The organism is Oscillospiraceae bacterium MB24-C1 (assembly GCA_030913685.1).
Classification (GTDB): Bacteria; Bacillota; Clostridia; order Oscillospirales; family Ruminococcaceae; genus Yanshouia.
Window position 1 is genome coordinate 346030 of the sequence record CP133187.1, and the last position, 115343, is coordinate 461372.

109 protein-coding genes, 1 tRNA gene, 1 pseudogene, 1 riboswitch and 1 other annotated feature (2 of these 113 only partly in view) are annotated in these 115343 nt (G+C 47.1%); of the genes and pseudogenes, 90 read left to right on the forward strand and 21 right to left on the reverse strand.

Annotated elements, in window-relative coordinates:
- Positions 1-507: the 3' portion of an ABC-2 transporter permease gene (locus tag RBH76_01725; protein WMJ84167.1), read on the forward strand. The gene continues 117 nt to the left of window position 1, outside the view; 507 of the gene's 624 nt are visible here — the last part of the coding sequence; the start codon falls outside the window, past its left edge; its stop codon occupies positions 505-507.
- An 88-nt stretch (positions 508-595) separates the two neighbouring features.
- On the opposite strand, the gene RBH76_01730 is transcribed toward RBH76_01725, so the two are convergent.
- Both RBH76_01730 and RBH76_01735 read right to left on the reverse strand, forming a co-directional pair.
- A complete protein-coding gene (locus RBH76_01730; GenBank protein WMJ84168.1) occupies positions 596-1498 on the reverse strand; it encodes a diguanylate cyclase in 903 nt (300 codons plus the stop codon).
- Between the two features lie 398 nt (positions 1499-1896).
- Positions 1897-2064 (reverse strand): hypothetical protein, encoded by a 168-nt coding sequence (locus RBH76_01735; GenBank protein WMJ84169.1) that lies wholly within the window; start codon positions 2062-2064, stop codon positions 1897-1899.
- A 160-nt stretch (positions 2065-2224) separates the two neighbouring features.
- On the opposite strand from RBH76_01735, the gene RBH76_01740 reads away from it, so the two are divergent.
- The 6 genes from RBH76_01740 (at position 2225) to gatB (ending at position 11139) form a co-directional block, all read left to right on the forward strand.
- Complete coding sequence (locus RBH76_01740; protein WMJ84170.1) at positions 2225-4690, forward strand: ATP-dependent Clp protease ATP-binding subunit; 2466 nt, start codon at positions 2225-2227, stop codon at positions 4688-4690.
- A gap of 386 nt (positions 4691-5076) precedes the next feature.
- Positions 5077-5766, forward strand: a complete 690-nt coding sequence (gene yunB, locus RBH76_01745; GenBank protein ID WMJ84171.1) for a sporulation protein YunB — start codon at positions 5077-5079, stop codon at positions 5764-5766.
- Positions 5767-5906: 140 nt separating this feature from the next.
- Entirely contained in the window at positions 5907-7895 is a 1989-nt protein-coding gene (ligA, locus tag RBH76_01750) for an NAD-dependent DNA ligase LigA (GenBank protein WMJ84172.1), read from the forward strand.
- Between the two features lie 42 nt (positions 7896-7937).
- Positions 7938-8210, forward strand: a complete 273-nt coding sequence (gatC, locus tag RBH76_01755) for an Asp-tRNA(Asn)/Glu-tRNA(Gln) amidotransferase subunit GatC (GenBank protein ID WMJ85182.1) — start codon at positions 7938-7940, stop codon at positions 8208-8210.
- A 13-nt stretch (positions 8211-8223) separates the two neighbouring features.
- Positions 8224-9684 (forward strand): Asp-tRNA(Asn)/Glu-tRNA(Gln) amidotransferase subunit GatA, encoded by a 1461-nt coding sequence (gatA, locus tag RBH76_01760; GenBank protein ID WMJ84173.1) that lies wholly within the window; start codon positions 8224-8226, stop codon positions 9682-9684.
- A 15-nt stretch (positions 9685-9699) separates the two neighbouring features.
- Positions 9700-11139: an Asp-tRNA(Asn)/Glu-tRNA(Gln) amidotransferase subunit GatB gene (gatB, locus tag RBH76_01765; GenBank protein ID WMJ84174.1), complete on the forward strand. Its 1440-nt coding sequence runs from the start codon at positions 9700-9702 to the stop codon at positions 11137-11139.
- A 177-nt stretch (positions 11140-11316) separates the two neighbouring features.
- On the opposite strand, the gene RBH76_01770 is transcribed toward gatB, so the two are convergent.
- A complete protein-coding gene (locus RBH76_01770; protein WMJ84175.1) occupies positions 11317-12324 on the reverse strand; it encodes a C45 family peptidase in 1008 nt (335 codons plus the stop codon).
- A 281-nt stretch (positions 12325-12605) separates the two neighbouring features.
- Between RBH76_01770 and RBH76_01775 the strand changes: the two genes are divergently transcribed.
- The 3 genes from RBH76_01775 (at position 12606) to tsf (ending at position 14767) form a co-directional block, all read left to right on the forward strand.
- Positions 12606-12878: a YlmC/YmxH family sporulation protein gene (locus tag RBH76_01775; GenBank protein ID WMJ84176.1), complete on the forward strand. Its 273-nt coding sequence runs from the start codon at positions 12606-12608 to the stop codon at positions 12876-12878.
- A 174-nt stretch (positions 12879-13052) separates the two neighbouring features.
- Positions 13053-13766, forward strand: coding sequence for a 30S ribosomal protein S2 (gene rpsB, locus RBH76_01780; protein WMJ84177.1), 714 nt, complete (start codon positions 13053-13055; stop codon positions 13764-13766).
- Between the two features lie 80 nt (positions 13767-13846).
- Positions 13847-14767: a translation elongation factor Ts gene (gene tsf, locus RBH76_01785; GenBank protein ID WMJ84178.1), complete on the forward strand. Its 921-nt coding sequence runs from the start codon at positions 13847-13849 to the stop codon at positions 14765-14767.
- 601 nt (positions 14768-15368) lie between these two features.
- On the opposite strand, the gene RBH76_01790 is transcribed toward tsf, so the two are convergent.
- The 4 genes from RBH76_01790 to RBH76_01805 form a co-directional block, all read right to left on the reverse strand.
- Entirely contained in the window at positions 15369-16229 is an 861-nt protein-coding gene (locus RBH76_01790; GenBank protein ID WMJ84179.1) for a MurR/RpiR family transcriptional regulator, read from the reverse strand.
- Positions 16230-16349: 120 nt separating this feature from the next.
- On the reverse strand, positions 16350-17213 hold the full coding sequence (locus RBH76_01795) for a DUF6282 family protein (protein WMJ84180.1): 864 nt from the start codon (positions 17211-17213) through the stop codon (positions 16350-16352).
- Positions 17214-17309: 96 nt separating this feature from the next.
- Entirely contained in the window at positions 17310-18698 is a 1389-nt protein-coding gene (locus RBH76_01800; protein WMJ84181.1) for a sodium/glutamate symporter, read from the reverse strand.
- Between the two features lie 44 nt (positions 18699-18742).
- On the reverse strand, positions 18743-19681 hold the full coding sequence (locus RBH76_01805; protein WMJ84182.1) for an alpha/beta fold hydrolase: 939 nt from the start codon (positions 19679-19681) through the stop codon (positions 18743-18745).
- Between the two features lie 426 nt (positions 19682-20107).
- On the opposite strand from RBH76_01805, the gene RBH76_01810 reads away from it, so the two are divergent.
- Entirely contained in the window at positions 20108-20938 is an 831-nt protein-coding gene (locus tag RBH76_01810) for an EFR1 family ferrodoxin (protein WMJ84183.1), read from the forward strand.
- A gap of 479 nt (positions 20939-21417) precedes the next feature.
- Positions 21418-22737, forward strand: a complete 1320-nt coding sequence (locus RBH76_01815) for a YjiH family protein (protein WMJ84184.1) — start codon at positions 21418-21420, stop codon at positions 22735-22737.
- Positions 22738-22913: 176 nt separating this feature from the next.
- On the opposite strand, the gene RBH76_01820 is transcribed toward RBH76_01815, so the two are convergent.
- Both RBH76_01820 and RBH76_01825 read right to left on the reverse strand, forming a co-directional pair.
- Positions 22914-24011 (reverse strand): NAD(P)-dependent oxidoreductase, encoded by a 1098-nt coding sequence (locus RBH76_01820; GenBank protein WMJ84185.1) that lies wholly within the window; start codon positions 24009-24011, stop codon positions 22914-22916.
- A 53-nt stretch (positions 24012-24064) separates the two neighbouring features.
- Entirely contained in the window at positions 24065-25432 is a 1368-nt protein-coding gene (locus RBH76_01825; protein WMJ84186.1) for a sodium/glutamate symporter, read from the reverse strand.
- Between the two features lie 531 nt (positions 25433-25963).
- On the opposite strand from RBH76_01825, the gene RBH76_01830 reads away from it, so the two are divergent.
- The 20 genes from RBH76_01830 to hisI all read left to right on the forward strand — a co-directional run bounded on the left by RBH76_01830 (position 25964) and on the right by hisI (position 47994).
- Positions 25964-26806, forward strand: coding sequence for an AraC family transcriptional regulator (locus RBH76_01830; GenBank protein ID WMJ84187.1), 843 nt, complete (start codon positions 25964-25966; stop codon positions 26804-26806).
- A gap of 321 nt (positions 26807-27127) precedes the next feature.
- Positions 27128-28801 carry a formate--tetrahydrofolate ligase gene (locus RBH76_01835; protein WMJ84188.1) on the forward strand — a complete coding sequence of 558 codons (1674 nt, stop codon included), beginning with the start codon at positions 27128-27130 and terminating at the stop codon, positions 28799-28801.
- Positions 28802-28863: 62 nt separating this feature from the next.
- A riboswitch (THF riboswitch) is annotated at positions 28864-28957 on the forward strand.
- Positions 28958-29043: 86 nt separating this feature from the next.
- Positions 29044-29553 (forward strand): folate family ECF transporter S component, encoded by a 510-nt coding sequence (locus RBH76_01840; protein WMJ84189.1) that lies wholly within the window; start codon positions 29044-29046, stop codon positions 29551-29553.
- A 457-nt stretch (positions 29554-30010) separates the two neighbouring features.
- The gene (gene pyrH, locus RBH76_01845) at positions 30011-30724 is read left to right on the forward strand and encodes a UMP kinase (GenBank protein ID WMJ84190.1); all 714 of its coding nucleotides are present in this window, start codon (positions 30011-30013) and stop codon (positions 30722-30724) included.
- The gene (gene frr, locus RBH76_01850; protein ID WMJ84191.1) at positions 30725-31273 is read left to right on the forward strand and encodes a ribosome recycling factor; all 549 of its coding nucleotides are present in this window, start codon (positions 30725-30727) and stop codon (positions 31271-31273) included.
- A gap of 193 nt (positions 31274-31466) precedes the next feature.
- Positions 31467-32186: an isoprenyl transferase gene (locus RBH76_01855; GenBank protein WMJ84192.1), complete on the forward strand. Its 720-nt coding sequence runs from the start codon at positions 31467-31469 to the stop codon at positions 32184-32186.
- Positions 32186-33022 carry a phosphatidate cytidylyltransferase gene (locus RBH76_01860; GenBank protein ID WMJ84193.1) on the forward strand — a complete coding sequence of 279 codons (837 nt, stop codon included), beginning with the start codon at positions 32186-32188 and terminating at the stop codon, positions 33020-33022. Before RBH76_01855 ends, RBH76_01860 begins: the two co-directional genes overlap by 1 nt.
- 10 nt (positions 33023-33032) lie before the next feature.
- A complete protein-coding gene (dxr, locus tag RBH76_01865) occupies positions 33033-34172 on the forward strand; it encodes a 1-deoxy-D-xylulose-5-phosphate reductoisomerase (protein ID WMJ84194.1) in 1140 nt (379 codons plus the stop codon).
- Between the two features lie 52 nt (positions 34173-34224).
- Entirely contained in the window at positions 34225-35256 is a 1032-nt protein-coding gene (locus RBH76_01870; protein WMJ84195.1) for a site-2 protease family protein, read from the forward strand.
- Between the two features lie 75 nt (positions 35257-35331).
- Complete coding sequence (gene ispG, locus RBH76_01875) at positions 35332-36411, forward strand: flavodoxin-dependent (E)-4-hydroxy-3-methylbut-2-enyl-diphosphate synthase (protein ID WMJ84196.1); 1080 nt, start codon at positions 35332-35334, stop codon at positions 36409-36411.
- Entirely contained in the window at positions 36380-40696 is a 4317-nt protein-coding gene (locus RBH76_01880) for a PolC-type DNA polymerase III (GenBank protein ID WMJ84197.1), read from the forward strand. The genes ispG and RBH76_01880 overlap by 32 nt, the downstream gene beginning before the upstream one ends.
- An 88-nt stretch (positions 40697-40784) precedes the next feature.
- Positions 40785-41969 carry an ATP phosphoribosyltransferase regulatory subunit gene (hisZ, locus tag RBH76_01885; GenBank protein ID WMJ84198.1) on the forward strand — a complete coding sequence of 395 codons (1185 nt, stop codon included), beginning with the start codon at positions 40785-40787 and terminating at the stop codon, positions 41967-41969.
- Positions 41966-42607: an ATP phosphoribosyltransferase gene (gene hisG, locus RBH76_01890; protein ID WMJ84199.1), complete on the forward strand. Its 642-nt coding sequence runs from the start codon at positions 41966-41968 to the stop codon at positions 42605-42607. Before hisZ ends, hisG begins: the two co-directional genes overlap by 4 nt.
- Entirely contained in the window at positions 42604-43899 is a 1296-nt protein-coding gene (gene hisD, locus RBH76_01895) for a histidinol dehydrogenase (GenBank protein ID WMJ84200.1), read from the forward strand. Before hisG ends, hisD begins: the two co-directional genes overlap by 4 nt.
- A 17-nt stretch (positions 43900-43916) precedes the next feature.
- Positions 43917-44972, forward strand: a complete 1056-nt coding sequence (locus RBH76_01900) for an aminotransferase class I/II-fold pyridoxal phosphate-dependent enzyme (protein WMJ84201.1) — start codon at positions 43917-43919, stop codon at positions 44970-44972.
- Between the two features lie 13 nt (positions 44973-44985).
- A complete protein-coding gene (hisB, locus tag RBH76_01905; protein WMJ84202.1) occupies positions 44986-45567 on the forward strand; it encodes an imidazoleglycerol-phosphate dehydratase HisB in 582 nt (193 codons plus the stop codon).
- A 28-nt stretch (positions 45568-45595) separates the two neighbouring features.
- Entirely contained in the window at positions 45596-46201 is a 606-nt protein-coding gene (gene hisH / locus RBH76_01910; GenBank protein WMJ85183.1) for an imidazole glycerol phosphate synthase subunit HisH, read from the forward strand.
- Positions 46198-46923: a 1-(5-phosphoribosyl)-5-[(5-phosphoribosylamino)methylideneamino]imidazole-4-carboxamide isomerase gene (hisA, locus tag RBH76_01915; protein WMJ84203.1), complete on the forward strand. Its 726-nt coding sequence runs from the start codon at positions 46198-46200 to the stop codon at positions 46921-46923. The genes hisH and hisA overlap by 4 nt, the downstream gene beginning before the upstream one ends.
- The gene (gene hisF / locus RBH76_01920) at positions 46917-47675 is read left to right on the forward strand and encodes an imidazole glycerol phosphate synthase subunit HisF (protein ID WMJ84204.1); all 759 of its coding nucleotides are present in this window, start codon (positions 46917-46919) and stop codon (positions 47673-47675) included. The genes hisA and hisF overlap by 7 nt, the downstream gene beginning before the upstream one ends.
- Positions 47676-47682: 7 nt before the next feature.
- The gene (gene hisI / locus RBH76_01925; protein ID WMJ84205.1) at positions 47683-47994 is read left to right on the forward strand and encodes a phosphoribosyl-AMP cyclohydrolase; all 312 of its coding nucleotides are present in this window, start codon (positions 47683-47685) and stop codon (positions 47992-47994) included.
- Between the two features lie 248 nt (positions 47995-48242).
- On the opposite strand, the gene RBH76_01930 is transcribed toward hisI, so the two are convergent.
- A complete protein-coding gene (locus tag RBH76_01930) occupies positions 48243-49196 on the reverse strand; it encodes an RluA family pseudouridine synthase (GenBank protein ID WMJ84206.1) in 954 nt (317 codons plus the stop codon).
- 248 nt (positions 49197-49444) lie between these two features.
- Here RBH76_01930 and radC point away from each other — a divergent pair, with 248 nt between their 5' ends.
- The 30 genes and pseudogenes from radC to RBH76_02080 all read left to right on the forward strand — a co-directional run bounded on the left by radC (position 49445) and on the right by RBH76_02080 (position 74544).
- Entirely contained in the window at positions 49445-50128 is a 684-nt protein-coding gene (radC, locus tag RBH76_01935; protein WMJ84207.1) for a DNA repair protein RadC, read from the forward strand.
- Positions 50129-50289: 161 nt separating this feature from the next.
- Positions 50290-51198 carry a phosphate acyltransferase gene (locus RBH76_01940; protein WMJ84208.1) on the forward strand — a complete coding sequence of 303 codons (909 nt, stop codon included), beginning with the start codon at positions 50290-50292 and terminating at the stop codon, positions 51196-51198.
- A 23-nt stretch (positions 51199-51221) separates the two neighbouring features.
- Positions 51222-52307: a butyrate kinase gene (buk, locus tag RBH76_01945; protein ID WMJ84209.1), complete on the forward strand. Its 1086-nt coding sequence runs from the start codon at positions 51222-51224 to the stop codon at positions 52305-52307.
- A 21-nt stretch (positions 52308-52328) separates the two neighbouring features.
- Complete coding sequence (locus tag RBH76_01950; GenBank protein ID WMJ84210.1) at positions 52329-52769, forward strand: hypothetical protein; 441 nt, start codon at positions 52329-52331, stop codon at positions 52767-52769.
- Positions 52770-52808: 39 nt separating this feature from the next.
- The gene (locus RBH76_01955; GenBank protein WMJ84211.1) at positions 52809-53153 is read left to right on the forward strand and encodes an Hpt domain-containing protein; all 345 of its coding nucleotides are present in this window, start codon (positions 52809-52811) and stop codon (positions 53151-53153) included.
- A 230-nt stretch (positions 53154-53383) separates the two neighbouring features.
- Positions 53384-54202 (forward strand): ABC transporter substrate-binding protein, encoded by an 819-nt coding sequence (locus tag RBH76_01960; GenBank protein WMJ84212.1) that lies wholly within the window; start codon positions 53384-53386, stop codon positions 54200-54202.
- A 130-nt stretch (positions 54203-54332) separates the two neighbouring features.
- A complete protein-coding gene (locus RBH76_01965; GenBank protein WMJ85184.1) occupies positions 54333-54938 on the forward strand; it encodes an amino acid ABC transporter permease in 606 nt (201 codons plus the stop codon).
- A 20-nt stretch (positions 54939-54958) separates the two neighbouring features.
- Positions 54959-55681, forward strand: coding sequence for an amino acid ABC transporter ATP-binding protein (locus tag RBH76_01970; GenBank protein WMJ84213.1), 723 nt, complete (start codon positions 54959-54961; stop codon positions 55679-55681).
- A gap of 233 nt (positions 55682-55914) precedes the next feature.
- Positions 55915-56006, forward strand: a tRNA-Ser gene (locus RBH76_01975).
- Positions 56007-56832: 826 nt separating this feature from the next.
- Positions 56833-57195, forward strand: a complete 363-nt coding sequence (locus tag RBH76_01980) for a hypothetical protein (GenBank protein WMJ84214.1) — start codon at positions 56833-56835, stop codon at positions 57193-57195.
- Positions 57192-57704 (forward strand): DUF1643 domain-containing protein, encoded by a 513-nt coding sequence (locus RBH76_01985; GenBank protein ID WMJ84215.1) that lies wholly within the window; start codon positions 57192-57194, stop codon positions 57702-57704. Before RBH76_01980 ends, RBH76_01985 begins: the two co-directional genes overlap by 4 nt.
- Positions 57705-57812: 108 nt before the next feature.
- Complete coding sequence (locus RBH76_01990; GenBank protein ID WMJ84216.1) at positions 57813-58103, forward strand: Mor transcription activator family protein; 291 nt, start codon at positions 57813-57815, stop codon at positions 58101-58103.
- Complete coding sequence (locus tag RBH76_01995; GenBank protein WMJ84217.1) at positions 58096-58464, forward strand: hypothetical protein; 369 nt, start codon at positions 58096-58098, stop codon at positions 58462-58464. The genes RBH76_01990 and RBH76_01995 overlap by 8 nt, the downstream gene beginning before the upstream one ends.
- Before the next feature lie 685 nt (positions 58465-59149).
- Positions 59150-59320 carry a hypothetical protein gene (locus RBH76_02000; GenBank protein WMJ84218.1) on the forward strand — a complete coding sequence of 57 codons (171 nt, stop codon included), beginning with the start codon at positions 59150-59152 and terminating at the stop codon, positions 59318-59320.
- Between the two features lie 24 nt (positions 59321-59344).
- A pseudogene (locus RBH76_02005) lies at positions 59345-59982 on the forward strand (DUF927 domain-containing protein).
- A gap of 480 nt (positions 59983-60462) precedes the next feature.
- Positions 60463-60810 carry a hypothetical protein gene (locus tag RBH76_02010; protein WMJ85185.1) on the forward strand — a complete coding sequence of 116 codons (348 nt, stop codon included), beginning with the start codon at positions 60463-60465 and terminating at the stop codon, positions 60808-60810.
- 266 nt (positions 60811-61076) lie between these two features.
- Positions 61077-61277 (forward strand): hypothetical protein, encoded by a 201-nt coding sequence (locus RBH76_02015; protein WMJ84219.1) that lies wholly within the window; start codon positions 61077-61079, stop codon positions 61275-61277.
- Between the two features lie 74 nt (positions 61278-61351).
- Complete coding sequence (locus tag RBH76_02020; protein ID WMJ84220.1) at positions 61352-62491, forward strand: tyrosine-type recombinase/integrase; 1140 nt, start codon at positions 61352-61354, stop codon at positions 62489-62491.
- A gap of 172 nt (positions 62492-62663) precedes the next feature.
- Positions 62664-62981 (forward strand): pyrimidine/purine nucleoside phosphorylase, encoded by a 318-nt coding sequence (locus RBH76_02025; protein WMJ84221.1) that lies wholly within the window; start codon positions 62664-62666, stop codon positions 62979-62981.
- A gap of 284 nt (positions 62982-63265) precedes the next feature.
- Positions 63266-63895, forward strand: a complete 630-nt coding sequence (locus RBH76_02030) for a hypothetical protein (protein WMJ84222.1) — start codon at positions 63266-63268, stop codon at positions 63893-63895.
- Between the two features lie 28 nt (positions 63896-63923).
- A complete protein-coding gene (locus RBH76_02035) occupies positions 63924-64544 on the forward strand; it encodes a sugar transferase (protein WMJ84223.1) in 621 nt (206 codons plus the stop codon).
- Complete coding sequence (locus RBH76_02040; protein ID WMJ84224.1) at positions 64541-65422, forward strand: NAD-dependent epimerase/dehydratase family protein; 882 nt, start codon at positions 64541-64543, stop codon at positions 65420-65422. Before RBH76_02035 ends, RBH76_02040 begins: the two co-directional genes overlap by 4 nt.
- On the forward strand, positions 65415-66248 hold the full coding sequence (locus RBH76_02045) for a glycosyltransferase family 2 protein (GenBank protein WMJ84225.1): 834 nt from the start codon (positions 65415-65417) through the stop codon (positions 66246-66248). The genes RBH76_02040 and RBH76_02045 overlap by 8 nt, the downstream gene beginning before the upstream one ends.
- A 187-nt stretch (positions 66249-66435) precedes the next feature.
- A complete protein-coding gene (locus RBH76_02050) occupies positions 66436-67533 on the forward strand; it encodes a glycosyltransferase (GenBank protein ID WMJ84226.1) in 1098 nt (365 codons plus the stop codon).
- Between the two features lie 40 nt (positions 67534-67573).
- Positions 67574-68221, forward strand: a complete 648-nt coding sequence (locus RBH76_02055; protein WMJ84227.1) for a DUF1919 domain-containing protein — start codon at positions 67574-67576, stop codon at positions 68219-68221.
- A gap of 18 nt (positions 68222-68239) precedes the next feature.
- Positions 68240-69361, forward strand: coding sequence for a glycosyltransferase (locus RBH76_02060; protein ID WMJ84228.1), 1122 nt, complete (start codon positions 68240-68242; stop codon positions 69359-69361).
- A 29-nt stretch (positions 69362-69390) separates the two neighbouring features.
- On the forward strand, positions 69391-70653 hold the full coding sequence (locus RBH76_02065; GenBank protein WMJ84229.1) for an O-antigen ligase family protein: 1263 nt from the start codon (positions 69391-69393) through the stop codon (positions 70651-70653).
- A 12-nt stretch (positions 70654-70665) separates the two neighbouring features.
- A complete protein-coding gene (locus RBH76_02070; GenBank protein ID WMJ84230.1) occupies positions 70666-71538 on the forward strand; it encodes a polysaccharide pyruvyl transferase family protein in 873 nt (290 codons plus the stop codon).
- Positions 71535-72833 carry an oligosaccharide flippase family protein gene (locus tag RBH76_02075; protein ID WMJ84231.1) on the forward strand — a complete coding sequence of 433 codons (1299 nt, stop codon included), beginning with the start codon at positions 71535-71537 and terminating at the stop codon, positions 72831-72833. Before RBH76_02070 ends, RBH76_02075 begins: the two co-directional genes overlap by 4 nt.
- Before the next feature lie 526 nt (positions 72834-73359).
- Entirely contained in the window at positions 73360-74544 is a 1185-nt protein-coding gene (locus RBH76_02080; GenBank protein ID WMJ84232.1) for a nucleotide sugar dehydrogenase, read from the forward strand.
- A gap of 298 nt (positions 74545-74842) precedes the next feature.
- Here the strand turns inward: RBH76_02080 and RBH76_02085 are convergent, their stop codons facing one another.
- A complete protein-coding gene (locus RBH76_02085; GenBank protein ID WMJ84233.1) occupies positions 74843-75781 on the reverse strand; it encodes an agmatinase in 939 nt (312 codons plus the stop codon).
- A 177-nt stretch (positions 75782-75958) separates the two neighbouring features.
- On the opposite strand from RBH76_02085, the gene RBH76_02090 reads away from it, so the two are divergent.
- Positions 75959-76390 (forward strand): Lrp/AsnC family transcriptional regulator, encoded by a 432-nt coding sequence (locus RBH76_02090; protein ID WMJ84234.1) that lies wholly within the window; start codon positions 75959-75961, stop codon positions 76388-76390.
- Between the two features lie 142 nt (positions 76391-76532).
- Here RBH76_02090 and hutI read toward each other — a convergent pair whose 3' ends face one another.
- Both hutI and RBH76_02100 read right to left on the reverse strand, forming a co-directional pair.
- The gene (gene hutI, locus RBH76_02095; protein WMJ84235.1) at positions 76533-77780 is read right to left on the reverse strand and encodes an imidazolonepropionase; all 1248 of its coding nucleotides are present in this window, start codon (positions 77778-77780) and stop codon (positions 76533-76535) included.
- Between the two features lie 20 nt (positions 77781-77800).
- Positions 77801-79822 (reverse strand): urocanate hydratase, encoded by a 2022-nt coding sequence (locus RBH76_02100; protein ID WMJ84236.1) that lies wholly within the window; start codon positions 79820-79822, stop codon positions 77801-77803.
- A gap of 217 nt (positions 79823-80039) precedes the next feature.
- Here RBH76_02100 and RBH76_02105 point away from each other — a divergent pair, with 217 nt between their 5' ends.
- On the forward strand, positions 80040-83051 hold the full coding sequence (locus RBH76_02105; GenBank protein WMJ84237.1) for an AAA family ATPase: 3012 nt from the start codon (positions 80040-80042) through the stop codon (positions 83049-83051).
- A 79-nt stretch (positions 83052-83130) separates the two neighbouring features.
- Positions 83131-83919 (forward strand): hypothetical protein, encoded by a 789-nt coding sequence (locus RBH76_02110; protein ID WMJ84238.1) that lies wholly within the window; start codon positions 83131-83133, stop codon positions 83917-83919.
- 394 nt (positions 83920-84313) lie between these two features.
- Here the strand turns inward: RBH76_02110 and RBH76_02115 are convergent, their stop codons facing one another.
- The 4 genes from RBH76_02115 to ftcD all read right to left on the reverse strand — a co-directional run bounded on the left by RBH76_02115 (position 84314) and on the right by ftcD (position 89562).
- Positions 84314-85612 carry an SLC13 family permease gene (locus tag RBH76_02115; protein WMJ84239.1) on the reverse strand — a complete coding sequence of 433 codons (1299 nt, stop codon included), beginning with the start codon at positions 85610-85612 and terminating at the stop codon, positions 84314-84316.
- A gap of 102 nt (positions 85613-85714) precedes the next feature.
- Complete coding sequence (gene hutH, locus RBH76_02120; protein WMJ84240.1) at positions 85715-87244, reverse strand: histidine ammonia-lyase; 1530 nt, start codon at positions 87242-87244, stop codon at positions 85715-85717.
- A 770-nt stretch (positions 87245-88014) separates the two neighbouring features.
- Positions 88015-88641, reverse strand: a complete 627-nt coding sequence (locus RBH76_02125) for a cyclodeaminase/cyclohydrolase family protein (GenBank protein WMJ84241.1) — start codon at positions 88639-88641, stop codon at positions 88015-88017.
- A 24-nt stretch (positions 88642-88665) separates the two neighbouring features.
- Entirely contained in the window at positions 88666-89562 is an 897-nt protein-coding gene (gene ftcD / locus RBH76_02130; GenBank protein WMJ84242.1) for a glutamate formimidoyltransferase, read from the reverse strand.
- A 653-nt stretch (positions 89563-90215) separates the two neighbouring features.
- Between ftcD and RBH76_02135 the strand changes: the two genes are divergently transcribed.
- The 24 genes from RBH76_02135 to tyrS all read left to right on the forward strand — a co-directional run bounded on the left by RBH76_02135 (position 90216) and on the right by tyrS (position 110600).
- Complete coding sequence (locus RBH76_02135; GenBank protein ID WMJ84243.1) at positions 90216-91892, forward strand: formate--tetrahydrofolate ligase; 1677 nt, start codon at positions 90216-90218, stop codon at positions 91890-91892.
- A 264-nt stretch (positions 91893-92156) separates the two neighbouring features.
- Positions 92157-92987: a glycosyltransferase family 8 protein gene (locus RBH76_02140; GenBank protein WMJ84244.1), complete on the forward strand. Its 831-nt coding sequence runs from the start codon at positions 92157-92159 to the stop codon at positions 92985-92987.
- Positions 92984-93367 (forward strand): hypothetical protein, encoded by a 384-nt coding sequence (locus tag RBH76_02145; protein WMJ84245.1) that lies wholly within the window; start codon positions 92984-92986, stop codon positions 93365-93367. Before RBH76_02140 ends, RBH76_02145 begins: the two co-directional genes overlap by 4 nt.
- A gap of 109 nt (positions 93368-93476) precedes the next feature.
- Positions 93477-94460: a hypothetical protein gene (locus tag RBH76_02150; GenBank protein WMJ84246.1), complete on the forward strand. Its 984-nt coding sequence runs from the start codon at positions 93477-93479 to the stop codon at positions 94458-94460.
- The gene (locus RBH76_02155) at positions 94357-94866 is read left to right on the forward strand and encodes a stage III sporulation protein AB (GenBank protein WMJ85186.1); all 510 of its coding nucleotides are present in this window, start codon (positions 94357-94359) and stop codon (positions 94864-94866) included. Before RBH76_02150 ends, RBH76_02155 begins: the two co-directional genes overlap by 104 nt.
- A gap of 14 nt (positions 94867-94880) precedes the next feature.
- A complete protein-coding gene (gene spoIIIAC / locus RBH76_02160) occupies positions 94881-95075 on the forward strand; it encodes a stage III sporulation protein AC (protein WMJ84247.1) in 195 nt (64 codons plus the stop codon).
- Positions 95075-95467: a SpoIIIAC/SpoIIIAD family protein gene (locus tag RBH76_02165; GenBank protein ID WMJ85187.1), complete on the forward strand. Its 393-nt coding sequence runs from the start codon at positions 95075-95077 to the stop codon at positions 95465-95467. The genes spoIIIAC and RBH76_02165 overlap by 1 nt, the downstream gene beginning before the upstream one ends.
- Positions 95468-95481: 14 nt before the next feature.
- Positions 95482-96597, forward strand: a complete 1116-nt coding sequence (locus RBH76_02170) for a hypothetical protein (protein ID WMJ84248.1) — start codon at positions 95482-95484, stop codon at positions 96595-96597.
- A complete protein-coding gene (locus tag RBH76_02175) occupies positions 96594-97064 on the forward strand; it encodes a hypothetical protein (protein ID WMJ84249.1) in 471 nt (156 codons plus the stop codon). Before RBH76_02170 ends, RBH76_02175 begins: the two co-directional genes overlap by 4 nt.
- Before the next feature lies 1 nt (position 97065).
- On the forward strand, positions 97066-97644 hold the full coding sequence (locus RBH76_02180; protein WMJ84250.1) for a hypothetical protein: 579 nt from the start codon (positions 97066-97068) through the stop codon (positions 97642-97644).
- Between the two features lie 19 nt (positions 97645-97663).
- Complete coding sequence (locus RBH76_02185; GenBank protein ID WMJ84251.1) at positions 97664-98206, forward strand: SpoIIIAH-like family protein; 543 nt, start codon at positions 97664-97666, stop codon at positions 98204-98206.
- Positions 98207-98550: 344 nt separating this feature from the next.
- Entirely contained in the window at positions 98551-98919 is a 369-nt protein-coding gene (locus RBH76_02190; GenBank protein WMJ84252.1) for an Asp23/Gls24 family envelope stress response protein, read from the forward strand.
- A 75-nt stretch (positions 98920-98994) separates the two neighbouring features.
- Positions 98995-99438, forward strand: coding sequence for a transcription antitermination factor NusB (gene nusB, locus RBH76_02195; protein ID WMJ84253.1), 444 nt, complete (start codon positions 98995-98997; stop codon positions 99436-99438).
- Positions 99423-100385: a peptidase M22 gene (locus tag RBH76_02200; GenBank protein WMJ84254.1), complete on the forward strand. Its 963-nt coding sequence runs from the start codon at positions 99423-99425 to the stop codon at positions 100383-100385. Before nusB ends, RBH76_02200 begins: the two co-directional genes overlap by 16 nt.
- On the forward strand, positions 100382-101599 hold the full coding sequence (gene xseA, locus RBH76_02205) for an exodeoxyribonuclease VII large subunit (protein WMJ84255.1): 1218 nt from the start codon (positions 100382-100384) through the stop codon (positions 101597-101599). The genes RBH76_02200 and xseA overlap by 4 nt, the downstream gene beginning before the upstream one ends.
- Positions 101596-101796 carry an exodeoxyribonuclease VII small subunit gene (gene xseB, locus RBH76_02210; protein ID WMJ84256.1) on the forward strand — a complete coding sequence of 67 codons (201 nt, stop codon included), beginning with the start codon at positions 101596-101598 and terminating at the stop codon, positions 101794-101796. The genes xseA and xseB overlap by 4 nt, the downstream gene beginning before the upstream one ends.
- On the forward strand, positions 101786-102679 hold the full coding sequence (locus RBH76_02215) for a polyprenyl synthetase family protein (GenBank protein WMJ84257.1): 894 nt from the start codon (positions 101786-101788) through the stop codon (positions 102677-102679). The genes xseB and RBH76_02215 overlap by 11 nt, the downstream gene beginning before the upstream one ends.
- Before the next feature lie 34 nt (positions 102680-102713).
- Complete coding sequence (locus RBH76_02220; GenBank protein WMJ84258.1) at positions 102714-103283, forward strand: divergent PAP2 family protein; 570 nt, start codon at positions 102714-102716, stop codon at positions 103281-103283.
- A gap of 21 nt (positions 103284-103304) precedes the next feature.
- A complete protein-coding gene (gene dxs / locus RBH76_02225; protein WMJ84259.1) occupies positions 103305-105158 on the forward strand; it encodes a 1-deoxy-D-xylulose-5-phosphate synthase in 1854 nt (617 codons plus the stop codon).
- Positions 105159-105176: 18 nt separating this feature from the next.
- Complete coding sequence (locus RBH76_02230; GenBank protein WMJ84260.1) at positions 105177-105980, forward strand: TlyA family RNA methyltransferase; 804 nt, start codon at positions 105177-105179, stop codon at positions 105978-105980.
- A gap of 3 nt (positions 105981-105983) precedes the next feature.
- Positions 105984-106850, forward strand: coding sequence for an NAD(+)/NADH kinase (locus RBH76_02235; GenBank protein ID WMJ84261.1), 867 nt, complete (start codon positions 105984-105986; stop codon positions 106848-106850).
- Positions 106851-106855: 5 nt separating this feature from the next.
- Positions 106856-107311, forward strand: coding sequence for an arginine repressor (locus RBH76_02240; protein ID WMJ84262.1), 456 nt, complete (start codon positions 106856-106858; stop codon positions 107309-107311).
- Between the two features lie 14 nt (positions 107312-107325).
- Positions 107326-109002, forward strand: coding sequence for a DNA repair protein RecN (gene recN, locus RBH76_02245; protein ID WMJ84263.1), 1677 nt, complete (start codon positions 107326-107328; stop codon positions 109000-109002).
- A 54-nt stretch (positions 109003-109056) separates the two neighbouring features.
- Positions 109057-109301, forward strand: a binding site (T-box leader).
- 78 nt (positions 109302-109379) lie between these two features.
- Positions 109380-110600 carry a tyrosine--tRNA ligase gene (gene tyrS / locus RBH76_02250; GenBank protein WMJ84264.1) on the forward strand — a complete coding sequence of 407 codons (1221 nt, stop codon included), beginning with the start codon at positions 109380-109382 and terminating at the stop codon, positions 110598-110600.
- Between the two features lie 141 nt (positions 110601-110741).
- Here the strand turns inward: tyrS and RBH76_02255 are convergent, their stop codons facing one another.
- A complete protein-coding gene (locus RBH76_02255) occupies positions 110742-110915 on the reverse strand; it encodes a hypothetical protein (GenBank protein ID WMJ84265.1) in 174 nt (57 codons plus the stop codon).
- 170 nt (positions 110916-111085) lie between these two features.
- On the opposite strand from RBH76_02255, the gene RBH76_02260 reads away from it, so the two are divergent.
- Positions 111086-111481, forward strand: coding sequence for a TM2 domain-containing protein (locus RBH76_02260; protein ID WMJ84266.1), 396 nt, complete (start codon positions 111086-111088; stop codon positions 111479-111481).
- 200 nt (positions 111482-111681) lie between these two features.
- On the opposite strand, the gene pyk is transcribed toward RBH76_02260, so the two are convergent.
- The 3 genes from pyk to dapA all read right to left on the reverse strand — a co-directional run.
- The gene (gene pyk / locus RBH76_02265; protein ID WMJ84267.1) at positions 111682-113427 is read right to left on the reverse strand and encodes a pyruvate kinase; all 1746 of its coding nucleotides are present in this window, start codon (positions 113425-113427) and stop codon (positions 111682-111684) included.
- A gap of 332 nt (positions 113428-113759) precedes the next feature.
- Positions 113760-114512, reverse strand: a complete 753-nt coding sequence (gene dapB / locus RBH76_02270) for a 4-hydroxy-tetrahydrodipicolinate reductase (GenBank protein WMJ84268.1) — start codon at positions 114510-114512, stop codon at positions 113760-113762.
- An 11-nt stretch (positions 114513-114523) separates the two neighbouring features.
- Positions 114524-115343 carry the 3' portion of a 4-hydroxy-tetrahydrodipicolinate synthase gene (dapA, locus tag RBH76_02275; protein ID WMJ84269.1) on the reverse strand. The gene runs 74 nt beyond the window's last position, so the window shows 820 of its 894 coding nt (coding positions 75-894); the start codon falls outside the window, past its right edge; its stop codon occupies positions 114524-114526.

Here is a 115343-nt window from a genome sequence, read left to right on the forward strand (position 1 = left end):
GCGGGTATGTCTGGAATTCTTTGCGTGATGATGGTGATGAGTTCTTTTTCTTATGATAACTATGCCAAATGGGATCAATATGGCGCCAGCCTGCCGGTGACGCGGTCAGATATGGTCGGAGCGAAATATCTACTTGCGCTGCTTATGGCAGCACTCGGAGCTATTGTTAGCGGCTTGATGTACCTTGTTTTTGTATTGGTGCGCAAAGGCGACTTTTCAGCATTAATACCTATCGTATTGGGTACCACGGCTGCGGGCATGTTTCTAATTTCGGTGCTGTTGCCCTGCATCTACAAATTCGGTGCTGAAAAAGCCCGGCTGGTGCTGATGGTGGCGGGCGTACTGATTGCGTTGATCATATCGGCTATTGCATGGTTTCTGCCGGAGGGCTTTGATTTTCATGCTGTTAAAGTGCTGCTTTTAATGGTATTGTCAATAGCACCAGTTGTAGTTTTTTACCTTTCGTATCTGCTTTCCTGCCGGATATACCGAGGCAAGGAGCTGTGATGACGTGATTTGTACAAAACCGAATAAAGGCTTAATAAATGGAGAGCGGGCGCTTGTTGCACCTGCTCTCCATTTAGTGATTTTATAATTAATATCGGACGCGGTTACGCCCATCATGCTTTGCTTGGTAAAGTTTTTGATCTGCCCGTTCAATTAAATCATAAATTAAGTTTGCATTGGAGGGCTTTTTAGATGCCACACCGATGCTAACAGTGACGGAGGTCACGACATCAGAAAAAAGGCTGCGCACCTTTGTTTCTTCTACGCTGTGACGGATACGCTCCGCGACATGAACAGCGCCGGCTAGGCCGTCTGTAGGGAGGATGACAGAAAATTCCTCGCCACCATAACGAAACACCATAGCTGAAGAATTTTTGGTTTCGGTTTTCAGAACTTTTGCTATAGATTGCAAGATAAGATCCCCCTGAGGGTGCCCATAAGTATCGTTATATAATTTAAAATTATCAATATCCAACATGAGCATACTGAGATCGGTCGTTTCTTTAAGTGCACGGTTCCACACATGTTGTAGCTGAATATCAAAAGCCCTGCGATTGGAAATTTCGGTCAGGCCGTCAAGCATTCCCAGTCGTTCAATCATTTGCATCTGCTTAATAATATGTATTTGCGTATTGACTCGAGCGCCGACAATGCCATGTTTAAATGGCTTTTTTATATAGTCAACTGCACCGAGCATAAGACCACGTTCTTCGCTTGCTTCATCGTCCATCCCCGTGATAATGATGACAGGAATGTTTCGGCTTTGCTCCATATTTTTTAGCGTCTCTAGGACTTGAAAGCCATTCGCATCCGGTAAAATGAGATCCAAAAGAATAAGATGAGGATGAAATCTTGGTACTATTTCAAGCGCTTCCTTGGCGGTTAGCGCCATTGCCAGAGTGTATTTATGCTGGAGGATATTGTGGATAACATGTTGGTTTAACAGACTGTCTTCAACAACTAAAATTCTATATTTTACGTCCTCTTCCAAAAACGGGTTCCTCCCTCGCCGTATATTGCACTTTTAGTCTACAAAGTCAATGCCGATACCAAGAAATCAATGATACAACAGCTCTCATAAAGATGGATTCTTATTATTATATTTTGTTTTAACTATAACAGATAATTACAATTCCTACAATATTGTGACGAAATTTTCTATTAATTTCTAAATATGTTCTATGAAAACCATCGGGATATTTTGTCTATTGTGGCGGTTTGTATAGCTCAAACTCTACTAAAGCAGAACAAAATGTAGGAAGGCCGCAATGAACCGTTAGATAACAGATAAAAGCAGAATTTAATTCTTTGAATTTTGACAAGCGGAGGGCAGGCGCAATATGCGCCCGCCCTCCACTTCGAAGAACGCTTATGGACAAAGATTACCGGTTAGCAGCAGCCGCCCCAGCCTCCGCAACCACAGCCACCGCCACAACCGCCGCCGCAGCCGCCCCAGCCGCCGCAACCGCCGCCGCAGCCACAGCAGCAGATGATGATGATGAGAATTATAATCCACAGGCAGCCGCAACCGCCACCGCAGTTATTACCGAAAAACATAGTGTAACCTCCTAATATTAGATTTCATCACATATTATGTTAAGTATAAAAGCGGTGTTACAGCTTTGTTATTCAAAAGAGAGAAAACTTGACAAGATAATTTGTTCAATATGATTGCAACGGCGGTTTGTGGCATAAAATAAGCTGTGGGGTGAAGAAAATGTTTCGTTTTAACGGATTTACACAAAAAGCAAACGATGCTATTAATCTTGCAATCGCACAGGCCTCTGCGCTTGGGCACACCTATATTGGCAGCGAGCATCTGCTGCTCGGGCTGGTGTGCGCCGAAGGATCGGCTGCCAGCGTAGCGTTGACCTCCCGAGGGGTCAATGCGCAGGATATCACCGAGCTGTTGGTTCGCACGGTGGGGCGGGCTCCCCAGTCTGTCCTTAATTCTGACGATATCACGCCCTGTTGCAAAAGAATCTTTGAAACAGCGGTCTGTATAGCGCGTGACTATCACTCGCAAACCGTTGGCACCGAGCATTTACTGATATCTCTGTTGCGCGAACCTCAAAGCAGTGGGGTGGCGCTGTTAAAAGAATTGGGGTTGGACACCGCATCTCTATACAAAGCGATGTGTGATGTTGCAGGTGCTGTTAGCATGATTGGAGAAAAGGCCAACAGGGCAAATACTCAACGAACGACTAAGGCACAGCCTAAAACCCAGACACTCGATAAATTTTCACGCGACCTGACCCAAATGGCCAGAGAGCGCAAGCTCGACCCCGTTATCGGGCGTGATTCTGAAATAGATCGTGTTATTCGCATACTTTGTCGGCGCGGAAAAAACAACCCCTGCCTAATAGGTGAGGCCGGCGTAGGAAAAACCGCCGTTGTGGAAGGGTTGGCACAGCGCATCGCCATGGGAGAAGCGCCGTTTGAACTCAGCGAAAAACGGCTGGTTGCATTGGATTTAACAGCCGTTTTAGCGGGTACCAAATATCGTGGCGATTTTGAAGAACGCATCAAGACGATTATCAACGAGGTTGCAGCGGCGGGCGGTATCATCTTGTTCATTGACGAAATTCACAATATGATGGGCATCGGCGCAGCCGAGGGGGCAGTTGACGCTGCCAATATTCTTAAACCACAGCTAGCACGCGGGGAGTTGCAGGTCGTTGGTGCAACAACTTTTGAGGAATACCGTAAGCATATCGAAAAAGATTCAGCGCTGGAACGGCGTTTTCAAAGCGTCATTGTCAAGGAGCCCAATGAACAGCAAGCGGTAGAAATTTTAAAAGGTCTACGAGAACGGTATGAAACACACCACCGTCTCAAAATAACCGACGACGCGTTGGAATCTGCCGTGCATCTCTCGGCACGGTATATTCCCGACCGTTTTTTGCCCGATAAGGCGATCGACCTTATTGATGAGGCGGCGGCCTGCGTCAAGCTAAAAAGCTTTGCTGAAGGCGAATATGATGACAGCGAAGTTGTAACCAAGCTTAAAATTGCGCGCCGTCGCAAAGAGGAGGCACTCTCCTGCTGCGACTTTGAGTTGGCAGCATCCCTGCGCCGTCAGGAACAGGATCTGCAAGGTAAAACCACTGCAAAGCGCAACAAAACAAAAGGTGTGCTGGCAGTTAGCCAGAAGGATATCGCCGACTTAATCTCACAGACCACCGGTATTGATATCTCGTCTCTGACAGGTGAAGAGACCCAACGGCTGATCTCGCTTGAGGAGCGGTTGGGTGCAATGGTCATTGGACAGCACGAAGCTGTACGGGCGGTTTCAAAGGCCATTCGCCGAGGTCGCGTAGGTTTAAGCGACCCGAATCGTCCCGTGGGCTCATTTCTGTTCTTGGGTCCTACCGGCGTGGGTAAAACCGAGCTTTGCCGCGCATTAAGCAGTGTTTTGTTCGGCTCGGTAGAAGCGATGCTGAGGCTGGATATGTCGGAGTATATGGAAAAGCAATCGGTGTCAAAGCTCATCGGGTCGCCGCCCGGATATGTTGGGTATGACGATGGTGGGCAGCTCACCGAGCGCATACGGCGCAAGCCCTATTCAGTCGTGCTGTTTGACGAGGTAGAAAAGGCGCATCCTGACGTTTTACACGTTTTGCTGCAATTGCTTGAGGATGGCCGCCTGACCGATGCGCATGGACGTACCTGCAGCTTTAAAAATGCTATAATTGTCATGACATCAAATATCGGTGCGCGCAAAATTACCGACAGAAAAGCGCTGGGATTTGTTTCTAACGAACAGACCAACAGCGATGCAGCCATTAAGAAAGAGGTCATGTCAGAGCTTAAAAAGATGTTTAAGCCTGAGCTGATTAACCGCATCGACGAAATTGTTGTTTTTAACACCCTTGGCGAGGAAGCAATGAAAAGCATCGTCAAAAGGCTGCTTAAATCCGTCAGTGAACGCATGCAGGCCATTGGCATTGAAACCGAATTTTCCGCCGACGTTATCAGTTATATCATCCGTGCGGGGTTTGACCCTGATTATGGTGCGCGTCCACTGCGCCGTAAGATTCAAACCGCTATCGAAGATATTCTGGCGCAGGAGCTGCTGTTTGGGCATATCGCAGCGGGCGACAGCGTTTTGTGCCGTTGCTTGAATGATAAAATTGAAGTATGTAAAGTTTCGCTTGCACCGGTTAAAGAGCTGATGTCTTAGTGAAAAAAGAAAGGGCGCGCCGTTTTATGCGGCGCGCTTTAAAGTATTGACAAGTAAATTCTATAATGCAAGCGACGGGAAAATAGTGTGCAAAAGGGGGGCGGTGAGCACCCACTTTTGCGTCGACGCGCACAAAGTGCGCCGGATCGTTTGACCCTAGGCAACAAAAGGAACAACTTGATTGTTTTGCAAAGCCTGGCGTAAAAGCTTGAGCAAAGCGAAAGACATTTTCGAAAAGCTAGTTTGCACCGTTTTATGCGGCTGCTTTCATCATTATTCTGGCCCCCTGAGGAATATAAATGGTTTATACTGATATCTACTCAATTTGTCGACCAGTCTATTGAGATTTTTAGTGGAGTATCGGTATTAGCGGGGAGGGGTGCAGCATGTTCAGGCGGATTTGGCCGCGCAGGACTTTGCGAAGTCATGCGATTAAAATAAGATTACTGGTGTTCGCATTCGTAACATTCGGGCTGCTAGCGGCGGTTGACGCGCAGATACGGCCTATGATAGAATCCATGGCAGCATATCAGGCCAAAGTGTATGCCACCCGCGTCATAAACGAGTCCATCGGCGCACAGCTGACTGGCAACACCGTTTCTTATGATTCGCTTGTCAAGGTAACGTCTGACTATAATGGTCGGGTGACCTCGGTACAAACCGACATGGTGCGCCTTAACATGTTAAAAGCTGCCATGACCGACGCAGCCTCGCAGCAGCTTGCGCTGTTGCAGAGCCAGACGATACGTATTCCTTTGGGTACTCTGTTAGGCTGGCAAATATTTTCGGGCCGCGGACCCAAGATTGAGTTCAAGATTGTCCCCGCTGGCTTTGTGCAGTCGCAATTAAACCACCGTTTTGATTCGGCGGGCATCAACCAGACTCGGCATCAGATTGTCATGCAGCTAGATGCAAATATCATTGCCATTTTGCCGGGCTACACCGCTGCAAGTGAGATTTCAAGCAGTTTGATTTTGGCAGAAACAGTCATTGTTGGCGTGTCTCCCGAATCGTTCACCCAAGTATTGACCAAAAATGATGACACCGCCGGATTGATTGCCGACTATAACAAATGAAAAATTCCAACAATCATCTATAAATAGCATTTTGTACTAGGAATAGCTGTCATTTTATGTTACAATATATAATCATTGTCATAGCGCGACGGCATGTTGCCGCCATTGACAAGCTGATTTTTAAAAAAGGGTGTTATAGTATGCAACGCACTGAGGCTGAGCGGCGCGCAAATGAGCTGCGCAGACAGATAGAGTATCACAATATCCAATATCATTTTTATGACAACCCTGAAATTGAAGATTTTGAATACGACGCACTTACCCGCGAGCTGAAAGCGATAGAGGCTGAATTTCCGGAGCTGGTTACGCCGGATTCGCCTACGCAGAAGATCGGTGCGGCGACGCTGGGGGTGAAAAATACCTTTGCGCCGGTGCCCCACGCCGTGCAGATGGGCTCGTTACAGGATGTATTTTCTACTGACGAAGTTCGAGATTTTGACCGCCGTGTGCGTGAGAAAATTGATACGCCTGCATATGTGGTGGAGCCTAAGATCGACGGGCTTTCGGTGTCGCTGGAATATCGCGACGGCGAGTTTGTGCGTGGTTCCACACGTGGGGACGGCTTTGTTGGCGAGGATGTTACCGAAAACCTGCGCACGATAAAATCTATCCCGAAAAAATTGCCTGAGCCGTTACCGTTTCTAGAGGTACGTGGCGAGGTGTATATGCCGCTTGAAAGCTTTGCACAGGTGGTGGCACAGCAGGAGCTAAACGATGAGCGGCCGTTTAAAAACCCGCGCAATGCGGCGGCAGGTTCGCTGCGGCAGAAGGACCCCCGCGTGACCGCTAAACGCATGCTGGACATTCTTGTGTTCAACATCCAGCAGATTGAGGGCAAAACACTGACTAACCACGCCGAATCGCTGGCGTTTTTAAAGGCGCAGGGATTTCATATGATTAAGGCGCAAGAACCGGTCGCTGATATTGAAATGGTGCTAAAATCCATTGAAAGCATCGGTGAAAGCCGTGGTAAAAACCCCTATGATATCGATGGCGCTGTTGTAAAAGTCAATAGCTTTACAGACCGAGAAACCCTTGGTAAAACCGCAAAATTTCCGCGCTGGGCGGTCGCATATAAATATCCGCCCGAAGAAAAAGCGACCACGCTCTTAGGCATCGAGGTCAAGGTTGGTCGCACCGGCGTACTGACCCCGACTGCCGTGTTTGAGCCGATTACGCTGGCGGGCACCACCGTTTCCCGCGCGGTGCTGCATAATCAGGATTTCATCGACGAAAAGCAGATCGCTGTCGGCGATGTTGTACTGGTGCGCAAGGCGGGGGAGATCATCCCTGAGGTGCTCTCGGTTATCGAACACAAGGGTGCGGCGGTCTACAAGCTGCCAGAAAGCTGCCCATCCTGCGGACATCCTGTCTCAAAGGACGGAGATGACGCCGCAGTTCGCTGCCGCAATTTGGCATGTCCGGCGCAGCTTTTGCGCAATCTCATTCATTTTGCCTCGCGTGATGCAATGGATATCGAAGGGCTTGGACAAGCCGTTGTTGAGCTGTTGGTTTCTAATGAGCTGATTGCCTCTCCGGTGGATATTTATCGCCTGAAGGCTGAACAGATTAAAGGTTTAGAGCGCATGGGTGACAAAAGCGCCGCCAACCTTGTAGCCGCCATCGAGAAGTCAAAGCAAAACGACCTCTCAAAGCTGCTGTTTGGTCTTGGTATCCGCAACATCGGCCAAAAGGCAGCGCAACTTCTGGCACGGCGCTTTGGCGACATGCAAACGCTGATGGCAGCCACCCGTGAACAGCTTACCGCGATCGATACCTTCGGTGACATTATGGCGATCAGCCTCCTGGACTTTTTTGCCCAGACGGAAAATCAAGAGATGATCGAACAGCTCGATGTGCTTGGAGTTAACATGAAAAGCCTGCAAGCGCCGGTTGCCGACAAGCTTTTGGGTCTGACTTTTGTGCTGACCGGCACGCTGCCGACCCTCTCGCGCAATGAGGCGACTACCATGCTTGAAGCGCAGGGCGCTAAAGTTTCTGGCAGCGTCTCAAAGAAGACCAGCTACGTCGTCGCGGGCGAGGAGGCGGGCAGCAAATTGACCAAGGCGCAATCGCTCGGTATTCCGGTACTCGATGAGGCCGGCTTACTTGAACTTTTAAATCAATAAGTTATTCTGGAATATTCTAGTGATAGGAAAGGTGTGCAATATATGAAGATCGACATCAATCACATCGCAAAGCTTGCGCGTTTAAAAATGGACGAGCAGCAGGCGGAAAAGTTTGCCCGCCAGATGGAAGGAATCATCGACATGGTCGATAAACTCCCCGCCATTGAGGGTGTAGCAACCGGCCTTGATCCCGAGAATCCTATGGCGCTGCGCGCGGACGTCGCAGTACCGAGTGAGGCCAAGCGCGATGATATTCTGGCCAATGCGCCGCAGGTTGAAGCGGGCTGCGTGGTCGTTCCGAGAATCGTAGAATAGGGAGGAAACAAAAATGCTGTATCAGAAATCAGCCGCCGAACTTTCCGCGATGCTCAATAAAGGCGAATGCAGCGCGGTGGAGTTGGCCGTGTCGGTGCTTTCTCGCATCGACGAGACTGAAGATCAGGTTGGCGCGTATGTCACGGTTTGCCGTGAAGAAGCACTGGCCAAGGCGCTTGAAGTGGACAAAAAACGTGCACAGGGTCAGACACTTTCGCCGCTGGCAGGTATCCCAGTCGCCATCAAGGACAACATCTGCACCAAGGGCGTGTTGACCACTTGCTCATCTAAAATGCTTTATAATTTTAAGCCACCTTATAATGCGGCGGTCATCGAAAAGCTAGCTGCGTGCGATATTGTCATGCCCGGCAAGCTTAACATGGACGAATTTGCGATGGGCTCCTCCTGTGAGAATAGCGCAATTAAAATAACCCGCAACCCCCACGACCTTACTCGCGTGCCGGGCGGTTCCTCGGGTGGTTCGGCTGCTGCCGTTGCCTCGGGCGAGGCGGTTCTGGCGCTCGGTTCCGACACCGGCGGCTCTATTCGTCAGCCCGCTAGCTGTTGCGGCATTGTCGGCTTAAAGCCGACCTATGGCTCAGTTTCGCGTTATGGCCTAATTGCGTTTGCGTCGTCTTTAGATCAGATTGGCCCGATGGCGCGCACCGTCGAGGATGCTGCGCTGCTCTATTCGGCTATCTGTGGTCATGATAAGCGCGACGCGACGAGCACTCATCGCGAGTATCCCGACTTCACCAAGTTGATGAATAAGGGTGTCAAGGGCCTGCGTATCGGTATTCCGAAGGAGTACTTTGGTGCGGGCGTCACCGACGAGGTGAAGCATGCCGTTATGGGCGCTGTTGCAGCATTGGAAGCCGAGGGCGCGACTGTTAAGGAAATCAGCTTACCCTCCACCGATGCAGCGCTTGCCGCTTACTACATTATTTCTTCCGCCGAAGCGTCCTCCAATCTGGCGCGCTTCGACGGCGTCAAATATGGCTACCGTGCGGAGAAGATTGAGAACCTAATCGATCTGTATGAAGCATCCAGAAGCGAGGGCTTCGGCGACGAGGTCAAGCGCCGTATTATGTTGGGCACCTTCGTGCTGTCCTCCGGTTTTTTCGACGCTTACTACAAGCGTGCCAAGGTCTTGCAGCAGCAGATTGCCGGTGAGTTTGCGCAGGCATTTGAAAGCTGTGATGTGATTGCGACCCCGACTTCACCCTTCACAGCCTTTAAGTTGGGCGAAAACGTGGATGATCCGCTGAAAATGTACGCCGCTGATATCTGCACCATCACGGTGAATATCGCGTCTCTGCCGGCAATGTCGATTCCCTGCGGTACCGGTGCCGACGGTATGCCCATCGGCTTACAGCTCATCGGCCCGCGCTTCTCCGAGGAGATGCTCTTCAACACCGCACACCATTACGAGAAGCTTGTCGGCGGGTTTAACAAAATCCCCGTGATCGGTTAAGGAGGGACGCAAAAGATGAGAAAAGATTATGAGATCGTCATTGGGCTGGAAGTCCATGCCGAGTTGAATACCGAAAGCAAAATTTTCTGCCCCTGCAAAAACCAGTTCGGCGGGGAAGTAAACGCCAACTGCTGCCCCATCTGCACCGGCATGCCAGGCACGCTGCCCACCTTGAACGAAGAGGTAGTCAATTCCGCAATCAAGATGGGTCATGCCCTCAACTGCACGATTCACAATATCTGCAAGCAGGATAGAAAGAACTATTTTTACCCAGACTTGCCCAAGGCGTACCAGATTTCGCAGTTTGATGTACCCTTGTGCGAAACCGGTTGGGTCGAGGTCATGCTCGACGACGCGGGCACCACTAAAAAGATTGGCGTCACACGTATCCATATCGAAGAGGATGCCGGAAAGCTGATCCACGATGATAACTTTTCCGGTTCGCTCGTCGATTTTAACCGCTGCGGCGTGCCGCTTATTGAGATTGTGTCCGAGCCGGACATGCGTTCCTCGGCAGAGGCCAAGGCCTATTTGGATACGATTAAGTCCATTCTGCAATACCTTGATATCTCTGACTGTAAAATGCAGGAGGGGTCGATTCGCTGCGACGTCAACGTCTCGGTTCGTCCTGTAGGTTCCGAGAAGTTCGGAACCCGCGTCGAGATGAAAAACGTCAACTCCTTCTCAGCAGCGGTTCGTGCCATCGACTACGAGTCGGCACGACAGATTGAGGTGCTGGAGGACGGCGGCCATATCTCGCAAGAGACCCGTAAGTGGAACGATATGATCGGCGAAAGCGTCGTGCTGCGCTCTAAAGAAGACGCACAGGACTACCGCTATTTCCCTGACCCCGACCTGATAACCATCGTCGTACCGGAAACGCATGTAGCAGAGCTGAAAGCGTCGCTGCCCGAACTGCCCAACGCCCGCTGCAAGCGCTATATGACGGAAAACAAGCTGCCGCGCTTTGACGCGAATCTGCTGGTAGAAAATCAGGACAGAGGCAACCTGTTTGATGAGACTATTGCGCTCAGTGTGCCTGCTAAGGCGGTTGCCAACTGGCTCAACGGCGACGTGGCCCGCATTTTGGGCGAACGCAACATCACGTTGGTAGACACCAAGCTGACGGCCAAAAACTTGGCGGATATGGTTGCTGCCATCGAGAAGAAAACGATCTCCAACACTGCGGGCAAAACCGTTATAGAGGAGATTATGTTTAACGACACCACCGTCGAAAAGGTAATTGCTGACAAGGGTCTGGCGCAGATTTCCGATACCTCCGCGCTTAAAGCTACTGTAGCTGAGGTGCTCGCCGCTAATGAAAAAGCGGTCGGAGAGTACAAGGCTGGCAAGACCAATGTTCTGGGCTTCCTGGTCGGGCAGTGTATGCGCGCGACCAAGGGCAAGGGTAACCCCGAAATGCTTAAAGAAATGCTTGTTGAGCTGATAGGATAAAGCATATTTAGTTAATGTTTTTAATGTAATAAGCTCAGGGGTAAAGATTATTTAAAAACGGGCAAGCCGCGTGTGCCACGGCTGCCCGTTTAATCTTATCCTTCAACTGCAATCGTAAAGGTAACAATACCCAAGTAGCCTTAAAAACTATTGGAGATTGCACACAATGCTTGTCACTTAATCCAACTTCATCCGAATATCCTCCTTAAAGGATTTTCGCGAGGGATTGCCTTCTACGCGCCAAATCTGCTTTCGCTTGAGATCGTAGACAACAGACCAGACCGTGTCGGCGTTTTGCTTGCGGTTATATTGGCACATGAAGCCATATTTTCCAGACAGAATATCCTTTGCCAAAGTGACGGTGTAGCGACCCTTATTTTCTGCCAATGCATAATGCGCAGTTTTATAGCGCTCATCTGAACGCCAGTCATCGATTCCTGGATTGCGATAAGAATGCATTTTTTCAGAGTTAAAGTTATTAGCAGTCGCAACAAATTGTTCCCCGACGCGCGGCCGAATGACTTCAATAGCCTTGGAATTGCACTCCACAACGGCAATTTTGCCGCTTTTGTCCGCAATGGTCAGCGTTTGTGCTGATGCGATGGGTAGCCTGTGTAGTTCATCAATAGCTTCAGCGGTTGTCTTGCATTTCTCCAGAAGATAACGCAGTAACATCCCAGCATTAAAACCTGGCTTTCGCATATGCGGGTAAACAAACGTAAGGCCCACCGCTAAACCATGTTGGTTCACACCATCCTCCATTTGCACAAAGGCAGTTGTATTTGCATTGAATGCGTATCCTCCACCGAGGCGATATAGGCAATTCATGTAGAGCTTTTCAAGACTCACGAGAAAATCGCTGTTTCTTGCAAAAATGATCTCGTCAGCAGTACTGAAAGCAAAGCAAGTGCATTTGTTATCGAACTCGAAGCAGTACATGCAGAACAGTAGCGTGTGAAGGGTTTCCACAGGCACCTCGTTGCCGTCCGCAATGCCTTGAATTTCGTCGAGAACTTCGGGGAAATAAGCTTGATATTCTTTGACGCATTCGCTGGCAAAGGCATATTTGTCAGCTGTCAGCCCAAAGGTCGGGCAATGGTTAAGCCTTTTTTCTTTTTTGAGCAGCAGGTGTCCCCATTTGTATCCGGCTTCATAGTGAGTTCCGGTGAATCTTCCATGAAACATTTTTAAACTCTCCGTTCGTTATATTGAGAGCTGGCGCCATCTCTTGACTTAAGCGTAGCGGAATAAAAATTTCATGTCAAGCACTATATTATTTATCGAAAAACTGCTTAGAAATCGGCTTATTTACAACTCTTGCACATAATTTTTATTGCGCACCACTTTTTTTGAAAACCGAGAAAGTTAAGTGGAAAACAGGAATATTTGCCATTGTTGGTTTATTAAGCGCGTGCATAATCAAACTTTGTCCCGCCGTATACTTTACCCATAAGGGGGGGATTTGCGTGTTTTGCCGTGCGAACGATCTGCGCTGCAAGGATGTTGTTAACGTGAAAAACGGCTGCCGCATCGGTTGCGTCTGCGATTTTGAAATTGATCTTTCCTGCGCGCGCATCAATGCGCTAATTATATACGGGCGATGGCGTCTGTTTGGACTGCTTGGTAGGCGAAAAGATATTATCATTCGCTGGTGCGATATTCAGCTGATCGGCGAGGATACGATCTTGGTCAATTTTGACATGCCAAGTGCGCGCCGTCGAGGGGTGCGCGGACGTTAAAACGGCATAAAATACACTTAAATTTCAAAAAACTTCTTGCTTTTTACTCTATACGATGATATAATTTAACAGCCAAAACACACGCAGCGTTATTGACCTGTCGGTGCTCTTATGAGTAGGAGGGTCTAAATTTAAAGGCGTTGCGGCGGTTTTTAACCGAAGGAGGAATTTTTTATGGCAGTCGTATCTATGAAGCAGCTTCTTGAAGCAGGTGTTCACTTTGGACATCAGACCCGTCGCTGGAACCCCAAAATGGCACCTTATATCTTCACCGAGAGAAATGGTATTTACATCATCGATCTGCAGAAGACCGTGAGAATGCTGGAGGATGCTTATTCTTTTGTTCGTGACGTAGCAGCCAACGGCGACACCGTTCTTTTTGTCGGCACCAAGAAGCAGGCTGGCGAAAGCATCCGTGAGGAAGCTGAGCGCGCAGGTATCCACTATGTTAACGCAAGATGGCTCGGCGGCATGCTCACCAACTTTAAGACCATTCGCCGCAGAATTGAGCGTCTTAACCAGCTGCGTCAGATGGAGGCCGACGGCACGTTTGACCGTCTCCCCAAGAAGGAAGTCATCAAGCTCAACCTCGAAATCGAGAAGCTTGAAAAGTTCCTTGGCGGCATCAAAGAAATGAAGAAGCTGCCCGGCGCGCTGTTCATTGTCGATCCCCGCAAGGAAAGAATTGCGGTTTCTGAAGCTAGAAAGCTCGGTATTCCGATCGTTGCGATCGTTGATACCAACTGCGATCCCGATGAAATCGACCACATCATCCCTGGCAACGACGACGCAATTCGCGCTGTCAAGCTGATTTCTCAGACCATGGCTAACGCTTACATCGAGGGCAGACAGGGCGTAGACGCTCCCGTCGAAGCTGCTGCTGAGTAAGATTTAAGGAACTTTGGATGCCCGAGCTTATGTTCGGGCATCTTATATGGATAAAGAAAATATATTTGGAGGTTTTAAATATGGCTTTTACAGCAAAAGACGTAGCTGCGCTGCGTGAAAGAACCAACTGCGGCATGATGGACTGCAAAAAGGCGCTGGCTGCTTCCGACGGCGACATGGACAAGGCTATTGAATTTCTGCGTGAAAAAGGTCTGGCTGCTGCGATTAAAAAGTCCGGCAGAATCGCCGCTGAAGGCGTTGTATTTTCCACCGTTGACGAAGAGAAGAAAGCCGGTGTGGTGATCGAAGTCAATGCCGAGACCGACTTTGTAGCCAAGAATGAGACCTTTAACGGCTTTGTAGTCGATTGTGCCAAGATTGTGCTTGATCAGCGTCCCGCTGACGTTGACGCGCTGTTGGCTTGCGTTGGTACCGACGGTCTGACCGTTGAGCAGCTGGTTCAGGAGAAGGTGCTGACCATCGGCGAGAACATTAAGGTTCGTCGCTTTGCCTACATGGATGGCGACCTTGTCAGCTATGTCCATGGCGGTGGCAAGATTGGCGTTTTGGTTAAGTTTGAGACCAACGTCGCTGATAAACCTGAGTTCAAGGAGTATGCCAAGGACGTCGCGATGCAGGTTGCCGCTATCAACCCCACCTACCTGAAGAAGGAAGACGTACCCGCTGAGGATGTTGCTAAGGAGAAGGAAATTCTTGTTATTCAGGCTCAGGAAGATCCCAAGAATGCCAGCAAGCCCAAGCAGGTGATTGAGAAGATGGTTGAGGGTAGACTGAACAAGAAGTTCTATCAGGACGCTTGTCTGCTTGAGCAGCCCTTTGTTAAGGATGGCAGCATTACCGTTTCGCAGTACACCAAGGACGTTGCCAAGCAGCTGGGCGGTAACATCGAGGTCGTCGCTTTTGTCCGCTATGAAAAGGGCGAGGGTATTGAGAAAAAGCAGGATAACTTCGCTGACGAAGTTGCCAGCATGGTAAAGTAGTTGTAGCAAAAATTTTTTAACCCTATAGGTAGCGTGTTTTTACGGACTTGTTAAGGGATTAAGAGCGTCATTACTTCGGTAATGGCGCTCTTTTTTGTGCTCAAAAGGGGAAGAGTGGCTCCGTTTCGCACTTGCCCGCGGCGCTTATACCACCAAGTGACAGCACCGTCTGTGAATGCATACAAACGCATTGAACTAAATAACCTGTTTTATCGGTTTAATCAACCTTTTAACTTGGGTACAATTCGTGTATTTCGGGGGCCGGTATAGTAGTAGCTTCTTATTAAAAAGGCAAAGCGATTTGTAGTCCTAATAATAAAATAAAGCCTATTGGAGAAGTTTTAAACAACTTTTCCGAGGGGATATTTACGCAAAAACATGTTTTCACAGTGATTGTGACCTAAAAAAGATGCAACATGATGCCGCCCGACTCCATTTTAAAAACAGAGCCAACCGGCATCATGTAGCGGTATTTTATGATTGGTTTTTTGTGTCTAATATCCATAGTTCGATTCAATGCTGATACACTTTTCAATATTGTTCCTTTTACGGATCACCAAAACACACGTTGAATTTTAGATAACGCACCATACAACTTTGGTTATTGATCCCAGATAATAAGGTTATTTTCTTTGAGCAGTTGTTCAAGGCTTTCGAGATTTTCGGTGGACTGCGGCGCTGTACGTCTGCCTAATTCCACTACAAGTGCCTCAATCATCGCGATGATCGGTGTAATCTCAGACGCGTTACCAACCGAATTGGTATCCAGCACCACTTCCGCAAAGCGGGCAATGGGGTTGATTGTTGTGTTTGTAATCAACACGGTGGGTACATGCTTCTGATTACAAACGTTAGCCACATCAATTGTTTTTTTAGTGCAGGGCCACTGCGAAATGGCCAACAGCACATCGCCCTCTCCAATTTGTAGCAGTCGGTCGTATAGGTACTCCTGCTCATTGCTTAACTGGCGCACTTTGGAATAAAAGCCATTGAGTGCAAATTCGAAATAAAGTGCTGCTACCCTTGAGGAGCGCATGCCTAGCACATAGATGTGCTCTGCAGCTAAAAATAATTCAATTGCTTTTTCGAACTGTTCAAAATTATTAGATGTCAAAAAATTTTCCATGCTTCTCGCGATGTCTTCGGTAACATTCGAAAGGGTGCTTTGTCGCATACCCTTTGTCGTTTTGGAAAAGGTTTGTTTTTTGTTGCGATAGGAGGAACCCTCCTGCATAATAGAATTATTCAATACATCCTTTTTAAAGGTACTGAAAGAATCGTATTTAAGAATTTGAAGCAACCGCATAACGGTAGTAGTGCCTACGCCCGCATTGTTTGCAAGCTCTGCAACCGTCATGACCCCCACCTTTGCATGATTTAGAAGAATATAGTTGCATAGCAGTTTCTGTTTTTTGGGAAGAACATCCCTTATGGATATCATTTCATCTATAACGTCGCGCATAAAAGAACCATCCTAATATATTGTTAAAACAATATTATCGCAATAGGGAATAATAGTCAATCTGTATCATGTTTCGGAACGAATATATCTGTTTTTAAATTAACCATACCGTTAAGAGTATTAACCGCAGACAAGTTCTTCAGGCACCTTGACAATCATATCTCGGATCTCTGAAGCTTTAAATCCATTTTCAAGCAAAAGCTGAATAAAACGTGCCATTGCCTCCACTGGATGCTCGGCACCCGCTTGTCCCCGGTCAGTGGCGAGATAAACCCTATGGCAGCCAACCGCGCGGATATTGGTTATCATTTGTGCGGGGGTACAGTTCTTTTCGGCGATGTTATACCAGTTCTTTTCGATCTTGGCCCCATAATCTGCAACTGTACATTGCACTTGAGCAGAGGCTGTTGTTCTCTCCCATTCCGGATGAGTAAAAATCATTTTTACCCCTCTGGCGCAGCCTTCTTTGCAGAGCAGCAGCGACTCTTTGGTGCTAACATGGCCCGTCGCAAGGCAGGCATTATATTTTTTGACAACGTCCATGATGTCATAAACCACCGGCAGCAGCCTATCAGCCTCATCCAATACAGAGATGCCCGGCCGCTTAAAAAAATCCCCTGGCATATCGCCTGAAAGCAGGCAGTTTGCGGCGTCTCGAGTGGGCATCCATACGAGGGAAGCGCCCATTTTTAAGGCGCTTTCGGCTGCATAGGGATTGAGCCCGCCGACCGGGTGGTTAAGCACGACGCCACCGTAAGCTTTAGTGTTAGGAAGATTCGCTAGCCTGTTGACCAGCGCTGCTCTGGCACCTGTGGGCTCATAATGGTTTTTGATCATCACGCCTGCCATATTATATTGAGCTGCCTCTTGGAGCAATGCCATGTCGTCCAATGCTCTTGGAACATGGGAGGGGATTGTGTGCGTGTGAAGGTCATAAGCGCCTTCTAAAAGAGATATCGCCTCTGCGGTAATATTTACGTTCACGTTTATTACTCCCTTAAGATGGATTTTTATAAAAGTTAAAATTAAAGAGCTCCTCGGCTATGCGGATGCCCAGAAGCTCTTTAAGATGAAACTAAATTACTCTACCGTAGCTATAATCTCTGCTTCACCCTCACGCAAAGCGTCCATAGGCATTTTGTAAGCGCCATACTTAAAGCGACAAAGCAGTAGCATGCCAACACCAATTGCAAGTAGAGTCAGGCCGACAGGAATAACGCCTAAGCTTACCGCAAATACCGGAACCATTGTCACGATAAACAGCTCAATAATCGATTGTAGCGTATAGGCTGTTCCAAAATCGTCAAGCGTTCCGCTTTTATTTTCTGGGTCGACAATTCTCAGCAGGGTGACGCCAATGGCAACAACACCGGTGATATAGCCGAAGATGAAAATTGAACGCTCAAACCAAAAGTTTCTGAAAAGTTTTCTGCCAACAAAAAATACCAGAGTGAACGCCCAGGTCATACCGATTATACACATGATGATAATGGGCCAGAGGAAATTAAGTACGACAGAAATTTTTATTGTGGCTATACCAAAGCCTACAAGGTAGTCGGTGACACCGCTTCCGATGCGGTCGATCGCATGCTTATCAACATAACTGCCATAGCCGGTTTTGTTTAAGATGCTTTGGATGAGCACGCCCGCCAGCATGGTCAGGCACATCATCGGAACCTCGATATTGGGGGCATACGGCTTATAAAGCTGATAAGCACCATAGCCCATGCCTGTGGCAATAAGTACTAGTACAACATGCCAGGCCAGGGGGTCAATAGACATGGGATGAACGGTTTCTTCGCCGATTGATTTGCGCTCGCCGGCAGGAACCAGGCCTGTTTTGCAGGACTCGGGTAGCGATCCGATGCTTTTAATCAGCTTGGTCGCGCCCTTTCTAGTGGCATAGTTTATCGAAATAATACCACCAAAAATACCGGATAACAAGCCAAACGTTGCAAAGGTTTGGCCAATAATAACAGCATCGTCACGTCCAAGCAGATTGTTGAGCGTTCCACCAATTGCTGCCGCATAACCGTGACCACCGGTAAAACCTGCAGGCAACAGAATTGATAGCTCGGGGAACACGTTAGGGAACAGAGCCAGTAGAATAGCGCCGCCTACAACCATTGGAATAGCGAAGCCGATAATTTCGCTTGACATGTTGATCAAGAAGGTGTCGCCGACCTTATTGATAATTTTTGCGACACTAGTTGTCTCAGTTTTTCCGAGAAACAGACCTGCAAACAACACGCATACCAAAAGATAGGCATAAGAACCAGTTTTCGCGCTAAAGGGGGCAATGTTCAAAAACTGGGGGCCGCAGAACAGTGCCATAAATCCTGCCAACAAAGAGCTGGGAATATAAAAATTCTGGAGGAATTTTAGCTTGCTGCGCAAAATTTGTGCAATGAATAGGAATACCGACATTAAGCAAAAGTCTATGAGCATTGAATATGGGGTAAATTCCATTGAGATTCCTCCTTTGAATTAAAAACTACACGTTACATCTTGCATTAAATGTTTGCTTTAAAAAAGTCATTGATTGCACTGCACAGACCATGGAGCTTGGGATCTTCGTCAAACATCCACTCGTTGTGCTTGCCCTCTACGAAATACAGCGCTTTGGGTTCATTCGCCAAACGGTAAGCGTCATCCGCTTCCTCGCGGTCATGCAGCTCGTTGTATTTTCCGTGGCCGACAAATACAGCGCAATCAGGGGCGAGCTTAGGCAGAATATCCTGGACGTTAAAGCGCACAAAGGATTCTGCGATTATGCTGGACATCGGAGTGGGGAAGGGCTCGTTATAATCACCCTGAATGGTGTCTTCCAGGCCACCGTTGAGCTTTTTGAGCGTGCTGTCAACGTAAAAGTCGCCACTTTCGTCGATGTTGGGATAGAACTCATAGGGGTGACGGAGTACAGGGTCTCCGGTGGTGACGCGCTTGAGCTTGTCATCTTCGAGTGCACGCAGCATCTTATTAAATTTATCGTTGCCCATGCCCATTCTCATCCAGCGTCTGCCGTCGGTAAAGGAGTTGAGCGTAGCGACTGCCTTAACAGTTTTGTCACGGTAGGCAGCGTTTACACAAACCGCGCCACCGACGCCCCAGCCAATGAGTGCAATATGGTCGGCATCGACCTCGGGCTGGTGTTTAAAGAAGGTCACAGCGTTGTTGACGTCGTCAACCTCCATCTCCAGCGTCGTGTACTTATCCATGCCGCTGATGCCGCCAGAGGGTTTAAAGCCGCGGTAGTCAAATCCCATGACCACATAACCGTATTTGGTAAAAGCTCTTGCAAACATGGCGGGATAAACTTTATTCAGTCCCGTCCAGCCGGAGTTCGCGACGATTCCAGGGCGCTTTTCGCCTTCTTTATAATCATCGGGAAGATAGATAGTACCTACCATTTTGCTGCCTTCGCTGTAGAAAATAATATCACGTTGTTTCATGCCTGACATCTCCTCAAATTTTATATATTGGGTTTGAGCTAAAGATACATCAACAAAAGGAATAAATCAACCTTTTTATAGCAAAAAAGAATAAATTCTACCTTTATAACATAATGTTATTCTTTGTTTTATGCTATATGCCGATTAAAAGGGATATATTTTCCTAAATAAACGATATTTAATTATTGTATATCTTTTAAAAGAATTTTTATTTTGATTTAAAGGTTGAAATAATATTATCATCTAAAATTGCGTATATATAAGCGTTGCGATATCAGGGGTATAAACAGCAAGGTTTTGCCAAAGAGGTGGTCTAACAAAGTAAACAGTGTTTCCTTTATCCGCATAATTGTGGTATACTCATAATGGTAATAAAAAAACAAGGTTAGTAAAATGTGACAAAAGGACAGAAAGGGATACAGTAAAATGAAGTTCAACACCATTTGCGCAGCATTTTTTAGCCCGACAGATACAACAAAAAAGATCGTGACAGCCATTGCAAATACATTGGCATCATCGCTAGATGTTCCTTGTGAGCTGTTTGATTTTACTCTTCCAGCGGCAAGGGAAAACCCCAAGGCGTTTTCGCCCGATACGCTGGTGGTGTTCGGAACGCCGGTCTATGCGGGCCGAGTGCCGAATGTCCTTTTAAAATATCTTAATACGCTACAAGGCAACGGTGCAGCTGCTGTTCCCGTTGTACTTTATGGTAACCGCAACTATGACGATGCTTTGATTGAGTTGCGGGATATTTTAGAAACCGACGGCTTTCACACCGTTGCGGCCGGCGCATTTATCGGTGAACATTCTTTTTCAAAAACTTTGGCGGGTGGCCGCCCCGATGCATCGGACATGGAAAAGGCTGAAGGTTTTGCAAAATCAGTGGCACAAAAGCTTGCCAACACTACGACGCTCTCGGATATTCCCGAAATTGCGGTGGAGGGGAATCCCAAGCCCTATGGCAAGGGCTATTACCGTCCGCTTGACGAAAATGGCAACTTCATCGATATTCGTAAAGTTAAGCCGTTGACCAACGAAGACTGTATCAACTGTAAACTCTGTGTTGCTGTCTGTCCAATGGGGTCTATCAGCGCTGAGAACGTTCGTGAATTTACTGGCATCTGCATCAAGTGTGGTGCGTGTATCAAAAAGTGTCCCGTACACGCCAAATATTATGTTGATGGGGGATACCTCTTCCACAAGGAGGATCTGGAAAGACGCTTTACAAGAAGAGCCGAGCCGGAAACATTTTTGTGATTGGACATTACCTACATCAATAATACAAAACTTTAATTCACATATAAGGGCGGACGTTTATTACGTCCGCCCTTTAAATCTGATAACTTGCACCTGAGATTTATTTGATTAAAGATATTTTTGAACTACGCCAATAAAATCAGACTTTCTGTTAACAGGGGAAAATCATGAAGCGCACCCCAAAGTAGTTTCAGTATACTGTACTGTCTACTTTTGGGGTGCGCTTCATTGATGATCGTACTTTTTAATTTTAACTAATAGGAATGGTGTTCCGTGAACTACATCATTACAAAAGTCACGCAATTATTGTAGCTACGTGGTATTGGACGATAAAACGTATAAAGTGTAAAGGTTTAAAATATAATTAAAAAGATAACATTCTGTGAATAAAAATCGACAAAAATTCGACGCCGAGATGATAGCATAATAATAAATCCCTTTTTAGAGTAGCGTAACATTACAACGAGGAGGAATATTTTATGCAAACGGAAACGGTTTCAAAAAAGGCAAGTTCTCTAGCTATATTTAAGTTCTTTGCCTGCAGCTTGATTGGCATTTTCATGTTCTTTGTTTCTGTACCCTATAATGGTAAAAATTCTATTCCGTTGGACCATTTGACGACTATTATCCGAACAGCCTTGGGAGGCAACCAAAAATATGTGGCTCTGGCCATTATGATAATTGGCGCCGTTATGCCCTTTGTCAAAAAGACGTGGAATAAAAGCCCGATCGATATCTTTTTCTCGGTTTTTAAAATTCTAGGTGTTATTTGCGGTGTAATGTACATATGGCATTTAGGACCGGCGTTTCTTCATGAAAACCCCGATTTATTCCCATTCCTATTCAACACCCTTTGTTGTTCGCTGGCATTTTTAATACCGCTTGGTTCGTTGTTTCTCGCTTTTTTGACCGACTATGGTCTGATGGAGTTTATAGGTGTTTTTATGCAGCCATTTATGCGCAAACTCTGGAAAACACCCGGGCGATCTGCAGTTGATGCCGTAGCTTCCTTTGTGGGCAGTTATTCTCTGGCGCTGTTGATCACCGACAAAGTGTATCAAAGCGGCAAATATACCAAAAAAGAGGCGGCGATTATCGCTTCCGGATTTTCGACCGTATCTGCCACTTTTATGGTTGTGGTTGCCCGCACGCTGGATCTGATGGACAGATGGAATTTTTATTTCTGGTCCACGCTTGTGATTACTTTTACGGTGACCGCAATTGTTGCAAGGGTGTTCCCGACATCTAAAATTCCGGACGAATATATGGATAACGTGGTGCCGGATCCCGAGGAAGTTATCAAAACCAATCGCTTAAAGAAAGCTTTTAACGAAGCAATTGCCGTCACTGAAAATTCTGGCTCGATCGTACACAATGTCCTACGCAGTGCCAAGGATGGCGGTCGAATGATCAGCACCATTTTGCCGACCATTATGTCAATAGGCTTAGCCGGTATGCTTCTGGCGATATTTACACCGATATTCAATATCATCGGGTATGTTTTCTATCCGTTTACCCTAGCTATGCAAATTCCTGAAGCACTGGTTACAGCTCAGGCGCTGGCTACCGGTATCGCAGAAATGTTCCTGCCGGCAGCGTTTCTTATCGGTGCTTCTATTCAGGCGCGTTATGTCGTTGCTGTTACCTGTATTTCCGAAATTATATTTTTCTCGGCGGTGGTTCCTTGCATTCTTTCCACTAAAATTCCTATAAAAATTACCGACCTTATGATCATCTGGGTGGAACGTGTGATATTGTCTATTCTTCTGGCTGGCGCGGTTGCCATCATTGTATTCTAAGAGAAATCTAAAAGACAAAGGCAAATGATTTGTTTTGGTAGAGGGTCGACAATTCAGTCGGCCCTCCGCCATTTTTTATCTTGGAATATTAAAACGGAGACATAAGAAAATGTCTCCGTTTTAATATTGGTTGCACCCAAATAGATCATTTAGATTAGGCTTTGAACATTGTTGCCTCAGACAAGGGCTTCCAGCGGAATTTTGCCTATGTGATAATAAGGTAGTTGCTCGTCAAAGCTGCGCCCATTGTTTCGATACCATGCCTCTAAATGATGGACAGCCTCACGCGCTTTTGCGACAACCGCTAAATCTGAATTAAAGCCCTGATGCGGCTGGACATACATATTGGCGCTATGATCCAGTGCGCGCTGCATGATGATTTTTGAAGCGGCGCAATCGGCCGTTGTGCAGGAGCTTTCTTTTGTGACGCTTTTGGAGAACTCTTCCTCATCAGTGAAAACGTCCAACCCAAGACCGGCAATAATACCTTTATCGTAAAGCTTAAGCAGACCGGATTCGGGGGCTATTTCGCCGCGGGTGACATTAATAAAACACAGGCCCGGTTTTGCTTTGGAAAGTATCTCTTCGGAAAAATAATTGGCATTGTAAAAGGGACTGCTTGGGATTCGCGTCAAGTTCATTGCGTTAATAATAACATCGCTGTTGGCAATAGCTTTTTCTTTGCTGACAAAACGTATCTGGTGGTTATATTGCTCTGCCAGAATATTCTGCCGAATATCGACCGCTTGTGCATAAAGGCCATTTGCCGCGACCAGATCATAAATGCGCTTGCCAATGTTACCCACACCAAAAACTGTGGCCACTCGCTGCGGAGAAATCTCCATAAAGGACTCTACCTTGTTGCGCTCAAAGCTTTTTGTGCAAGCCATATATTCGTTGAGAAGCCCAAGCGTCGCATACATAAATTTAATTGCCGTCTGCGCGACCGCGCCCACACAGTAGTTGCGTAGCGATGCAATATTCGCCCGGTTTGCCAATGCTTCGTAATGATCGTAGCCTGCGCTTCGGGTAATGATGCTTTTTTTAACGCCGTCTAAATAAGCTTTTGGTAGTACCGAATGGGTTTTAGTGCTGATGATCTTTGGTAAAACCACATCGGGGTTTTTCTCCAGAAAATCCTGCACGGTGTCGGGCGTTATCAAATATTTCAAGTCTTTGGGCAGACAGCCATTTTCTTGAGATAGGACGGTCGCCTCTTTAAGATGCGCTGCCTCTGCGCCTAGTGCCTCGAAATGTATTACATCATAGGTCATATTACAGTCCCCCTTTTATGAAATCGAACACTTCGCCAGAACAGGAATAATTGTCAATTGTCGACAGCCTGTACCGCCTTGAGAGGTTTTCTTGCGATAGGCCGCCACCATTTGAAAAGGTAAGAGGCGATAAACATCACAGCTACAATGCCAAAACACGCCCAGGTTACAATATGCGGTCCCAGTGCGGACATTGAAGTCATAACAAGTGGTGGTATCACTTGTAAGCCGACAACAATAGGCCGATTGAACAGATCCGCGATGCCGGAATCTTCGATACCACGCGATTTTAAATCGGGGTCAACGACACGCTGCAACATAACACCGGTAGCTGCAACGCCAGTAGCGTGTCCCCAAACCATCATGTTGCGCTCAAACCAATCTTTTGGGGAAGCATACTTGCCAACCAAAAGAAACCACAGCCAGTTTATTGCAAACCCGGTTAAACAAACAACCAGCAGCGGGATGGCATATTTAACCACAACTCCCAGTTTGAGCGATCCGATGCCCGAAATCATCAAAAAGTCTGTGGAGGCTCCGCTGATGCGGCTAATGCTGCCGCGGTCGATGTATTTATGCGCACCAGTTCGATTAAAGATGGCATTGATAATAAAACCAAACAACAAAGCTGTGCAAAAGGCGGGAATTGAAACACCGATTATTGGCTTAAGATATTGGCTTAGATAATAGCCTGCCAAAGAGGGCAATAAAACAACTGCCAGATGAAAGGCCATCGGATCCAGACAAATGGTGGATACTGTCGTTTTGGTGCTAGGCAGTTGGTCTTCAGGCTGTATTAAGCCGGTTCGCATTGAGGCGGGCAAATTTTTAGGCGAGGTCACATAGCTGGTATAGCCTTTTCGAGTTCCCCAGTTAATTATCACCACACCTAAAATAATACCACCGATAATACCCACCGTCGCGGTGGTATAGCCCAGTGCTGAAGCCTCTTCCCAGCCCAACGTATTGTAGGCCTGACCGACAGCGGCAGCTGTACCATGCCCGCCGTAGAACCCGGTCGCCATCATCAGGCCGAAACCAGGATTCAAATCGTAAAAATGGTTTAGCACATAGACAGTCAGGAACATACCAACGGCATATTGCAGCACAACAATTCCGGTAATATTAAAAAACATACCGCCGATAGCCGGGCCGGAAAGTGCCTCTTTGTTCGGTTTATCACCGATGGGCATAGCTGCAAAAATTAAAACAATCAATACGCTGGCATATGTACCCAGACCTTCGGAAAAGGGGAGATAGCCCAGACCGTTTGGCCCAAAAAGTAATGCAAGAAATCCGGCGATCAATGCTGGTGGAATTAAAAGCTTTTGAAAAATTTTCAACTTTGCTCGCATGAGCTGACCTATGAGCAACAGCCCGCCCATCAGTCCAACATCGATAAAAACCGTCCACAATGTCATGGAAATTCCTCCTTGTTTAAGTGGTGTAATAACTTCTGAGTCTCGTTAAAATCCGGATTTTAAAACTTGGAAATCTTGCGTCGTAGCTTATTTGGCAAATAAGATTCGTCACGAGATTTTCTTTCGTTTGCCCTATAATAGCATCGTATTTATATAAATTCCTGCACTTAATGTTATAAAATCTTGCTTATCTTGTACACCTTGCTGTCTGCTATTGAAAAAAACATATTGGACACAGTAAACTAAGGTTATAGAAAGTCACAATAATTTTGTGGTATAATATTCCTAAAAATGAAGTTGTTTTCGGTTTCATATTATCAGATTACATAAAACAACAGGCGTTTAAAGCAATGTTGCATAGATTTATCAAAAAGAAAGACGACATTATATGAAAAAGGAGGTTAAGAGTAAAACGCTATCTTCTTTAAAAAACTCGTGATAATTTGACTTATCGTGCAAGCAATCAGACAGTTTTGGTCATCAGAGGGACGATGTTTCCCTTTAAGCACACAAAAGAAAGGGGTCCTGTATATGATTCGGTGTAACTATGAAATCCATTCCAGCCGCAACGACACCTACTCGATGGAGCGCCCGCATTTCCATGAAGACGTCGAGATTACGCTTTGCACCTCGGGAGAAGGTATATTTTTTTTAGAACCCGAAATCTATCCGTTGCATCGCGGCCAACTCTTTTTAATTGTGCCTGCAACATTGCACCGCAGTGTGGCCAACGACTCTTACCGCAGTAGGGTTCTACGCGTTCCTACCAGCCTACTTGAAGAGATATCTACATCGCAAAGTAATTTTGCTGGCTGTACCCAGCAATACGGCAGGGTACAGGTTAATCTGGACGAGGCGCAAACTCGCGAGCTTGAGGAAATGTATGACAAACTGGAAGCGCCAGGTAGCAAACAATTTGGCGGCGATATGCAACGCTTTATTTTACTCATGGATTTTTTAGTGAAAAGCTTTTCTTATTTTGTGACCGGTGAAGCTACACCGACCAACATCAACATGGAACTGGCCAATATGAAACCGGTTATCAAATACATACAGGAACATTTAGCAGAATCACTTTCCTTGGATACCATTGCGGCACATTTTTTCATCAGCAAATTTTATCTTTGCCGCAATTTTAGATTGGCCACCGGTTTTAGCGTAAGAGATTATATTATCCATTGCCGTATACTCAGGGCCAGGGCGTTGCTGCGCAACGGTTACCGCGTTCAGGAAACCGGTGAGCTTGTTGGATTTCATAACAACGAGCATTTTATACGCACTTTCAAAAAGCTTACCGGAGTTTCTCCAAAGCGCTACGCTAAAGAATATCTTTTCAGCGACAAAGACGCGCAATCACTTGACTCCACGGCCTGAAAAAGGCTAACATCAAAAAGGTTTGCAAGAAATTGCAAACCTTTTATTGACCTTTTCAAAGAATTCAAGATATTTTGTATTTTATCGTTTAAAATGGTTGTCGTTATTTCTAAAAGTTAGAAAATATATTGTGTCCACGACGTATCTACGGTATGATATCTTATATAGGATTGTCGCTTTATCTGACCTTTGGTCGACGACGGCAAGATTGTTCTAGTTGTCGTTATTGGTGACCGGACATGGTGAAGCTCAAAGCTTTACGCATGATCTTGGCAGTTGCTGCCATACAGACTTTACAACGCAGAACCGGGAGGAACGTAGATGAGCTATTTATCCGATATTGAAATTGCGCAGGCGTGCAGTATGAAACGCATTGGGGAGATTGCGGATACTGCAGGGGTTGCGGAGGACTATCTTGAGCTTTACGGTAAGCACAAAGCGAAGGTAGATTATAAGTTACTTGAAGAGGTTAAAAAACCGGATGGCAAATTGATTTTGGTGACCGCCATAAACCCCACCCCGGCGGGTGAAGGTAAGACCACCACCACCATAGGACTGGCCGACGGGCTGCGTAAAATCGGTAAAAACGCGGTGGTTGCACTGCGTGAGCCGTCTTTGGGACCGGTGTTCGGTGTCAAGGGCGGCGCTGCGGGTGGCGGTTACGCACAGGTGGTGCCGATGGAGGACATCAACCTGCATTTTACCGGCGATTTTCATGCCATAGGTGCTGCAAACAACTTGATTGCAGCCATGCTCGACAACCATATCTATCAGGGCAACACGCTGAATATTGACCCCAGACGCATCACCTGGCGGCGGTGTGTCGATATGAATGACCGCCAGCTGCGCAACGTGATAGACGGTCTTGGCGGGCGGGTAAATGGCTGCCCAAGAGAGGACGGATATGATATTACCGTTGCCTCTGAGATCATGGCGGTACTGTGTCTGTCAAACGACATCGGTGATCTCAAGCAGCGCCTTGCCCGTGTCATTGTGGGTTATACCTATGCAGACGAGCCTGTGACGGTTGGTGATTTAAAGGCGGCGGGTGCGGCCGCAGCGCTTTTGAAAGATGCGCTCAAACCCAACCTGGTGCAGACGCTGGAGGGCACACCCGCTTTTATTCATGGCGGGCCGTTTGCTAACATTGCGCATGGCTGCAACTCGGTTATGGCCACTAAAATGGCACTACGCCTGAGCGACTATGCTGTCACCGAGGCGGGATTTGGTGCTGATCTGGGTGCTGAAAAATTCCTCGATATCAAATGCCGCATGTCGGGGTTGACGCCTTCGGCGGTGGTCGTTGTGGCGACTGTGCGCGCCTTAAAGCATCATGGCGGCGTACCGAAGGCGACGCTCAACAACGAAAATCTGTCTGCCCTGAGCGAGGGGTTGCCTAATCTGCTGCGCCATGTTGCCAATATCACGGCGGTTTATGGCTTGCCCTGTATCGTTGCTATCAACCGGTTCCCGACCGACAGTGAGGCCGAGCTGGCGCTGGTGGCTGAAAAATGCCACGCCGTCGGCGTGAATGTTGCGCTCTCAGAGGTTTGGGGCAAGGGCGGGGAAGGCGGCGTAACACTGGCGCGTGAGGTTGTCCGCCTGTGCGAACAGCCGTCACAGTTTACCTTTGCCTATGAGGATGATTTGAGCATCGAGCAGAAAATAGAAAGCATTGTCAAAAAAGTTTATCGCGGCGATGGTGTTGTTCTCACCCCCAACGCGAAAAAACAGGCGAAAAAGCTCACTGAGTTGGGCTTTGATGCGCTTCCGGTCTGTATGGCAAAAACGCAGTACAGCTTTTCGGATAACCCAGCTTTGCTGGGCGCACCGAGTGGCTTTTTGATCACGGTAAAAAATTTAAAGATTTCTGCCGGCGCGGGCTTTATTGTTGCGCTGACAGGTGATATAATGACCATGCCGGGGTTGCCGCCCGTGCCTGCCGCAGAGAAAATCGACGTTGATGATTCGGGCAGAATCTCGGGGTTGTTTTAACCTCATATCCTATTAAGGCATAAACAAGGCGGCGCGGTGCCCGTGCGGCTTTGTCGAAAATATGCAGAGTAGAAACAGCGCGTCAAGTGTCGGTGGATGGGAAGTTGCCGCCGAACGAAGGGTAAAAACCCGCGGTGCTGTTTCGCGTCCGCTGCCATCTGAAGAAGTTCTCTTCATGTGGCCCCACCATGCGCCTGTCTGAAAGCGCTTTTCAAACGGGCTGTTACGAGGAGGCAAACATCATGAGATCCAAATCCGCTTTTAAGATTGCAAACATCGCGTTGCTGATTGCTCTGGAAATTGTACTTTCCCGGTTTCTGTCTATCAGCACACCAATTGTTAAAATCAGCTTTTCGTTTGTACCACTTTCAATGTTGGCCATGCTCTATGGGCCGTTTTACGCGGCCGCAGGTGCGGCGATTGCCGATATTATTGGCGTCGCGCTTTTCCCGCTGGGGGCCTATTTCCCAGGGTATACCCTGACAGCGGCGCTGACAGGGCTGACCTATGGACTATTGCTTTATCAAAAGCCAAAGTCGTGGGGGCGTATTGTTTTAGCGGTGCTGATTGTCGGCCTGGTGCTCAATCTCGGGCTTAACACCGTCTGGATTCAGATGACCACCGGCAAGGCTTATATGGCGCTTTTAGTGCCGCGAATTGTCAAGTCCCTGACCATGGTGCCAATTATGGTGCTGATAATCCGATTTGCATGGGAAAAGCTCTGCCCACTGGCGACAAAATTTGCCGAATAACTTTAATGTGAAGGGAACCGGAGAAGCCGGTTCCCTTTAGCTTGTCGAAATTACTTTCGCTTTGTTTAATTTTATATCAAGCTTACAAAACCTGTTTTTTCGTCTACAATACGAACAAACAGGCATAATTTTGTGCCTCGTCACAAAAGGTTAGGCTTCGTTGGGTTGCTTACACGGGTGGGTTGCATGATTAGGTGCTGTTTCCGCCGTGCTTTCACCTCTAATCTGTTGTTGTTTTTAGAGGTGTGGGGCAATTAGTGCCGGACACGAATAATTTACGTCTTAAATCTTTACACCGCATGCGGTTTAAGGTAAAATAGATGCGAAACATCTATTCCGCTGTGGCGATGCCTAATGGCTCCCCCAAGGCGGAGGCAATTGTCCTTTGATGGACAATTATACCACCCCGCGCATTGCGTTTGTGGTACAATAGAATAAAAATGATTGGAATGATTGGATGGGTCTAAAATACAAAAGAGTGCTGCTCAAATTAAGCGGTGAAGCGCTGGCGGGCGGCGCGCATTTTGGTCTGGACTATAAAACGGTGCTTTCTATTTGTAAAAGTATAAAAGAATGTGTAGATGTTGGCGCACAGGTTGCCATTGTCGTCGGTGGCGGTAACTTCTGGCGCGGTCGCGATAACGGCGGCATGGAGCGCACAAGAGCCGATCATATCGGCATGCTGGCTACAGTGATGAACTCACTTTCTTTGGCTGATGCGCTTGAATCGCTCGGGGTAGAAACCCGCGTACAGACTGCGATTGCCATGCAGTCCATCGCCGAGCCTTATATCCGCAATAAGGCGGTTCGTCATATGGAAAAGGGCAGGGTCGTCATCTTTGGCTGTGGCACCGGCAACCCCTTCTTTTCTACCGATACGGCTGCGGCATTGCGCTCGGCCGAGATCAATGCCGATGTTATTCTTATGGCCAAGATGGTCGACGGCGTTTATAATGACGACCCAAAGAAAAACCCCAACGCCAAGCGGTATGATCAGATATCTTTTTCTGAAATTCTTAACAAGGAACTGGCGGTAATTGATTCCACCGCCGCTTCACTTTGTCGCGATAACCGTATGCCTGTCTTGATTTTTTCCCTGCAGGATCCGCACAATATTGTCAGAGCGATACAGGGAGATGAAATAGGGACTATTTTGAGGGAGGAAGCTTAGATGAACGACTTTGTAAAAGGCTTTGAAACTAAAATGACCAAAACCATTTCGGTGCTGCGCCAGGACTATGCCGCGATTCGTGCTGGACGCGCCAACCCCACCTTGCTTGATAAGGTGACGGTGATGTATTACGACGTACCTACCCCAATCAATCAGGTTGGTTCCGTTTCAGTAACCGAGGCGCGAACCCTCACGATTACCCCATGGGACCGCACAGTTTTAAAGGCGATTGAAAAGGCCATTATGGCTTCTGATATCGGCATTAACCCACAGAACGACGGTTCTGTGATTCGGCTCATGTTTCCGCCCCTGACCGAGGAGCGCAGAAAAGAGCTTTGCAAGCAGATTTCCAAGATGGGTGAGGAGTCTAAAGTGGCGATCCGGTCTATCCGCCGTGACGCTAACGACAAACTCAAGGCACAGAAAAAAGAGCTTCCTGAAGATACCATCAAGGATATTGAAAAGCAGGTTCAGGATATCACCGATAAATACTGCAAGGAAATTGACCAGATTTCTGCTGCCAAGGAAAAGGAGATCATGGAGGTTTAAGAACCTTTATTTATAGCTTGAAATGACCGTCTTGGCGGCGCTTTTTGCGCCATACTGTGTTGAAAATGCGTGGAATACATCTGGTATTCTTATCCTTTTCACCTAGTCTGGCGCAAAAAGTGCTTACCAATCCGGCATCTCTCACTTATGAATACAGGTTCTAATTTTGCTCTTTGATCGTCTGGAGGACCATATGGATTATTCTCAAACCACGGCTGCGGGCGTTCCTACTCACATTGCCATTGTTCTAGATGGCAATGGCCGTTGGGCAAAAAAGCGCGGTCTTGCGCGCAGTATTGGGCATCGTCAGGGTACTAGGGCGCTGAGGCCAGTCATTCGGCACTGTCAAAATATTGGTGTGCGTTACCTGACACTTTATGTGTTTTCAACCGAAAACTGGAATCGCCCCCAAAACGAAGTGGATGGTATTATGAATCTGCTTCAGGAACATTTTGACGAGGCGACCAAATCTGCCGGCGAAAATATTCGGATACGCGTATTGGGCGATGTGTCGCGTTTTGATGCGGATTTGCAGCAACAGATTGCCAAGTCCGTACAGGATACTGCTCAAAATACCGGTTTGACGGTGAATTTTGCGCTCAACTACGGCGGCAGGCAGGAGCTTGTTTATGCGATGCGCAAATTGGCAGAAGCGGTCGAATCCGGCGATTTGAAGCCGGAGGACATAGATGAAGCAGCTATTGATAGGCAGCTTTATACGGCAGACATGCCCGATCCCGATTTAATTATTCGCCCCAGCGGGGAGCAGCGGCTCTCTAACTTTTTGCTGTGGCAGTGCGCGTATTCGGAGTTTGTGTTTATGGACGTGCTTTGGCCGGACTTTAAGACGAACGATCTCGATGCCGCAATTGCCGAATATGCCGGGCGCAACCGCCGGTTTGGAGGCGTGTGATGAAACAGCGTGTCATTTCTTCGATCGCAGGGCTTATGATTTTGGCTGTGGTATTTGCTTTGTTTGATACCATCGTGCTCAATATTGCTGTTGCCATTATAATCGTCATGGCGCTGTATGAGTTGATTGAGGCGGCGGGGCAGAAAAGAAACCCAACCTCTTTGGTAGCGCTGGTACTTGGTTTTGCCATCCCTTTTTTCAGCACCAGTCTGCTTAACAATATTTTGGCCTCCGTCTGTTTTTTGTTTTCGCTTGCGCTGTTTTGTATGCTGCTCAGATATCACGACGCTGTTCGGGTTGAGCAGCTTGGCTTTGTGTTCTTTTTTACCATGTTGATCGGCTTTGCCGTCACCTGCTTTGTTTATATGCGAGATATTTTTGGCGTGGTCATTGGCTTTTATGGCATGCTGGTATCGTTATGTGGTGCGTGGATGAGTGACACGGGTGCTTATTTTTTTGGAATAGCGTTTGGCCGGCATAAGCTTGCGCCCGATATCAGCCCCAAAAAGACCATTGAAGGGTTCTTTGGCGGCATTGTAGTTGCGCTGGTTTCTCAGCTTATTATTGCGTTTGCTTATGTGCAGATATGTCGCTATTATGGTACGCCGGTAGAAATCAACTATCTGCGGCTTGTATTGGTTTCTCCGCTTATTTCGCTCATCAGTGTTATTGGCGACCTTTCTGCCTCGGTGATGAAGCGACAGTTTGGCATCAAAGATTTTGGCAATATTATGCCTGGGCATGGCGGTGTGCTAGATCGCTTTGACAGCGTGCTTCTGGTAGCACCATTTGTCTACAATTTGTTTTTATATGCTCCTTTGATTGTCGTGAAATGAGGCGTAGGATTTGACTAAACAATTAACTATTCTTGGCGCGACCGGTTCCATCGGTACGCAGGCTTTAGATGTGGCAAAAAATTTGAATATGTCGGTGTATGGGCTTTGCGCTCATCAGAACACGGCGCTTTTAGAACAGCAGGCGAGGGCATTTCACCCTCGCTGTGTTGCAATTGGAGATGTCGCGTTGTATAAGACCTTGAAGATCGCTTTGGCGGATACCGATATTATCGTGACAGCCGGGTCGGATGCGGTGACCGAGTTGGCCGCACAGCCTGTGGATTTAGTGCTCAACGCCGTGGTGGGTATTGCTGGGCTAGGCGCGACAATGGCTTGTTTGCAGGCAAAAAACACGCTGGCACTAGCTAACAAAGAATCGCTCGTCACCGCAGGCGAGCTGGTGATGTCAACGGCTAAACGCCATAATGTACCGATTATTCCGGTTGACAGTGAGCATTCTGCAATTTTTCAGTGCTTAAACGGCGAAAATTGTGATAGAATAAATAAGATCATATTAACGGCCTCAGGTGGTCCGTTCTTCGGTAAAACGAAATCTGAGTTAAAAAAAATCACCCCAGCACAGGCGCTCAAACATCCAAATTGGCAGATGGGTCAGAAAATCTCGATCGATTCAGCGACCCTGATGAACAAGGGATTGGAGCTCATTGAGGCCATTCATCTATTCGATGTTTCGGCGCGGCAGGTTGAAATCCATGTGCATCGACAGAGTATTTTGCATTCGGCGGTGGAATTTTGTGACGGTAGCGTAATTGCGCAGCTTGGTTCCGCTGATATGCGCACGCCGATACAGTATGCGATTACCTATCCCGACCGTCTGCCAGGGGTCAGCAAAACGCTGTCATTGTTCGAAGTCGGTGCGCTCACCTTTGAGCATGCCGATCCAGAGACGTTTTTGTGCCTTGCGGCCGCTCAAAAAGCGGCGGAATTAAAGGGGCTGTATCCCTGCGCTGTCAATGGAGCTAACGAGGAGGCAGTTGCGTTGTTTTTAAAAGGGAAGATATCGTTCCTAAAAATCGGCGAGCTGGTTGAAAAGGCGCTGTCGCTGCCGTGCGACAGGCAGGACTACAACTTAAAAACGGTCTACGAAATAGATTCCGCCGCACGTGAGTTGGTGCGGCAAAGCGTGTAGGGTGCTTATAATGAGCCCCGAGCTTGATTTTAAGAAGGGCGTGTGAGACATTTTGAGCAGTGGCCTTACAACGGCAGTTGCAGCAATTTTAATTTTCGGCGCAATTATCTTGTTCCATGAACTGGGACATTTTACCGTTGCAAAATGGGCGGGTGTGTCGGTGCATGAATTTTCAATCGGCATGGGTCCCGCGATTTTTAAACGCGAAAAAAGCGGAACGCTTTATTCGCTACGCATTCTGCCGGTAGGCGGCTATGTTATGCTGGAGGGTGAGGATGAGCCGGTGGATGCGCCGGGCTCCTTTTCCGGTAAGCCGCTGCTGCACCGGATAGCGATTTTGCTGGCAGGTTCGTTTAATAATCTAATTATGGGTTATCTAATCCTAGTGGTGCTCACCATCATGACCGGCTATGTTGGCACCACGCGCGTTGCGCTGTTCAACGAGGGCGCTGTGAGCTCACAGCAATTGCAATTAGGAGATAAAATTACCAAGATCAATGGACATTGGGTGCATACCTCAAACGACATCACCTATGAATTTTTGAGAGATCGCGACGGTCTGATTGAGATGACGGTGCAGCGAAACGGCGAGTCTCTGACACTACCGCCAGTCCAGTTTAAAATGGAGCAGCTTGGCGAAGGGGTGCAGGCCATCGACCTCGACTTTAAAGTCGCTGCAGTTCCGGCACAGTCGCTGGAATATGTGACCTATCCGTTTAACTGGGGTCTTTCGATCATCAAACAGGTTTGGGGTTCGCTCATCGATGTGGTCACTGGGCGCTATGCCGTCAACCAGCTCTCCGGACCGGTGGGGGTGGTGAGCGCCATTGGGCAAGCCAGTAAGATGGGGTTTGAAAACCTGCTACTCATCGCTGCCTTTATTGCGATTAACATTGGCATCTTTAATTTGGTTCCGTTCCCCATCTTAGATGGCGGCAAGATTATGATTGCGGTTCTCGAAGCCATCATCGGTCGTAGGATTAACCAGCGGGTGCTGGAATGGATTATGATGATCAGCGTAGGGTTACTGCTGACATTGATGCTGTATGTCACATGGAATGATATTTTTCGCCTATTTCAATAAAGGCGGCTTAATTGGCTGAGCATCGCGTTACGGTGTTTGGCCAATTTTTGTTAAAGGAATCGAGGAATTTGCATAATGAGAAAACAATCAAAAACAGTGTGGGTGGGTAATATTCCGCTTGGATTTGGGCATCCGGTGGCAATACAGTCGATGCTAAACGTTCCCTCTTACGATATTACGGGTAGTGTTGCGCAGGCCAAAGCACTTGAAGCGGCGGGGTGTCAGATTATCCGTGCGGCGGTGCCCGACCATGACGCGGTGCGGCTAATTGCGGCACTGAAAGAAGCGGTTTCAATGCCTGTTGTGGCTGATATCCATTTTGATCACCGGCTTGCATTAGAATGCGCGGAAGCGGGTGTAGACAAAATTCGCATTAATCCGGGCAACATCGGCGGGGCCGATAGGGTGCGGGCGGTGGCGAAAGCCTGTAATGCCAAGAACATCCCTATACGCGTGGGTGTCAATTCCGGCTCGGTTGAAAAAACGTTGTTGGCAAAGCACGGCAGCCCTACCGCCGAGGCGATGGTTGAAAGTGCTGCAAATCATCTGGCCCTGCTAGAACAGGCCGATTTTAACAATAGTGTCCTATCGTTAAAAAGCTCGGATTTAAAAACGATGATAGAAGCCTACCGCCTTGCGGCGGAGCGGTTTGACTACCCGTTGCATCTAGGCGTAACCGAGGCGGGAACCGAGCGCATCGGTATGCTTAAATCTGCTATCGGTATCGGCGCACTGCTCATAGATCACATCGGCGACACCATCCGTGTCTCGCTGACGGCCGACCCGGTGCAAGAGATCGCAGCAGCAAAAGATATTTTAAAGGCGCTGGGGTTAAAGGGTAGCGGGGTGCAGCTTGTGTCCTGCCCAACCTGTGGGCGCACCCGCATCGACCTTGTTTCGTTGGCGCATCGGGTGGAGGACGTGCTGAAAAACTGTCCCTGCGACCTCAAGGTCGCTGTGATGGGCTGCGTCGTCAACGGGCCGGGCGAGGCCAAGGAGGCCGACATCGGAATCGCGGGTGGCGACGGCTGTGGCGTAATCTTCGTCAAGGGCAAGATCGTCGAAAAAGTGCCCGAGGAGGAACTGCTACCCGCGCTGCTCAAAAGGATAGAGGAGATGACCCATGCCAAATCGGATGAAAAAACAGACCTTTGAGGAGTTTGTCGCGTTGTTCGGCGGCCTGACTATGCAGCAACAGCTTATTCAGGCCCTCAAAGAGGTTGAGGAAATACATATCGCTACCAAATCCAGAAGTCTGTCTATTGCAGTTGTCTGTGCCAGGCTGTTGCTTTGGGATGAGATTCGCTTTTTAGAGCGCAGCCTTGAAAGCCGTTTATCGTTATCTCAGGCGCGGTTTTTGCCACGCTATCATGGACTTTTGCCAACAGAAGGCTATTTTGACGTGCTCTTAAATGAGCTACGCCGCGAAGGGGTTCCGGTCAACGGTTTTTTAGAGGGCAGTGCCGCGTCGTTTAACGCTCAGGACAAGCTGTTAAAAATTGCCCTGAAAAACGGTGGCGGGCGTCAGCTGGAGGAGATGGGCTTTGTCGATAAGCTCCAATCGCTAATCGCTGACCAGTTCCGGCTGGATTGTGACATCCAGTTAGTCGGCGAAGTGGAGCTGACCGATTCTAACCCTGTTCTGCTTCAGATTGAACAAGAGGTTAAGATGGCTAAATTGGTCAAGCCACAGGGCCCGCAGCTGCATAAACTATCCTTTCAGGCAAAAAATTTGCCGTTTATTGAGGATTCGATGGAGCTGATTTACGGCAAGCCGATCAAGGGTGCGCTAACACCGCTCAACGAAGTCAATGAGGGCAGTGGCCGGGTCGCTGTCTGGGGCGATGTTTTTAAAATTGAGACCCGCGACACCCGTGACGGTTCGCGTCGGATATTCAGCATCTACCTGACCGACTACACGAGCTCCAACATGATCAAGATGTTGATGGACATGCAGGAGGTCGGCCCGTTAGAACGCATCAAGGTAAGGGACACCATCGTCGTTCAGGGTGACGCCTCATTTGACAAATACGACCGAGAGGTCAATATAAGAGCTTACCATATTGCAAGAGTACAAAAAATCACGAGGCAGGATACCTCTGAAAATAAGCGCGTAGAGTTGCACGCCCATAGCAAAATGTCGGCGATGGACGGCATTGTTTCCGCCACCGATCTGGTTACTGCTGCCGCTAATTTCGGGCATCCGGCCATTGCCATCACCGATCACGGAGTGGCACAGGCTTATCCGGATGCAGCAGCTGCCGCCCAGAAGATGGCCAAGGCTGGAAAACCGATTAAAATTCTCTATGGTGTTGAGGGGTACCTCGTCAATGATCAGATTCCCGCTGTGACAGGCGACGGTACCCAGTCGATTGATAGCGAAATGATTGTTTTCGACCTTGAGACGACCGGTCTTTCCGCTGCCAATGAACGTATTATTGAGATTGGCGCCACCAAGATCAAAAACGGTGAAATTCTGGATGAGTTTGATATTTTTGTCGACCCACAGCAGACGCTGTCACCCGAAATTATTAGGCTTACCGGCATCACCGACGAAATGTTAGTCGGTGCACCAAGCGAGGCAGAGGCGCTTGAGCAGTTTTATGAATTCTGCGGCGGCGAGAACGCCGTTTTAATTGCGCATAACGCACGTTTTGACACATCGTTCTTAAAGGTTGCCGCCAGAAGGTGTGGCAAGCCTTATAACTTTACAGTTGTGGATACGCTGATTTTGGCGCGCGCTGTCTATTCTGAGTTGAAATCCTTTAAGTTGGGCAAGCTGGCGGATTATTTGAACGTGGACGAGTTCCAGGCCCACCGCGCCTGCGATGACGCGAGAGCGCTGGCACAGATATTCTTTAAAATGACCGCAAAAATAAAAACCAATGGAACGCTGGAAACAGTGAGTGACCTGAACACCTCGCTGGACGCAGTTGATTTTAAGAAAGTTCCAAGCTATCACATCATCATTCTGGCGGAAAATCTAGTCGGTCTTAAAAATCTTTACCGACTTATTTCTGAAAGCCACGTCAACAACTTTTATAAAAACCCGCGCATCTTAAAAAGCAACATCATTAAATGGCGCGAAGGGTTGATTCTCGGCAGCGCGTGTGAGGCGGGTGAGCTGTTCCGCGCGCTGATGGAAGGCTCGCAATTTAGCGAGCTGTGTGAAGTGGCGAAGTTCTATGACTTCTTAGAGGTACAACCGATTGGCAACAACGAATTTTTGCTGCGTAACGGACGCTGCAAATCTGAGGATGAGTTACGCGATCTCAACCGCACCATCGTGCGGGTGGGCGACCATCTCGGCCTTCCGGTTTGCGCCACCGGTGACGTACATTTCCTAAACCCGGCCGACGCAACGTTTCGCGCGGTGCTCATGGCGGGCTTAGGCTTTTCCGACGCCGACAACCAGGCGCCGCTGTACCTTAAAACCACCGATGAAATGCTCGAGGAATTCTCTTATTTTGGCGAAGAAAAGGCGTTTGAGCTGGTGGTGAAAAACCCCGGTATGATCGCCGAGCGCATCGAGTCTATTAAGCCGATTCCCGACGGAACTTTTCCGCCCTCCATCGAGGGTTCAGACGAGGAGTTAGAACGCTTGTGCTGGGAGCGCGCAAAGCGTATCTATGGTGATCCCGTTCCGGAGCTGGTGGCGACCCGCCTGCAAAAAGAGCTGGATTCTATCATCAAAAACGGCTTCTCGGTCATGTACATTACGGCACAGAAGCTTGTGGCTAAGTCTGAGAGCTTAGGTTATCTCGTCGGTTCGCGTGGCTCGGTTGGCTCATCCTTTGCGGCGACCATGTCGGGCATATCCGAGGTCAACCCTCTGCCACCGCACTATGCCTGTCCAAAATGTCAATACAGCGAATTTATCACCGATGGTTCGGTGGGTTCCGGTTATGACCTACCGCCAAAGTCTTGCCCCAACTGCGGAGGCGACTGCGTTCGTGACGGGCATGATATTCCATTTGAGACCTTTTTGGGCTTTAACGGTGACAAGCAGCCTGATATCGACCTCAATTTCTCCGGCGAATGCCAATCGAGTATCCACAAATATACTGAGGAGTTGTTCGGTGCTTCTCAGGTGTTTAAGGCCGGTACAATCTCGACCATCGCCGAAAAAACCGCCTATGGCTATGTGAAAAAATACCTCGCCGAGCGCAACCGCATTGTGCACAAGGCCGAGGAGGAACGTTTGGCCATCGGATGCACCGACGTCAAACGCACAACGGGTCAGCATCCGGGCGGCATGGTTGTCATCCCGCGCGGGATGGAAGTCACGGACTTTACACCGGTGCAATATCCGGCGGATAAGAGCGATTCCGGTATGATGACCACCCACTTTGACTTTCATTCGCTACACGATACGATTTTAAAGCTTGACGAACTGGGGCATGACGTGCCGACCATGTACAAACACCTCGAGGATATGACAGGCGTCAAAATCGGGGATGTACCCAACGGTGATTCCGAGGTCATCAGCCTGTTCACATCGCCTGCGGCGCTTGGTGTGACTGAGGAGCAGATCGATTGCAATACCGGTTCGTTGGCGCTGCCTGAGATGGGGACGAATTTTGTCCGCCAGATGCTCGTCGAAGCTCAGCCAAAGAATTTTTCAGACCTTTTGCAGATTTCGGGCCTTTCGCACGGAACCGATGTATGGTTGGGTAACGCGCAGGATCTGATTCACAACGGCACCTGCACTATTTCACAGGTTATCGGCACGCGTGACAGCATTATGGTTTACTTGATGCATAGGGGCTTGGACCCGGGATTGGCGTTTAAAATTATGGAGATCACCCGAAAGGGTAAAGCGACCTCAAGTCTGACGCCTGACATGGTCAAAACTATGAGGGAGCATGATGTTCCCGACTGGTATATCGAAAGCTGTTTTAAGATAAAATACATGTTCCCGAAGGCGCACGCCGCAGCTTATGTTACCTCGGCGGTCAAACTGGGGTGGTATAAAATCCACTATCCGCTGGAATTTTATGCGACTTATTTTACTGTTCGCCCAGAAGATTTTGATGCTGAAACCGTCCTGATGGGCAGGGGTGGGGTCAAAAGCCGAATCGATAGTTTGCGCAGCATGGGGCTGGAGCGCACCGCCAAGGACGACAACCTTTTGTACGTGTTGAGCATCATCTATGAGATGCTGGCGCGCGGCTTTGGCTTCTTGCCTGTTGACCTGCAAAAATCCTCAGCCGATCGCTTTACGGTGGAGGGGAATAACATCCGTCTTCCGTTCGGTGCGCTCAAGGGCGTAGGTGGTACAGCGGCACAGGGGCTGTATGAAGCAGCAAAAAAAGGTCCGTTCTTGTCTATTGATGAGTTTGCAGAGCACGCGGGTGTATCCAAAACGGTCATTGAATCGCTTAAAAACTTGGGTGCATTTGGTGATTTGCCTGAAACGAATCAAATTTCTTTATTCTAGTTGACAAAAATCAATTTATACACTAATATGGCAATATGTTAGCGTACTAAAGCGAACTACTACTACATACATGATTGCGGGTGTCTAAATGAATCAGTTCAGCAAAATTACGCCGGATGGCACAAAAGACCGGTTGTTCGACGAGTGTGAAAAGCGCGGTCGGTTTACCCAGGCGCTGCGTGCGTTGTTCGAGTCCAGGGGATTTGGTGAGGTTTCGACCCCGGTGCTGGAATATTATGACGTGTTTGATACCGCGCGGGCTTATTTTTCGCCGGAGAGTATCTACAAGTTGGTTGACCATACCGGGCGTATTCTAGTTTTGAGGCCGGACTGCACGATTCCAATTGCACGTCTCGTCGCCTCCCGCCTTAAAAACGAGAATGGACCGCTGCGCATTTTTTACAATGAAAATATATACCGCTACGCAGACGGCAACAGTGCTATTTCCGGAGAAATTGCCCAGATGGGTGTGGAATACGTTGGTGGTGGCTTGCCGATCTGCGACGTTGAGATTGTCGAATTGGCCTGTCGCAGTTTGCGCTCGGTATGTGGGGCCGATTACCAGTTGGAACTTTGCCACATCGGCTATTTCAATGCGCTTATCGACAGCCTGAACACTGACGCCGACACCCGCGAGCAGATCAGGGAGTTGGTTGAACATAAAAATTTTCCGGCACTCGACCAAATTTTGGATCGGTTTTCTGATTTTCCAGCGCAAAAAGCACTTAAAAAACTACCGGCGCTGTTTGGTTCGGCGGCGGTGCTTGATGAGGCGCGCAGCTTGTTTAGAAGCGAGGCGGCGGACAAAGCGCTCGATTACCTTGCCTACATTTACCGTTCGCTCTCGGTACTGGGGCTGGACAATCACCTGACCATCGACTTAGGGCTGGTGAATCAGGCAGATTATTACACCGGCATCATCTTTCGGGGATATACCGCAGGAGCCGGCGAGCCGGTGCTTTCCGGTGGGCGCTACGATGGGCTGATCAAGGAATTCGGCGAAGATCGCCCCGCTACCGGCTTTGGCGTCAATCTTGATATACTTTGCGAAAAGACTGAGGCGACCGCCGTTATCAAGCTGCCGTCCGCGGCGGTGCTGGTGGATGAAACCAGCGATATCAAATTGGCTTTTGAACTGCTCGACCGTTTGGGCAATCAGCGTTTTTGCGCACAGTTGCTTCCTGTGGCCAGTATTGCCGATGCCGTCCTGCAAAGTGGCTTTGATCGCACGTTTGTCGTCACAAGCAGCGATAGCAGGGAGGTGCTGGCATGAGTAACACCATTAGAATGGCGTTGACAAAGGGGCGCATCGAAAAGGGCGCGATCGCACTGCTCGAAAAGGCGGGCTATGGCTGCCAAGGTCTCAAGAATAAGGGGCGGCGGCTTATTGTTCCCACCGACGGTGGCGAGATTGACGTTGTTTTTGCCAAGGCCGTCGACGTGATCACCTATGTTGAGACCGGGGCATGCGATATTGGCATCGTCGGTAAGGATACGATTTTAGAAAATGGCCGTTCCTTTTACGAAATGGCAGATTTGGGCATCGGGAAATGTCGCATGGTGCTGGCGGCCCCCAGAGGCAAGGATGTTTTTGAAGGATATGCCGCTAAACGCATCGCCAGCAAATACCCCAAGATTACCGCCGACTATTTTGCTCGAAAGCAGATGGACGTTAAAATACTTAAAATAGAGGGATCGGTGGAGTTAGGCCCGGTGCTGGGTATCACCGACGCGATTGTCGATCTGGTCGAAACCGGCAAAACACTGGACGAAAACGGGCTAGAGGTTGTCGAAACAGTCTGCGAGGTATCAACCCGTGTGATCGTCAACATCGCAAGTCTGAAGCTTTCTAAGAATCAGATTCAGGAAATTGTGGAGCGCTTAAATCAGGCAAAGGAGGCGGCGAAATGATTAAAACAATTAAAGCTGACGGCGTTTGTGAATATGAGCTTTTTGAAAAGATGCGCAGCCGATCGGTCGAAACCGATCGCACGGTGACCGCTGCCGTTTCTGATATTGTAGAAGCGGTGCGCACCCGTGGTGACGATGCCGTGCGCGAATACACCACCAAATTTGATAAGCGCTGCCCCGAGGTTTTTGAGGTGCCGCGCGAGCTGATCAACGACGCGCTGACCGAAGCCGATCCCGACTTTGTCAGCGCGATTCTAAACGCTCAGGAGAATATTGTTGCATTTCACCAACGGCAAAAGGCGCAGAGTTTTATCGATACGCAGCCGAATGGTGTTATTTTAGGTCAGCGGGTGCGAGGCTTAAAGCGGGTCGGGCTATATGTACCCGGTGGTACGGCGGCTTACCCGTCGTCGGTGCTCATGAACGCAATTCCAGCCAAAATCGCGGGTGTCGAAGAGTTGATTATGGTTACACCACCCGACGAAAACGGTAAACCGAACCCAGATATTCTCACGGTGGCAGCCATCTGCGGTGTCGACCGCATATTCCTAATGGGTGGTGCACAGGCGGTGGCAGCGCTGGCGTTTGGCACCGAGAGCGTACCCAGAGTGGACAAAATTGTCGGCCCTGGTAACATCTTTGTTGCGACCGCTAAAAAGTTGCTGTTTGGTACCGTGGATATCGACATGATCGCCGGCCCGAGCGAGATTCTGATTATGGCGGATGACAGCGCCAACGGGCGCTATGTCGCCGCAGATATGATGGGGCAGGCTGAGCACGACCGCATGGCCTCCGCCGTGCTGCTGACCACCAGCGAACGGCTGGCTAAAGAGACGGTCGAGGAGCTCTCCCGGCAGATTCAGACTTTGCCGCGCCGCGAGATTATAGAAGCTTCTTTAAAAGATTACGGCGCGATCATCCTGTGTGAAAGCGAAGCGCAGATGATCGAGCTGGCCAATACGCTGGCACCCGAGCATCTTGAGGTGCAGATTCGAGAGCCGATGCGGTTGTTGGGCGTTTTGGATAACGCGGGCTCAATATTTCTCGGGGAATATACTCCCGAACCACTGGGCGATTACTATGCGGGCCCAAACCACGTATTACCGACCAGCGGCACCGCCCGCTTCTTCTCGCCACTTGGTGTGGACAGCTTTGTCAAACGCAGTGCGTTTTTATACTACACCAAGGAGGCTATGCAGCAAAGCGCTGCCGACATCCTGACCATTGCACAACGCGAGGGACTTTCGGCCCACGGCAACGCAGTACAGGTTCGCCTTGACGACACATTTTAGCAGAAAGGGGATACACCATGAGACTAAATCCTGCTTTGGAATCGCTTTCACCCTTTGCCTACTGTGGCACCGATTATACCACCCGCCTAGACGCCAACGAAAGCTGCGTTCCAATCCCCAAAGCACTGCTGGATGAGATTGCGCAGGGCATTACGACTAAGCTGAACTTAAACTGCTACCCCGACGACCGTACCGTTACGCTGAGAAATGCTTATGCCAAGGCGTTCTCGGTAGACCCCGAATGTGTGGTACCTGGCAACGGCTCAGATGAATTAATTAATATGATCGTTGGGCGGCTTATTGCGCCGGGGGGCGTCGTACTGGGGTTTGAACGCGATTTTGGCAGCTATTGGAGCAATGCGGCGATCTTTGGACGAAAAGCTGTCAAACTACCGCGCCTACCGGACATGACTTTCACGGTTGATATGCTGATTGAAGGTGCAAAACAGCATAACGCCGATCTTATTATTTTCTCGAATCCTAACAATCCCAGCGGCGCACAGCTGTTGCGGGACGACGTTATCCGCTTAATTGAATCGGTGGATTGCCTTGTCGTCGTGGATGAGGCTTACATGGATTTTTCCGATCAGTCGGTTCTTGATTTAGCGGGAAAATATAAAAATCTTATCGTGTTGCGTACATTGTCAAAGGCGATAGGTGCAGCGGGCATCCGAATTGGGTTTGCCATTTCAACCCCGAAGCTAACCTATGCCATGCGCTCGGTGCGCGACGCTTATAATGTTAGCTCGGTTGACCAGATGATCGCCACCATCCTTCTTGATCATCCCGAATACCGCCGGGCAACCCTTGCCGAAATCCAGCGACTGATGGAGATTATGAAGCGTCGGTTGGCCTATATCGCCGGGCGCTCCAAGCAGAAAATTGTTGTCTACCCCTCAGTGGTCAATTTTATGCTGCTGTGGCTAGAGGATGCTAAGGCCGTGAGTGACGCGCTGCATGAAAAAAATATTTCGTTGCGGCAGTTTGACGATCATCTGGTTCGCATCAGCGTCGCCAGAGAGGATATTTTAAACCATGTTCTCGACGAGTTGGAAGCCATTTTGACCAAATAGGGGAGTGTTTGACATGAGAACCGCTACTATTACCCGAAAAACAAAGGAAACCGATATCGCGCTGTCCCTAAATTTAGACGGCAGAGGTAAGGTTGATATCAATACCGGCGCCGGGTTTTTTGACCATATGCTGACGGCGTTCGCTGTTCATTCCGGCGTGGACCTTTCGGTGACCTGCAAGGGCGATCTGGAAGTGGACTGCCACCACACTGTTGAAGATGTCGGCATTGTGCTGGGGCAGGCGTTTTTGCAGGCTGTGGGTGACCGCGCGGGCATAGCACGCTATGGGCATTTTATGCTACCGATGGACGAAGCACTAGCTATGGCGGCCATCGACATTAGCGGCCGGGCGTATCTGGTGTTTGACGCCGAGTTTAAAAGCGCACAAATCGGCACTATGGATACCCAGATGGTGGAGGAGTTCTGGCGAGCATTTACGATGAACGCCGCTGTGACGCTACACCTAAAATTGTTGTACGGTAGCAATGACCACCACAAGGCCGAGGCGCTCTTTAAGGCTGCCGCCCATGCGGTTAAAATGGCGATTGTCATTCAAAAAGAAAAAGTAGTCCTTTCAACCAAGGGCTGTTTGTAATGACGCCCAAGGCAAGAGGGGGATTATGATGATTGCGATTGTCGATTACGGTGCAGGCAATCTTTTTAGCGTAAAAAATGCCTGCGATTTTTTATCTATAGAGACGGTAACCACCAGTGAAGCTTCAATTTTAGAAACTGCCGACGGTATTATTTTACCGGGCGTGGGCGCGTTTCCTGATGCGATGAAAATGCTTAGCGCAACCGGCCTGATTCCTACCATCAAGGCGCAAGCAAAGAAAAAACCGCTGCTTGGCATCTGTCTTGGCATGCAGATGCTGTTTGATTATGGCACCGAGTTTGGAAAATGCGACGGTCTAGGACTGATACCGGGTTATGTCGATCTGTTACTCTGTAAAGATTTAAAGCTGCCGCAGATCGGTTGGAACTCTCTGACGTTGCATCAGTCTTCGCCAATTCTGGCGGATACCCAAGATGGCGATTATGTTTATTTTGTACATTCCTTCGGTGCAGTCTGCGACGCGCAATATATTCTGGCTAGCACTGAATATGGTTGCGAAATCCCCGCGTTGGTAGGCAACAAAAATGTGTTCGGTGCGCAGTTCCACCCCGAAAAGAGTGGTGAGGTGGGGCTTAATATGCTCAAAAACTTCGGGAAGTTGGTGGAAAAATGATTATTTTACCGGCAATTGATATCAAAGATGGCAACTGCGTGCGTCTGGTCAAGGGCGACTTTGCCACGGTACACCGGGTTGCCGAAGATCCTTTAGAGACTGCTTTAGGCTTTCGCGCGTCGGGCGCGGTGTGGCTGCATATGGTCGATCTCGACGGTGCGTTGCAGGGTGCACGTGTCAATGCCGCTGTGTTCACCCAAATTGCGGCAGAGAGTGGATTGAAGGTTGAGCTAGGCGGCGGCATTCGCGATATGGCTGCAGTAGATTATTATCTCTCGCATGGCGTACAGCGGGTAATTTTAGGTTCGGCAGCCCTGACCAACCCACAGCTGGTGGACGATGCCGTTCGCAATTTTGGTGAGCAAATCGCCGTCGGCATCGATGCCAAAAACCGAATGGTTGCCACTCGCGGCTGGCTAGATGCTAGCGAGGTGGATTTTATAGAAATGGCCAAGAGAGTGGAAGATAAAGGTGTAAAGTATATTATTTTTACGGATATTTCGCGCGATGGAACGCTGTCCGGACCGTCCATTGACCAGCTCACTGAGCTTAAAAATGCAGTGGACTGCAAGATCATTGCATCCGGTGGCATCGGGCAGCTTTCGGATATTGACCTGCTAACAAAAGCTGACCTATATGGTGCAATTTGCGGTAAGGCGCTCTATGCTGGAACACTCAGCCTGTCTCAGGCAATTATGGCGGGAGGCGATCAGTCATGTTAGCAAAGCGCATCATCCCGTGCCTAGACGTTAAGGATGGCAGGGTGGTCAAAGGTGTCAACTTTGTCGGTCTGCAAGATGTGGGCGACCCGGTAGAATGTGCTGTTGCTTACAACAATCAAGGTGCAGATGAAATAACTTTTCTTGATATCACCGCCACGCACGAGGGTCGGGGCACCATGGTAGATGTCGTACGCCGCACCGCAAAAAAGGTGTTTGTACCGCTGACCGTCGGCGGGGGCATCGGTTCGGTGGAAGATATTAAGAATCTTCTGCGGGTCGGTGCCGACAAGGTCTCGCTCAATTCTGCCGCCGTACGAAAGCCCGAATTGATCAGCGAGGGCGCTGAACGGTTCGGCAGTCAGTGTATCGTGGTTGCTATCGACGCAAAAAGAACGCCGGAAGGGACCTTCACCGTTGTTATTAATGGCGGACGTATCGACACCGGTATCGAGGTGCTCGGTTGGGTTAGAAAGGTCGTCGAGCTGGGTGCGGGTGAAATTTTGCTCACCTCAATGGATACCGATGGTGTTCGCGGTGGGTTTGATATTGAACTGACCGATGCTGTTTCAAAAGCGGTAAATGTACCGGTCATTGCCTCTGGAGGTTGTGGAAAGCTCGAACACTTTACAGAGGTATTTCAGAAAACCGGGGCGGACGCGGCGCTGGCTGCGAGCTTGTTTCACTACGGTGAGCTGACGGTCGGGCAGGTCAAGGAAGATCTGCGCGCCTGCGGCATCCCGGCGAGGAGGTGAGCGACAGATGGATTTAGATTTGTTTTTTAAAAAAGGGGAGCTCATCCCTGCAATTGTACAGGAAACCGGCACGAAACAGGTACTGATGCTCGCCTACATGAACCGCAAAAGCCTTGAGCTGACGCTTAAAACCGGCTACACCTGGTTTTATAGCCGCTCCCGCCATGAACTGTGGAACAAGGGAGCAACCTCGGGCCATGTGCAAAAGGTACTTTCTGTCTACGGTGACTGCGACAACGACACGTTACTAATCGAAGTTGAGCAAATTGGTAACGCCTGCCACACGGGTACGCACAGTTGTTTTTTCAATAAAATATGATAAAGTGATCATACCAATATGTTTGCTATTTTTTAAAAATGTCGCTATTGCTATATATAAATGGGACGGTCAGTTATTTGAGGCAGAGAATAAAATATTAGTGCCCCCGATTGCAGCTTTATTGACTGCGATAGGGGGCACTAACGTTTTTCAGTTTCTTTAATGTTGTCTAAAATACTATATTGATGCCTAATGCTGTCGGGATCATCTCTTGAGCTACGTCCCGTTTTTACTCTACATGTTTCAGTCTATTGAAAAAGCGACAAAAACGGAACGTCTTTAACCTCAAATAAGCGGTCATTTAGATATTGCAGATGCTCGGCCCGTTCCCCGGCGCAAAACTTTAGCCGATAGGCGTACAGCGCCTGAAACTTAAAGCCTGTCCCTTTATTTTGCTTTGCTGTACCGTATTTGGTGTCGCCTAGCAGGGGATGGCCGGTGCTACTCATCTGAGCGCGTATCTGGTGGGTGCGTCCGGTTAAAAGCTCAATTTCAAGCAGTGAATAGCGCTCGTTTTCTTTAAGCGCCCGGTATTTTGTCACGGCCGTTTTGGCTCCCGGCTGTGGGGAAGAAAACACTTCCACCCGGTTTTGGGATTCATCCTTGAGCAAATAACTTTTGATCGTTCCACTCTGGGGCGAGATGCGGCCGTGTACTACACAGAGGTAATATTTTTCGATCAGTCTGTCACGGATCAGGGCATTGACAACCCTGAGGGTAGCGGCGTTTTTCGCGGCGATTACAATGCCGCCGGTGTTGCGGTCTATCCGGTTGCACAAAGCGGGTGCAAAGCTGTTTTCGGCTGCGGGGTCATATTCTTTTTTTTCATAAAGATAGCGTTGGATGCGCGCAATCAATGTGTCACGCTCACCTGTGTCATCCTCGTGCACCACCAGACCCGGTTCTTTGTCAGCCAGTAGGATGTTTTCATCCTCATAGACAACCGAAAGTTTTTGTTGTGCGGCTAAAAAGGCGAGAGCAGAGGTTTCGTCCGGCGGAAAAAACTCGTCGTTGATATAGAGCGCGACCATATCGCCGGGCGTCAACACCGTGGCATTTTCGGCTCGCTTATTGTTGACCTTAATTCGTTTTATTCGAATGTAACGTTGTAACAGCGAAGAAGGTAGGGAAGGTGCCACTTTTTTTACAAACCGATCCAATCGTTGACCGGCATCATTTTCATTTATTATAAAAGATTTCATCTTGTCCTCGCTTTTTAGATGGTATTGGACATGTATGTAACGCAATAGATGCGTTGCAATTATTATACCACAATAACAGCCATCATTTCCAGACAACCATAGCGGATTATTCATTGTATAATATTGCGCTTATACTCTTTAAATTCCATATAGTTTAAGCTATAATATTTTTAGATGGCCCGTTTTGAACGGTTTGTCCGATGCTCCTGTTTCTGGAAGTACCAACATGGGATTAAGGAGGGAATGGCTTGTCTCAGGTTCACACTGGGCATCGTGAGCGGCTGCGAAAGCGGTTGGAACACGAAGGGCTAAACGGTTTTCAGCCGCACGAAATTCTTGAGCTGATTTTGTTTTATTCCATTCCCCGTGCGGATACCAATCCGATTGCACACCGGCTGTTGGCACATTTTGGTTCGCTTTCAGCCGTACTGGAAGCACCGCAAAGCGAGCTGATGAAAGTTGAGGGAATCGGCGCGGCCAGCGCTACGCTGCTTTCGATGATTCCGGCTATTGCCCGTCGCTATCTCGTCGATAAAAACGACGCTGGCGTCGTGCTTGATTCACCACAAAAGCTCGGTGAATTCATTCACCCATATTTCATCGGGACCAATAACGAACAGCTTTATTTGATCTGTCTGGATAAAAAACGCAAACTGTTAAACTGTACGCTGTTGGCCGAGGGCTCGCTGGGGAAGGTTTCGGTTGATATGCGGCTGATTATAGAAACGGTGGTGCGATGCTCGGCCTCTTCGGTGGCGCTGGCACATAACCACACGCAAGGTTTTGCGCTGCCTTCACATGATGACATCAGAGTGACGAGCCGCGTCGCTGAAGCACTTAAAATCCTTTCGGTTGATGTGGTAGATCACATTATCGTGGCGCGAGATGACTACGTCTCATTTGCTCAGTCTGGGCTATTCATCACAGCATAGGTGCAGTACGCCGAGCTTATGCAGGAGTTAGACATATCGGTTTTCTTTAGCCGCATGACCTAACCATCTTGTGGTGCACCAGATGGTTTAGATAAAAAAGGTATTTATGCACGACGTTAATGACAATGATTTTTATGGAATATGTAAGCGGGGGTTTTTATATGGTGTTAGAAAATTTTGATGTGGTGTTAAAACGCGCAAAATCGGCTGTGCGCACCCGACGGGTTGTGGTTGCAGGCGCGGCGGATACCCATGTGATTGAGGCAGTCTTAGCAGCCAAAAATCTCGGTATAGCAGAGCCGGTGCTGGTTGGTGATAAGTCGGAGATCAGCGCGCTACTCACCGCGCTAGGAGCCGCCCCTGAGCATTTTTTAATGATAGCCGGACAATCCCCTGCAGAATGCGGTGAGATAGCGGTGCAACAGATCAAGTTGGGTAACGCCGACTTTATCATGAAGGGGATGATTGAAACCCGCGACGTGCTAAAGCCACTGGTCAAAAAAGAAAACCAGCTCCATACCGGCAGGACGATGTCACATGTCGGCTTTTTTGGAATTCCAGGCGCTAAAAAGCTGATGATTATCACCGACGGCGGTATGCTGATTAACCCTACGCTGGAAGAAAAGCGCGATATAATCAATAACGCAGTGTCATTGCTATGCGATATCGGCTATAAAAAGCCCAGCGTCGCAGTGCTGTGCGCCGTTGAGACGGTCAGCCCTAAGATGGTGGAGACGACCGACGCACAGGCGCTGGTTGAGATGAATCGCGCAGGGGATATCCCCAACTGTACAGTGGTTGGGCCTATCTCCTACGACTTAGTCATGAGCAGCGACATCGCGCAGATCAAGCACTACGATTGTCCTCATTGCGGCGATTTTGACATTCTGATTGCGCCAACTATGGCCTGCGGTAATATTCTGGCCAAAAGCTGGATTCTGACGGCGGGCGCCGATATGGCGGGGCTGATCGTTGGGGCTAAGGTGCCGGTGGTGCTTAACTCGCGCGGTTCTTCCGCGCAGGAAAAACTATATTCAATGGCGCTGGCCGCCATTTCTTCGCCCGATTAAGTGTAAAAGGGGGAATATTTAAAATGCGGTATAAAATTCTGGTCATCAATCCGGGTTCCACGTCCACCAAAATTGCCGTCTATGAAGATGAGCATGAGGTGTGGTCGCGCAGCATTTTGCATTCCACTGAAGATCTTTTAAATTATCATAGGCTATTCGACCAGCTGATCATGCGCTATGAAAAGATTGTGGACACCATCACTATCCATGATATTCCTATGACTGACCTGTCCGCTGTGGTGGGACGGGGTGGCCTGTTGCCACCGGTAAAATCCGGCGCTTATTTGGTCAACCACGATATGTTGGTACAGCTTGAGGAAGCACCGGTGTTGGAGCACGCGGCAAATCTCGGTGCGCCGCTAGCTTTTCGTGTGGCGGAACAATTGGGCGTACCAGCGTATATTTACGACCCTGTTACAGTCGATGAGATGATTGATGTCGTGCGCATCACAGGGCGAAAAAGCATCAAGCGATTTGGAAAGGGGCATAACCTGAACATGCGCGCTGCCGCTCTGCGCTACGCCCGAGAAAACGGACTGGACTACCAACATCTTAACCTCGTGGTGACCCATCTGGGTGGGGGAATTACCTCATCGCTGCACAGCAAAGGGCGCATCATCGATATGATCTCGGACGATGAGGGCGCTTTTTCGCCCGAGCGTGCCGGCAGCTTGCCGGCGCAAAAGCTGATTGGCGAGTGTATGCAAGGCGACACTACCTACAAGGAAATGATGCGTAAGGTTCAACGTCAGGGTGGCCTGATGGATCATCTTGTCACGACTGACCTGCGCGAGGTTGAGCACCGCATTCTGGAAGGGGACGAATACGCCAAACTGGTTTATGACGCTATGGCACTCAATGTCTCAAAGGATATCGCAAGGCTGAGTACGGTGGTCAACGGTCATGTGGATGCCATTATTTTGACCGGTGGCATCGCATATTCGCGCTCCTTCACCGCTGAAATAACTGAGCGGGTTAAATGGATTGCGCCCGTTAAGATTCTGGCAGGGGAAAACGAAATGGAAGCGTTGGCCCACGGAGCGCTACGGGTACTGCGGGGCGAGGAGCAGGCTAGAACCTACATTTTTCAGCCATTGGAAGATTGCTGAAACCGATAGGGAGGAAAGAAGATGTTTATTAAGCAATTGAGCGTTATTATTGAGAACAAAAAAGGCACTTTGGCCGACTGGGCCACGCTGATGGCCGAAAATAATGTTGATTTAATTGCGTCTACGCTTGTCGATACCGGCGAAACGGGCACGCTGCGCGCAGTGGTCAGCGATCCAGACACCGCTTTAGAACTGTTGCGCAAGGCGCATTATGCTGTTACTGTCACCGATGTGCTTGCTATCCCGCTTTTTGACCACCCCGGTTCGCTGGCTGAAATTCTAGAGCTGTTGCGCGCGAATAATATTTGCGTGGAATATCTTTATTCGTTCATGCGGCAGCTTGAGGGCGACGGGGTCGTGGTTCTGCGTGCTAATCTTCCAGGCGCTGCCCGCGCGTTGTTTGAGGCACACGATATCCCGATGATATCTGAGGCGCAGCTTGCAGCTAAAAAAACAAAATAGCATCGTATCGCAGAGATTTAAAGAAAAGGGTGATCGGCATTGAATTGTCTTATGGATATTCTTCGGGAACAAGGCGCAGACATAGATGGTATTATGGAACGCTTTCTAGGGGATGAGGCATTTTATACCGATTGCTTTAAAGAGTTTATGCAGGATGAGAAATTTGTTGCGCTAGGAAAGGCAATTGAGGCGAAAAGCTATAAGCAAGCCTATGAGTATGCGCATGCATTGAAAGGTGTGGCAGGAAATTTAGGACTGATACCTTTATATCGTCCCGTGAGCGACATTGTTAATGCGCTCAGGGCAGAGAAATATGATAACTTAGAGAATCTTTATTGCAATTTTGTTGTTTGTTGGGATGTTATTATTGCTACACTAGAATAAGGTATACGCGAGATACCACGTTTAGGAACTATATTTTTATGTGGTGCGGACAAAAGCGCTAAAAAGCGTGATTGTCCGCACTTTTTGATATGCCTGTTACTATAAAATATTTTTGTAAGAATAATTTTTACATTAATTGACAAACTGACAACTTATAATATATAATAAGTTGTCAGTTGTTTTCTGAAGCTTCGCCTAAAATAAACATGTAGACAGAAAAGAGGTATGTAATGAAATTATTTAAGAGAGCAAGCACATCAATAATCGCCATCCTTCTGTTATCAATTTTACTTGCCGCCTGCGGTGGTAGCGGTACTGCTGTAAATGCGGCAAAGGATAAAGACAGCCTTCAGCGGGTCAAAGACACTGGAAAGCTCACAGTGGTTGGTAGCGGTGGATACCCTCCATTTAACTTTTTTGATGATAATGGTAAGGTGGTTGGATTTGATGTTGACGTCGGGCAAGCCATTGCAGAGCGGATGGGGGTTGAGCTCAATTATGTTACAAGCGATTGGGATGGCCTTGTGGAAGGACTAAGAAATAAACGCTATGACGGAATACTAGGTAGTATGGCAATTACCGAGGATCGACTTAAGGTTGTAGCCTTCTCCGATCCATATTATTACTCCGGTGCACAGCTTGTAGTGCGTAGCGATTCTGGAATTACTGATTCTCCCCAGATGAAAGGTAAGACGATTGGCGTGACCACCGGAACCAACTACGTGGACGATGCTAAAGAGTTAGGTGCCGAGGTTAGTCTTTATCAAGATGATAACGCCACTCTGATGGAGCTGATCAACGGCAGAATTGACGGCATTATAACCGACAGGCTTGTGGCACTTAAGGCAATGGAAGAAATGAGTGGCGGCAGTGACCTTGTGCTGGCCGGTAAAATTTTGCGACTTGAGGAAATGGGTATTGCTATTAACAAGGATGATACGACCCTATTGGCAGCGGTCAATGAGATACTCGAAGAAATGCGCGAGGACGGCACCCTGTCAGAAATTAGTAATAAATGGCATAACGGGGTGGATATTACAGTAGAATAGTGATCTGTCTAGCAAAAAAACATGAGGAACCTGCGTACACGGATCCTTTTCGAAAAGAGGTATTTTAATGACTGTATGGGATTTTTCCATTATACCAACATACTTTGTATCCTTTGTGCCGTTTGCATGGATGACAGTGCAGATTACGGTTTTGGGACTGTTGATTGGTCTTGGCCTAGGCCTTATCTTTGCCCTACTTAGAATCTCTAAGTTTAAATTATTGAACAACCCAGCAAAATTCTACATTTGGATTATCAGAGGGACGCCATTGCTATTACAGCTTCTGATTTTATATTTTGGCTTTACCAATATAATCCTGCTCGATAAACTGCCGGCGGCCGCATTGGCACTGGGGGTACATAATGGCGCATATATTGCGGAGATTTTCAGGGGTGCCATTCAATCTGTCGATAGGGGGCAGCGTGAGGCGGGACTTTCGCTTGGTATGACCTACAGGCGGATGATGAGGCGCATCATTCTACCCCAGGCTTTTAAGAGAGCTGTCCCACCTCTGGGCAACCAGTTTATTATTGCGCTTAAGGATTCATCTCTCGCCAGTTCGATTTCGGTACCGGAGCTTCTGCTTCATGCTCGTCAGTTGGGTTCTTCAAATTTTCATTATATGGAAATGTTATCGATTGCTGCAATTTATTACTTGACCATGACCACGATACTGACATTTTTGGTTCATGTAATAGAAAGACGCCTGCGCGTCAGCGACGCCCGGACCGTTTAACTATGAAAAGAGGTGGTCTTATGATAATAATACAAAATTTGTGTAAGTGGTATGGGGGACACAAGGTCCTAAATGACATAAACCTTACAGTGGAACAAGGTGAGGTTGTGGTTATTATAGGAGCGAGCGGTTCAGGTAAAAGCACACTGCTGCGCTGTATTAATTTTCTTGAAAAACCGCAAAAAGGAACGATTAATATTGCTGGCAAAGAAATCAGTAGCAAAACGAAAAAACTTCATCTTGTACGACGCGATGTGGGCATGGTATTCCAACATTTTAATCTATTCCCCCATATGACGGTAATGCAAAATGTAATTGAGGGTTTGACGCAGGTTAAAGGGAAGAATTATAGCGAAGCGGTAAAAATAGGCGAAAAGATGCTCGATAAGGTCGGTCTGCTTGAAAGGGCAGATTTTTATCCTTCAATGATTTCGGGTGGGCAAAAGCAGCGTGTGGCTATTGCACGTGCATTGGCTATGAATCCTAAAATTATGCTTTTTGATGAGCCGACATCAGCGCTTGATCCCGAATTGGTGGGCGACGTCCTACTGGTTATGAAAAAGCTAGCATCCGACGGCATGACGATGATTGTTGTCACCCATGAAATGGGCTTTGCGCGCGAAGTGGCAGACAGAATCATCTATATGGATGAAGGACGAATCGTAGAAGAAGGCTCGGCTGTCAATATCTATAATAATCCCCAAAATGAGCGGACAAAAGAATTCCTAAGCCGTATTTTATAGCGGTTATTAAAAATAGCTAAACTACATAGCGGACAATATCGGAATGTGTAAACAACACAAGGCCGCTTGCATGCTAAAAAGGGCATGCGGGCGGTTGTTTGTGCAATTACTACTTTATTACATGGAAACGTCTGTGCAGGTTCAATATTTTATATGTGGCATATTTTATTAAAATGATCTTGACAAATTTCGATTTACCCTCTATAATATGCAAGTACCTGTGAAACGGTCTTGGAGAGATGGCTGAGCTGGTCTAAGGCGCACGACTGGAAATCGTGTGTCGGCTAATACCCGACCGAGGGTTCGAATCCCTCTCTCTCCGCCAAAGAAACCGCATGAACATAACGTTTGTGCGGTTTTTTCTTATGCCCAAAACCAATTCGGAACATATATAATCTCATGCCCAAAAAGCAAAAAAGACGCCGATTTGTCGCCTCAATAGCTGAAAATATCTAAAAACAACCGTAAACAACGCGTACTAATTGAAAATTAGTATCATACTATGATGGGTTTATTACGTAGATATGCGTTGATTATCACACAATTAATATAGCTCTGAAGTGTCAATTATGGGCGGCGGAAGAACCGCCGCCCACTAGAGAATAACATAATAGTATAATAAGGGCGCTTACAGCTTGACCGCTGTAAGCGCCCGAAACGTTTCTAAAAGCCTCTTAAATATATATTATTCTATAAATAATTTTGAGGAGGCTTAAAATTGGATGAAAGCACAATCACCGCGATCATGGCGACATATGTCCGGTTGAATCGTCACCCTCTAATAATCCAGCTTATGCCAATGCCACATTAAAAATAATTTCTGCCATTCATGAGTTGGAAGACGTCATTCCGTCCGACAAGCATTATCTATTGGAGCAGTTGCAGGAGTGGTATAGTGAGCAAAACATGATAGAGCTTGAAGCCGCCTTTGAACAGGGGTTCCGGCTTGGGGCTCAATTAATGATGGCAATACAGGAAAGCGATATCTCTGTCGAAATTATTGCAGGGGAAAAAGATGGGAGATGATTTAATAAACTATAAACAGTACTATTGCTGTTTATAAAAATTGCGCTGGCGTTTACAGCTTTATGGCTGCAAACGCCAGCGCCGTTTTCATATTACCCGATAACTATAAAAAATGAGGTGGTAAAATGATTGAAGTCCAAACATGGTCGGATGCTCTAGAATTGGAAAAGCAGATCGATAATGATTTGTATATTTATATTACAGCACGCTTTCGCACTCTTCATCAGAGCTATTGCGCCTCCGAAAAAATCTGCCGGTCGCTTTCAGAATTCAGCTTGGCAGATTACGGCGCAATAGTTCTGGTTCAATCGTACGAAGAGCTTAAGCCTCTGATAATTGAAACAGCATGGATACAGTCTTTAAAGGACTATGATCTCTTCGTTGCATTGGTACCGGTCAATAACAGCACTTGTAAAGAATATTTAATTCCACACGCGCTCATGACGCCAAAGCAAATAGGAGCATTTAAAGAGGAGTACTGTTTATGATTATCCAAAAGGCTTCGATTAAAAATGAGGCTATTTATTCTGATGATAAGACGCACTTATATCTAATACGCAGGGTGTGGGAGGCTAATCAGCCGTCAGCAGCAATTATTATGCTGTCACCGTCATCCGTTGCCAACGTCATTGCGACTGATATGAGCGGTATGTATATACTCCAGAATTGTTGTAAGCTGGGGATTGGTTCGGTGTCTATCATGAATCTGTATTCTCAACTTAAAGGCGGTATTTACGGCACAAACGGTGAGAACGATCTCATTATTAATAAGTCATGCAAAGACTGCGATAAGATCATTTTAGCCTATGGTACCGGTTGCCAGACTAAACAGGTGGTAAAGCGGATAGGGGAGCTCTATCTGCTTCTAAAACCCTATGCCCAAAAGCTTTATCAAATTGCTTCCGAGGATGGCGTCGGATATCATCCTCTTGGCGCGGCTGTGCGCCATCGGTGGATATTAAAGCCCTTTACACTTCCGCAGGACAATGCCGGTTAGATCATGCTCCAATAGCCAATGGAATTTTCTAAGAAAAAGTTCAGGCAACTGGACGCAAGAAAGTTCAATGCGAAGGCGCTATAATCACACCATTGGGAGGGGATGGTAATGGCTGAGGAGTTAATTGCGGAACAGTTGAACGGCTTCTATCGAGATATTGCGTCGGACATGGACGTGGAAATTGCTGTCCAGATGTATGAGCATTATAAGGGTTTACAGGTTGTTTTTCCTACAAAGCTGCTGGACAGCAAGTTTATACAAACTCAGATTCTAAAGGAGTATGATGGCAAAAATTATAAACATATCGCTTTAAAGTACGGTTATAGCGAAAGGTGGGTGCGGAAAATCATTAAGAGTAGGACAATAAAAATGAATGAGGAGGATTTAAAGTATGTTTAGCGACCCTGCATATCTGAGTAAAACAATCACCGTCAATAATCCGGCTGCCCTTAACGACGCACTTGATAGCGAATATGGCGCTGTAGTCGCCGTTGGGGATGCCGCACAAAGTCTTCGGGAATCCATTAAAAAATATGCTGGTAACCGAAAGCTTTCAAAATTGAGCAATATGGTGTTTCTTTTGACGCCGTTTAATCCACTGCTTTTTATTTCGCTGGGGATTATCGGCAAGTTCCTGACAAGCGATAAGGTGAGCAAATACCGTGTGAATATTGGGGGAACAGACTTCGTTCTTCTAATACATAAACAAGCGGCACTCACCGAAAGCCAGAAAAAGGAGCTTGAAGCATTGGCACATTGAGCGGATGCATACAAAATAATAATAAAATGACCCGATAAAGCAGAGATCATCGCTTTGTCGGGTCGTTATAATTAGTGGAGGGAAATTCATGAACGTCTATTTGATCGGTTTCTTTGGCACGTTAATTATTCTGTGTTGCTTTGATTATTGTCTGAGCAAGGCGTTTTAAAAAAGGGGGACTGTGAATGAACGAAAAGCTACTGGATCTTTTTGTGGCTGGGGTATCGCTGGCACTCACTGTTTATCAAACAGCGCTGGCTACCGTTAAGGAACAGGCCAACAAACATAAGATATAATTATATATGTGTGTGCCAACGGGCGGGAATCACGTGGTTTTTGGAAAATCCACAGGTTCAACCTGATCTTTCTCGCCCCGGCACCTTCGTGTAATCGTCCCGAATCCCCGTGACACTAAAAAATTTTTGTGCACTTTTTTTATCAATTATCGATTTTTTGAATGTGGAAAGAGATTTCAATATTCGTCATGCCCAAAATGACAGGAATCTGCGTAAAAAACTGCGAACTTTGAGCGGTAGGATAAAAATGGCGGATTTTTAAAGCATCGCCGTAAAAGCGCGTTTTTCGATGTCCCTTGTTCAATTCACTAAAAATGAAAAAATGGCTTGATAATCAGGAAAATATGGTATAAAATCTCCTTGCTACCTTTAAAGGAGGTTTTATATATATGAAAACTAATGAAATTAACCCAGCAGATTACCCGTATTATCCCTATTACCCATATCCTGAAAATGGGTTGGTCTACCGTTACGTAAAGAAAAAAGATACAGATGAGCAATCCTGGCTGCCGCTGTGCAGATATGTGGAAGTAAGTAAGAAGTTGGTTAACTTGCATTAGGACACTGAGCTTTTGGAGTTGACGATGCAAACGAACGACCCGAATCGCCTTAAGAAGATTGTTATCAGCCGAGGTGACTTGACAGCCAAACGCTATGATGTTTTGGCTGATAAGGGCGTGGACATCACAGACAAAAATTATAAGGACGTGTTGGCGTACCTCTTGAAGACGGAAAAAGATGCGCCGGTGGACTATCGACATGAAAAATTGGGGTGGGATTTAGAGAATCAGAACCATTACATATTTTATCACCACAAGTTGCTCGGTGAGGGTGTACCAAGCAATCATACCGATGCCACTGCGCTTGCACCTACTGGTACGTTGTCGGCTTGGGTCAACATGGTGAAGGAAGAGGTTCTTGGGCAGACCGCGATGGAGCTCGTTTTGGCGGCAGGCTTTTCAGCTATGCTGGTGCCAAGGCTTCAGGAGGTCAGTAGCCACAAAGCTTTATTTATCCATATGGTCGGTAATTCAAGTGTTGGAAAAACCACGGCAGAGAAGCTGGCGCTATCCGCATTCGCCCACCCTGAGTGCGAACGTCTATTCAAACAATGGGTTAATACGAAGAATGCACTCTTTGGAGCACTGATGGAAATTTCGGGTTTCCAATTGTGATTGATGAGAGCGAAGAGTCTAATCTATCCGATTTCACTGGCACGATTTACAACATCAGCCAGGGCAAGGGCAAAGAGCGTGCTAAACCTGACGGAGGGGTAAGGCGCGCCGGTAGATGGAACTGCACATTAATATCATCGGGTGAGTCGAAATTGCCTCGCAATAACAATGTTGGCTTATCGTTTCGCCTGATCGAAATCTGCGACGCTACTTTTACCCGCTCGGCAGAAAATTCTCATAGAATTAAGCGTGTGATTCAGAAAAACTATGGACATCCTTCGATTGAGATGGCAGAGTACCTGCTTGCATTACCCGATGATGCACTGTTTGCAGACTATGACGCTTGTAAAGAACAGCTGTTGGGGATAATACCCTCGAACCATTATGCCGCAAGGGCCGTAAATGTGCTGGCAATCATTGTTCTTGCAGCTCATTATGCCAATCACGTATTAGCTCTTGGGCTTAATATTGCGGCTATCGAGGAGATGCTTGCTAAACTAGATTCTCAGCAGAAACGGGACATCGGTATGGAGGCGCTTGAAATGCTGTACCAATACACGGTAACTCATAACAGCCAGTTTCAAGATTCAAAAGGTAATAACTATAATCCAATGTATACTACAAATGCGATTGGTACTTATAAGTCTATTGGAGACAATGTCGAAATTGCGGTTTTGAAATCTGAGTTGCCCAAAATACTCAGCCAAGCCAACTTCAGCAGCACTGAGGTGATTCTGTCATCATGGAAGCAGTCGGGCATTTTAGATTGTGAGCGGGATCGTTACACTCGTACCAGAAAAATCAATAATTTGAAGGTTCCAATGTATGTTGTCAAGTTTAAACAAACTCTTTTTATGAGTGAAAATTGTGCATAATACTGAAAATAATGTCTGAAAAGCCTACCATCACGTTTCTAAAAAGGCATTTGAGGCAATTGCGAGAGCATTTTCCGATTACGCGCCTATGGGTTAGTACGACATTTGCAAAAAGCCTTGGTGCCTCATAAATGACAGCATATAGCAAAAATCCGCTATGCAAATGCAACAAAAAACATCAATGGGAGAAATTTGCCAATGTTTTATTTGCATGATATTATAGCGCAAAAGGGTAACCACCCTAATTAATTTAAGGAGCGTACGATATGAATTGTTCGCATGAAAATAGAAAGCTAGAAGACCTACCTGAAATCTTAACCGCACGAATGATCGCTGACTACCTTGATATCGGATATACCAAGGCGCTGCATCTAATCCAATATGAGGGCATTCAGCACCTTAAGCTGGGTTCGACCTACCGCGTTCCCAAGCAGCACTTTGTGAAGTGGCTTGGACTTGAAAGCTGAAATGGTCGCTTATGGAAGAGGAAAGCCCGGTGTTTTGCCGGGCTATGTTTTTCAATCGAAAGGAAGAGATAATTATGACAGGTCACGTTAGGAAACGCAAAACTAAAAATGGCACATCTTGGCAGGTTGTTCTGGATAAGGGTGTCGATGTTAACGGAAAGCGCATAAGAGAATACATCACTGTAAAGGGCAACAAAGGGCAGGCGCAAGATGAGCTTGCCAAGAGAATTTCGGAATACAACAGCGGCAGCTACATAGCACCGTCGAAAATGACGGTACAAATGCTCATTGACCAATGGCTTACGGTCTATGCCGTGCCACAACTAGCGCCCAGCACAGTTCGCGGTTATAAAGTAAACTTTGATAAACATACAATTCCCTATATCGGACATATCTTGGTTCAGAAGCTGACCGGCATAGAGATACAGCACATGTATACGCAGTTGTCACAAATCGGATTATCACCACGCAGTGTTCGCTACGTTCACACAACCTTGCGCGAAGTACTGCAATATGCCTACAAGACACGACTGATATCCCTTAATCCAGCTGATTTTGTGAGTGCGCCAAAGCAGGGAAAATATAAAGCCGAGGTCTACAACACCGATGAGGTGGCTAAATTACTCAGTTGCGCCAAAGGGACTGATATGGAAATACCTCTCATGGTTGATTTAGAGACTGGCTTGAGACGTGGTGAGCTATTAGCGTTAAAATGGTCAGATATCAACTGGGACGAACAAACGATAACTATATACCGCAATCTGGTGTGCATCAATGGTGAGCATAAATTTGGTAGTCCTAAGACGAAATCGGGCAACCGTAAGTTGTTGTTATCGGAATCATTGATTGAGAAGTTAAGACAACACCGAGTCAGACAGAATAAGATTAGGCTGCAATTAGGTTCAACATACAAAAATAATGACTTGATCTGTTGTCGGGATGACGGCAGCCCTTATCACACTGGTAGCTTTTCTCACAAATTTGCCAACTTTTTGAAAAAACATGGGCTGAAACACATTCGACTGCATGACATTAGGCATACCAATGCAACGATGATGCTGGAGAATGGCATTCCCGCAAAGATTGCCTCTGAACGGCTAGGGCATTCCGGCATTGCAATCACATTGGACACCTATTCTCATGTTTCACCCAAAATGCAAAAGGATGCTGTTGAAAAACTTTCAGGCGAGATATTCCTACCGGAAGCGGAATAATTAACGAACGAGCCACCCATATACACATAATCTCTACACAGCTAAATGCTTGTAAAGATTATGTTTTTTCTTTTATAGGGGTTTTTTACGACGTTTGATGCTGAAAAATAATGATTGCTATATTGCTGTAGTATGTGGTAGTATCGTAAAAATAACTTCCGGGGGTATTATCATGGATCAATTTCAGAATGCCACAATTGTTAAAAGAGCAAATGTTTACTATGACGGCAAGGTGACCAGCCGAACCATTTATCTGGCTGACGGCACACGCAAAACGCTGGGCATCATTATGCCCGGTGAATACGAGTTTGGCACAGCGGCGAAAGAAAAGATGGAGGTATTAGCTGGAACGCTGAATGCTCTGCTCCCCGGTAGCGAAACATGGGTGGCCTATGGTGAAGGTCAAATGTTTGAGGTGCCAGCGAGCAGTAAATTCAAGGTCTCTACCGACATCGTGGTTGATTATTGCTGCTGTTATATTGAGGAATAATTGACTACCAACGTAATAGAGAACAATAAAAATTACGCTAAGGCCTAATGCAAAGCCATGGCGTAATTTTTTTGCTACTAGAGTGATAGATAAGAAAAAAGGGCTTGAATAGTAATTGTTTGTTGTTACTACAAGTTGCCCACCATTGACCATCAATCGACCACTATTATCAGTTGCAAATTTTATAAATACGTACACCATATTGACAATAGATGGAAATAATGCTAATATGAACAAGGTTTTAATAAACAATTGACTACTATTGACCACTTAAGGAGTGCTCCATGAAAACGGGTGCTAATATTCGACTAAGAAGCGACGGGCGCTTTGAAGCGCGGTACGAAAAAGGCAGAACTCCGGACGGCAAAATTGTGTATGGATATTGCTATGCCAAGACCCGTTCAGAGGCTGAAGAAAAGAAAAATAAAGCTCTAGCGACATTGTCAAAACAGTCCCATGCGAAGCAGATGAATCTGCTGATTTTAGGTGCAGGCGGTCAGGGGCAAGTGGTTAAAGAACTTGCGCAAGACGTCAGAGTGTTTAAGAAAATCGCTTTTTTGGACGATGATCCGCTCAATCCCCATACGATGGATACTTGCGATAACTGTTGGAAGTATTTAGATGAATACCCAATTGCGATCCCATCTGTTGGTAACAATGCACTACGCCAAAAGTGGATTGGAATGCTGGTGCAATATGGTTTTATTCTGCCGACGCTGATACATAGTACTGCAACTGTCTCCCCTAGTGCCGAGATCGGCTATGGTACGGTAGTGGAGGCGAAGGTTACGATTAGTGCAAACGCTAAAATCGGCGTGGGGTGCATTATCAGTAGCGGCGCAATCATCGAACGTAATGTAACAATACAAGATTGGACGCATATTGAATGCGGCAGAACAGTAAGAAAAGAATAATAGTCTGATACATTAGGGAGTAATTAATATGTCTTATATGCGGCTTAAACGTGTAATTGATATTCTGTTATCCTTATTGGGAATAGTTGTTTTAGCACCGGTATTTTTAGTTTTAGTTATTGCAATTAAGCTTGATTCGCCGGGGCCAATTCTTTTCAAGCAAACGAGAGTGGGTATACATAAAAGCCACTTTAATATTCTTAAATTCCGCACTATGCGTATTGATACGCCAAAAGATATGCCGACGCATTTGCTAGAAGATCCGGAACAGTGGATAACGAGAGTCGGTAAATTTCTGAGAAAAACAAGCTTAGATGAACTGCCGCAGATTTGGAATATCTTCATAGGCGAAATGAGCATTATTGGCCCCAGACCGGCACTTTGGAATCAATACGATTTGATTGAAGAGCGGGACAAATATGGTGCCAATGATGTCCCGGTAGGCTTGACTGGCTGGGCGCAAATTAATGGTAGAGACGAACTGCCGATAGAAGTCAAAGCTAGACTTGATGGTGAATACGTCGAACGGATGAGTATTGTGTTTGACTGCCGCTGTTTTATAGGTACGGTACTGGCTGTGCTTAAACACGATGGCGTTGTAGAGGGTGGGACAGGTGAATTGCGAAAAAGGGAGTCGGTTGTAAAATGAAACGTATTTTAATTACCGGCGCCAATAGCTATGTGGGAACTTCTTTTGAGAATTATGTTAAGCAGTGGCCGGATAAATATCAGGTTGATACTATTAGCATCCATGGCGATGGATGGCGCAAGAAGAATTTTAGTCAGTATGATTCAATTTTCCATGTAGCGGGTATTGCACACTCTGATACAGGACATGCATCGCAAGAGACAAGAGCAAGATACTATCGTGTTAATACTAATTTGACAATAGAGGTGGCTACAAAGGCTAAAAATGACGGCGCAAAACAGTTTATTTTTATGAGCAGCATTATAGTTTATGGTGATAGTGCACCTATAGGCAAGAATAAGGTTATCACTAAAGATACTGTTCCATGTCCATCTAATTTTTACGGTGACAGTAAATTACAGGCCGAAAATGGTATTTTGCCGCTAAATGATGAGCGATTTCATGTCGCAATTATTCGAGCGCCAATGATTTACGGTAAAGGTTGCAAAGGAAATTATCAGACGCTCGTAAAGGTTGCGTTGAAAATGCCGTTTTTTCCATATGTAAAGAATCAGCGTTCCATGCTGTATATTGAAAATCTCTGTGAGTTTGTCCGGCTGATGGTGACAAACAATGACCAAGGCCTTTTCTGGCCGCAGAATGCAGAGTACAGCAATACATCAGAGATGGTTAAAATGGTTGCCGAAGCGCACGGCAGGAAAATAAGACTTGCTAGGGGCACTGGTTGGATGTTGGAACTAGCAGGATGCTTTACTAGAATTATACATAAAGCCTTTGGTAGTATGAGTTATGTTATGACGATTAGCGAATATAGGATTAACTACAGAGAATATACACTATCCTCCTCTGTTAAGAAAATGGAGATTGATAATGGCTGATGTTACAATTTTGATATTGACAAAAAATGAAGAAGTAAATTTGCCGGATTGTCTAAAATCTTTAAACGGTTTTGCTACACGCGTAGTTGTGTTGGACAGCGGAAGTACAGACCGCACAACGCAAATTGCGAGGGAATGGGGAGCGGATGTATATATACATCCTTTTGAAAATTATGCAAGACAGTTTAACTGGGGATTGGACAACGTAAATATCACAACAAAATGGACTTTTCGTCTTGATGCCGACGAAAGGCTTACAATCGACCTCCGTAGCGAATTGGAGCAGCTAATGGCTGATCATTTTGATGATGATGTCAATGGTATAACCATGGAAGCGTGGTTATATTTTATGGATCGTAAAATCAAGCATGGGTGTCGCAATAAACGAAAGCTTATGCTTTTTAAAACAGGAATTGGTCGGATAGAGGACCGCAATATGGATGAGCATACTATACTAAGTAATGGCACGTCAGTATATGCAAAAAATAGGTTTATACATTATGATTTCAAAAATTTGACACACTGGATAGATAAAATGAACTGGTATGCAACTCGGGAAGTGCAAGATTATTACGAGTTTAAAAATGGAAAATCAGCGGAAATAATTGTTAAGGATGCAGCAATATCGAGTACAAGAAATAAGAAATTTGGGGTGTATTATCGCTTCCCCTTGTTTTTACGGTGTTGGCTTCTTTTTATATATAATTATATTTTCAAACTTGGCTTTTTGGATGGTAAGGAAGGCTTTATATACCACTATATGTATCATCAATGGTATCGAACGCTTGTAGATGCTAAAATTTATGAGCAACAGAACGTAAAGTGAATTCAAACTTCAAACTTCCCAAATAATGATCTAGATAATTTTAGTTTTTCGCGGCTTATAGATTGATTTATAAAAAGCTCACGATTTAAATGGAATTATGATTGGTAGAACAGATCAATAAATATTGAAGCTGCTGCGAGAGAAGCTCAATATAGATTTTTCTCTTGCTAATTTGGGAGATATTTAGATGAAAAAGATAAAGGTACTAATGAGCTCGACAAACTCCTATACCAAAAATGGCGTCACTAATGTAATGCTCAATTTATTCAGAAATATCGATAAAACAGATATTCGGATTGATTTTGTTGCAATTGAAGAACCGGATGATAATATACGATTGGAGATAGAAGCTGCCAAGAGCAAAATTACGGTTGTGCCGAGAAGTATCAGACACTTTATCAGATTTATTAGTAGGTTTTCCAAAGTTTGTAAGGGTTATGATATTGTTCATGTTCATGGTAATAGTGCAACAATTGCCTTGGAACTGTTTGCAGCAAAGAAAGCTGGGATAAAGACTAGGATTGCACACAGTCACAACAGCACGTGCAAATTCAAAAAATTAGATATACTGTGTAGAATTCCTTTCTATGCCTTATGCAATGGTTACCTTGCCTGTGGTCAGAAAGCAGGAGAATGGTTATTTGGCAAACGGGGATTCCAGGTCATCAACAACGGTATTGATACAGAGAAATTTGCATTTGACCAGAAGAAGCGTTATGTAATAAGGGATAAGTTGGGCTGGCATTCTAATAAAATAATCGGTCACGTAGGAAACTTTGTAGAGGCAAAAAATCATACTCTGATTTTAGACATATTTGCGGATGCATATCAAAAAGATAACAATTGCAGGTTGCTACTTTTGGGTGATGGAAGACTGAAACAGGATATTATGAAGAAAGCGCAAGCACTGAAAATTGCTGACATGGTGTGTTTTGTCGGGAATACAGATTATGTTGCAGATTATCTGTGTGCTATGGATTTAGTTCTTATGCCATCGCTTTTTGAAGGGCTTCCACTGGCGCTTGTTGAGGAACAGTCCAACGGACTCAAATGCATAGTGTCAGATGCCATAACAACGGATGTGGATTTAACGGGTAATCTTATTTTCATCCCGTTGTATGCAGAAATTGTGAAGTGGAGTAATGTAATACTGAATCTAGATATTGATATGGATCGCACCTTAGTCTCTAATAACGCAATAGCATTAATAAAGAAAAAAGGCTTTGATAGTCGTCAGTCTGCTTGTCAGCTTGAGAAATACTATCTTGAGCAAAATTTGTTATGATATGTGGCTTTGCCACAAAAGTTGTAGGAAAGGTGAAAATATGACTTTAGATGGGATTCTACTTGGGCTACGTAACAATTATGTAAAAGCTAGCAGCAATTATAGAAGAAAAAAACTAGATACGACAAATTTCACAATTATTTCCAACAATTGTTGGGGTGGAATTGTTTACGAATCATACGGATTGCCGAAACAGACTCCTACTGTAGGTATGTTCTTCATGGCAGAGGAATATTTAAAGTTTGTCTCAAACCTAAGACATTATGTGGAAGATTGTGAAATGATTTTTGTTGAACCAGATCAAGCTAGGCACAAGAATTATTACATGAATGATAAAAGGTTTGGATCATATCCAATTGCAAGATTGGATGATGTGGAGATTGCAATGCTACATTTTCATTCTCGAGAAGAGGCGGCTTTTAAGTGGAAAAGTCGCTGTGAGCGAATAAACTGGGAATCTATGCTCGTGAAAATGAATGACCAGAATGTCTGCAAAAAAGAACACGCAGAACAGTTTATGAAACTTCCATTTAAAAACAAGGTATTCTTTACTGTGAAAAAAGATTGGATAGACATCCATGGAATTACAGTCCTTAAATCTAAGAATACGAATTGCTGCGGTGTTCTTGATGAACCGTTTGGGGCTTCTACGATGTTTAATGTCAATAAGTTAATAAATAAGATATAAAGGTAAAGGATAATGCATATGAGGGGTGTTTATTTAACTACCTATGATATAACTAATCCATCTGATGGTGTTGCCAAGAAAATTGTTTCACAAATAAAGTGCTTTGAAAATGCGGGCTTTGATATGATTATTGTGGACGCCAATGATATTCCATCGGGGAATTATTATAAATTTAGAAAAATAATTTCAAAGTTTTTAGCTACTGCTTACGTAACAGGATGTTTATATGATTATTTAATTAACAATATTGATTTAAATACAGTGGACTTTATCTATATTCGCAAAGGCTATTGTGATATAAGACAGATTCATGCACTTAAAAAAATCAAGAGAATTAACCCGTCCATTAAAATATTAATGGAAATACCTACATATCCGTATGATCAAGAATTCGGTGGGCGGAGAAGATTTTTGGCGATTCCCAGAGATAAAAAGGCGAGAAAATATTTGTACAAATATCTAGATCGTATTGTTACATATTCAGTTGATCCAGTTATTTTTGGGATACCTACGTTGAGAATATCAAATGGAATAGATTATAAAAAAGTATCCTTAAAAAACACTAAGACGCATGACGGTATTAATATAATCGCAGTTGCATTATTTGATTATTGGCATGGCTATGACAGAATCCTAATGGGTATCGCAAATCAAAAAGATGTTGTTAAAACAAATGGTGTGGTATTTCATATGGTAGGAGAAGGAAGAGCTCTGACGAAATATAAAGAAATTGTAGAAGAAAATAGTCTTGAAGATAATGTGGTCTTTCATGGAAGGCTTTTTGGTGAAGCGCTAGAAACTATTTATGATGTGTGCGATATTGGGATAGATACATTAGCCAGGCACAGAGTTGGTGTTAATTATAACAGCACATTAAAAGGAAAGGAATACTGTGCAAAAGGTCTTCCAATTATTTCCGGAGTGATAACCGAGTTAGATGATATGAATTGTGACTACTATCATAGAGTTCCTGCAAATGATGACGCAGTTTTAATTGACGAGATTGTTGACTTTTATCACTGTATGTATGATGGTAAGGATGCTGCTCTGGTTGCAGAATCTATTAGGAAGCAATCTCAGCAAATCTTCCATTTTCCTAATACTTTTGCATCAATTGTAGAATATATAAAAAAGAAATAAAATGATAAATTTCAATTTAGAGGTATTAAATGACAAATACGGCAGAATTAAAAATTAGAAATTATAAAACGACTTATGATTCAGATGCAATTGCACTCCTTGGCTGTATGTTTTTATTTTACTCAGGATCATATTCGATTAAAGTAATTTTGTCAGGAATCGGATTAGAAGCTGTTACAAATTTTGGCTCATTATTTTTTTATATATTGTGGTTTTATAATTTGGTGAAAATTTCAATACAAAATAAATTTATTATAAAGAAGATAGTTTTTTTTGAACTCTTATATATCGGTATTTTGATGATAAATAAAGCGACATTTCCATATACAGAGCAATATTACATTGAATATCATATGTTTCTTAGACAAATTGTTTTAGTGTTTCTACCATGTGGGGTGGTTCTATCACAGGTAAAGACGTTTGAAGACACATTTGGGATATTAAGAAAATATGCTTGGATAGGTAGTTTGCTTATGCTGACTGCTTTTCCATTAGGGTATATGAATTATTGGGGAGAACAATATTGGGGAGTGCAGTTGTCTCCACTCACAATTATAATATTCGAAAATTATATAAAAAATAAGAGGAAAAGTGATTTTGCTTTATTAGCAATTAGCTTAGTTATGATATTAGCAGGTGGTAGACAATCATTTATTGTTATTTCAGCATCCTGCCTGATGCTTTACTTATATGATAATCGAAAAAAGTCTACTAAAATACTTCTTTTAATTTCGTTAGGTGTTATTGTTTCAATCATTTTAGTATCAGACTTTTACATTGCCATATTCAAGTGTATGCTCGAAATACTTCAATCATTGGGGCTGGAAAAGATGAGAGCACTTGAATACTTAGCAAATGGTAATCTGTTTAGTACATTAACCAGAAATTATATATACGAGTCTGCAATTGTATCTATCGCTGCAAATGGAACTAAGGTCTCTGGATTATTTGCCGACAGATATTATATAAGGCAGTTTGGCAGGTGGATAGCTTATCCACATAATCTTTTTCTTGAGTTATGGATGGATTTTGGAACAGTATGGGGGACGGTTCTGGCTGTGATATTGATGGCCAAAGCAATTGAGAATCTATTTATAGGAGGGGAAGGCCGCAAACGCCTTTATATTGCATTGAGTATACTTTCGTTATTTAGGCTGATGGTTTCAAACAGTTTTATGATAGAGGGGTATTTTTACGTTTTGTTAGGGTTCTTGTTCGGTAAAGGTACAGGATTGAGATTTAAGAATCCTAATAAACAAAAACATATAGTATCAGTTTACAATAGAAGATAGGGAGGCAGCAACATGTTACCAATCAAATTGGCATACAGCAAAATTCAGAATGCTGGGGACTTACTGAATGAGTATCTATTTGACAGGGTTTTTCAAGTCCCTATTGTTAAAAGTACAAATATTTGGGAGACAGAATTAACAGGGATAGGAAGTTTTTTAGAGATACTATTCATTAATTATGATTGGAACGGAAATAACTTAAGGACGATAATAAAAAAACCATTTATGTACAAAAACAGCAGTGAATGCTGTGTGACATGGGGGACTGGTTTTATTCATGATTATGGAAAAAAATTAAAGGGATTGGCTAGGAATAATGTTCAATTGATGGCATTACGTGGTCAGAAGAGCAAAGAACTCATTGAAAAAACTCTAAACTGCAACATATCTCCTGTATTGGGTGACGCTGGAATACTAACACCAATGTTACTTGATGGAATTGTGTATAAAAAGTATAAAGTAGGTATAATCCCACATTATCGTGAAAGTGAATGTTGTGAATTAAAGTATGTACTAGAGCGATACCCCAATATTCATATTATTGATATGCGTAGAGATGTCCTTGATGTCGTTAGGGAAATCGCAGAATGTGAAATCATCCTATCCAGTAGTTTGCATGGACTGATCATTGCAGATGCTTTTCGTATTCCAAATCAACGTATTTATTTTACTGATGCGCCTATGGGCTCCGGTTTTAAATTTGACGACTATTATTCTGCTCATGGTGTTGAATGTCCTCCTTGTAAAGTAAAGTCGTTTGAAGATGTCCCGTCAATTAATCATATTATTGATAGATATCAGATTACAGATGATATGGTAAAGGCAATGCAAAACGATATGTATGATTGTTTAATGAAGTATTTAAATACTAGAAGTCAGAGATGAGAACATATATGTCTGGTGTTTGGAATCGAATCAAAAGAATGGCTCAAAAAGCAGATGCAAAACATATTGTGATGCTTTCTGTTGGAGTACTTAGTGGACAGATTATTAGTATGCTGATAAGTCCCATAACCACGAGATTATATGCTCCTGAAACATTTGGTGATTTATCATTAATTGTATCATTAGCGACTATGTTCGTCCCGATCGCAACTCTACAATATCATATTTCTATTGTGAATTCTAAAGACCAAGATGAGTATGCTTTGTGTAAGCTTACATTTTTGTTAGTTATTTTGACATCAGTTATTTTTTTGATAGGGTTAATTTTCTTTCTTCATTTCAAATCTGAGAAATACAAATCGGTTGGCAATCTAATATACATTGCTGTTTTTTGGTTTATGATGTCAGGATTAGTGGCTATTGTAGAATCATACAATAACAGACATAATGAGTATGGGCTTATGGCGAAAATTACCTTAAGGCGATCGATAGTGTCTAACCTTGTAAAAGTAGTGCTTGGTTTATTTCATTCTAGCATCTTAGGATTGTTAGTTGGGCAAACATTGGGATACATTGCAGGCATAAAAAGGCAATCACAATCAATAGTACGACATATGGGTTATATTTTAGCGATAGATATAAAAAGAGTTGTCGAAGTGGCAAAGATTTATAAAGCGCAACCATTTTATGCTCTCCCAGGCATATTCATTTTACAGTTTTCATATTCGACACTTGTGCTCATAATTAATACGATATTTTCATCTCGAGAAGGTGGATTCTTCTCACTTTCAGTGACTATTTTAGGGATCCCACTTTCCTTAGTAAGCAATAATGTGTCAAGAGTTTTTTTTAAAAATGCTTCAGCAGAGTACGACAATACCGGAGCATTTCGTTCTACTTTGCGTAGTACCGCCATTTTACTAGTAGCGATATCATCGCTTGGATTTACATTGCTATGGTTTATTGCGGAACCTGCATTTTCATTAATCTATGGTAATGCGTGGATACGAAGTGGAACATTTGTGAAAATTCTTATTCCAATGTATGCAGCGCGTTTTGTTGTTAATGGAATGATGCATGGTTTTGTTATTGCAAATAAACAGCGACTCAAGACAATGCTGCAAAGTTTATTCATTGTTGCTATCCTTGTTGGATATAATCTCGCTTCAAAGAACGTTCTTGATATCGAAGAATTTCTATGCTTTATAAACTGGACTTACTTTGGACTATATATATTACTTTTTATTGCTCTTTGGAAACAGAGTGGGTTAGAAAGTAAAGGCCAGAAAACTTAACTAATATCTTATGCTACCTACATGCGGCAGAGTACATGATTTATGCTCCAGTTTTTAGATAGATTAATTATACACCAAGGGTCTATATTCTACTGAAGGTAGACAATTCTTTAAACTATATAAGATCGTCAAGAAATATAATGTGCTGCTAGTATACTTAAAATACATTATGCAAGGACACTCGGCAGGCTTAGTGAAACGATAGGCATTTTTAATTATGAAAATTATAAATGGGATCATTATTACCGGTAACATGGCAACAACCATCCAGAAATCTGCTAAATTTAGTGGATGCTCGCTCTGCAGCAAGAGCTGATCTGAGCAAGTATGCTGGCATCAGATTATGATTTGGAAGCACATAAAAACCGGTTCCGATGCAACTTGGGAGATGAGCTAATTACATGCGCTGACACATCAGCGCAGAACGTGATTTTTGTTTAAACTCAGTATGCCTTTATGCGATGGGTAAAAAATGTTTACCCAATGGTGTAAGAGAATATTATATGGGAAAAAGGAGTGCGATTACATGAATATCGCAGTTGCAGGCACTGGATATGTCGGCCTTTCGATGGCTGTTTTGTTATCACAATATAATGCTGTCAAAGCAGTTGACATTATTCCGGCAAAAGTAGCACTTATAAACGAAAAAATGTCTCCTATTGTGGACGAAGACATAGAAGTATTTCTGACCACCAAAATACTGGATTTGGTTGCTACGATCGACGGGGACTCTGCCTATGCAGATGCTGAATACGTAATTATTGCAGCGCCAACAAACTATGATCCTGTAAAGAACTATTTTGATACTACATCGGTCGAGAGCGTTATTCAACAGGTTATTAAGGTCAACCCCGATGCTGTTATGATTATCAAATCGACAGTGCCCGTTGGTTTTACAGAGCATGTTCGTACAAAATATTGCTGTGACAATATTCTTTTCAGCCCAGAATTTCTACGCGAAGGACATGCCCTATATGACAATCTTTATCCAAGCCGAATTATTGTCGGCACACCTATTGGAAATGCACGTTTACAAAAAGCAGCACAGACCTTTGCAAACCTATTAAAGCAAGGCGCATTAAAAGAGAATATTCCTACGCTATACGTGAATCCAACTGAGGCAGAAGCGATTAAGCTGTTTTCTAATACATACCTAGCGTTGCGCGTAGCTTATTTCAATGAGTTGGACACATATGCTGAAACCAAGGGGCTGAATACAAAAGCAATCATAGAGGGTGTTTGCCTTGATCCACGCATAGGAGATCAATATAACAACCCATCCTTTGGCTATGGCGGCTATTGCTTGCCTAAAGATACCAAACAGCTTCGCGCCAATTATGAAGATGTTCCACAGAATCTGATCGGTGCGATAGTAGACGCAAACACAACTCGTAAAGACTTTATTGCAGACCAGATTATTGCACATAATCCTAAGATCGTCGGTGTTTATCGATTGACCATGAAAGCGAATTCTGATAACTTCCGTCAGTCCTCTATACAAGGCGTCATGAAGCGCATTAAGGCGAAGGGAATAGAAGTGGTCATCTATGAGCCGTCTATGTCGGAGGACTGTTTCTTCAATAGCCGTGTTATCCGAGATCTAGAGGAATTTAAATCTATAAGTGACGTAATTATAGCAAACCGATATCACGAAGATATAGCGGATGTATTGGACAAAGTCTACACCAGAGACTTATATTTCCGCGATTAGACTAAGAACGATAATTAGCCATTCTGCCGCCACAATACCGACGACTAAGTCGACCTGATACACACTAACTAAAAACAGATGCAAAACAGGGGATTATTACCCATCATTGTTTAATACCAACTAAAAATATCCAAGCATAACTAAAAGCGTCCTCACGCTTCTGGAAATCGTGTATTGCAATCTAAACCGTTTACACCGTCGATTGAATGATCCCCCTTTGCTGTTGTGCAGTTGGCAGGACCGCGCTCCTAGTGTATATAATAAAGCCGCGTGTTGATTCGCACGCGGCTTTGCCTTATCATATTTTAATCTGTGTTTCAATCTGGGTCATGATATGTAACAGGGTTAAAGCACCCAAACGCACGGTGCTGCCGGAAGGGTCATAAGCAGGGGAGACCTCCACCAGATCGGCAGCGACAATGCGGCCTTTTTGTGCAATGCCGCAAATGATATCACATACCTGATCAAACAACAACCCGCCCGGATAGGGAGAGGCGACGCCGGGCGCAATAGAGATATCAAATCCGTCAATGTCCACGGTAATATAATAATTTTTTGCTTCTGGTATTTTGGCTAAGATACCTGCGACACCGATAGTATGTGCCTCTCGGGCCGAAATCAAAACGCTACCATAGGCTTTTGCGGTTTCAAAATCCGCTTTTTTGCTGCTGCCAATACCGCGCAGGCCAATTTGCGCCATTGGCCCGATGTGAGGCATTTCGGACATGCGACGCATTGGACTACCATTGCCGTATTTTAACTGCCCTACGTGGTCAGCCCAGTCGAGGTGAGCGTCTATCTGCACCACGCAAATTTCTTCGCCGATCGCTTCAAGCGCTTTACCCACTGGCGCACTGATAGAATGGTCGCCACCGATGACAATCGGCACAGCACCGCGGTGTAAGATAGCCTTGACGCTTTCCACTACTGCGTCAAAGGTGTGTTGTGGGTCGGCATGTAAAATGTCTGCATCTCCACAGTCCACAATTTTAAGGGGTGCGGCAAGGCGTACACAATCGCTTTCAAAATCGTAGAAGCCTGCGTCGCCACGTCCATACTGGGTGGAGGCTTCACGAATTCGGCGGGGCGCAAGCCGCGCGCCACTCATATATCCGACAGCAAAATCAACCGGTACGCCTAAAACGGCGATATCTGCGTCAAGCTGTGATAAATCGGTGCAGATTGGGTATTTTCCGAAAGAACAGATGCCTGTTATAGGCAGATTCAGATGTTCCATATGATCATCTCCTGTAATCCTATTTTGTGGTTTGCTCAGATTTTGTGTTCATTATAGCCTGATCCGCGTGAACTGTACATGGAATCTGTTTTGTGCTATAATCCTTTCGATTAACAATATTTAAAACAATCAGGCTTTAGCTTTACAAAATGCTACCGTTACAGAAGGAGCCCGCATATGGATCGGACAGACATCAAAATCATGAATATTTTGCAGCAGGATTGTAAGACGACCACGCGCGAAATTGGTAAGCAGGTTGGCCTGACTGCACCCGCCGTTTCAGAACGCATTTTGCGCCTGCGCGAGTCTGGGGCTATTCAGGCATTTCGGGCAAAGCTAGATGTCAATATGATAGGTAAAAAACTTTCGGCTTATATTATGATCAATGTACCACCGGAAACCTATACTAAATTCTGCACTTTTGCTGAAGAAAATCCGGCCATTGTTGAGCATCATCACATCATTGGTGTCAATAATGCTTTGCTTCGTATTCAGGTTGCCGATTCTACAGAGCTAGAGCAACAGCTAAGTGAAATACGGAAATTTGGTATGTCTCAGACTTCTATTTTATTAAACACCTATTTTGATCAGAAGCCGCTGGATACTTAATTGTTCTATCTGCGCCCAAAAGATTAAAACCGCCCGTCGCCGAGATTATTTTCGGGGGCGGGTGTTTCAGTTCTTCTAATATGAGGAAAACGGGCCCGCTATAAATAGCAAGCCCGTTTTCCATTTTTATAGGGGAGAGTGATTATCGAGTCAATACGATTTCGCCGTTTTTCATGACGGTTTCGACCAGATTGATGGTGGTGTGATAGGGAAGAAAGTGAACCGACGGATATTTCAAAAAGATGATATCCGCCTGTTTGCCTGGCTCTATACTGCCGACTCGGTCGGCGCGGCCAACAGCTGCAGCACCATTAATGGTCAACGCGGTAATCACTTCTTCTATGGACAGATGCATGTAAATGCAGGCCAGTGCAATCAGTAGGGGAATGGAATTAGTAAAGCAGCTACCAGGATTCAAATCGCTGGCAATAGCGACCGCCATGCCGTCGTCGATCATCTTGCGGGCACGTGCGAAATCTTCCTTGAGACAGAACGCGGTGGCGGGCAGCATGGTGCCGATAACGCCAGCCTTGGCCATGTCATAAATGCCTTTGTCGGACGCTTGTAGCAGATGGTCGGCAGAAATCGCGCCAACCTCGGCGGCCAGTTCGGCGCCGCCAAGCTGCACCATTTCGTCGGCATGGATTTTAAGCTTAAAGCCCATCGCCTTGGCGGCATTGAGGTAATAACGCGAATCCTCAATGGAGAAAACGTTCTTTTCAGTGAAGATATCCGCAAACTCCGCGAGATTTTCAGCCTTTACAACGGGGGCAACATCACGCAGTAGCATATCGAGAAAGTCCCGCTCGCGCCCTTTGTATTCTGGCAGTACACTGTGTGGACCCATAAAGGTGGGTACAATGTCCACAGGCTGCATGCTATCCAGCGCTTTCATAGCGCGCAGTTGCTTGAGCTCGGTCTCCTTATCCAAACCATAGCCGCTTTTGCCTTCTACGGTGGTCACACCGAATTCCAGCATCCGTGTCAGACGGTCGCGACCGGCCTCAACAAGCTCTTCCAGTGTGGCCGCACGGGTTTTTCCGACGGTGGCATTGATGCCGCCGCCGCGCTCCATGATAGACATATAGCTGTCACCGCGCAGCCGCCATGAAAATTCATCGGCGCGATAGCCACCGAAAACAAAATGCGTATGCGAATCGACAAAACCAGGCAGAACGGTTTTTCCGGTGGCGTCTATGATTTCGCAGCCGGTATTTCCACACTCTTTTATCAGCTCTTCGGTCGTTCCGACAGCTTCAATTTTATCGCCGCTGATCAGAACTGCGCCATCTCGAATCAGGCCGATATCCGACATTTTGATGCCATGCTTTGGCGCGCTGCCAGCGCAGGTAACCAGTTCTGCGGCGTGACAAATTAATTTTTTGCTCATGGCGGTTCCTCCGTCTTGCTTTATTTGATAACCTCGCGGTAAACTTTTTCGATTAGCTCATCCGAGGCGATATAGGGCATTGTGATGTAGTCTGTACCATTGCGAATTTCATTATATTCGGCCACCGTTTCGATGGAATGCTCACAGCGGGCCCAGTTTCTTCTGGCTACGCCAATCATGGTATCCCACGGCATTGCCGTCATCAGGATGTCGTCCACGCGTTTACTGCCATCGAGCACCATACCGAAGCCGCCATTGATTGCTTTGCTAACGCCAACGCCACCGCCGTTATGCAACGCAACAAGACTCATACCGCGTGCGGCGTTGCCGGCATAGCACTGAATGGCCATATCCGCGGTGACGTTGCTCCCGTCATAGATATTGGAGGTTTCACGATAAGGGGAATCAGTACCGCCGGTATCGTGATGGTCACGGCCAAGCATAACCGGCCCAATCTCGCCGTTACGAATCATTTCGTTGAATTTCAATGCAATATCGCGGCGGCCCAAAGCATCTTGATAGAGAATACGGCACTGAGTACCAACGACCAGCTTATTCTTTTCCGCATCACGAATCCAGATATAGTTGTCGCGGTCCTGGCCACGGCGGTTAGGGTCGATGACTTTCATTGCGGCATGATCTGTTTTGTGCAGATCCTCCGGCTTGCCCGAGAGACAGCACCAACGGAACGGGCCGTAACCGTAGTCAAATAGCATGGGGCCCATGATGTCCTCGACATAGGACGGGAAGATAAAGCCTTCGCTGGTATCAATGCCGTTTTTGGCTATATCCTTGGCACCGGCATCAAATACAGCCTTCATAAAAGCGTTGCCATAATCGAAGAAATAGCTTCCGCGTTCGACCAGCTTTTTAATAATATGATAATGATGGATCAGTGACGCATCAACCAGCTTACTAAAGTTTTCTATATCATTTTTGAGCATTTCGGTGCGCTGCTCAAAGGTGAGACCTTGTGGGCAATAGCCGCCGTCATAAGGCACATGGCAGGAGGTCTGGTCGGACAACAGATCGATGTGAATGTTATTGTCTAAAGCGTACTCGAGCAGATCAATGATGTTTCCTTGGTAGGCGATGGAGAGAACCTCTTTCTTTTCCTGCGCGTCTTTTGCCCAGGCAAATGCTTCTTTGAGGTTGTCGGTAACCTTGCCCACCCAGCCCTGACTGTGACGGGTTTCAATGCGCGAGGGATCAACTTCGGCCACGATACCCACACCGCCCGCGATTTCAATTGCTTTAGGCTGCGCGCCGCTCATGCCGCCAAGACCCGACGTCACAAACAGGTGGCCGCTTAGATCACCGTCTGGTGCGACACCAAGCACCTTTCGACCAGCATTCAGCAATGTATTAAAGGTACCGTGTACAATACCCTGCGGGCCGATATACATCCAGCCACCTGCTGTCATCTGGCCGTAGCTCGAGCAACCCATCGCGGTGGCCTTGGCCCAATCGTGGGGATTATCAAACATGCCGACCATGAGGCCATTGGTAATAACGACGCGCGGGCTGGTCTTGTGCGATTTAAACAGGCCCATGGGATGCCCGGACATCATGACGAGCGTCTGTTCGTCTGTCAGAATTTCAAGATACTTCTTGATGAGCTGATACTGCATCCAGTTCTGGCAGACCTGACCGGTTTCGCCGTAGGTGACAAGCTCATAAGGGTAGAGTGCCACTTCATGATTCAGATTGTTGTCAATCATAACCTGAAAGGCCTTCCCCTCAATACAGTTGCCTTTGTATGCATCAATGGGTTTGCCATAGATACGCTCCTTGGGCATAAAGCGGTAGCCGTAGATACGCCCTAGGGTCAACAGCTCCTCTAAAAACTCAGGTGCGAGTTGCGCGTGGAGTTCTTCCGGAATATAACGTAGCGCATTTTTTAAAGCCAGCTTTATTTCCCGTTCATTAAGCGTCAGCTCACGCTTTGGTGCACGGCGAACCCCATCTTTAAACTTGGGATATTCCGGCAGAGTAGCATCAAGCTTTATGGTCATTGCTTTTCCGATATCACAATTATTCATGGCAGATGCCTCCTTTACTAATGTTTTGCAGTTAAATATTATCACAGCTATGTCTAAATAACGTCTATAAACAGTATCTTTTACTAGCCTTTTTTTAATTTTGTAGATGCTTTTATGGAAAAATATTGTATAATAAAATAGATGAATTTTATTTAAGATATTCTATATTGTTTGGTGAGGCTGTTTTAACTTGAATAATGAGAAAGAGAGCGTGTCTATGGCTGTAATTTCTTTTAAACTGCTGCAAATGCCGATGATATTATTAGACGGTCAACAGATTCTTCTGCCATTTAAAAAGGCGGAGGCGCTGTTGTATTGCCTTGCGATAAAAAAGACTGTTTCGCGCGAACAGGCGGCAAACCTGCTCTGGGATACCGATGATTCGCAGGTTGCAAAGAAGAATTTACGCCATACGCTGTATACGATTAAAAGAGTATTTGGCATCGAATTGATCGTTTCCCCCAAAAAGCATCTGCTGACCTTAAACCCTGAACTAGAATATGACATTGATTATGATTATTTCATGAAAACCCACGACTTTTCACTCTACGATGGAGAGTTGCTACAAGGCTTCAGCCTGAAAAACGCCGATGCTTTTGAAAACTGGCTAGAAATGGAGCGCAATGAGTTTCGGGAATACTATCTTCACCAGCTGTATGACGTAATGATTCAAGCGGTGGAAAGAGATGTCTCTGAAACCGAAATGCTCTTTACCCGATATATCAAAAAAGGTCCGCTGGACGAGCGTGTTTATCAACTTATGATGACGTGCTACCAGAAAAATGCTCTGTATTACAAGGGAATCAAGGTGTATCAGAATATCAGCAAGTTGTTAAATACTGAACTGAGAATTGCCCCCTGTGCCGAACTGACACAGCTACACCGCGAACTCTTGAGCGCGTGGACCGAATCCACAGCCGAGGAGCAGGAACAAGCGCCTGTGCGTGTGATCGGCCGCGCAGAGGAAATGCAGTTTATGATGAAGGCATACCGTGCCTTTTTGCTTGGCACACCGACGGCGCTTTTGATTTTGGGCGAAAACGGCGTCGGAAAAACATATCTCGTCAACAGTTTTTTAGACAGCATCGGCGAAGATGCCTGCATTGTACTTAAAACGATTTGTTTTCAGGCAGAACGCGAGTTTATTCTGCAGCCATGGAACACCATTATGCTACAGCTTGACCAGCAAATTCGTAGCCGCAATATGACGGTTCCCACAAGCTACACTAGCTATATCAATACCTTGTTTCCGCTTTTTGGTGACAGTGAGCAAACCTCGCAGGTGCCGGAAGATGTGATGACATCCTACAACTACCGCACCGCCAGAAACAGCGTGCTCAAGCTGTTTTCATATGTCGGGGAAGAGAGCCCGATCATTTTGTTTTTCGATAATATTCAGTTTATGGACAATCACAGCCTGGAGCTGCTTTCGCTGATTATAAGAGAGCGCAACCCAAATATTCTTTGTGTCAGTACCTGTCTTGATATACAGATGCCCTATCTGCAAAAGCAGATCAACGCGCTGGTGCGCGAAAAATTTGTAAGCCCGTTGCTAGTTCCGCCATTCACTGAAAAGGATGTATCGGAGATTATCACCGACCGGCTTGGCCCGGATGCGCTCAACGAACAGATCATCTCTCATATTTATCAAGACTCTGAAGGGAACGGCTTTTTCCTTGATATGCTCCTCGGTTATCTTACCAACGACAAAGGTGCTTCACGCCGAATGCCGTCCAATCCGCATGACATTCTGCTCGAACGGCTTGAGGCGCTTTCCGCCGATTCCCGGCAGTTACTGGATACCATGTCCGTCTGTCCTGAATCTATCACACTTGATATTGTGGAGTATATTCTCAATCGTGATACGCTGGAAATCATTGAATTGACCGACAATCTCAAGCAACATAGTCTGATTAAGGAAAAGGTCACCGATGGGCAAATTCGGTTTCAGTTCCGCCATGCAAAAATGCAGGACTTTGTCCATTCGCAGCTTTCGCCCTCCAAGCGTAGGCTGTTGCATGCTCGAGTGGCAAACTACTACGAGCAGACGCCGGAGCTGCTGCACAATAATAACTGGTACCAACGGATTATTTATCATTATGCGCAGGCTTGTAACGACGTTAAGGTCCTCCAGTACAAAATTCTTAGTTTAGCGGACTATTCGCGGTATAACTATGAGCTGTATCCAGTTCTTCAGCCGCAGAAAGATTCTGCACTGGAAGCGCCCAAGCAGCTTTCGAAATATTTTGATGAGCTGGTGACAGAGCTTGTCCGACTATATAATTATCAGCCTAACGCCATCGATTTTGTAGAGCTAGAGACGTTGCTCTATCTCGTTATCGGAAAATACTGCATTTCACAGGGCTTTTATAAAAAGGGGCTTGAGGCCATTAAACGCAGTCTTGCACACACTGGTTATTTAGAAACACATCCGCATATCCATATTTCTTGCCTGCGGCAGCTTACATTTTACGGAATACAGACGTGGAATGCCAATCTAATGCGCGAAAACATTGAGAAAGGCATGGCAATTGCAAAGGAGAAACGGCTGAGCATCGATTACGCCATTGAATGCCGCCTATATGGATTGTATTTGACAATGTGCGGTCGGTATGACGAAAGCAGGGACCGGTTAAATCAGGCTATAGGCCTGTTTGAATCCACAGCGCTGGACGGCCAGAATTATGTTTTGAATCTCGCAGCCTGTTACAATTATCTGGGGGAATTGGAGCGTAAGCAAAAGCACTTTGATGCCTCTCTGGCGTTTTACGAGCGGGCAATTGCGCTTTGCGGTGATCGCAAATATCCCAAAAATCCAATTTTCTATTCTAATCAGGCCTGTGCATTGATGATGCTGGGCAAAAAGGAAAAGGCAGCAGAGCTTTTTTTCTATGCCAATAAGCTGTATGACGCTTCCAATATTCTTGTCGGGCGCGCGGCAACAAAGGCGCATTGCTGCTTACTTTATGCCATGGATGGTAACGCAAGTGATGCTAGGCGTCTGCTGACAGAGGCCGAAAAAACAGCCCGCATCATCAGTTCCCCTATGGCGATGGGGATTGTTGAACGCATCAAAGCGATGCTGCTAAAAAACTTCCCAGAAGTGTTTAGCGGTGTTATATCAGACAGTCTTGAAGCTTGCTGCATAAAAAGCGAAAAATATCTGGCCGAGCTTCCGGGCGCTTATGAGCTTGAACTTCCGCTTGAACTTCCGCGAGTGGGCGAATAAACGCAAAAAAGACGGCGGGGTACTACACTGTGGTTAATAATAGACCGGATGGTTCCGGAGCGAGGGGTATTAATTTTATATGGAGCTTTCAATAAGAATTGCCGACCCGGCCGGCAACATCACAATTTTTGTCATGAGCGCCGTCTCGCCACAGCAGTATGCGTCGGTAGCGGCAATGCTGCTGGCTGACAGCAGATTCCGTGCCGAGCAGGTAGCGTTTCATGTCGCACCGAAGAGGGGCGCGGATGGTCGCATCGAGATGATGGGCGGGGAGTTCTGCGGCAACGCAACCCGCAGCTACGGCTATTTGCTTAGCGCGCTGTTGCCCAATCATCCGAGCGAGGTAAAAGTAGAAATCAGCGGTGCCGACCACCCGCTGTTGGTGAAAATTGATTGTGAGCACGGCAGGTGCGAAACACAGATGCCGTTGCCGGCAGGGAAGGGTACCATCAAATTTGAAGGCGAAGAATTTGACGCGATCCACTTTGATGGGATTATACATATAATCGTACCAGGTGCTTCGCGCGGCCAGCATTTTGTCGATGGCCTTTTCGCAACGGCAAAAAGCAAGGTGGATAGTAGTGCTTATGGCATCATGTTTTTAGATGGAGACAATATGACGCCTGTTGTCTATGTCTGCGAAACTGATTCGGTGGTGTGGGAGAGTAGCTGCGGTAGCGGTTCGATGGCGGTGGCCGTACTGGGGGCCATAACGCAAATAAACGGTGTGTGTCACCGTGCTTTGCAGCAGCCCGGTGGTATTATTGAGGCGGTTGCGCGTGCCGAAGGCGGAAGGGTAGTACAATGTAGTATGGGTGGGCCAGTCAGCTTATCTAAGGAGATCAAGTGGACAATGCCGAAATTTTGAGCTTTTAACCCTCGGTACCGATAGAAATAAATTGTAAACACTGTGATTGGCTAGTTATATATAGATAGGATTCGCTAAAGTAAAATTTAGCGAATCCTATTTTAATAGATATAAGCTCCAGGTATCATGACAACGGGGAAACGATGTGAAAAGGGAGGCGTGACGGCAATTGCCTATATCATATACAGCAATCAGAGAAGTCATTCAGCCACCAGCCCCACTTTCAAGTACAACAGATCATTCGTCCGCAGGCGCAAAAGCGAGCCTTTGCCCAACTTTGCGAAACTACGTAAAAGACTAAGCGAAGCAAAAGACTTTTGGGACAAACTGAGAAAAGGTTGCCATAAGGCAACCTTTCCCAACTCGCCAGCTTAACTAGCAGTTTTGACTGGAATCATATGAACTGAGCGCCGATAATCGCAGCGATCATCAGTGGGATATTGAAATGCAGGAAGGTTGGGACGCAGGTATCCCAGATGTGATCATGCTGGCCATCCGCATTTAATCCGCTGGTCGGTCCAAGCGTGGTGTCAGAAGCAGGGGAACCGGCATCGCCAAGAGCCGCTGCCGCAGAGATCAGCAAAATTGTCGCCGGGGTACTGAATCCAATTTGCTGACAAAGCGGAACGTAAAGCACTGCCAGAACCGGAATGGTACCAAAGGAAGTGCCGATGCCCATTGTGACCAACAGGCCGATCAGCGTAATCATGGTGGCTGCAATCAGCTTGTTGCCACCCATCAGGCCGATGGAGTTCTTAACAAGTTCGTCAACTGCGCCGGTATCTTTAAGAACCTGTGCAAAACCGCCAGCGACAAGCATGACGAAGGCGATAAAGCCCATCAGCTTGATGCCGCCTTCAAACTGGGCATCAATTTGGTTCCATTTAATAGTGCCGGTGATTATCAGGAGTAGCAAGCCACCGAGCGCCGCAATGGGAAGTGATCCAAACTGAATCTGCAGGATAACCATTACAATAACGGTAACTAGCGTAAACCAATGATGGCGTTCAAACTTGAGTTCCTGAGGAATTTCGTGTTCGATAATCTGGACATTCTGATAATCACGGGGCTTGCGATAGGTAAAGAACACTGCAATACACAAACCGATGAACATGGCCAACCCGAGAATCCAGTTCGCTCTCCAAACTTCCTTGACATCGACAGGCATGCCGTTAGTGGTCATATTTTTAGCCACAATACCGTGGAATATCAATCCGAAGCCTACGGGTAAGGTGATGTACGGCGCTTTTAAGCCGAATGCTAATGAGCAGGCCGCAGCACGACGATCAATTTTCAGTTTGTTCATCAGTATAAGCAGCGGGGGGATAAGGATAGGAATAAACGCAATATGTACCGGAATGGCATTTTGTGAAAGGCAAGCGATAAATGCAAGTGTCCATAAAAAGACTAGCTTTTTGTTACCGATAAACTTGGTCATTTTTTGACCTAGAATATCGACAATGCCTGTGGTTGCCATCGCTGTGGCAAAAGTGCCAAGAAGGATATAGGCCAATGCGGTTTCGCCGTTGCTGCCCAGCCCGGAAAGCAGGGAAGACATTGTTCCCTTCAGACCGAGGCCGCCCGCAAGACCACCCGCAAACAACGAGATGATCATAGCGAGGAGGATATTCATCTTCGCGAGGCATAGTGCGCAGAGAATGACTACTGCTACAATTACAGGGTTGAACAACATATTGTATTCCTCCAATCCTTATATATCGAATTTAGCTGCTTATCTAAGCTTTCCAATGAAGTATATGCGTCATCGTTTCATCGGCAGCATTATAGATATTAACTAAAATTCAATTCGTGAAACGTGGCGTTCTACGTTAGAGACTAGGCTACCATCTATAATCGCATTTTCGCACTGATCAATATCTCCATACAGTGGGCGGTCTTCTTCCAGCGGGGCAACTAAAGCACGGATGGTTTCATAAGCCGGTTGGGTGCCGACACCCATTCCTTTATTACCGCGCAGATCGATGGCCTGACAGGCACACATGATCTCCATAGCAAGTACGCGTCGCGTATTGTTGAGAATTTCGCATGCCTTGCGGGCGGCGGTGGTTCCCATGCTGACATGGTCTTCCTGATTTGCTGAGGATGGGATGCTGTCCACGCTAGCCGGATGTGCAAGTACTTTGTTTTCAGAAACAAGGGAAGCTGCAGAATATTGTACAATCATAAAGCCGGAGTTGACACCGCCGTGCTTTGTCAAGAAGGCTGGAAGTCCGCTTAACGCAGGGTTGACAAGACGCTCGAGACGTCGTTCTGAGATATTGGCGATTTCGGATATAGCCATACCCAAATAGTCAAAAGGAATCGCCATCGGCTGGCCGTGGAAGTTTCCACCGGAGATAACCTCCATCGTGTCTTTTAAAATGATGGGGTTGTCGGTCACGGAATTCATTTCGATATCAAGCTTGTTTTTCACGAAGTTGATTGCGTCCTTGCTCGCCCCATGAACCTGTGGTACACAGCGCAGAGAATAGGCGTCCTGTACGCGAATTTGACCCTGGCGTGTCGTGTTTTTACTGTCTTGCAAAAGCTGACTGACGATACGGGCCGTATCAATCTGACCTTGATGCGGGCGTATCGCATGAATGCGCGAATCAAGTGCATCAATAATACCATTTTGTGCCTCAAAGCTCAATGCGGCAGCAACGTCCGCAACCTTTAAAAGTTCTAGTGCATCATAAACCGTTAGCGCACCGCTTGCCGTCATAGCCTGCGTTCCATTGATAAGTGCCAGACCCTCTTTAGCGCTTAACTCGATAGTCGGGATACCCGCACGATTCATCGCCTCCGCGCCGTCCAGAATTTCACCCTTGTACTCCGCTTTACCAAGTCCGATCATCGGCAGCACCATGTGAGACAGTGGCGCCAGATCTCCCGAGGCACCCAGCGACCCTTTTTGAGGAACAACCGGTGTCACCCCTTTATTGAGCATATCAACCATGGTCTCTACGACTTCCATTCTTGGGCCGGAATATCCTTTAGCAATGTTGTTAATGCGCAAAAGGAGCATGCCGCGTACCACTTCACGCGGAAAAGGCTCTCCCGCCCCCACGGCGTGGGTGATAATCAAATTCTTTTGCAGCAGCTTGGACGCCTCGCTGCTGATGACAACATCGCTAAATTTACCGAAACCAGTTGTGACGCCGTAAACTACGCGACCCTCTTTGATGATCTGATCCACAACCTCGCGCGACGCGATGATGCTTTGCTTGGCTGCTTCCGAAAGTACCACAGGCGCATCCTGGCGGCAGACAAGCGCTACTTCTTCCAAAGTCAGATTCTGACCGGTCAAAACAATTGATTTCATTTCGCATAATCTCCTTTATCAGAGGGAGGTGTCATACAGACCATACACAACTCTCCGGTTAATTATATGACTAAAGTATAAAGATACCCTGTCAAAGAAACGTCTAAGTGATTCCATTTCTATTAGTGGGTAAGACATATTATCGACGCTGCTTTCACGCTGTAAACGGTGATTTGCAATCATGCAAGACGGTAAAGGCTAGCAGAATAATCAGATTGTTCGGCCTTTAGTCTAATTTATTTGTAGTTGTTTGGTAAAATTGACAATAGAGTATAACTTAATAAAAATAGGTATAAAATTAGCTTATGAAAAAAATAAGAATTTATAACAAAAATAACGATTATAAAGCCATTTTGAGGAAGGTACCGGATTGTTTATAATAGCCAAAAGACGCAATAAAGATGAAACTTTATTCCGGTAATATGCTAACGAAATGGCGAAGCGGCAATACAATAGGGTTTTTAATATTTAAACGGCAATATGCATTATATTTAATTTGCCGATAAGCATAAAGTATATTTTACTAGTTATTTTCTAAAAAATAAATAAAAATTTAGTCAAAATTTATTGCACTGAATTTATAATTCGAAAACGTTATAAGAGGCATTTCAAAAGATGCTAATCTGCTGGCAGAATCGTTTTTATAGAAAATCAACAGAGCAACCAGAAATCTGGTTGCTCTGAGTTAGTCGATCAAGTATTAGCAATTAGTATGCGATTCATTGCCGCTTTCGTGGTGGGCTACTTTGAAACAATAAAAAGATGTGCGATCAATTTTCAAGCGGGGAAGTAGCTAGTACAGTAGCCTCGCCACTGATTATTTCGGTTTCAAGCTTCTGAATCTTTTCCCTCATTTGAGAAACATAGGATTCATCCTTGATCGAGCCTAAATTGATTTTAACATTTAGCAAAGCGCCAAGTACAGCGGTTCGCGTCATCATGGCGGAAACTAGGCCGTCGGTCACCGCGTTGGCATTCCCTTTTTTAACCAGAATAGCTGCCAAAGGCATGATTTTAGCTGCTGTTTGAGCAACGCTGAGCGGAACTTCAGCCGCTTTTTTCAGCGCGTCCTGCATCGCTTTACGGCGGACAGCCTTTTCCTCATCGGTGTTTTTCGGCAGGGCCAGCGCTTCCATGTAGGCGTTAAAGGATGTACTGTCACGGGTGATATCGTCGAGCAGTGTGTTACGCAGTGCAGCTGCCTGAGGAATTAGCGCGGTCATTTCTTCCGCGACGGCTTCGTAGCCCTTTTTACCAACGGTTAACTGCGCGACCATCTCCGCCAAAGAGGCCGCCAGAGCACCGGCCAATGCGGCGACACTGCCGCCGCCGGGAGCCGGCTCGTTAGAAGCGGTCGTGGCGCAAAAGACCTCCAAGGTCATATTTTTCATTTCCATCGATTATTCCTCCGGTTCAAGCGTTTAGAGTCGGGTCTCGAGAACCTGATCCATGTTGAAGTTCTCGATCTGTAGATAGTATTCAGCGCAGTCGATCAGCGCAGCCATGGGGGTCAAACCGATGACTTCGCTTCCGACCACGTTAACGCCGTAGCGGCGTGCTTCCATCTTCACGGTTTCAAACACGCGGTAGACAGCACTTTTGGTGTAATCAGTGAGATTCATTGAAACCTGCGCAATGTTGCGATCCTCCAGCATGACACCCATCGCCTTGACAAAACGGAACCCGCCGTTTATGTGGCGAACCCTGTGTGCGATCTGGGTGGCTATATCCAGATTGGGCGTATCAAGGTTGATGTTGAAGGCGATGAGCGGCATGCGTGCGCCAATAGCGGTTACACCGGCGGTCGGATGGATGGTATCCGGGCCAAAGTCGGGCTTCCACTTAGTGTCCTTCATCTTTTCAGGCATTCCTTCAAACTGACCCTTGCGGATGTCGGACAGGTTGGCGCGGTGGGGTGCTGTGGCTGATTTTTCATACAAAAAGCTGGGAACACCAAACTTTTCACCGACTGCCAAGGCAACATCACGGGCTATTTGATCAGCCTCTTCTACAGTGCAGTTGCGAATCGGAATAAAGGGTACCACATCGGTAGCGCCCATGCGGGGGTGTTGACCTTCATGCTTGGTCATGTCGATCAACTCAGCAGCAATTCCGATTGCCTCAATGACGGCATCTCGCACAGACTCCGGTTCACCGACTACCGTGACAACGCAACGGTTGTGGTCTTTGTCGGTGCTGTAGTCCAGCAGCTTGACATTTTCTTTGCCGCGGAATGGGGCAACAATTTTTTCAACTTTATCAAGGTCGCGGCCTTCACTGAAGTTTGGTACACATTCCAGAATTTTGTTCATAGTCATCGGCTCCGTTTCTATAAAAGTAATCTGCAAGTTCATCATAGGGGATGAATTTTGTGAACGCAACCATATAAAATCTGTTTTGGCATCTCGCGCATCACTTTATGACGTTTATTAGACGATAAGGCCATTATACTTTCGGACAGTAAATTTCACCTTTAAAAAGCGCATATAGAAAGGAAAGTGTCATAATAATGAGAAAATTAACACCTGATACCTATATTATCAGCGATTGGTCGGGTGGAAAGACAAGACAAATTGCCATTGATCCACTTTAAGACGAAGATGCTGATAGGGATTTCAATTTTCGCCTTAGCTCTACCACTGTCGCGCTGTAGGAGTCGGACTTTATCCATTCCCCAACTATGAGCGCATCATATCACTGGCAAAAGGACAATTTCAGCTTCTATTAGCCTGATACTTGTTTGTTTAATAACTCATTAACAGTTTGCGTTGTTTACATCGATCGCATACGCGCATATATGGAATGTGTGACCACTAAAAGCATCTTTTTTCCGTCAAATGATAAAACGGGAAGTGGATTGGATATTGTTTCGCCGAAGGGACATGTGCTATGGTGAGGCTGAAATTGTGGCGCAGAAACATATCGTTTGAGGTGCTGTAAATTCCAAAACGCTTTAGGAGGACTTTTTTAAATGGCTTTTTTATCCGATATCGAGATCGCGCAGAGCTGCGAGCCCAAGGACATTCGCGAAATTGCAAAAGAGGTGGGTGTAGACGAAAAATATCTCGAGCTGTATGGTCGTACTAAGGCAAAGGTAGACTACAAGCTGCTCTCCGACCTGAAAAATACGCCAACAGGTAAGCTGATTCTGGTGACTGCGATCAACCCGACCCCTGCTGGGGAGGGAAAGACCACGACAAGCGTTGGGTTGACTGATGGCCTGCGCCGCCTTGGGAAAAAGGCTGTTGTCGTACTGCGTGAGCCTTCTCTGGGGCCGGTGTTCGGCGTGAAGGGCGGTGCCGCTGGCGGTGGTTATGCACAGGTCGTGCCAATGGAGGACATCAACCTACACTTTACCGGCGATTTTCATGCCATCGGTGCGGCGAATAACTTGCTGGCCGCATTGCTGGATAACCATATCTACCAGGGTAATTTGCTTCGCATTGACCCCAAGCGCATCACCTGGAAACGCGTTGTGGATATGAACGACCGCCAGTTGCGCAGCGTCATTGACGGACTTGGACCCCGCACCAATGGCGTCACCCGCGAGGACGGCTATGATATCACCGTTGCCTCCGAAATTATGGCGGTACTCTGCTTATCCTCGTCCATGAGTGATATGAAAGCCCGGCTCGCAAAGATGATTGTCGGCTACGACTATGACAACCAGCCCGTTACCGCTGGACAGCTTCATGCAGAAGGTGCTATGTGCGCACTGCTCAAGGATGCGATCAAGCCGAACCTTGTACAGACGCTCGAGGGGACACCGGCGTTTATCCACGGCGGCCCATTTGCCAATATTGCGCATGGTTGCAACTCGGTCATGGCAACCCACATGGCGATGAAACTGGGTGAGTACGCTGTTACCGAGGCGGGCTTCGGGGCTGATCTCGGCGCTGAAAAATTTCTGGATATCAAGTGCCGCATGGCTGGCTTTAAGCCAAGCGCCGTGGTCGTTGTCGCAACAGTGCGCGCGCTCAAGCACCACGGTGGCGTTTTAAAATCCGATTTAAATTCGGAAAACCTTGAGGCACTTCAAAAAGGAATGCCCAACCTGCTGCGTCATGTAGAAAACGTCACCAAGGTCTATGGTCTGCCCTGTGTAGTGGCCATCAACCGCTTCCCGACCGACAGCGAGGCGGAGCTAGCGCTTGTACGTGAAAAATGCCGTGAGATTGGCGTCAATGTTGCGCTCAGTGAGGTTTGGGCCAAGGGCGGGGAAGGTGCTTTAGAGCTGGCGCAGGAGGTTATGCGCCTGTGCGAAATGCCTAATGATTTCAATTATGTTTACGACGCCGAACTACCGATTAAGGAAAAGCTAGACGCGATTGTACAGCGTGTTTATCGTGGCAATGGTGCTGTGCTAACCGCTCCAGCTGCCAAGCAGGCCCTGCAGCTAGAAGAACTCGGATTTGGCAATCTGCCCATTTGCATGGCCAAAACTCAGTATAGCTTCACCGATGATCCCAAGGCGCTGGGCGCCCCGAATGACTTTGCCATCAAGGTCAGCAATCTAAAGGTATCGGCCGGCGCAGGATTTATCGTGGCGTTGACCGGCGACGTCATGACCATGCCAGGACTGCCCAAGAAGCCTGCGGCAGAAAATATTGACGTTGATGAGAACGGCCGCATCTTTGGACTGTTCTGATCTCTGTTTAGCCATCAGTATGTTATTTATGCTCAGCCACCGCGAAGCAAAGTACCTCAACAGATTTTATAGAAAAACGTTTACGCCCTGACAATCGGAGCGTAAACGTTTTTTAGCGGTTGTTACTACAACATTTTGATTATTCTTTTGATTTTATTAGTAAAATATATTATTATTACATTAATTGTTCCCAAATCATTAATATCCTTTCGCTATACTATAAACTACAATTTGACATATTAATGGCAATGGGGAACTATAAAAATGAACATATTGGTGACACTCAATGCGGGGTATTTAAAACAGCTGACCGTCATGCTGTTTTCGCTTTTAAAGGCGAATCCGGCAACAAGCGTTTCGTTATATGTGCTGCACACCTCACTGACTGAAACGCATTTTGAAAAGCTCAAACGAATCTGCCCCGAAAGGCTTGAAATTCATTCCATCGTCATCCCAGAGGGATTTTTGGCTGATGCACCGACCAGCGGGCGCTATCCTGTTGAGATGTATTATCGTATTTTTGCAGCACAGCTACTACCTGAAACGGTTGACCGTATATTATATTTAGACCCCGATCTTGTGGTACTCAACTCGCTAGAGACGCTGTATACCCTTGAATTTGGAGGAAACCTGTTTGCGGCGGCTTCACATATTTCGTCGTGTTCCAAACTGAACAGAGTTAACGACCTGCGTCTCTCAAAACCCAAGGGATCCAGCTACGTTAACTCCGGCGTTATGATGATGAATATTGACGCGCTTCGCCGTGAACAAAATGAGGACGAGGTCTTTGATTATATTGAGGCGCACAAATCGGTTTTGATGCTACCCGATCAGGATGTGCTCAATGCTGTCTACGCGACCCGAATAATGACGGTGGATCATCTGCGCTATAATTTGAGTGAGCGCTGCTTTCAACTGTATAATTTGCGGCCTGAAAATTGGGAGCAGCCGATGACATTAGACTGGGTGCGGCAAAACACCGCAATTGTCCATTACTGTGGCAGAAACAAGCCATGGAAAGAGAATTATATTGGTAACCTTAACCGCTTTTATCTTGAGCTGGAACAACAGGCTATAACAGGGGGATTATTATGATGAACTGGCTGCGCAACTTTATGGCTGGGCGCTACGGCGTCGATCAACTTCAATGGACTTTACTGGGAACCTATCTGGTGTTATCGATACTGCTGCCATCCAGCTTGTGGCGTTTTATTGCGGCAATTCCACTGGCTTTATTCTGGATTCGTTTTCTTTCGCGGGATATTTATAAGCGTAGTGCTGAAAATCGAGTCTTTTTGCAAAAAGCTGAGCCTGCTATCTTATTTTTAAAGCGCTGGAATAATCGGCTCAAGGACAGAGATCACCGCTATTACAGCTGCCCACGCTGCAAGCAGACATTGCGTGTGCCTCGAGGCCGGGGCAAAATCACGATCACATGTCCAAACTGCCGCACCACCATCACAAAGAAAACCTGAAAATATTTTCATCTACCGCGTCGTCTTAAATGGACGACGCGGTATTTTTATGTTCTAGAAGCGGGGGGCTGTCCATACAAATAGCAGTAGAAAGAGAGGAGGAATTTAAATGTTTTCTGGACGAGCCGCATTCATGCAAGCGGTCGCCTCGCTTTCTGATGTTTATAAAAAAAGGTTGTCCCACCTGCCGGATGCATTGTGCGAAAACGCGCAGGAGCTACGGCTGATAGCGGGAGCCTGCCCGCAGCTTCGGGTGAATAACAGCAGTATCGTACTGCGTGACTGGCCGCCGGTCACCGAGCAGGAGCTGGCACAATGCTATATTTCGTTATGCGGACAGGCTGTCCACAGCCATCAGCGTGAGCTGGCGCAGGGCTATCTCACCTTAGTGGGTGGGCACCGCGCGGGTTTTGCAGCCACGGCGGTATACGGCAGCGATGGCGCACTGATGAGCCTGCGGGGGGTTAACGCCATTGTGCTGCGCATCGCCAGAGAATATCGCGGCGTGGCGGACAGGCTGCTACGCGAGGCTTTTGGCAACGGCATCTGCGGCCTACTGATCGCCGGTGCGCCCGCCAGCGGTAAGACCACGGTGTTGCGCGACTTAGCCGTCTCGCTGGCTGGTGGTGTGGTTAAAGGGTGCGACCGGGTGGTTGTGGTGGATGAGCGCGGCGAACTCAGCGGGTTTTGCCACAACTGCTGCGTACTCTCGGGCTATGACAAGGGGGACGGGCTGCTAATGGCAGTGCGCAATCTGTCACCGCAGGTCATCCTCTGCGACGAGCTGGGCTCAGAACGAGAGGTAGCTTCGGTGGTGCATGCACTCAACTGCGGTGTTTCGGTTATCACAACCATTCACGCAGGGAGTAAAACGGAGCTGGCAAACCGTCAGGCGGGCAAGCTGCTGTTTGGAAGCGGCGCTTTTAACAAAGTAGCCATACTAAGCGAATTTCCGCACCCATCCAGCATCAGGGAGGTGTTTTCAGTTGATGATTTGGCTTCGCATCACGGGGCTGGCCCTTCTGGCGCTCAGCTGCACAATTGGTGGGATTTATCACGGCGCACGGTATCAGCAACGAATTTTGGCAATTGAGCGCGCGCGCACCTTTATTTTAACACTGCGCCATACATTACGCTTTACACTGGCGCCGCCGGATCAGCTTTTGACAATAATGCAAAACGATTCAGTGTTGTCTGGTTGCGATTATCTTGCTGAGGCGGTAAGGGACGACAGGGCAGCAAACTTTAAAACCATGTGGGCACAGGCGGTGGGGACGAGTGCCGAACCGCTGGATCCGCCCGAACGCGGGTTACTCGCATCAGTGGGCGATATCCTCGGGACAAGCGATCTCGAAACCCAGATCGGTCAGCTTGATCTGTTATCTGAGCAGCTCGATACGATACTCGCGCAGGCGCGCGTTTCCTGCGAGAAAAACCAGCGGCTCTCGGCTACACTCGGTTCGCTGCTTGGGCTTTCTCTGGCCGTCATACTGTTTTAGGAGGGAAAAACAAAATGGACGTCGATTTAATTTTTCGCATTGCTGCTGTCGGCATTATCGTTTCGGTACTTAACCAGGTTCTCATCCGCTCCGGGCGTGAGGAACAGGCAATGATGACGACGCTGGCAGGGTTAATTGTTGTTTTGATGATGATGATTTACGAGATTAACACACTTTTTGAAACAGTAAAGACGGTGTTTAATCTGTGATGCAAGAATTTTTTGCCGTATTGGCCGCCGCCTTGATGGCAATGCTGCTGGCGGTGACATTGCGTGATTTAAAAAAGGAATATGCGTTACTGCTGTCACTGGTCTGTGGTATTTTGCTGTTGCTGTGGGGCGTCAATGCGTTGAGCCCGGTGGTGGAGCAAATGTCTGAGCTGGTGGCGCTGACACAGCTCGATACCGAATATTCAACGCTTCTACTAAAGGCGTTGGGCATTGCGGTCTGTACTCAGCTGGCCTGTGACGCCTGCAAGGACGCGGGTGAGACGGCTATAAGTAGCAAGGTGGAATTTTGCGGAAAAGTCTGTCTGCTTGCTTTAAGCCTACCGTTGTTCGGAGAGTTGTTGCGACTGGCGACCAAAATATTTTCTGCGTGAGGGGAGCCGTGGACGTGAAAAAAATAGCCTTTGTTCTTCTTTTTTTGCTGTTGATGACAACCCATTGCCTCGCTGCTTCTCCGGTAGAGGAATTAGCTGACCAGTTTGGCTTAGAGCTTTTACAGCAGCAGATTCCACCCTCGGCGCAGGAAATGGCGGACGAGCTCTCCCTGGATGATTTAAGCATGGGAAAGCTGCTCACCGTTTCACCGCAGACACTCTGGGATTTACTGACGCGACATTTTGCGCACACGGTGGCAACCTATAAAAAAGAACTGTTTTCAATTCTGGCCGCTGTGCTGCTTTGCGCCATTTTGTCAGTGTTGGGTGAAAAGACACAGGCTTCCTGTGTGTTTGGCCTAATCGGCGTTTTAAGCATCACCGCTATCCTCAGTGGGCCGGTGCTCGACTGCCTTGAGCAGGGGGCAGAAAGCATCCGCGCTTGTGCGCAGTTTATGCTGGTCTATGTGCCAGTGTATGCCACGGTGGTGGCCACTGGCGGTGCGCCGGCGACAGCGGCGGTATATCATGCGGTGCTCATGATGGCGGCTCAGACCGTCGCACAACTGGCGGCTGGGGTGTTTTTGCCGCTGACGCAATCGTATATGATGCTGTCTTTAGCAGGGGGAATCGGGCAGAACAGCGGCATTGTCATGACCTCCGGCGCAATCAAAAAGATCATCAATTGGGGGATGGTGCTGGTGATGACAGCTTTTACGGGGCTGTTATCGCTGCAAAGCTTTCTAAGCTCGGCGGCGGACGGTGCTGCCATTAAAACCGCCAAGTTTTTAGTTGGCAGTTTTATTCCGGTGGTGGGATCGGTACTGACCGACGCGCTTTCCGCCATGCAAGGCAGTCTGCAAATTATCAAGGCGAGCGTCGGCAGCTTTGGTATTCTGGTAGCGGTGCTGACCTTCCTTCCGGTACTGCTGCGCATTACGGTGCTACGCGCCGTTGTGGCCATCGCCGCCATCATGGGGGAAATGTTATCGGTGTCGCCTGTCAAGGGTATTCTATCTGGGTTTTCTAATCTGCTTTCGATTATGACCGCAATTTTACTTTCGATGATGATGTTGTTGGTCATTTCTACGGCCGTAATGCTTTCACTGACCGGAGGAACAGGTGTATGAATGATATAAAGCTATGGACCTTTACACTCCTCGTCAGCGCAATGGTAGCCGCTATTTTTGAGAACCTGACCCCATCGTCACAGAAGAAACAGCTGGGTTACATATTGCAGATGTTCCTGCTGCTCTGTCTGATTGCGCCAGCCGCTGGTTGGCTGAATGACAGACCCAAGATTGAACTGTCATCTGTTCAGGAGCAGGCGATAGAGGCTCTTGATACCGACGAAATTTTAAAGGTACAGTTTAAGTCTAAGATGACCCAATTGATTTCTAATAAATTAGAAATGCTTGGCATATTTCCACGCGAAATCGGAATAGACTTTAGCGTATCGGAGAACGCGTTAGAGGTTTCAAAAGTTCATATCCTTTTAGAGCCGAAGGATAGTCAAAGACAAGATGAGACTAAAAAGGAGCTTGAAAGCTTCTTAGGTATAGCTGTTCAAACCGCTATATACGGGGAGGTGAAATAGTATGGAAGCGTCTGGATTTCTCAAAGGATTATTTTCAAAAAGCGGCATTTCCCAAAAACAGGCCAAATGGTTGACGATGCTGGGCGTGGCAGGCATGCTGTTAATTATGTTGACCGGCCTATGGCCGGACGATAGCGGCCAGTCCGATGTGTCAAAGGATGTTGTCGGTTCGCTGGATACTCACGCGCAGCAGACCGAGCAGCGTTTGGCTGAGATATTAAAACAAATTAAAGGGGTGGGCGCGGTACATGTTATGGTCACGTTGGAAAACGGTGTTGAATATCGGTATGCTGCGGACGAAAAACAGTCTGACGACAGCGTTTTTACCTACGCGGACGGCAGCGACGCCCCCTCTAAGGTTCAGGAAAAGGAAGACCGGCAACAAAGCTATATCCTCGTTGATTCTTCAGGTGGCAAGAAGCCTTTGGTGCTTACCGAGCTTTCACCCAGGGTAAAGGGTGTGGTGGTGGTTTGCAGCGGCGCCGGGAATCCGGTGATACGCCAGCGCGTGACCGACGCGGTGACAACGGCGTTGGGCGTTACATCCTTACAGGTATGCGTAATTCAATCAGCAGAATAATAAGCGGGAGGCAATCCGAATGAAAAAATTTAGAATGAATATGATTGTTGGCAAGAAACAGATTATTTTGGCTGCTTTGGTGCTCTGCCTGTCTCTGGCGGTATATCTCAACTGGGTATATTCCGGCGACGGGTTCGAGCTGCCAACCACAAGCACGCTGGAGACGGATAAAAACTACGGCGACTCTCAGTATGTCAATATTGGCGAGGATGCCGATGCCTTCTTTGCTGAGGCAAAAATCAGCCGACAGAAGACCCGCGATGAAGCGGTTCAGACATTAAAGAACCTCATCGAAAGTGACGCCATCACCCCAGAACAACGTACCGAGCTGGCGCTGAAAACCACCTCAATGGCACAGGCGATCGAGACAGAAGGCAAAATCGAAAACCTTATAAAGGCAAAAGGCTTTACAGAATGCATGGTCTATTATGATACCGAACGCGTCGATGTCATTGTTAAAACCAACGGTCTTCTCACGAACGAAGTGGCACAGATGAAGGATATCATCGTTAAAGAGGTCACCATTCCCGATGAGAACATCGCCATTATTGAGGTCAACTGAGTATAGTATCGGGGCTTGCTAAAACATACTATGATATTGAGGCGCACTTTGGGTGCGCCTCAATATGCGCAATCGGCCACCTTATTACTTTCAAAATACAGTCAAAAAGGCTGTGGCAGAGGACTTTTGCAGCAAACCACAGATATTTTTGTATCATCCGGTTGTCTTGCAGCAAATATGTGGTATAATAACTGAAAAGCAATTATTATACCGGATGATGTCCAACGGTTTGCCGCTGATGCAATAACACTTTTAAAGGTTCTAATTCTTTACATAGCCATGGGCTTTGATTTTTCGGGACAATTTTGCGCGGCATTTGAAAAGACAACGGAGGAAACTTATAGATGAATGAGAAAATAAGAGAAAGCGCGGTCGGAACGCTGCGCATTTCCAAAGAGGTTTTAGTCACCATTGCCGGTACGGCTGCATCAGAGGTCGAGGGCGTGCACAGCATTACTGCTTCGCCGGTCGATTTTAAGGGCATGCTATCCAGACGGTCGTTCCCCAAAGCAGTAAACATTGCACTCAATGATGATATGGCTGATATAACGCTGCATCTCGTTTTGAAACATGGTGTTAAAATCCCGGTCGTTTCTGAGATGGTGCAAAAGGCTGTTAAGGAATCTATTCAAAGCATGACTGCCATCACCGTTTCTAAGGTCAACATCGTTGTTGAGGGAATTGCATACGAGGCCAGCGAAATGCAGGCTTAAACCAGCAATGAGATACCCTCCCGCCTGATACGCCGGAGGGTATGTTTTTGTATTTTTACATGAGAGGTCGTTCCTATGAAGAGAAGAGATGCGCGAGAAGCTGCATTCCTGCTTATTTTTGAAAAATCCTTTCGCGAAGAGCCCATGGATGAGCTTATTACGCTGGCGGTTGAGAGTCGCGCGCTTGAGCTTAATGACTATGCCCGGCGGTTGGTGCTAACAGTGGATGAAAAAGAAGCTGAACTCGATCAAAATATCGAGAAACACCTGACTAAGTGGAAAATCACTCGTCTGGCGCGGGTTACTTTGGCGGTACTGCGGTTGGCAGTCTGTGAGTTGAGCTATTTCCCGGATATTCCGGTGCGCGTAACCATTAATGAGGCCATTGAATTGGCAAAAAAATATGCAACTGAGAACGACGCTTCATATATCAACGGCGTGCTGGGCTCCTTTGTCAAGGAGGCCGTACCGGTCAAGAATAAAGAGGCTGACGAGAACGAATCATGCTTGGATATTTAGGGATTGACACCAGTAACTATACCACCTCCTGCGCCATTTATCGCGCGGGGGGTGTCGTTTCGCAAAAACGGCTTTTGCCCGTGCCGCAGGGTCAGGTTGGCCTACGGCAGAGCGATGCCGTTTTTTCGCATGTTAAGGCGCTTGGCGAACTTATGACGACGCTTCGTGCACAGGATAATCAGCCACTTGCTGCTATCGGTGCAACGCGGCGCCCGCGCGATATAGAAGGCTCGTACATGCCCTGTTTTTTAACGGGGCTAATGGCGGCTGAAACTGCTGCTGCAGCAACCGACGTACCGCTATATACTTTTTCACATCAGGCGGGGCATGTTGCGGCGGCGCTTTACGGTGCCGACCGGCTTGAATTAATCAACAAAAACTTTTTAGCATTTCATCTTTCGGGAGGAACCACTGAGTGCTTGTGGGTTAAGTCACTGCCCAAAGCTGATATTGTACTATTGAGCTGTACCAATGACTTGAACGCCGGACAGGTGGTGGACAGAGTTGGACATATGCTTGGGCTTGACTTTCCTGCGGGACCCGCGCTGGATGCGCTCGCGCAGCAGTCCACTCGTAGCTTTAAGGTTAAATCGGCGTTTCAAAGCGAAAATCCTTGTCTTTCCGGTATAGAAAACCAGTGCCGGGCCATGCTGACAAAGGGGGAACCACCTGCAGATATTGCTCGGTTTTGCCTGCTATCTATTTTGTCGGCGCTTTTAAAAATGGCTGAGAATGCCAAAACCGCCACCGGCTGTACCGATTTGGTGTTTGCAGGGGGCGTGATGTCCAATTCTATTATCCGTGCTGAGGTTGAGGGCCGGTACAATGGCATTTTTGCACCGCCCGAGTTTTCCTGTGACAACGCGGCGGGCATTGCTGTGCTCACGGCGCTTGCCGCAGGTGAAACGGTGACTCGGGCAGGTGTGGGAGGAGGTGCACGCGCATGAGACTGCCGATTTTAAAAGTATCGCAGTTAAACCGCTATGTTAAATCACAGCTGGAAGCCGATCCTAGGCTTAAAGAAATCTATGTTGCGGGCGAAATTGGCACTCTGACCGCTAACCAGCGCTCGGGGCACCTCTACTTTACGCTGCGCGACGATACGTCCTCCATCAAAGCCGTTATGTTCGCCGGCAACGCGTTGCAGCTCAAGTTTATGCCTCAAAGCGGTCTGGCGGTTGTAGCGCGTGGTGCGGCCACCCTTTATGAACGTGACGGCACGTTCCAGTTAATGGTGTCTGAGTTGATGCTTGATGGCGCGGGCGCACAGGGCTTCGCCTTTGAGAAGCAAAAGCAGCTGCTGGCCGCAAAAGGCTATTTTGATGAGCACAAAAAACGTGCTATTCCACCTAATCCGACGATAGTCGGCGTGGTGACGTCCGATTCGGGCGCAGCGCTGCATGATATCTTCAGTGTGATCGCACGCAAAAACCCCACGGTGCAGCTGTTGCTGGCACCCGCTGTGGTACAGGGGCCGGAGGCACCCGCGTCAATTGCTGCGGCGATCGCAGCAATCAATCGCGATGGCAGAAGTGAGGTTCTGATCGTCGGACGGGGAGGTGGTTCCGCTGAGGATCTCTGGGCCTTTAACGAGGAGTCAGTGGTGCGCGCTGTAGCCCAGTCCCGCATTCCGACTATTTCAGCTGTGGGTCATGAGACCGATATCACGCTGTGCGACCTTGCCGCCGACCTTCGCGCTGCAACACCGACCGCAGCCGCCGAACTGGCCGTAACTGACCGCGCGCAGCTTCTGGAGCGGTTGGGGCAGCGTAAAAATATGCTTAAAAACGCGATGACACACCAGCTAATTTTAAAAGAACGGCTGTTGCTTGAAAAAAAATCGACCGAGCCACTAAAAAATCCCTGGTTTTTTATTAATAAAAATAGACAAAGATTGAATAATTTGATAGAATCGATGTATAACCTTTCTCAAAGTGAGATCTCTAACAGGCTTAAGCCTGTTTCACAACGGGCCGCCCTGCTCGATTCTCTAAGCCCTCTTAGGATACTGGCCCGGGGCTATTGCATTGCGACAAAGGAAGGACACCCCGTCATTTCCGCTGGGCATCTGCAAGAAGAGGATAATATTACACTTCGGTTACATGAGGGCAGCGCCACGGCTGTTATTCAAAGCATCGCCACAGAAGGAGAAGAGACATGACCTTTGAACAGGCGCTTACCCGCTTGGATGAAATTACCGCACTGCTATCAAACGGTAGCACCAGTCTGGAGCAGTCGCTGGCACTTTATGCTGAGGGTGCTGGGTTGATTGAAACCTGCTCACAGCAGTTAAATGAAGCCAAAACAAAAATAGAAAAGCTTTTTCCTGAGAAAGAGGGACCGAGCGATGCGATTTGAGGACAAATTTTCCGCACTTCAAGCACAGATTGAAAACAATTTGCAATATTATACCGAATATGCCGAGGACATGATGCAAGCTCCTGTGCTAGAGGCTATGCGGTATAGTCTGTTGGGTGGCGGCAAACGTATTCGTGCGGTGCTGGCGGTTGAATTTTGTAAGGCCTTCGGCATGCCCGGTGAGCTGGCGATGCCCGCTGCCTGCGCGCTAGAGATGATTCACGCCTATTCATTAATACACGACGATCTGCCCTGCATGGACGACGACGACATGCGCCGCGGCAAACCCTCAAACCACAAGCAGTTTGGTGAGGGACTAGCGGTGCTGGCGGGCGACGGCCTATTGACACTCGCCTTTGAGGTAGTTTCAAGCGACGAGACCCAGCGCCTGCTGGGAGCCGATTGTGCACTCGCACTCGTACGCACGCTCTCACAGGCAGCAGGTGAATATGGTATGCTGGGCGGCCAAGTTATCGACGTACTGAGCGAGGGGCACTCGCTCACATTACCCAAACATCACGACATGGTCGCGATGAAAACGGGGGCACTGATTTGTGCTGCAGTTCACTGCGGCTGTATTGCCGCCGGGGCTTCGACAAACCAGACCGAAAAGGCGCTGGCCTTTGCCAAAAAAATTGGGCTAGCCTTTCAGATCACCGACGATATTCTCGATGTAACCGGCGACAGCACCATGTTGGGCAAAAACATTGGTAGCGATGAAAAAGCGCAAAAGGTTACCTTTGTTTCGCTGATGGGCTTGGGCGCTGCTCAAAAAGAGGCGGAAGCATTATTTAAAAGCGCACAACAGGACCTTGCCGAGCTGTTCCCCGAGAACACTTTCCTACCTGCGTTGACCGAGCTATTAGCGCACCGTAACGCATAATTTGTATTCTCCGATTAAAAAGGAAGTTATTGACATGCCGATTATTCAAGTTCTTTGCAGCAATCCACTTGTCAATATTTGTGCAGTGGCGTGGTTTGCCGCACAATTAATCAAAACGCTGCTGCATTGGTTTTCACACGGTATTTTAAGATTAGATCGTCTGACAGGTTCGGGCGGTATGCCCAGTTCACATTCTGCGTTGGTGGTATCGTTGACCATCGGTATGGCGCGCGTCGAGGGCTTTGTTTCGCCGGTGTTTGCCCTGACCATCGCCTTTGCCGCGGTGGTGATGTATGATGCAATGGGCGTACGACGGGCCGCAGGCGAACAGGCAAAAACCATCAACTGGTTGCTGGGTAGCTATAAAGATTTTTGGGATGTTTTAAAGTCTCATCCATTATTAGATTTTGGCGACGACGAGGAAGTTGTTGCACCACAGGAAAACGTAACCGAAGAGGTAAATCAAGAGGAAAACGCTCCAGCAGATGAAACGGCCTCTGAGCAGGATCGCAAGGCGCTTAAAGAATATCTGGGACACACACCGCTGGAGGTTATCGCAGGTGCATTACTTGGAATACTTATTGCAATGATCTATCCGTTATAATATATATTTAAGGGGTATGACATGTCTTCAAAACGAATTTTAGATCTGTCCGGCAACCCGCAGGGGTTGCGACAGCTTTCTGTCTTTCAGCTTAAGCTGCTAGCCGAAGAAATCAGGGCTGAGTTGGTGAACACCGTCTCACAAACCGGGGGACATCTGGCCTCCAATCTCGGTGTGGTGGAGCTGACATTAGCGTTGATGTATTGTTTTGACGTTTCCAAAGACAAAATTGTCTGGGATGTCGGACACCAATGCTATACCTACAAACTGTTGACCGGCCGTTTGAGCCGTTTTGGGACGCTCCGGCAAGAAAATGGTATTTCTGGTTTCCCAAAAACTGAGGAAAGCACCTATGACAGCTTTATCGCGGGGCATGCCAGCACGTCGATTGCCGCAGCTTACGGGCTAAAGCGCAGTCTGACACTGCAGGGTAAGAGCAGCCATGTTGTCGCGGTCATCGGCGACGGCTCGCTGACCGGCGGTATGGCTTATGAGGGCTTAAATAACGTCGGAAAGAGCGGCGAAAACCTCATCATTATTATCAATGATAACGAAATGGCCATCTCAAAAAATGAGGGGGCCATTGCTAAATATTTATCATTCATTCGTTCAAAGCCTGGCTATTTCAAAGTAAAAAAGGTGACCGAACAAGCATTGCTCAGTGTACCTGTTGCGGGCGAGGCGCTTCGCGATCTCGTCGCGGGGTCTAAAACGGTGTTAAAGCAGGTCATTTATCCGAGCACTTTTTTTGAAGAGCTTGGGTTCACCTATTTTGGCCCGATGGATGGACATAACCTGCAAAACCTCTGCGATATTCTGGCCGAGGCTAAGAAAAACGACGGCCCTAGCATCATCCATGTGCAAACAAAAAAAGGGAAGGGCTATACTTTTGCAGAGCAAAACCCGGGTGCCTATCACGGCGTTTCGCGTTTTGATATTAAAACCGGTCAGCCGCTCAAAGCGACTGGGGATAGCTTTTCTTCGGTGTTTGGCAAGGAACTGGTTCGGCTGGCGGAGGAAAATCCTCGGATCTGCGCCATCACGGCCGCAATGGAACACGGCACCGGATTGCAATATTTTGGCAGACGGTTTAAGAACGCCGGCCGGTATTACGACGTAGGTATCGCAGAGGAATTTGGCGTCACCTTTGCCAGCGCACTTGAGGCGGGTGGTATGTTACCGGTTTTCGCAATCTATTCCACCTTTTTACAGCGTGGATATGACCAGTTGATTCACGACGCAGCCATTGAAAGGCGGCACATCGTGCTGGGCGTCGATCGTGCCGGTATTGTTGGCGACGATGGTGAAACGCATCAGGGCATCTTTGATGTGGCATTTTTATCAACCATTCCAGGTGTGACGGTTTTGGCTCCAGCCAACTACGCTGAACTTAAAGCAATGCTTAAAAGTGCGCTAAATGACCACGACGGTCCTGTTGCGGTTCGCTACCCCAGAGGTAGCGAAAGCCCTACGCTGGCAGAACTCCCCTCGACCGGTGCAGCTTTTGACGAATATGCCACCACCGGCAGCAAACAGGTAATCGTGACCTATGGTAGAACCTTTGCCGCTGCTAAAGAGGCTGCTGCACGGCTTGGCGATACCGCCGTTATTAAGCTAAATCGTGTTTTGCCGCTGGATGACGATGCAGTAGCGGCTGCTTTTAAATATGATCGAATTCTTTTCGCTGAGGAGGGCATTCGTAACGGCGGCGCAGGGATGCAATTTATCGCCGCACTCGCATTAAACGGCTACCGCGGGAAAACCGAGTTGCATGCCATTGATGGTTTTGTACCGCAAAGCGCGGTGGAAAGTGCTTTGCATACACTGCGATTGGATGCCGACGGTTTGACTGAACTGCTTGAGCAAATGGACTAATGACAGGTGCGTGTTAAAATGAAAAAACGGCTTGATGTGCTTTTGGTCGAACGTGGCCTTGCGCCCGATATCACCCAGGCACAGGCGCTGATCATGTCTGGCAGAGTCTATGCCGCCGGACAAAAATCGGATAAATCCGGGGAAGACTATAAAGATACAACCCCGATAGAGGTCAGAGGCGGTGCGCTGCGGTATGTCAGCCGCGGCGGGTTGAAGCTTGAAAAGGCGTTGGCGTCTTTTCCACTAAACTTAAAGGACTGCGTTTGCTGCGATTTTGGCGCTTCGACCGGTGGATTTACCGATTGCATGCTACAAAACGATGCTAAAAAGGTCTATGCCTTTGATGTGGGATATGGACAGCTGGCCTGGAGCCTGCGCCAAGATGCGCGTGTTGTCAACCGCGAGCGTACCAACGTGCGCCATCTCACGCAGGAGGATGTCGCCGAACCAATTGATTTTATCAGTATTGACGTGTCTTTTATCTCATTGGCACTGGTACTGCCCGTAGCTTATGAACTGTTAAAGCCCGGGGGCGCGGTCATCTGTCTCATCAAGCCACAGTTTGAAGCCGAGCGCGACCAGGTTGGCAAAAAGGGCGTTGTTAGCGATCAAGCCGTACATCTATCGGTGATTGAAAAGATCATAAATTGCGCAAAAACGCTAAGATTTAATGTAAAGGGATTATCCTTTTCACCCGTAAAAGGGCCTGAAGGGAATATTGAATATCTGCTCTATCTCGTCAAAGAGATACCGAGTGGGGAATCTTTGGGTGATGCCCTAAAAATTGTGGAGGATGCGCATCAGAACTTAAGCGCAACTTAAATCATGATGAAGAAAATCTTACTTTGCCCAAATCTAAAGCTTGCCAATGCGATGTCCTGCACCTCAGAGACAGTTGCCCGCCTTAAAAATTGCGGTCTCGTACCCATGTTGTCCAAGCAGGATGCTGAGATGCTTAATTGCTGTAAAGATATTGCGACGGACGATCTTGATACGCTGTTAAAGATATGCGATGCGGTCATCGCTATCGGCGGTGACGGCACAATATTTCATCAGGCGGGCGTCGCCATGCGTTATGACAAGCCGATTTTAGGCATCAACTCTGGGCGTCTGGGCTTTTTATCCCAGATGGAGTCGAGCGATCTCTCTGATCTTGAGGCGCTTAAAACTGGTGAATTCGATATTGAAAACCGCATGGTGCTGCGCATGTCTGTCTTTGGTGCCAACGCGCAGCGGGTGACTGGTTTTGCCATCAACGACGTCGTGATTTGCCGCACACAGTTTGGACGCGCCATCGACATTAGTGTGCTGTGCGGTGCTGATACAGTAGGAGAATACCGCGCAGATGGCATTATCTTCGCCACCCCGACCGGCTCCACCGCCTATTCGCTTTCCGCCGGTGGCCCCATCATCGATCCCTCGGTCGAAACAATCACGATGACACCCATCTGCCCGCATTCGCTATCGGGCAGATCGATCGTTTTTTCGTCGGACAAATGTCTGGTTGTCAGACCCCTCATGCCCGATCCCAACGCCGAGCTATGCGTGACGGTTGACGGTAAGGCCGTGGCCGACATCGGCAAAATTGATCACGTTTTAATTGAAAAATCGCGGTATGTTTCTCGCTTCATCTGTCTGAAAAACCGCAGTTTTTATCAAACACTGAATCAAAAGTTAAAACTTAGGGGGTAAACCACATGAAAGCAAGTCGTCATGCTAAAATTTTGGAATTGATTGCCGATGAAGCAATAGATACGCAGGAGGGGTTGCTTGAACATCTCAAAGGCTGCGGCTTTGACGTGACCCAGGCAACCGTATCGCGCGATATACGTGAGCTCGGCATTCATAAGGTGCGTTCAGAAAACGGCAGATACCGCTATGTGTCGATGCGCATTAAGCAAGGCGCAAACATGTCCGGTAAATTTGCTATGATCTTCAGTGAATCGGTCAAGGCGATTGATTATGCACAGAATATTGTGGTTATCAAATGCTTTACCGGTATGGCCAACGCCGCTTGCGCCACCTTTGACGCTGCGGAGTTTAGCGACGTTGTCGGTACGCTTTCAGGCGACGATACTTTTATTGTGGTCGCCCGTTCTATCGAAAGCGCCGCACAAATCACCGAAAGACTTAAAAAGCTGATTAACAAGTAAGGCGGCGGAATAAGATGCTTTCACAGCTTTGGATACAAAATATAGCGGTTATACAGAGCGCACAGATCGCCTTCAAGGGCGGTCTGAACGTGTTTACCGGCGAAACTGGTGCAGGTAAATCTATTTTGATTGGGGCCATTGGTGCTGTTTTGGGTTCGCGCACTTCTAAGGAGCTGATCCGCACCGGTGAGAAAAAGGCTTCGGTCACGGCGTTGTTTACAAATCTCTCGAATGCAGTCAACCAAAGCCTTGCCGAACTAGGCGTTGATGTGCAGGAAAATGAACTGCTGATTGAGCGCGAAATTACCAGCGACAGCACTGTTTGCCGTGTCAATGGCAAGCTGTCAACCGTTGCCATGCTCAAAAATATTGGCGCGCTGTTGATTCACACCCATGGACAGCAGGATAGCCAACTGTTGTCCCTGCCGGAGACGCACTTGCAATTTGTTGATAGCTACGGCGAATTACAGCCTGTCCTTGCAACCTATCGACAGCATTATGGGGAATTATGCAGCATTGAAAACAAGCTGGCCACAATCGAAACCGACGAGGCCTCAAAAGCCCGCCAGATTGATCTATTAAATTACGAAATAAACGAAATCACCACCTGCCGCTTGGTGGACGGCGAAGAAGAAGAATTGTTGACGCGCAGGCGGGTTATAAGAAATGCCGAACATTTAAGCGAACTGCTGTACCGCTGCCGCCAGAACCTCTCAGGTGCGGAGGAATTCCAGGGCGCCATCGCGCTGCTGTCCGACACCGCAGAGGCACTGGAGGATGCCAGCAAGTACATAGACGACCTTAATCAGGCCGCACAGACTGTTTCGAGCTTTGAATATGAGTTGGAGGATATCTCCTCACAGTTGCGAGAGCAGCTTGACGCGCTGGAATTTGATCCGCGGGAGCTTGATGATATTGAAGAACGGCTCGATACTATTAGTCGGCTAAAGAAAAAATATGGCGGCAGCATCACCGAAATTCTCGCTTATTGTGAAAAGGCACAGCAGCAACTCGATGAGATAACGCTCTCAGAGCAAACGATACAAAAACTAAAAATGGCGCAGGAAAAGGCGAAGAAAGATGCCGAAGCCGCAGCGGGCGCCTTGACACAGGCGCGCCGTACCGCTGCCGACGGGCTAATTGACGCTGTCAAGGCAGAGCTACGCGATCTGGACATGCCCGCGGTACAGATGGATATTGCCATGACGAAAAAGCGTTTGGGTGATAACGGTGCAGACGAGGCGGAATTCCTGCTGTCGGTTAACCCAGGTGAGGCATTAAAGCCGCTCTCCAAAATTGCCTCGGGCGGTGAAATGAGCCGCATTATGCTCGGCATCAAGAACGTACTCTCCGGCAAGGAGGATATCGGGACGCTGATCTTTGACGAAATTGACACGGGAATCAGTGGGCGCGCAGCACAGAAAGTCGGAGCCAAGCTCCAGGCTGTCGCCAACAGCCGGCAGGTTATCTGCGTCACTCACTTAGCACAGGTGGCCGCCTTCGGTGAACATCATTTACTCATTGAAAAACAAGTCAGCGAGGGACGCACTTTTACACAGCTACAAGCGCTGGATGAAGAGGGGCGTGCAAAAGAACTGGCCCGAATCATGAACGGTGAACCGATCACTGCGCTAGCGCTTGAAAACGCGCGGCAGCTGCTTAAAAACAGTCGCCGTTCGCTAACGGCATAGCACATATATTTTTATTAGGGTTGACAAACGTGTTTGGTAAGGCTATAATCTAGCTTAATGGCTGTGAAGGGAATAAGTAGCTTTAATCTTGCGTGCCGCAGAGAGTTCCTGGTTGGTGTAAAGGAACGCCGCAGACTTTAGCGAATACTTCCCGGAGCTGCAGATGCAAACGCAGTTTTTAAAACTGTCAGTCGTATCTGCCGGGTGCGCCCGTTATGGTGCGAGAACGTGTTTGCGTTCGGTGAGGCCGCTTTTGCGGCGAACAGAGGTGGTACCGCGTTAAATTTTACGCCCTCTGCTCCGATATCGGGGCAGAGGGCGTTTTTGTGATTAATCATTCTAGAATAAGACAAGCTATTAAAAAGGAGAAGATCAATATGACAGTATTTGAAGAACTCAAGCGCCGTGGATTAGTTGCACAGACTACAAATGAAGAAGCGATTCAAAAGGCGCTAGATAACGAGCGTGTAACCTTCTATATCGGTTTTGACGCCACGGCAGACAGCCTACATGTCGGCCACTTTTTACAGATTCTGATCATCAAGCGCTTGCAGATGGCGGGGCATCGCCCCATCGTACTGCTGGGCACCGGTACCACGATGGTCGGTGACCCTTCGGGCAAAAGCGACATGAGAAAGATGCTCACTGTCGATCAGATCAACCACAATGCCGAATGCTTTAAAAAGCAGATGGAAAAATTCATCGACTTTTCTCCTGAAAAGTGTATTGTGGCGCGCAACGGCGACTGGCTGAAGGATCTTAACTACATTCAGCTACTGCGCGATGTCGGCGTACATTTCTCGGTCAACCGCATGCTCTCCGCCGAATGCTATAAATCCCGCATGGAAAAAGGCCTGACCTTCTTAGAATTCAACTACATGATTATGCAGAGCTACGATTTCCTGCACCTCTACAGAACCTACAACAATACGATGGAGCTGGGTGGAGACGACCAGTGGTCCAACATTCTGGGCGGTGTTGATCTTGTACGCCGCGCAGAGGGCAAAGAGGTTTTTGGCATGACCTTCAATCTTTTGACCAACAGCGAAGGTAATAAGATGGGCAAGACCGAAAAAGGCGCCGTGTGGCTTGATCGTGAGAAAATGCCGCCTTATGAATTCTTCCAGTACTGGCGTAACGTCGGCGACAATGACGTCATCAAGTGCCTGAAGTTTTTGACCTTCCTGCCGATTGAGGAAATTGAAGCAATGGAAAGCTGGGAGGGCGCACAGTTAAACCGCGCAAAAGAAATTTTGGCTTTTGAACTGACTAAGATGGTTCACAGCGAAGAAGATGCCCAGAAGGCGCTGGATGCAGCCCGTGCGCTGTTTGTTTCGGGGGCTGACAGCGAACACATGCCCTCGACTGAGATTACACTGACGGATGGCGCCATCAACATCGTTGAGCTGTTAAAGGTCACAGGCCTCGCCTCATCCAACGGTGAAGCCCGCCGCTTAATCCAGCAGGGCGGCATCATGGTAGACGATGAAAAGGTGGGCGACTTTGCCGCTAATATTCCCGCCGCGGCCTTTGAAAAAGGCTATGTTGTCATTAAAAAGGGTAAAAAGGTGTTCCATAAGGCTGTTTTACAGGCTTAGAACTTATAGCCAATCGGCGTGTCAAGGATTTGATGCGCCGATTGACTTTTTGACGCTGTTGCCCTATACTGATGACATATTATTTGATACAGTAAGGGGAGAGGGGCCGCTTGATAATTTTATTACAGCGGCGCAAACGCCTTATTTTATTTGCTGTGTTGCTGCTTGCAGCGGCATATTTTTTCTTGGATTATATTCATTTCGGTTGCCTTTTTCAGCGCTTTTTGCATATTCCATGTCCGGGCTGCGGCATGACGAGGGCAATAAAATCTGCGCTGGCGCTGGATTGGAAATCTGCCTTTTCATACCATCCAATGGTATTTTCGCTCCCGCTGGTGGCGGGCTATATTCTAATGAACGGGCGTCTGTTGAAGCATAAAGGTTTTAACGATTTCATATTGGTGTTAATCGGAGCCGGTTTTTTAGTTAACTATATTATTAAGCTGGCCGGCTTGTCCGGGTAGTACTAAACAGGGGGATATTTTATGTATTGCAGAAATTGCGGCAACGCTATGGATGACAGGGCGGTGGTTTGCGTCAAATGTGGTGTACGGGCTGGTGATGGTCCAAACTACTGCCAGAATTGTGGCAGGGAGACCACTGCACCTAATGCCGTTGTCTGCACCTATTGTGGCGCAGGTCTGATTCAGCCAATACCGGCTTACGGTCAAAAGTCACGGCTGGCGGCCGGCTTGTTCGGCATATTTTTAGGTGGTCTTGGTATTCACAATTTTTATTTGGGATATACCGGTAGAGCTATTGCTCAGATTGCGCTGTCATTCTGCTTTGGCATTGGCGCAATCTGGGGTCTCGTCGAGGGTATTATGTTGCTGGCCGGGGCTATCAACTGTGACGCTAACGGTACTCCACTCAAGGATTAATATACTGTAACCCCATTGAAAAGCAACGTAAAGAGATAAGTTAATAAAAAGTAAAAAAGCTGCCATTGGCAGCTTTTTGTTTTCTTCTGTATTGCCCAACCAATATAGATTAAACACAAGCCGCCGAGCCGATTTTCCGCTTTGGGCAGCGTTTTTTAACGTATACCCATGCAAATCGGCCGACGGCTTATTATTTATTTTTATTCGGATATTGCACGAACGATACCGCGTTCGGTATCGACAGCAACGTCAGAACCGCTCTTTAATCGAGTGGTTGCACCGACCGCGCCCACCAACACCGGCTTGCCAAGTGTCAAGCCCACAATGGCTGCGTGACTGTTAAGCCCTGGCTCTTCGGTGACAATGGCGGCAGCTGTTCGCATCTCGTCGAGAATGGCGTTGCTGGTTGAAGGCATAACCAACACGTCGCCGGGGTGGTATTTTGCAGCAACCTCCTCCTCGTTTTTACAAATACACAGCCGGCCAATGCCGACTAACTTGCCAACACCCACGCCGGACAGCAACGTATCACCAACCAAATGAACCTTAATCATATTGGTTGTACCGGGAATGCCGATCGGAACACCTGCCGTAAGCACTGTCAGATCGCCAGATTTAACATAGCCCTGTCTTCTTGCCAATTGTATAGCATGCTCAAGCGCTTCATCGGTGGTTTTTTTCAAAGGCATAACAACAGGGGAGATACCCCATGAAATTGCAAGATGACGGCAGGTTTGCTCGGTTATTGCGCAGGCAATAATGGGGGCGCTCGGGCGGTATTTACAAACAAGCCGTGCCGTCTCACCGCTATGGGTAATGGTCACAATGGCCTGTGCACCAACATCCATGGCGGTGGTGCAGGCAGAATGCGCGATAGCATCTGAGACGCTTAAATGCGCTTCAGAGCTGCGGGCGCGCAACCTTTTATCGTAGTTGATATCCTGTTCGGTGCGCTCGGCAATAGCGGCCATGGTCTGCACCGCCTCAACCGGGAATTTTCCGGCGGCGGTTTCGCCTGAGAGCATAATGGCCGAGGTACCGTCGTAGATGGCATTCGCGACATCACTCATCTCGGCGCGGGTGGGGCGTGCATGCTGAATCATCGATTCTAACATCTGCGTGGCGGTGATAACTGGCTTGCCCGCAGTAGAACAATGCACAATAAGTCTCTTTTGGATAATTGGAATTTCAGTGAAGTCGATTTCAACGCCCATGTCGCCGCGCGCGATCATAATGCCATCCGAAACAGCCAGTATCTCGTCAATATTGGCGACACCCTCGGCATTTTCAAGCTTGGCGATGATCTTGATACTATCGCATTTATGGCTGTCGAGTAGCTCTCGAATATCTAGAATGTCGCGTGCACAGCGAACAAAGGAAGCTGCGATAAAATCAAAGCCATTTTCAATACCAAACAGAATATCCGACTCGTCCTGTGCGCTTAGATAGGGCATGGAAAGTGCAACACCTGGTACGTTGACGCTTTTGCGGTTTGAGATCGGGCCACCATGCACGACCTTGCAGTGAATGTCGTTATCGACTACATCTGTCACCGAAAGCTCTATCAAACCGTCATCCAACAGAAGCTTGGTTCCAGGCCTGACATCGGTGGGCAAATTTTGATATGTCACCGATGCAATTTGCGTATTACCTAGCAGATCACGTGTTGTCAAGGTGAAGTCGCTGCCGTCAGCAAGAACTACCTTTCCTTCTTCAAAATTTCGCAGTCTTATTTCCGGCCCTCGGGTGTCGAGCAGTGCGGCAATAGGAAGATTCAATTCTTCACGGACTTGCTTGAGAGCCTTGAGCCGTGCTAAGTGTTCGGCATGGGTACCGTGGGAGAAGTTAAATCTCGCCACATTCATGCCGGCAAGCGCTATCTGACGCAGGATATCCCCTTGATCAGTAGCGGGGCCCAGTGTACAAACAATCTTGGTTTTTCTCATATACTTACCCCTTTTTATGCAAAGGCGCGGCCTGAAAAACAGTCCGCGCCCGATATTAACATATCAAAAGCGGCCGCCCTGTTAAGGGACAACCGTTGTATGTGCCACACAAGCGCAAAGTGCTCAGCGGCAAAACGAAACTATCAAAAGCGGTTGCCCTTTAAGGGGCGAGCTGTTAGATGTCGACTAGTATACTAATCCTTTTCGGCTATTATACCAGAGAAAAGCGATAGACTGCAAGTACATTCATAGATTTACTTACAATCTATCGCTAAATGATGAAACGTATTGTACCTTTAGATACTATTCGACCTGTAAAAGCTAAGACAAGGTTAGAATTTAAGGATATCCTTCATATTATATAACCCAGGTTCTTTGTCGGATGCCATGAAAACAGCGGCCTTTAGCGCGCCGATAGCAAAGACATCCTTCGAACTTGCAGCATGTGAAAGGGTAATGACCTCATCCATACCGCAGAACATAATCTCATGTTCGCCCGCAATCGTACCACCGCGGACAGCGTGCATACCGATTTCGCTAGACTCTCGGCGCTTTCTCACCGCGTGACGGTCATAGACCAGTTCGGGTTCGTAGGGTAACGCTTCCGTGATAGCATTTGCCATCATGATAGCGGTTCCGGAAGGTGCATCAATCTTTTGGTTGTGATGTTTTTCGATAATTTCTATATCAAAGCCCTTGCCCAGCACGGTAGCGGCATGTCTGGCCAGCTCACAGAGCAGATTAACACCTAGCGACATATTAAAAGTAAAGAAGATAGGCACACTCTTTGCCGCCTCCTGAATCATGGCAATATCTGCTTCGCTCATTCCAGTGGTTGCGATAACAGCCGGAATCTGGTTCTTTTTGGCGAACGCCAGCAGATGAGGGAGGGTAGAAGGGTGGGAAAAATCCACGATGACGTCGGCGGAAACAGGCGCATTTTCAAAGCCTGCATAGATGGGGTAAGGTAGCGTACTGCTTTCTTTTTGATCTATGCCCGCCAGCACCGTAATATCTAGTTTCGGGGCGACAGCGCCCACCGTACGCCCCATTGCGCCGAGGGCACCTGAAATAATAATGTTCATGAGGGTCTCCTTTATGCGTTAATCAGATGATATTTTACCATGACATCACGCAGATGCTGTTTGGCAGCTGGCGACATTTCATCCAACGGCAGCCGGCAGGAGCCTGCAGCAAAGCCCATAAAGTTGAGCGCCTGCTTCACCGGAATGGGGTTAACATCCGAGAAAAGTGCAGCAATCAGCTCGATGTGAGCGATTTGTAGATCGGCGCTTTCTTTGACCTTGCCATCAAAATAAAGCTGACAAATGTCATGTGTTTCTCTCGGGCAGATGTTTGAAAGCACCGAGATAACACCCTTGCCGCCCAGTGACAAGAGGGGGACAATCTGATCGTCATTGCCAGAATAGATGTCAAGATTGTCGCCGCACAGTGCATGGGTTTGTGCAATGGCAGAAATGTCGCCGCTGGCTTCTTTAAGCGCCACAATGTTCGGATGCTTTGCAAGCTCAGCATAAGTCGTGGGTTTAAAAGTTACGCCAGTGCGGCTGGGCACGCTGTAGACCACAATAGGCAGATCGGTGGCGTCCGCAATCGCGTTATAGTGACGGACAAGGCCGGTCTGTGAGGCCTTGTTATAGTACGGCGAAACATGGAGCAGGGCATCAGCACCCACCTGTTTTGCTTCTTTGCTCAGCCAGACGGCATAGGCAGTATCGTTGCTGCCTACACCCGCGATAACCGGTACGCGGTGATTCACTGTTTCAACAGCAAAACGGATACACTCGGTGTGTTCTTCGTCGGTTAAAGTTGAGGATTCGCCTGTGGTTCCGCAGATGACAATGGCATCGGTACCGTTATCAATCTGAAAGTCTATCAGTCTGGCAAGCTCTTTA

What these genes read in the sequence shown, in the direction of transcription:
- RBH76_01735 (WMJ84169.1), bottom strand. Translation starts at nt 2,064, where the DNA reads ATGTTTTTCGGTAATAACTGCGGTGGCGGTTGCGGCTGCCTGTGGATT.
- RBH76_01740 (WMJ84170.1), top strand. Translation starts at nt 2,225, where the DNA reads ATGTTTCGTTTTAACGGATTTACACAAAAAGCAAACGATGCTATTAAT.
- yunB (WMJ84171.1), top strand. Translation starts at nt 5,077, where the DNA reads ATGTTCAGGCGGATTTGGCCGCGCAGGACTTTGCGAAGTCATGCGATT.
- ligA (WMJ84172.1), top strand. Translation starts at nt 5,907, where the DNA reads ATGCAACGCACTGAGGCTGAGCGGCGCGCAAATGAGCTGCGCAGACAG.
- gatC (WMJ85182.1), top strand. Translation starts at nt 7,938, where the DNA reads ATGAAGATCGACATCAATCACATCGCAAAGCTTGCGCGTTTAAAAATG.
- gatA (WMJ84173.1), top strand. Translation starts at nt 8,224, where the DNA reads ATGCTGTATCAGAAATCAGCCGCCGAACTTTCCGCGATGCTCAATAAA.
- gatB (WMJ84174.1), top strand. Translation starts at nt 9,700, where the DNA reads ATGAGAAAAGATTATGAGATCGTCATTGGGCTGGAAGTCCATGCCGAG.
- RBH76_01770 (WMJ84175.1), bottom strand. Translation starts at nt 12,324, where the DNA reads ATGTTTCATGGAAGATTCACCGGAACTCACTATGAAGCCGGATACAAA.
- rpsB (WMJ84177.1), top strand. Translation starts at nt 13,053, where the DNA reads ATGGCAGTCGTATCTATGAAGCAGCTTCTTGAAGCAGGTGTTCACTTT.
- tsf (WMJ84178.1), top strand. Translation starts at nt 13,847, where the DNA reads ATGGCTTTTACAGCAAAAGACGTAGCTGCGCTGCGTGAAAGAACCAAC.
- RBH76_01790 (WMJ84179.1), bottom strand. Translation starts at nt 16,229, where the DNA reads ATGCGCGACGTTATAGATGAAATGATATCCATAAGGGATGTTCTTCCC.
- RBH76_01800 (WMJ84181.1), bottom strand. Translation starts at nt 18,698, where the DNA reads ATGGAATTTACCCCATATTCAATGCTCATAGACTTTTGCTTAATGTCG.
- RBH76_01805 (WMJ84182.1), bottom strand. Translation starts at nt 19,681, where the DNA reads ATGAAACAACGTGATATTATTTTCTACAGCGAAGGCAGCAAAATGGTA.
- RBH76_01810 (WMJ84183.1), top strand. Translation starts at nt 20,108, where the DNA reads ATGAAGTTCAACACCATTTGCGCAGCATTTTTTAGCCCGACAGATACA.
- RBH76_01815 (WMJ84184.1), top strand. Translation starts at nt 21,418, where the DNA reads ATGCAAACGGAAACGGTTTCAAAAAAGGCAAGTTCTCTAGCTATATTT.
- RBH76_01820 (WMJ84185.1), bottom strand. Translation starts at nt 24,011, where the DNA reads ATGACCTATGATGTAATACATTTCGAGGCACTAGGCGCAGAGGCAGCG.
- RBH76_01825 (WMJ84186.1), bottom strand. Translation starts at nt 25,432, where the DNA reads ATGACATTGTGGACGGTTTTTATCGATGTTGGACTGATGGGCGGGCTG.
- RBH76_01830 (WMJ84187.1), top strand. Translation starts at nt 25,964, where the DNA reads ATGATTCGGTGTAACTATGAAATCCATTCCAGCCGCAACGACACCTAC.
- RBH76_01835 (WMJ84188.1), top strand. Translation starts at nt 27,128, where the DNA reads ATGAGCTATTTATCCGATATTGAAATTGCGCAGGCGTGCAGTATGAAA.
- RBH76_01840 (WMJ84189.1), top strand. Translation starts at nt 29,044, where the DNA reads ATGAGATCCAAATCCGCTTTTAAGATTGCAAACATCGCGTTGCTGATT.
- pyrH (WMJ84190.1), top strand. Translation starts at nt 30,011, where the DNA reads ATGGGTCTAAAATACAAAAGAGTGCTGCTCAAATTAAGCGGTGAAGCG.
- frr (WMJ84191.1), top strand. Translation starts at nt 30,725, where the DNA reads ATGAACGACTTTGTAAAAGGCTTTGAAACTAAAATGACCAAAACCATT.
- RBH76_01855 (WMJ84192.1), top strand. Translation starts at nt 31,467, where the DNA reads ATGGATTATTCTCAAACCACGGCTGCGGGCGTTCCTACTCACATTGCC.
- RBH76_01860 (WMJ84193.1), top strand. Translation starts at nt 32,186, where the DNA reads ATGAAACAGCGTGTCATTTCTTCGATCGCAGGGCTTATGATTTTGGCT.
- ispG (WMJ84196.1), top strand. Translation starts at nt 35,332, where the DNA reads ATGAGAAAACAATCAAAAACAGTGTGGGTGGGTAATATTCCGCTTGGA.
- RBH76_01880 (WMJ84197.1), top strand. Translation starts at nt 36,380, where the DNA reads ATGCCAAATCGGATGAAAAAACAGACCTTTGAGGAGTTTGTCGCGTTG.
- hisZ (WMJ84198.1), top strand. Translation starts at nt 40,785, where the DNA reads ATGAATCAGTTCAGCAAAATTACGCCGGATGGCACAAAAGACCGGTTG.
- hisG (WMJ84199.1), top strand. Translation starts at nt 41,966, where the DNA reads ATGAGTAACACCATTAGAATGGCGTTGACAAAGGGGCGCATCGAAAAG.
- hisD (WMJ84200.1), top strand. Translation starts at nt 42,604, where the DNA reads ATGATTAAAACAATTAAAGCTGACGGCGTTTGTGAATATGAGCTTTTT.
- RBH76_01900 (WMJ84201.1), top strand. Translation starts at nt 43,917, where the DNA reads ATGAGACTAAATCCTGCTTTGGAATCGCTTTCACCCTTTGCCTACTGT.
- hisB (WMJ84202.1), top strand. Translation starts at nt 44,986, where the DNA reads ATGAGAACCGCTACTATTACCCGAAAAACAAAGGAAACCGATATCGCG.
- hisH (WMJ85183.1), top strand. Translation starts at nt 45,596, where the DNA reads ATGATTGCGATTGTCGATTACGGTGCAGGCAATCTTTTTAGCGTAAAA.
- hisA (WMJ84203.1), top strand. Translation starts at nt 46,198, where the DNA reads ATGATTATTTTACCGGCAATTGATATCAAAGATGGCAACTGCGTGCGT.
- hisF (WMJ84204.1), top strand. Translation starts at nt 46,917, where the DNA reads ATGTTAGCAAAGCGCATCATCCCGTGCCTAGACGTTAAGGATGGCAGG.
- hisI (WMJ84205.1), top strand. Translation starts at nt 47,683, where the DNA reads ATGGATTTAGATTTGTTTTTTAAAAAAGGGGAGCTCATCCCTGCAATT.
- RBH76_01930 (WMJ84206.1), bottom strand. Translation starts at nt 49,196, where the DNA reads ATGAAATCTTTTATAATAAATGAAAATGATGCCGGTCAACGATTGGAT.
- RBH76_01940 (WMJ84208.1), top strand. Translation starts at nt 50,290, where the DNA reads ATGGTGTTAGAAAATTTTGATGTGGTGTTAAAACGCGCAAAATCGGCT.
- buk (WMJ84209.1), top strand. Translation starts at nt 51,222, where the DNA reads ATGCGGTATAAAATTCTGGTCATCAATCCGGGTTCCACGTCCACCAAA.
- RBH76_01950 (WMJ84210.1), top strand. Translation starts at nt 52,329, where the DNA reads ATGTTTATTAAGCAATTGAGCGTTATTATTGAGAACAAAAAAGGCACT.
- RBH76_01960 (WMJ84212.1), top strand. Translation starts at nt 53,384, where the DNA reads ATGAAATTATTTAAGAGAGCAAGCACATCAATAATCGCCATCCTTCTG.
- RBH76_01965 (WMJ85184.1), top strand. Translation starts at nt 54,333, where the DNA reads ATGACAGTGCAGATTACGGTTTTGGGACTGTTGATTGGTCTTGGCCTA.
- RBH76_01970 (WMJ84213.1), top strand. Translation starts at nt 54,959, where the DNA reads ATGATAATAATACAAAATTTGTGTAAGTGGTATGGGGGACACAAGGTC.
- RBH76_01980 (WMJ84214.1), top strand. Translation starts at nt 56,833, where the DNA reads ATGATTGAAGTCCAAACATGGTCGGATGCTCTAGAATTGGAAAAGCAG.
- RBH76_01985 (WMJ84215.1), top strand. Translation starts at nt 57,192, where the DNA reads ATGATTATCCAAAAGGCTTCGATTAAAAATGAGGCTATTTATTCTGAT.
- RBH76_01990 (WMJ84216.1), top strand. Translation starts at nt 57,813, where the DNA reads ATGGCTGAGGAGTTAATTGCGGAACAGTTGAACGGCTTCTATCGAGAT.
- RBH76_01995 (WMJ84217.1), top strand. Translation starts at nt 58,096, where the DNA reads ATGTTTAGCGACCCTGCATATCTGAGTAAAACAATCACCGTCAATAAT.
- RBH76_02000 (WMJ84218.1), top strand. Translation starts at nt 59,150, where the DNA reads ATGAAAACTAATGAAATTAACCCAGCAGATTACCCGTATTATCCCTAT.
- RBH76_02010 (WMJ85185.1), top strand. Translation starts at nt 60,463, where the DNA reads ATGGAGGCGCTTGAAATGCTGTACCAATACACGGTAACTCATAACAGC.
- RBH76_02015 (WMJ84219.1), top strand. Translation starts at nt 61,077, where the DNA reads ATGAATTGTTCGCATGAAAATAGAAAGCTAGAAGACCTACCTGAAATC.
- RBH76_02020 (WMJ84220.1), top strand. Translation starts at nt 61,352, where the DNA reads ATGACAGGTCACGTTAGGAAACGCAAAACTAAAAATGGCACATCTTGG.
- RBH76_02025 (WMJ84221.1), top strand. Translation starts at nt 62,664, where the DNA reads ATGGATCAATTTCAGAATGCCACAATTGTTAAAAGAGCAAATGTTTAC.
- RBH76_02030 (WMJ84222.1), top strand. Translation starts at nt 63,266, where the DNA reads ATGAAAACGGGTGCTAATATTCGACTAAGAAGCGACGGGCGCTTTGAA.
- RBH76_02035 (WMJ84223.1), top strand. Translation starts at nt 63,924, where the DNA reads ATGTCTTATATGCGGCTTAAACGTGTAATTGATATTCTGTTATCCTTA.
- RBH76_02040 (WMJ84224.1), top strand. Translation starts at nt 64,541, where the DNA reads ATGAAACGTATTTTAATTACCGGCGCCAATAGCTATGTGGGAACTTCT.
- RBH76_02045 (WMJ84225.1), top strand. Translation starts at nt 65,415, where the DNA reads ATGGCTGATGTTACAATTTTGATATTGACAAAAAATGAAGAAGTAAAT.
- RBH76_02050 (WMJ84226.1), top strand. Translation starts at nt 66,436, where the DNA reads ATGAAAAAGATAAAGGTACTAATGAGCTCGACAAACTCCTATACCAAA.
- RBH76_02055 (WMJ84227.1), top strand. Translation starts at nt 67,574, where the DNA reads ATGACTTTAGATGGGATTCTACTTGGGCTACGTAACAATTATGTAAAA.
- RBH76_02060 (WMJ84228.1), top strand. Translation starts at nt 68,240, where the DNA reads ATGAGGGGTGTTTATTTAACTACCTATGATATAACTAATCCATCTGAT.
- RBH76_02065 (WMJ84229.1), top strand. Translation starts at nt 69,391, where the DNA reads ATGACAAATACGGCAGAATTAAAAATTAGAAATTATAAAACGACTTAT.
- RBH76_02070 (WMJ84230.1), top strand. Translation starts at nt 70,666, where the DNA reads ATGTTACCAATCAAATTGGCATACAGCAAAATTCAGAATGCTGGGGAC.
- RBH76_02075 (WMJ84231.1), top strand. Translation starts at nt 71,535, where the DNA reads ATGAGAACATATATGTCTGGTGTTTGGAATCGAATCAAAAGAATGGCT.
- RBH76_02080 (WMJ84232.1), top strand. Translation starts at nt 73,360, where the DNA reads ATGAATATCGCAGTTGCAGGCACTGGATATGTCGGCCTTTCGATGGCT.
- RBH76_02085 (WMJ84233.1), bottom strand. Translation starts at nt 75,781, where the DNA reads ATGGAACATCTGAATCTGCCTATAACAGGCATCTGTTCTTTCGGAAAA.
- RBH76_02090 (WMJ84234.1), top strand. Translation starts at nt 75,959, where the DNA reads ATGGATCGGACAGACATCAAAATCATGAATATTTTGCAGCAGGATTGT.
- hutI (WMJ84235.1), bottom strand. Translation starts at nt 77,780, where the DNA reads ATGAGCAAAAAATTAATTTGTCACGCCGCAGAACTGGTTACCTGCGCT.
- RBH76_02100 (WMJ84236.1), bottom strand. Translation starts at nt 79,822, where the DNA reads ATGAATAATTGTGATATCGGAAAAGCAATGACCATAAAGCTTGATGCT.
- RBH76_02105 (WMJ84237.1), top strand. Translation starts at nt 80,040, where the DNA reads ATGGCTGTAATTTCTTTTAAACTGCTGCAAATGCCGATGATATTATTA.
- RBH76_02110 (WMJ84238.1), top strand. Translation starts at nt 83,131, where the DNA reads ATGGAGCTTTCAATAAGAATTGCCGACCCGGCCGGCAACATCACAATT.
- RBH76_02115 (WMJ84239.1), bottom strand. Translation starts at nt 85,612, where the DNA reads ATGTTGTTCAACCCTGTAATTGTAGCAGTAGTCATTCTCTGCGCACTA.
- hutH (WMJ84240.1), bottom strand. Translation starts at nt 87,244, where the DNA reads ATGAAATCAATTGTTTTGACCGGTCAGAATCTGACTTTGGAAGAAGTA.
- RBH76_02125 (WMJ84241.1), bottom strand. Translation starts at nt 88,641, where the DNA reads ATGGAAATGAAAAATATGACCTTGGAGGTCTTTTGCGCCACGACCGCT.
- ftcD (WMJ84242.1), bottom strand. Translation starts at nt 89,562, where the DNA reads ATGACTATGAACAAAATTCTGGAATGTGTACCAAACTTCAGTGAAGGC.
- RBH76_02135 (WMJ84243.1), top strand. Translation starts at nt 90,216, where the DNA reads ATGGCTTTTTTATCCGATATCGAGATCGCGCAGAGCTGCGAGCCCAAG.
- RBH76_02140 (WMJ84244.1), top strand. Translation starts at nt 92,157, where the DNA reads ATGAACATATTGGTGACACTCAATGCGGGGTATTTAAAACAGCTGACC.
- RBH76_02145 (WMJ84245.1), top strand. Translation starts at nt 92,984, where the DNA reads ATGATGAACTGGCTGCGCAACTTTATGGCTGGGCGCTACGGCGTCGAT.
- RBH76_02150 (WMJ84246.1), top strand. Translation starts at nt 93,477, where the DNA reads ATGTTTTCTGGACGAGCCGCATTCATGCAAGCGGTCGCCTCGCTTTCT.
- RBH76_02155 (WMJ85186.1), top strand. Translation starts at nt 94,357, where the DNA reads ATGATTTGGCTTCGCATCACGGGGCTGGCCCTTCTGGCGCTCAGCTGC.
- spoIIIAC (WMJ84247.1), top strand. Translation starts at nt 94,881, where the DNA reads ATGGACGTCGATTTAATTTTTCGCATTGCTGCTGTCGGCATTATCGTT.
- RBH76_02165 (WMJ85187.1), top strand. Translation starts at nt 95,075, where the DNA reads ATGCAAGAATTTTTTGCCGTATTGGCCGCCGCCTTGATGGCAATGCTG.
- RBH76_02175 (WMJ84249.1), top strand. Translation starts at nt 96,594, where the DNA reads ATGAATGATATAAAGCTATGGACCTTTACACTCCTCGTCAGCGCAATG.
- RBH76_02180 (WMJ84250.1), top strand. Translation starts at nt 97,066, where the DNA reads ATGGAAGCGTCTGGATTTCTCAAAGGATTATTTTCAAAAAGCGGCATT.
- RBH76_02185 (WMJ84251.1), top strand. Translation starts at nt 97,664, where the DNA reads ATGAAAAAATTTAGAATGAATATGATTGTTGGCAAGAAACAGATTATT.
- RBH76_02190 (WMJ84252.1), top strand. Translation starts at nt 98,551, where the DNA reads ATGAATGAGAAAATAAGAGAAAGCGCGGTCGGAACGCTGCGCATTTCC.
- nusB (WMJ84253.1), top strand. Translation starts at nt 98,995, where the DNA reads ATGAAGAGAAGAGATGCGCGAGAAGCTGCATTCCTGCTTATTTTTGAA.
- RBH76_02200 (WMJ84254.1), top strand. Translation starts at nt 99,423, where the DNA reads ATGCTTGGATATTTAGGGATTGACACCAGTAACTATACCACCTCCTGC.
- xseA (WMJ84255.1), top strand. Translation starts at nt 100,382, where the DNA reads ATGAGACTGCCGATTTTAAAAGTATCGCAGTTAAACCGCTATGTTAAA.
- xseB (WMJ84256.1), top strand. Translation starts at nt 101,596, where the DNA reads ATGACCTTTGAACAGGCGCTTACCCGCTTGGATGAAATTACCGCACTG.
- RBH76_02215 (WMJ84257.1), top strand. Translation starts at nt 101,786, where the DNA reads ATGCGATTTGAGGACAAATTTTCCGCACTTCAAGCACAGATTGAAAAC.
- RBH76_02220 (WMJ84258.1), top strand. Translation starts at nt 102,714, where the DNA reads ATGCCGATTATTCAAGTTCTTTGCAGCAATCCACTTGTCAATATTTGT.
- dxs (WMJ84259.1), top strand. Translation starts at nt 103,305, where the DNA reads ATGTCTTCAAAACGAATTTTAGATCTGTCCGGCAACCCGCAGGGGTTG.
- RBH76_02230 (WMJ84260.1), top strand. Translation starts at nt 105,177, where the DNA reads ATGAAAAAACGGCTTGATGTGCTTTTGGTCGAACGTGGCCTTGCGCCC.
- RBH76_02235 (WMJ84261.1), top strand. Translation starts at nt 105,984, where the DNA reads ATGATGAAGAAAATCTTACTTTGCCCAAATCTAAAGCTTGCCAATGCG.
- RBH76_02240 (WMJ84262.1), top strand. Translation starts at nt 106,856, where the DNA reads ATGAAAGCAAGTCGTCATGCTAAAATTTTGGAATTGATTGCCGATGAA.
- recN (WMJ84263.1), top strand. Translation starts at nt 107,326, where the DNA reads ATGCTTTCACAGCTTTGGATACAAAATATAGCGGTTATACAGAGCGCA.
- tyrS (WMJ84264.1), top strand. Translation starts at nt 109,380, where the DNA reads ATGACAGTATTTGAAGAACTCAAGCGCCGTGGATTAGTTGCACAGACT.
- RBH76_02260 (WMJ84266.1), top strand. Translation starts at nt 111,086, where the DNA reads ATGTATTGCAGAAATTGCGGCAACGCTATGGATGACAGGGCGGTGGTT.
- pyk (WMJ84267.1), bottom strand. Translation starts at nt 113,427, where the DNA reads ATGAGAAAAACCAAGATTGTTTGTACACTGGGCCCCGCTACTGATCAA.
- dapB (WMJ84268.1), bottom strand. Translation starts at nt 114,512, where the DNA reads ATGAACATTATTATTTCAGGTGCCCTCGGCGCAATGGGGCGTACGGTG.